Below are 115,343 nucleotides of genomic sequence, written 5' to 3' on the forward strand. Positions count from 1 at the left end.
GATGAACTTATCAAAGAAAGAAGGCAAGAGATATGAATGTATTTTTTGATACTTCTTCTTTGTTCAAACTTTATCATCAAGAGCAAGGAACCCAAGAAATACTTGATTTTTTTGAAATCAATAAAATAAATCGAATTTATGTGTCAGAAATCGCCAAAATCGAATTTGCATCAGTGATTTGGAGAAAATGCAAAATGGGAGAGGTAAAAGAAGATGATGCTAAGATTCTTTTATCAAAATTTGAAATCGATTTACAAAAATTTACTGTCATTCCATTCAACCAACAGTTAAGTAACAACTCAATCATTTTAATAGGAAAATATTGGAAATCAGGCCTGCGAACTCTTGATTCTATTCAACTCGCATCCGTAATTGAAATCAAAAAGGAAATTGAATATTTTTTTACTTCTGATTTAATACTTAAAGAAATCTCCATTTTGGAGGGATTAAAAACAGTTTGAAATGAGTAGATTAAATTTATCCCTTCCCACATTTATCGTTGCTTGGTTCATTATTTTCTTTTTTTCCTGTTCTAAACCCAAAGAGGAAACACTTTTCAAACTTTTAGATCCCAAAGAAACCGGAATCGAATTCCGAAACGACCTCGTATCCTCCGAGGAGATGAACATTCTCGAATACCTGTACTTCTACAATGGGGGCGGTGTGGCTACCGGGGACATCAACAATGACGGTTTGGTAGATATTTATTTCTCCTCAAACCAAGGCGAGAACAAATTATACCTGAACAAAGGAGATTTCAAATTTGAAGATATCACCCAAAAAGCGGCGGTCACAGCCGATGGCGGATGGTCCACCGGAGTCACGATGGCAGATGTCAACGGAGACGGATTGCTGGACATATACGTCGCCCAAGTCGGGGATTACAAAGGCCTGACCGGAAAAAACAAGCTCTATATCAACAACGGTGATTTGACTTTCTCCGAAAAAGGCGCAGCATACGGAGTGGATTTTGTGGGTTTCTCGACCCATTCCCTGTTTTTTGACTATGACCAAGATGGAGACTTAGACCTCTATTTGCTCAATCATTCCATCAAAAAGCCTGAAGTCTTTGCCAATGCAGACATCAAATTCACCAATCAAGATGAAAAAGGAGGAGACAAACTTTTCAAAAATCTTTTGGCAGAAGGTGAAAACAGGATGGTTGAAGTGACCGAAGAAGCAGGAATCCTTTCAAGCAGTCTGGGTTTTGGATTGGGTGTAGGTATGGCTGACATCAATGAGGATGGTTGGATGGACTTATATGTTTCCAATGATTTTACCGAAGATGATTACCTCTATATCAATCAGGCTGATGGAACTTTCAAAGAATCCTTAAAGGAATATATTTCCAATACCAGTCGCTACAGCATGGGAAATGACCTGGGGGACATAAATAATGATGGCTTGTCGGATATTTTCACCACAGACATGCTTCCCTCCGATCCCCAGATTTGGATGAAGTCAGTCGGGGAAGACAAGCAGGAAGTATTTGATGTCAAAAAGCGTCTCGGTTACAGGGACCAATATGTCCGAAACCACCTCCAACTCAATCGCGGTGACGGGAGATTCAGCGAAATCGGTCTTTTGACCAATACCTTTGCTACAGATTGGAGCTGGTCTCCCCTGATTTTTGACATGGACAATGACGGCCAAAAAGACATGCACATCACCAATGGGATAGTCAAACGCCCAAATGACCTCGATTTTATCCAATACAGTCAGGAACCAAGCCTTGGTCTGTCCGAAAAGGAAATCCAAGCGAAACAGATTGACATGTTACCTACGGTCAAGCTTTCCAATTTTTCATTTAGGAATGCGGGCGATCTTAAATTTACCAATATGGCGAAAGAATGGGGCTTGGACGAACTCTCCTACTCCAACGGTTCTGCCTATGCGGATCTGGATAATGACGGCGACCTTGATTTGGTGGTCAATAATATTGACCAAGAAGCATTTTTATACCAAAACCAAACTGCTGCAAAACTTCAAAACCATTTTGTACAGTTGGATTTGAAAGGAGAAAATCCCAATACTTTTGGGATGGGTGCCCAGGTTATTGTCCATAGTGGGGAAGAAATATTTCACCAAACGCTGAGCACTTCCCGTGGATTCCAATCAGGAACGTCCACAACTTTGACTTTTGGTTTGGGAAAAAATTCTGCTGTGGATTCTGTCGCAGTTGTCTGGAATGCCACAGATACAGAAATTTTCAGAAACCTTGCCGTCAATAAAAAACATCTTTTGGAAAAAGGTAAAGGGATAAAACCATCAAATTCAATTTCGGCCTCCACTCCCATTTTGGAAGTAAAGGATTTCGGTATTGATTGGACCCATGAAGAAAATATTGATTTTGATGATTTTAGAAGGGAATACCTGATTCCAAGAAAGTATTCGACTGAAGGTCCAGCACTGTCTGTAGGAGATGTGAATGGGGATGGCTTGGAGGATGTTTTCTTTGGTGGGGCCAAGGGTCAAGCCGGAGTTTTCTATTTTCAGACTAAAGATGGAAAGTTTGAAAAAAGCATTCAGCCCATCTTTGACAAGCTGAATATGGCGGAGGATGTGGACGCAATTCTGGAGGATTTTAACAAGGACGGCACTTTGGACCTTTACGTGGGAAGTGGCGGTAACGAATCTACCAGGAAAGAATTTTTCAACTTTGACAGGCTTTTCCTAAACGATGGCAAGGGAAATTTCTTCTTTTCCATGAATTCCCTCCCTCCTATTGCTGAAAATACCTCGACCCTCGCCGTCCACGATGTCAATGGAGACGGTGCCCCTGATATTTTTGTAGGCGCCTCTATTGTAACGGGGAATTATGGTGAAATCCCCAAAAGCTATTTGTTGCTCAATGACGGAAGCGGTCAATTCAAAGAAGCTACAACAACGTATTTTGGAGAGGGTTTTCAACCCGGCATGGTCAAAAAGGCAAAATGGGCTGACCTGGATAATGATGGAAAAAAAGAACTCGTCTTGGCAGGAGAATGGATGTCTGTGCAGGTTTACCGCCAAAATCCCGAAGGAAAATTTGAGTTGACCAAAACCGAATCCCTAAACATTCCGGGTTGGTTTTTGGGTTTAGAAGTGAAAGATCTGGACGGAGACGGGATGGAAGATATCTTGGTAGGAAACCTTGGATTGAATTCCAAACTCAAAGCAAGTCCCGAGAAACCAGTTTGGCTTTACCACGGAGATTTTGATGAAAACGGGCAGGCCGATCCCTTGATTTTCCATTACATGGAAGGTCATTTGGTACCATTTGCCACTAGAGATGACCTGATCAAACAGATCCCGGGCATCAAAAGAAAACACCCAAATTATATTGAATATGCCACTATCCAATCCCCTGCAGATCTTTTTGAAAGTTCTCAGATTGATAAGGCTTCCAAATACCAAGCTTCGGAATTTAGATCAGGGGTATTTTGGAACAAAGGTGAAAAAGGGTTCGAGTTCAGTCCATTTCCTGTTGAGGCACAATTCAGTCCCCTCCATGGTTTTGCCTCTTTCCAATCCCAATCTGGGGATCAATATTTACTTGGAATAGGGAATATCCATTGTTTCAGAAGTGATTTTGGCAAAGCAGATGCACAAGCTTTGGTTTTAATGAAATTTGAAAATGGCATTTGGAAGTGGGTCCCAATTGGACTGACTGCAAATACATTTTGGGGAGAATTCCGCCATATCTCAAAAATCATCATTGACGGAAAAGAGGCCTTGATAGCAGTGAGAAACAACGCTCCACCTGTTTTTCTACAGATCAAACCCTAAAACCTGCTTAAAATCAGTGTTTTTGGATTTTGAAAAACAATGGAATTCAGGGAATAATCTTTAAATTTGAGGGTTCTAACCCACGCACCCTCTTCCCGGATCACGGTCTGGGAATCTCCAACACCGAAGAATAGCCAAAGTATAACTACCCATGAAAACTTTATTACAAAAATTTCTCTTCATTGCTTTCCTTGCAAATCTCGGACTTGGTTGTCAGGAAAAAAAGGATTACCAAAATGCCATTACCGATGGTTCCTACCAGATTGCGGCTCAGGACAAACTTACCACAGTCATCATCAATGATATTTTTTCACCCCCAGTCGCGAGTAGGATTTATGCCTATTCTTCCCTTGCGGCCTATGAAGTGACTGCCCTCTCCGATCCCAATTACCAAACCTTGATGGGTCAGCTCAATGGTTTTGAGAAAACCGAATTTGATACCTCAGGACAAATCTATTATCCTTTGGCCTCCCTGGCTGCCTATTACAAAGTGGCAACAGCGTTGATTTTCTCCGAACTCCTAATGAAAGAACATAGAGATAAAGCCTACGCAGAACTCAAAGAAAAAGGAATTCCGGAGGAAGTTTTTGAAAGATCTGTCAAACTCGGTGATGAAGTCGGCGCACATATAATTGCCTATTACAAAAAAGACAATTACCATGAAAGCCGTTCTTTTGAAAAATATACGGTCAGCAACGATCCGGGCACTTGGCAGCCAACCCCACCAGCTTATATGGAAGGAATCGAGCCTCACTGGAATAAAATCAGGCCTTTTGTCCTTGATTCTGCTTCTCAGTTTAAAGCAACTCCCGGGACCGAATTCAGTACCGAACCTTCAAGTCAATTTTACAAAGAGGCTGAGGAGGTTTTCAAAATTGTCAATGAATTGAGTGAGGACCAAAAGGATATCGCCATGTTTTGGGATTGCAATCCCTACAAAGTCAATGTCAAAGGGCATGTGATGTTTGCAGAGAAAAAAATAACTCCGGGAGGACATTGGATGGGTATTGCGGCGATATCTTCCAAAACGGCAGGGCAGGATTGGAAAGGAACTTCAGAAACATTGGCGTTTACGAGCATCGCTATTTTTGATGCTTTCATAGCTTGTTGGGATGAAAAATACAGAAGCAGGTTGATCCGACCTGAGACATATATCAACCGATATATTGACGAAGATTGGTTGCCATTATTACAGACTCCTCCATTCCCTGAATATACAAGTGGACACAGTGTGGCTTCCAATGCGGCGGCTGAGGCATTGACCAGTTTATTTGGTGAGCCCTTCCATTTTGTGGATTCTACAGAGGTGGCCTATGGCCTCCCTGTAAGAGAGTTTGACTCATTCAGACAGGCCGCAGACGAAGCGGCAATCAGCAGATTATACGGCGGTATCCACTATATGCCTGCAATCGTCAATGGCTCAGATAAAGGGAAAAAGATCGGAAATCATTTGATTGAAAATGTAAAAACCAAAACAGGATCATCTGCCCCGGTAGCAACAAATTCCAAAAAATAATCCTTTCCTTTCCAAAAAGGGGCAAATGTACAGGTCATTTGCCCCTTTTTTATTTTTTATTCCTGATCAAAGTCAATTTGCCTAATCGAAAACCCTAATTTTGGAACTTAACTCCAATAGAATTTATGGACCTTATTCTCAAATATTTCCCGGATCTGACAGAATCCCAAAAGGAAAAATTCGCCAAACTTGGCCCTTTGTATGCTGATTGGAATGAAAAGATCAATGTAATCAGCAGAAAGGACATGGAACACTTTTACGAAAAACATGTCCTCCATTCATTGGGCATCGCTAAAGTGATTCAATTTGAACCTGGAACAAAAATATTGGATATCGGTACAGGAGGTGGGTTTCCCGGAATTCCATTGGCAATTATGTTTCCCGAAACACATTTCCATTTAGTGGATTCGATCGGTAAAAAAATCAATGTCGTCAAAGACATCGCCAAGCAACTGAAGCTTTCCAATGTCGAAGCCCAACAGGTTCGGGCTGAAGATTTGGTGAGGAAATACGACTTTATTCTCAGCAGGGCTGTGACACGTTTTGCCAATATCCTTCCTTGGGTCAAAAACAAATTCAAAAAAGAAGATTTCAACGAACTTCAAAACGGACTGCTGCTGCTCAAAGGCGGTGATGTAGATGAGGAAATGGAAGAAAGAGAAGTCAGCTACGTGTCTTACCACTTGGACGATTATTTCAAAGAGGAATTTTTCAAAACCAAAAAAGTGGTCTATGTGCCTTGGGAAGGGAAAAGGTGAGAAGAAGGGAAGTCAGGAAGTTTGGAAGTATGGAGGTGGGAAGTTTGGAAGTAGGAAGTACGATCCAAAAAAAAGGTTAAGAATAGGAAATAACTTATCCTTGTCACATCGACCAGAGGGAGATATTTGTTGAAAAGAACGGTGGAAAGACGAAAAAGGAAATATAGCTTTCCTTAATCCTTTTCAGGACTTCCGGTATTGGCATCTTCATCCAAATCACCTTTTTGGGTTTCAAAACTTGACCTGAAATGTATATCACGCTGCGGAAAGGGAATAACAATTCCCTGCTTTTTGAACATCACATCGATCTGATTGATGATGTCGCCTTTGACAAAAGGCACCTCTAGGTAGTGTGTTACCCAAAAGGCAATTTCTAGGTCTATTCTACTATCATTGAACTCCAAAGGCAGAACTCTCGGTATTGGCTGTGGATGGATCCGAGAATCATTTTTCAAAATCTCTTTGATCAACATAGAGGTTTGTTCGAGGTCAGTTCCATATGCCACCCCTACCACAATGCTGACCTTTTTCCCTTTTCCCATGGTCCAATTCACAAGTTGCTGCCCAAGCAAATCCCCGTTAGGAATGATGATACTTGCCCCTTCATACATATTGACCACACTGCTTCGGAACCCGATGGACTTCATCACTCCCGGCTTTCCGTTGATTTCTATCAAATCCCCCACTTTTACCGGGTTTTCAAAAGCGATAATTACTCCGCTGACGAGGTTGTTGAATAAGCCCTGCAGACCAAGTCCAATGCCTACCCCAAGTGCTCCGAGAACAATGGTAATCTTGTCCAAAGGAATTCCCGATGCAGCGACTGCCAAAAACAAGCCCATGCTGATAATGAAAATCTGCACCAAAAGAAGCCAACTTCCCAGGCTGATGTGTTTTCTCTGGGAAGGAGAATTTGCAACATCCGGATCAGAACTGAAAAATGACACAATCCTGGACAAAAGGACCGAGATCACAAGAATTACCAAGAATATAAATAGACTATTGATCGTAAAATCATAACTGCCCAATGTCCTAGGATCGTTTAGGAAATTACTAAAATCCCCCGAAATCAAATTATAGGCATAGAAATTTCGGCCGACCAAAATGACCCAGCCAAATGTCAGTAGAAAGTAGAATATGCTTGGCACTTTTTCTCCAACTTTATCAAAATTGATAAAGAAAAGCTTTTTGTCAGGTTTATTGTAAATGTTGGAGGCCAAAGCGAGCAACTGATTGATCAACCTTACGGTCCATAATAAAATGATCCCAAGTACAACTCCAAGAAAACCACTGACCAATAGGGCTTTTGAGAAATTAAGGCTTCCGTAAAGATTGAAAATCAATGATAGGGACTGCATACCCAACATAAACGCCACAAAATACAAGATCCGCCTTTCTTTGAGTTGTACCCTTTTATCATTGGCAAATAAGAATATGCCATACAAAACTCCAATGAAAGACAAAATTAACATGGCTATTCTCTCCACTTGGGTAAATGCCAACAATAAATTGATGGAGTTGGATATAAAGAAAACAACCAACACGACTACCCAAAACACCATCCAGTATTTAGAAAGAAACTTTCTGAAAAGGATGGTCAAGGAAATACCGGCAATCATCCAAAGTAAAAAATAAAAGACAAATGGCGGGGAAGGAAAGAAAAACTGGAAAATGCCAATAATGATAATGAGAGAAGAAAAAAATGGGTTCTTAAGAGCGAGATGTTGATTTTCAAAATCTTCTGAATGGGTTTCTTCCCTAACATAAATTTTAACATTTGAGATGAAAAAAGTGAGCAAAAGAACCAAAACAAGCATTGTGATAATTCTCCCACTGTAGATCTCAAAATATAGGATTAAAGCCAAAACCTCTTTTTTATGAGACATTTTTACCACTTCCCAAAAGCTAAAGGAAGAAAAACCCACATTTGCAAAACCACTCACCTCCTTTGAAAAAATTTTCTGATTCAATTCTCCCCTTCTTCTTTCTATTTCCAAAATGGAGGCCTGGAGGGTAATTAAAACCTCGTCAGTTTTGGACTGCAATTTATCGAGGCTATTTAGGGTATAGTGAAGGTCATTGAAAGTAGGTTCAATTTCTTTGGCCACAAGGACAAACTTTGTGGCATAAGCAGCTGCTTGGACGGAATCTGAGGAAAATTTGTAAATTTCCTCAATGCCTGACAAAGAGTCTATCTTATAACTCAATCTAAATAATTCTTGAGATCGGTCCTGTATTTTTTCTTTGAATGTATTGGCCTTATCAAACAATTCCCTCAAAATCGCCCTAGATACCGCCAGATTTCTATCGGACTCGAGTAAGTCATCACTATCAAAAACTCCTTTTTCGACAATCTCCCGTTGGTTATTGATAAGTACAAGTTCTTTTTCGATCCTAACAGAATCAAAGCCGCTTCCCAAATATTTCCTCGCTTCCTGAACTGTATTCTTTACCTGCGACATCACCGACCTTTGAACTCCCTGAACCCTAGTGGCCTCAAACTCCTCTAAACCTTTGGCAAATCCATCGGAACCTATCTTTTGAAGTTTGCGGGTATATTCCGTTTTGGCTGCAGTATCGATGAGAATAAGAGAAGAGGAATCCTTTTGCTGACCAAAACCCATGACTGAACTGAAAAAAAAGACAATAATCCCCAAGAGAAAAGGGATTGATCTTAAAAAGCTTGGCTTTCTTAAAAGATGAATTGGATTATAAATCATGAAATTAAAGGGCGTCAAATGTTCGTCATCAAATCAAGTCAGGTTGAATACTGAAAAATAATCATTTGATCGATGAAATAACAAAATCCACTGATAAATAAGAAAGAGTGTAAAGCCAAAATGGGACTATTGGCCTATTAAAAAGTTGCTGAATAGGAAGACCCGAGTAGAAACCAAATTCTAAAGAATATCAGAATAAATACAATGTTTCAAAATTGATTTTGGAAATGAAAATGATAAAAAAATGAAAGGGTTTTCAGGAGAAACTCCGGCAAACCCTTGTCAATTTCAACTGGAAGTTTTTATCTTAAAATCTAAATCCTGCCGTCAAAAACACTCCGTTTGTTCTTCCTAAATCAATACCAGGAATATTTTTTTGAACATTGGTTAGGGACCATTGGTAACTCAAATCAATGAAGATAATAGAAATATCGGCACCTACCCCTGCAAATACTCCCCATTCAGGGTTGTTAAAATCACTTATGGCATATCCATCAGACACACTAGATAAAATAAAGGCCGATCCTCCTCCAAAAACACGGAAACCAAATGAAGAATCTGTATTGCCAAGAATGTTATAGCCTATCGACAGTGGGATTCTAAAACCACGGAACTTCGCATCGGACAGCGAGGAGACACCATCATTGATGGACGTAGATTCGACATTCCGAGTCATATAGAATATACCAGGCTCAACATAAAATTTGTTTCCTAACTCGACGGAAGCACCTGCCTGCCAGCCCATTTGACCGTTTGCATCATCCAGTGTTCCTGAAATATTTGTGAAATTTAACCCTGCGCCAAGCTTGAAAGAACTTTGAGCAAAAGCACTTCCTACAGTTGCCATTAGAATAAATAATGTTACAAGACTTTTCATTTTAAATAGATTTTTGGTTTCAAATAATTAAGTAATTTGACTATCATGAATATTCCTCGATCGTTTTTTTATGAATCGAGACCTATAACTAATTAAATTATTTTTAGATAATTGAAAATTTGATTAGTCATGTTTTTAAAATATTCACTTCACAAATTTTAATATTTTAATATTTTTATTATTATAAAATCTAAAGGAATTCTTTAATAATTATTGTTTTTAGCCGGAAATGGATTTAATTTTTGTTTTCCTTGGATATGAATCATTTTCTACACAAATGTTCATTCTTCAGATAATTATACTTTGAAATGTAAAAAGGCCCAAGTCTAGAGCTGTGTGGATTGTACTTTACTGTCCCAAAGCCAAAAAATGAATAGATGGGTATGAATTATTAAAAAAGGGTTAAAATGAAAAAGCTTCTATGACAGGTGGCTATCCTCTTAATTGAACCAAAGGAATGGATCATCTGCCAGTATCAGAATCCCACCCCAACCTTGACAAATTTGATTCTCTCCCTATTCCATGTATAACAAAAAACCAAATACCCTTCATCATAAATGATCGAGGGATACGAAAACTCATTTTTACCTTCACCTGCTTCGATTACTTCCTTTATTGGCCAAGTCTTTCCATTGTCAAATGAAACCGCCAATTGCATCGGATAGCGCTTGCCCCAGTTTTCACCAACTGGATTATAGACCAACGCAATGGTTTCATCCTTGATCTTGACGAGGTCCATGCCGCTGTTGTTATTGGGCAAGTCTGTCAACTCCACCGGTGACCAGGTTAAGCCATTGTCTTTGGAATTGCTCCTTCCGATTTTTCCGGCAGAAGTTCTCAAAAGCATATGAATCCTATTGGGCATTGATTCCCAAAGTGCAGGTTGGATCACACCTTCCCCTGTGATCTGATTTCGGTCCAAGATCAAGGTTTCGGAATTGAGCCAGGTTTTGCCGCCATCTTCGGACCTGTCCACAAAGGCATTCCAAACCCTGTCTTTTTCCAAAGAAGCCGGTGCCAACCAAGTGCTGTCTGATAATACCAGGATATGATTACGGACAGGTCCCCTTCCACCACGGTCACCTTCCACGAGTTCTATTGCCTCTGACCATGTATCGCCACCATCTTCCGAATACTGCACCCAAGTCTCCCAATCGTCGATTTCCTTTCCAACTTTGAAGTAGAGGTATAATTTTCCATCCGGAGCATTGAACAGCACAGGATTCCAATGCGGATCGTTTCTGACTTTGACCAGCACCTGTGGGGCTTTCCAGTTTCCGGGTTGGCCTTTGGACATCCAGATTCCGACATCATCGTTTTTCTCATGAGACCCTGCAAACCACACGATCATATATTGCCCATTTCCCAATTTCTCAATCGAGGAAGCATGACATTGCGCAAAAGGCCTGTCGTCTCCAAAGATGAATTCATTGGTTTCAACTTGGAGGTTCACTGTCTGTGCAATAGTCCCAAAACTGAGGAAAAACAAGGATATCAAGAGGAGAGATTTCATAAGCATTGAGGAAATGTATTTTTCAAGATACACTTTTCGCTAGAAATTGTATTGTTGAAGGTACAATTGTTCGGGTATAGGATTTATTATAAATCGCCAAAAACTCTCCTAAATTCAATTTCTATTTCTTGAACTTCTCTATCATTCAGATTGGCAAATTCATTTTCTCTTGCCCTTCTTGACAAAACACCATTGTTCTGTTCCAAAAAATTTACCAATAATGATATCAGTTTGTCCGGCATTTCATAGTCATCCTCAATTGATCGCTTAAATGCATCGTATTTCGTCAAATATTCAATCTCTCTTGGAATGATCTCCACGATCGTAACTTCCACACATTCAAAAAGGAACTCGGCATGTTTGGTAGCATCAAAGTACTTGTAATAATCTGCGGTTTGGTTAAGGACATTGACATTATGATCTTTGGTCTCCTGCCATTGAATAAAATCCAGTAAGGGCAAAGAGTGGGATTCCAAAACTTTTCTGTATTCATGGATTTTATCCAAAATTGCGGCAGAAACAGGAAAAATGATTCCCTGATGAGAAAAATTCATTCTACTGAGAATGTGGTGGATGAGGTACCTGTGGATCCGCCCATTTCCATCTTCAAACGGATGTATAAAAACAAACCCAAAAGCTATGGCAGTAGCAACCAAAACCGGATTCATTTCGCTTTTCCATAAAAGCTTTTCTGTTTCCAGAAATCCACTTATCAACCTATCAAGGTCTTCCCATTTTGCTGAAATATGATCAGGAATAGGTTCTCCAGTGCTTCGGTCATGTTCTCCAACAAAACCACCTTTGGTCCGAAATCCCAATTCCAGGAATCGCGGATTTTCAATGACCAATTGTTGCAGCCTTAGCAATTCCTCCTTTGACAGATCTCGCAACCCCGCCTGTCCCATGGCTTGTCCCCAGCGAACCGCTCTTTTGCTTTTTGGACTTTCTCCCTCAATAGAAAAGGAAGCCTTCGAATCTTTCAACAATAAAAATGAAGATGCTCTTTGAAGTATATCCTTGCTGAAGTCCTTCAAGTACTTGGTTTGTTTGTCTGCTAAATTGGCATGGACGTATTGCTCTAGTTTCTCAGTTTTTGAAATTAACGGGCAAAAATCCACCGTTCCGGGGAGGTTGTTGATGACACGGTGGCGTGGGGAGCGCAGCCCTTGAATTACACCATATTGTAGGTGGTTCTCAATAAGAGGAATAAAATTTCCACTTTTTAAGTTTTCTACTTCCAAAGGTTTTTGCATTAACCATTCATACAAAAACCAAATTCTTCTGCTGTACTGACCCAAAGGTTCCACTTGAATAATTTCCAACACCTCTGCATCACTAAGGTTTTCAAACATTTTTTTGAAAAACAACAAATTGATTCCCTCGTATTTTAATGCAAATACCAGATGCTTATACAAACTATCTTCGGGTTTATGCCTAGAAGTATATACCGCCCAAGTCTCAGATTGGTATTGCCTTTTTTTCATACTGATTAGAGACAATTTTTGAGGCATTGGGATTTCCAGTTGTAAAGCCTCAATGATTGCCCCATATCCAACTAACCACGCTTCCTCAGGAGCAATCCTTCCGTGAAAAACATTTACAAAAAGGGAAAAATGATTATTATTCATATTTAAAGGTGAAATTTAATTTTCAAAAATAGTGAAAAACAAATTAAAAAGGTGAAAAACGATTATATATTTAAAATTAAGTGAATTTCGTTTATAAAATAGAAGGAAAGTATATATCAGACTAAAAATTTTCAAACCGAAAATTCATAAAAGAGAAAATCCAAAAATTAAATCCCGACAATTTCCGCCACTCAAATAGCAGCTCCCAAGGATATGTCTTATTTTAGACCATCCAATTTTGAGTTGCACTTATGTACATTATTTTCGATACCGAAACCACCGGATTACCAAGAAGTTATAATGCCCCCATGTCAGATGATGACAACTGGCCAAGGCTGGTTCAGGTGGCATGGCAGCTTCATGATGCCAAAGGCAAACTCCTTTCCAATCATAATTACATTGTCAAACCGGAAGGATTCACTATTCCTTACAATGCCGAAAAAGTGCACGGCATTTCTACTGAACGTGCAACAAGAGGAGGTCATGCTTTAGATAAGGTGCTCGCGGTTTTTCATGAGGATGTAGAAAAAGCCAACTACCTCGTAGGTCACAACATCGGTTTTGACATCAACGTGGTGGGTTCTGAGTTTTTGCGAAAGCAAATCCCCATGAAGCTACAGTCCATGAAGGAAATGGATACCAAAGACCTTTCCACGGATTTTTGTGCGCTACCTGGCGGCAAAGGAGGGAAATACAAATGGCCGACTTTGACGGAATTGCACCTCAAACTTTTTGGCAACGGATTTCAGGATGCCCACGATGCGGCCTATGACGTAGCAGCTACTGCCAAATGTTTTTTTGGTCTGATTACCCAAAAAGTGATTGCCCCGGAAAAGGGAATTCTGGTTTCGGAAGTTATATATGAGGCACCAACCCTTGATGTAGCCAACTTTGCCAATGCAAAAGATGAGCAAAAAACAGCCGCCAAAGATGTCCTGAAAGCTGCCGGGACAGCCGATATCTCGGTCATGACAGACATGCCTTTTTCGCACCTGCATGTCCATACGCAATATTCCGTCCTGCAGGCGACTTCTGAAATTCCTGCCATGATCGCCCTTGCAAAGGAAATGAAAATGCCTGCGATCGCCATGACTGACCATGGCAACATGATGGCGGCATTCAATTTTGTCAAAGAAGCCCTTGCAAAAGAAATTAAACCCATCATCGGTTGTGAATTTAACCTGACCAAGGACCGAAATAACAAAAGCCAAAAGGATGACGGTTACCAGACTGTACTCCTAGCAAAAAACAAAAAAGGATATCATAACCTCGCCAAACTCTCCTCCTACGCCAATATCCAAGGCTATTATTATCTCCCAAGGATCGACAAGGAAGTTTTGGTGGAATACAAATCAGACCTTATCGCTACCACAGGCGGACTTTGGGGAGAGATTCCCTACCTGATTTTGAATGTGGGTGACACGCAGGCCGAGGAAGCTTTTGTCTGGTGGAAGGAGCAATTTGGAGAAGACTTTTATGTAGAACTCAACCGCCACGGGATTCCTGAAGAGGAAAAAGTGAATGAGATTTTGTTGCATTTTGCACACAAATACGGCGTCAAATACTTTGCCGCAAACAACACTTATTACAACCATAAAAATGACGCCAAAGCCCATGATATTTTGCTTTGTGTCAAAGACGGGGAATTGGTAGAGAAGCCAAAGAAATACATCGGCAAGCGTGGCCGTGAATTCCGATATGGTTTTCCCAATGACGAATTCTATTTGAAAAGTCCTGAGGAGATGAAAAAACTCTTCGCTGACCTTCCTGAGGCAATCGCCTGCACCAACGAGATTGTCGAAAAAATAGAAACCTACAAACTCCAAAGGGACGTGTTGCTTCCGAATTTCCAGATTCCTGAGGAATTCAAAAATCCTTTGGATGAGGAAGACGGAGGCAAAAGAGGAGAAAATGCCTATCTGAAATACCTGACTTACGAAGGTGCGAAGAAACGCTACCCTGTTCTCACCGACGAAATCAGGGAAAGATTGGAATTTGAATTGGCTACAATTGAAAAAACTGGTTATCCGGGATACTTTCTTATCGTACAGGATTTTACAGGAGCAGCGAGAAAGATGGGGGTTTCCGTAGGTCCAGGAAGGGGTTCGGCCGCGGGTTCGGCTGTTGCTTATTGCACGGGAATCACCAATGTGGATCCTATCGCTTATGACCTACTCTTCGAGAGATTCCTCAATCCGGACAGGGTTTCCCTTCCCGATATTGATATTGACTTTGACGATGAAGGCCGACAGAAAGTCATCGATTATGTGATCAACAAATACGGTTCAAACCAGGTCGCACAAATCATCACTTACGGTACCATGGCTGCCAAATCAGCCATCCGTGATACCGCAAGGGTTTTGAACCTGCCTTTGGCTGAAGCCGATAAACTGGCAAAACTTGTTCCGGATATCAAGCTAAAGGCGCTTTTTGACCTATCCAACGACCGGGCAAAACTAGCTGACAAACTCAAAAACAATGGAGAGGACATCGGCATAGCGGATGAACTGATCCGGATTTACAAAGGTCAGGATGAATTGTCCCGAACTATCAAGCAGGCAACGGTTTTGGAAGGTTCGGTTCGAAATCTCGGAATACATGCCTGTGGGGTGATCATCACACCCGGAGACATTACCAATTACGTTCCTGTGGCTTTGGCCAAAGATTCGGACATGGTCTGCACACAGTTTGACAACTCAGTCGTGGAAAGCGCCGGGTTATTGAAAATGGACTTCTTGGGATTGAAAACCCTAACCTTGATCAAAGACGCTGTCAAAATCGTCAAAGAAAGACATGGCATCGACCTCGATCCAGATGAATTTCCGATAGATGATGTAAAGACTTATGAGCTTTTTCAAAGAGGGGAAACTGTCGGAATCTTCCAATACGAATCTGCCGGGATGCAGAAGTACATGCGGGAACTGAAGCCAACGGTATTTGCGGATTTGATAGCCATGAATGCACTTTATAGACCGGGACCTTTGGAATATATCCCGAGTTTTATCCGAAGGAAACATGGCACAGAGCCCATCAGCTATGACCTTGAGGACATGAAAGAATACCTGGAGGAAACTTATGGTATCACCGTCTATCAGGAACAGGTCATGTTGCTTTCTCAAAAATTGGCGGGTTTTACCAAAGGCGAAGCGGACGTACTCCGTAAGGCAATGGGTAAAAAGCAAAAGGATGTCTTGGATAAAATGAAACCCAAGTTTGTGGAACAGGCTTCCTTAAAGGGCCATGATCCAAAAAAACTGGAGAAAATCTGGAAAGATTGGGAAGCCTTTGCCTCCTATGCCTTCAACAAGTCCCACTCGACATGCTATGCCTGGATTGCCTACCAGACGGCATACCTCAAGGCACATTATCCGGCTGAGTACATGGCCTCGGTACTTAGCAACAACATGAATGATATCACGCAGGTGACATTCTTCATGGAGGAATGCAAGCGTGCCGGCATCGCTGTATTGGGTCCGGATATCAATGAATCCAACAACGGATTTACGGTAAATAAGGAAGGCCAGGTCAGGTTTGGTCTTGCTGCTATCAAAGGTGCAGGAAGTGGTGCCGTAGATATGATTATTGCAGAAAGGGAAAAATCCGGATCCTATAAAAACATATTTGAGTTCTGCAAAAGGGTCAATTCACGCGCCGTAAATAAAAAAACATTGGAAGCTTTGGCAATGGCCGGAGGCTTTGATTGCTTCAAAGAACACCACAGAAGACAGTATCTCGAAGCTTTAGACGGTGATGTGACCTTATTGGAAAAGGCCACCAAATATGCCCAAAAGGTCCAGCAGGAAGCTGACAGTTCACAAGTCAGTCTTTTTGGAGGAGGAACAGGGATGGAAGTTCCCTTACCAAGCATACCTCCGATGGAACCATTTAGTCAGCTTCAGCAACTCAACATTGAAAAGGAAGTAGTCGGACTTTATATTTCCGGACATCCTTTAGATCAGTTTAGGGTAGAAATAGAATCATTTACCAATACCCCTCTGCCGGAGTTCAGTGATATCGAAAACTTGCGAAAAAAAGGCGAAATAAAAGCGGCCGGTGCGGTGACCTCATTTGCCCATAGGACTACCAAAACGGGGAAACCATTTGGAACGCTGACCATGGAAGATTATCACGGGGCGCATACCTTCTTTATTTTTGGAGAAGATTATATCCGGTTCAAAGAGTATTTCATGACCGGTTGGTTTATTTACCTGACCGGATCCACCCATCTCAACAAATGGAAGGATAATGAATACGAATTCAAGATCAACTCCATGATGCTTTTGAGTGAAGTTAGAGGAAAAATGATCAAAGGTTTGCGAGTCAATATTGACCTAGATGACCTAAATTTTGACCTGATGGAAAAACTCGAAGCCATCACCCAAAAATATAAGGGAGAAGCCAAGCTGTACATCAACATCATTGACAGTAAGGAAAACATCACTCTAGACCTCATGTCCAAGCGGTATACTGTAGATCCTTCCAATGAAATGATCAAGGACTTGGGTCAAATTCCTGAGGTGGTCTATCAGATCATATAATCCGGAGAATTAGAAAATTTGCGAAACAAAGAATCATATTCCTCAAATAAGGGGTTTGTAAAGTGTGGTTTCGATTTCCGGAAAAGCAATTTGGAAAAAGTTCTTACTGAAAAATGACTTATAATCACACCAAGCAAATTCATTTTGGGTATTTTATTTTTTTAATACCTCTCGGAACTTATTCACAAGTAAAGTGCTTTAGAAGTATATTTGAAAAATTAGCAACATCCAAAAATACAATACAATGGCAAAAGCAATAGAAATTACTGACGCAAACTTTCAAGAAATAATCAATTCAGAGCATCCTGTTCTAGTGGATTTTTGGGCAGAATGGTGTGGACCATGTAAAATGATCGGCCCAATAGTAGAGGAATTGGCAGGTGATTATGCAGGAAAAGCAGTGATCGGAAAGGTAGATGTGGATTCAAACCCAATGGTTGCCTCGCAGCTTGGAATCAGAAGTATCCCTACCCTTCTTTTCTTCAAAGATGGCAAAATAGTTGACAAACAAGTCGGTGCAGTTCCTAAAGCCGTTTTGGCTCAAAAACTGGATGCCCAACTTTAATCCAAATAAGAATTAAATGGATAGCCACAAAGATTCGATCTTTGTGGCTATTTTTATTTTTGAGTAAAATGAATTCATGAAAGAAACCCTGATCGAACTTGAGCAATTTTTGGAACTGAGGGAATTCATCCCAATCTTGGATGCCCGAAGTGAAGGGGAGTTTGAGCAGGGACATATCCCCGGTGCGACCAATCTGCCTATCCTAAACAACGAGGAAAGGAAAATTGTCGGAACCATTTATAAGCAGCTAGGAAACCAAGAAGCCATATTGAAGGGTTTCGAGCTCGTCGGGCCTAGGTTTCATGCCATCATTCAGGATGCTTTGATACTTTTTCCAGAAAAAAAAATCATGACTTATTGCTGGCGTGGAGGCATGAGAAGTGAAATCATGTCCTGGCTTCTCAGCATGGCAGGATTTCAAATTTTGCGGTTGAAGGGAGGGTACAAAACTTACCGGACATTAACCTATGAAACAGTACGTGCAAAAAGAGATTTTATCGTTTTGGGAGGAAAAACAGGTGTTGGAAAAACTGTTTTGCTTCACGGGCTAAAAAAAATGGGGGAATCAGTCATTGACTTAGAAGATCTGGCCAAACACAAAGGTTCTTCATTTGGAGGAATAGGTCAGCCGACCCAGCCAAGCATAGAACATTTTGAAAATTTGCTCGCTGAAGAATTTTTCAAAATCCCTATTTCAGAGAAAATATGGATAGAAAATGAAAGCCGGAGAATTGGAAAAGTGAATCTTGCAGATGAACTCTATGCCAATATCATAGCTTCCCCTTTGATAGAAATTATCAAATCCGAACCAGAAAGAATCAGCCATATTGCTGAAGAATATGCTGTCTTGCCTCAAAATGAACTTTTAGAAGCTGTAAAAAGGCTTCAAAAAAAATTGGGGGGAAAAAGGACGTCCGAAGCATTAGAAGATATCATTGAACATCGCCATTCTTCCTGGATTGCAAACATGCTGGTGTACTATGACAAAACTTATGGCTATGAACTTGACAGCCATAAACGAGACCAAACATTCCAATTAGACCTGACTAATACCGATTTAGAAGAATCTATCCAACATCTTTTGGCTATAAAAAACAACATCCAATGGAAAACCCAACTATCAGATTAACGCAATTCAGTGAAGGTTCAGGCTGTGGATGCAAGATTGCACCTGCAGTTTTGGATAGCATCCTTGCCAACAGAAAGTCAGTCGATTTGGTAGATACGCAACTTTTGGTGGGGAACTCATCCAAAGACGATGCCGCTGTATATCAGGTCAGCGAGACTATTGCTATGATCAACACAGTTGATTTCTTCACCCCTATTGTAGATGATGCATACGATTTTGGAAGGATTGCTGCGGCAAATGCTTTATCGGATGTATATGCCATGGGTGGAAAACCTCTTTTTGCAAATGCAATCTTGAGTTGGCCGGTGGAAAAAATAGACCCGCTTTTGGCTGGGGAAGTTTTGGAGGGAGGAAGGGAGATGTGCCATTTGGCAGGAATTCCTTTGGCCGGAGGACATAGCATTGCGGCAAAGGATCCGATATTTGGGCTATCGGTGAATGGAATCATTCACCCTGACAACATCAAAACCAACAAAGGTGCACAGGAAGGAGATCTGATTTACATCACAAAACCCCTAGGGATAGGTGTGTTGGCAACCGCTCTGAAAAGGGACAAGATCAAACAGGATGATTATGCCAATATGATCCTCTATGCTACCCAAATCAACTCTATTGGCAAGGATTTCGGGCTATTGGATTATATACATGCCATGACAGATGTGACAGGATTTGGTCTATTGGGACATTTGGTGGAGATGGCTGAAGGTGCAGGACTCACAGCTATCATACAAGGCTCTAGCCTTCCTCTGATCGAAGGCGTTTCTGATTACATCTCCCAATTTGTATTTCCCGATAATACTTACAGGAATTGGAATGCCTATAGCGGCAAATCGGAAGGGATCGTCGGAATGGAATTGGTCAAATTCTGCGATCCACAGACCAATGGAGGATTGATGGTGGCTGTCGATCCTAAATCCCAAAAAGCTTTTGAGTCAATCCTGGAACAACAGCAACAAAAAGCATGGCTGATCGGGGAGTTTAATTCCCAATCAGCCGTAGTGGTCAAAGTGGTTTAATCAAGAATTTTCACTTTGATATTTTTATAATAAATCACGCTTTCGGGGTCATGTGCCTGAAGTGCAAATGTTCCCTTATCTATTTTCTTCTCACCGGCATTGGCAGGGCGGTTCTTATCTTCTGACTCAATGTATTCCATTACGGTTTTGCCATTGATTTTTACAGTGACATGGTCGCCTTTGACGATAATGTGTTCGGTGTACCATTCCCCGTCTTTGACATAGACTTCTTTCACATCATTGAATGAATACAAACTTCCCGTCTTTCTCCAGTCACTGTGGGTTTGGTTTACCTGAACTTCATAGCCTTTGTTAGGCCATCCGGTCTCTTGATATTTGGTGTGGAAAAAAATCCCCGAGTTGGCTTTAGGCATAGTTTTTACCTCGGCGATAAATTCAAAATTTTTGAATTCTCCATTATTGACATCGCCAACATAGAAAGCGTGTGCACGTGGACCGTCGATTTTGATTTCTCCATCGATTACTGCAAAAGAAGATGGGTTCTCTGAGACCTTCCAACCATCAAGATTTTTTCCATTAAATAAGGAAATCCATCCGTCTTTTTGGGCAAACGAATGGAAAGACAAGGAAAACAGAAACAGGATTACAAGTATGTTTTTCATGGTATAGCGGTAAATGGTTATAAGGAAATATAGCGTAAATAATTATGTCTGCTTCCAGAAAATTGACCGGAAGGTATAAATTAAAATGATTGGCTGAATATTCATCCCATCAATCATGCAAAGGGGAGACCCCTCCTGAGACTATCATTTTCATGATATCAGCACTTTTGACATTTTTTAAGATCCGGACATTATCTTTCGGAACCAAATAAAGATTTCCTGAGAAATTATAGCTGTGTGGAAAATAGATGGCTACAAGGTTCTCTTCTTCCAAAATAGTCAGGTCATCCTGCGTAATAAACCCAAGTCGGGACATTCCTTCAGATAATTTTACTATAACAGGAATATTGAATTTCTTTTTGTCCCCCACAAAAGCTGACATCAGGTCCTTGATGCTTGTATACAAGATATTGATCAATGGAATTTTGAAAACCCACTTTTCAAAAATATCAAAGAGAGGCTTGGTAATAAAAATACTTGCCAAAAACCCAATGAACGTGATGAAAGCGAGCATAATCAAAATCCCAAGGCCAGGAATAGGAATCGGTAGTATCCCATCCAAAAACTGTATGATCAAATAGATCACGTAGATAGTAAGTGCGATTGGAACCACAAACAACAATCCCCTGAAAAAGTATGTAATGATTCTTCTATAAGTGAAAGCCATGTTTGAACATTTTGAATAAAAATACAAAAAAAGAATACTTACCGAGCGGAAATAATTGTTAAAACATTCCCAAAACCAATTACTACTATCTCTAAACACAAAAAAACCCCGGATTGAATACCCGGGGTTTGAACTTCTCTAGTGGATATTTTAGAGATCTATTCCCATGAAGGACATAAAAGCGATCCCCATCAAACCTGTTAAAAGCATGGTTATACCAAGTCCTTTCAGACCATTTGGCACATTGGAATATTTCAATTTTTCTCTGATGGCAGCAAGGGCTACGATAGCTAACAACCAGCCGATACCGGAACTGAAACCATAAACAGTAGCTTCGGCCAAAGTATAATCTCTTTGGGCCATAAACAAAGCAGCACCCAAGATGGCACAGTTTACAGCGATCAGCGGTAAGAAAATACCCAGAGCTCCGTAGAGTGCAGGAGCAAATTTCTCAACTATCATTTCCACAAGTTGGGTGATAGCTGCAACTATTGCAATAAACATGATGAATCTCAAAAAAGACAAGTCGATGGTAGCAAATGTATCACCTGCCCATGACAAAGCTCCTTCTTTCAATACATACTCATTCAAAAGCCAGTTAGCAGGAACAGTTACTGTAAGTACAAATATTACAGCTGCTCCAAGACCGATGGCAGTTGTTACTTTTTTGGAAACTGCCAAATAGGAGCACATTCCCAAAAAGTAAGCGAAAATCATGTTATCGATAAATATCGATCTAATACCAAGGTTAAATAACTCCATTTTTTCTAAATTTTAATGTTCAACATAACCTGTTTTGGTCCGCTGTACCCAAATAATCAATCCAAGGATGATAAATGCGCCAACCGGAGTTACCATTAAACCATTGGTGGCCAAAGAGAAATCCTCCCCGAATAATCCTGCAATTGCATCAAAAATTTTGATCCCAAAAATACTTCCGGAACCGAATAATTCTCTGAAAAATGCGACTGCAAGTATAATCCAAGAGTAACCCAAAGAAGAACCAAGTCCATCCAACATGGAATCATATGGCTTGTTTCCTAAAGCAAAAGCTTCCAAACGACCCATTACAATACAGTTAGTGATAATCAATCCTACAAAGACTGAAAGTTCCTTGTACATATCATATGCAAACGCTTTCAACAATTCACTTACCAAAGTCACCAAGGTGGCAACAACCGCCAACTGAACTATTATCCTTACCCTTGTTGGGATTGTATTTCTCATCAAAGAGATTACGATATTGGACATTACCACAACAAAAGTCACGGAAATAGCCATGATAAGCGTTGGCTGCATTTGTGTGGTAACGGCAAGTGCTGAACAAATACCCAATACTTGGATGGTCACCGGATTACTGTCAACTAATGGATCGGTAACCAAACCTTTCCTCCTTTTTGACAAAAGCGCCTCAGCGGGCTTTTTAACTTCTATCGCTGTTGTTTCTGTACTCATTTGTTTAAAGTTTAAACGTTAAAGACTTAATTTACAGCAACAACCTCAGTTTGTTGACCTGCTTTTTGACTACTCAAAAATGCACTGTAATATTCAAGATAATTTTTAAGCATTTTATTCACGCCGTTGGCGGTAATTGTTGCTCCCGACATTCCATCCACTTTATGAAGGTCTGATTCATAATCTTTCCCCTCCCCTTTTTGCATATAAACTGATTGGATCTTTCCGGATTCATCAAATATTTTTTTCCCCTGATACCTTTCTTGGACATCGGATGAAGTGATCCTCGCACCCAAACCCGGCGTTTCCGCTTTATGGGCAAATGTTACCCCTTCAATGGTACTCAAATCAGTCTGCAAGGCAACATAACCCCAAATTTCGTCCCAAAGTCCTGCACCATATACAGGTAAAATATAAGACTCTACGGATTCAGGATTACCCTCTGCATGGTAAATGAAAATTGGATACATCCTGTTCTCAGGTGCCATTTTATAATTTTTACCAACATTGACTTTTTCCGCAACTACAGGACTACCATCAGGTGCAGTCTCAATAACTTTACCTTCGATATCTACCACTTTTGAAGAAATCCTGCTTTCATAAAAACTCAAAACCTCTTCAGGCTTCATTTTACCAAGTTGATCACCATCAACCACCGCACCAAGAATCTGTTTTTTGGTATCCAATTCTTCAGCCTTCCTTTGTAATGGACCTAAAATCTGAGAGGATCCTGATAACAATAACCCTAAAATTATTGTCAATATAGCTGAGAATGTAATAATGTATGTATTAGACTGTTGCACGTTGTAACCTCCTGTTTTTATTAGCTTTAACTACATAATAATCAATCAATGGCGCAAATACATTCATGAAGAGAACAGCAAGCATGATTCCCTCCGGATATGCCGGATTAGTCACCCTGATAATCACTGTCAAAAATCCTATCAACAAACCATATATCCATTTCCCAGTTTCTGTCTGAGCTGCAGAAACAGGATCTGTCGCCATGAAAACCATTCCAAATGCCAATCCACCAACTACCCAATGGTATTCAGGTGACATAGCCATATATTCATTAACTGCAAATAAATTCATGACCACTCCCATAATATAAGCGCCTGCAAATCCACTTACAATAATTTTCCAACTTCCTACACCTGTTCCTATCAAAATTAGCGCTCCGATGATACACATAAGTGTGGAAGTTTCACCGATGGAGCCTGGGATCCAACCCATAAACATATTGGCAAAACTATATATTCCATCTCCCATTACAGAATTGTGTTCTGCGAGTGCTTGGGTGACCGGTTGACCATCAACGCCTGCGTTGTAAGCAACTGCCAAAGCGGTAGCACCGGAGAAGCCATCAACAGGTGCCTTGTCTCCAAGATAAGTCCAAACAAGATCACCTGAAATCTGTGCAGGATAGGCAAAGTACAAAAATGCCCGTGCCGTCATGGCAACATTAAGTACATTCATGCCCGTGCCTCCAAAAACTTCTTTTGCTATGACCACTGCGAATATCGTAGCGAGGGCAACTTGCCACAATGGAATCGTTGCCGGTACAACCAAAGGAATCAACATTCCTGTCACTAGGAACCCTTCATTGATGGGGTGTTTTCTGATTACAGCAAAAGCTGCTTCTACCAATCCACCTGCCGCGTAAGCTACTATCACAATCGGAAGTACAAGTTGTAATCCCAAAAGGAATTTAGGACCGAAATCCTCCCACAAGCCTGCAGTCTGTCCCGTTGCAAGAAAATGCTGATGCCCGGTATTGTAAATACCAAAAAGAAGACAAGGAATCATGGCAATCACCACAGTGATCATCATCCTCTTCAGGTCAATGGCATCTTTTACCTGAGCACCTTTTATACCGTTTGTATGATTGGGAGAAAACAAAAATGTCTCTCCTGCCTCATAGAGGTAAAATAGGTTCTCCAACTTTCCGCCTTTATGAAAAAGCGGTTTCTGCTTATCCAACAGATCTCTTAGAAACTTCATATTAATTAACTGTATTGAATTAAATCTATTCCTTTTCTGATTATTTCCTGAACGGGATGCTTGGATACATCTACAAACTCACAGAGTGCAAGGTCTTCCTCCACCACTTCGTAAATTCCCAATTCTTCCATTTCGTCAAAATCTTCAGCCATAATGGCCTTCAACAAATAAACCGGAAGAATATCCATCGGTGTGACGCTTTCAAAAACTCCGGTCTGGACAAACGCCCTTTCTTCTCCTCTCACATTGGTATCAAGAACATACTCCTTGTTTGGCTTCAAGAAAGAAAGTAAACCAAGTGCTCTATGGTAACTCAGTTTCTCTGTAGTTGGCTTCATCCAACCCAAAAACTCATAGTAATCTCCTTCGGGAAGAATGGTAATTTGACTTGCATAAAATCCCAAATAACCATCATTATTGATTTTTTCACCTGTCAGGACATTCCCGGAAACCACTCTAATATGGCCTTGCTTGAGGTTGCCATTCACCAAAGTATCGACACAGGCGCCGATATATGTTTTTGCATAGGCGGCTTTCTTTGCTTCAGAACCCGAAACAGCAACTAGTTTTGATGCGTCGTATTTTCCTTCAACAAAAAGCTTTCCGATCTGAACAACCCCAAAAGGACTGATTGTCCAGACTAATTCCCCTTTATTGATTGGATCAACATGGTGAATATGGACACCCACATTTCCTGCAGGATGTGGACCGGAAAATTTATTGACCTGCGCGCCTTGAACATTTGCAAAAACAGGTGCTATCTCCGAATCAAGTTCAAGTCCCAAGTGAACTTTTCCTGCTGTCAGTTTTTGAAGTACAAGAACACCGGCCTGGAAATATTTTTCTTCCCCTTTCAAAGCAAACCCATAATCGGGTGCAAGAGGATGGGTATCAAAACCCGAAATAAAAATAGATTTTGGGGAATCCTGTGGGTTGGCAACAATTCCATATGGCCTTTGTATCAATTGGGGCCAAACTCCACTTTTACATAGCTGGGAGATCGCAGTCTCTTTGGAAAGAGTTTTTAATGAAGATTCAGAGAATTTTTCGAAAGATTCATAACTGACGTCAGAATCTGCTAGGATTTTGATCTCCAACAGTTTCCTTTTGTCCCCTCTTTTGATTTCGACTATCTCCCCAGAAACAGGAGCGACATAAAGCACACTTTCCATCGCTTTGTCAAATAAAATCGGAGTACCGGCTTTTACCGAATCTCCTTCATTTACAGTGACTTTTGGTCTTTGCATTCCAATAAAATCAGCAGGTTTGATCGCAAAGGTTTTTGCCCGTTTGAAATCCCCAAGCTGCTTTTCAGCTTTTCCGGCGAGCTTAATATCAAATCCTTTCTTAAGCTTTATTGTTTTTGACATATGATTTTGAACTGTATGGTCTATTTAAAAACGCCTCAAATCTAATAAAATACATCAGTTATTTGAAGGTAATTTTGGTAATATTTGTGAGTTTTCGCACAGATATTAAAGGTTTTATTTGAATGGAAGGCTGGTCAATTTTCCAAAACCCTGTCTCTTTCCAAAGACTGGACATGATCCAACACCCGCTCCATCAACCACATAGGTGTGGAAGTTGCGCCGCATATGCCTATTTTGTCCACAGGATTAAACCAAGATGGGTCGATTTCTGTTTCGTTCTCCACAAAATAACTTCTGTTATTTTCGGCTAGGCAAACCTGATATAATGCTCTTCCGTTGGAGCTTTTTTTGCCTGAGACAAATAAAATGACATCATTCTCCTGCGAAAACCGCTGAAGCTGTGGCTCCCTGTTGGAAACCTGTCGGCAAATCGAGTCATTGGCATTGAAATCAACCTCTGAAAGCTCCCCTTTCTCAGCCCTTATCCTTTCCTCAATTTTTGCTTTCAGTTCATAAAATCCTTTGGTGCTTTTGGTAGTCTGACTGAACAAGGTAACTGGTCGGGAATAATCGACTTTATCCAAATCTATGTCCTCCATGACAACAATGGCTTTTTCTAAAGTCTGTCCTGTAAGCCCAATCACTTCAGCATGGCCTTTTTTGCCATAGATGACAATCTGCCCCTGCTCTCTTTCCATTTTATCAAATGCTGTTTTTACCCTATGCTGCAGTTTCAAAACTACCGGGCAAGAGGCATCAATCAGTTCGATGTTATTTTCTATCGCTGTTCTATAAGTTTCCGGTGGTTCACCATGAGCCCTTATCAACACCTTACAATCTGTCAATCCCTGAAGCTGCTCCCTATCGATCACCACCAATCCTTTTTCGCTCAGCCGCTTCACTTCCATGTCATTGTGGACAATGTCTCCAAGGCAATATAACTTCTCAGATACTTCCATTTCGTCCTCCGCCATTTTGATGGCAAACTCAACTCCAAAACAATACCCTGAATTTTTGTCAATGGTCACTTCCATAGTCAAAATATTAAATGCCGATTTTTTCTTTGGCGAATGATACAATCTGATTTACCTGATCTTCAAATTCCAACAAACTCGTGTCCAACTCTACCGCATCTTCTGCTTTTCGAAGTGGACTTTCCTGTCTTGTCGTATCTACCTGATCTCTTTCTGCTAGATTTTGCACTATTTTTTCAAGTGCTACCAACTCCCCTCTTTCGAGAAGTTCTTTTTGACGTCTTTCGGCCCGGATATTCAAATCCGCCGACATAAAAACCTTCAATTCGGCAGTAGGAAATACCACTGTTCCGATATCCCTTCCATCCATGACCACACCTTTCTTTTTACCCATTTTTTGCTGTTGGGCGACGAGTTCGGTCCTTACCTCTTTGATCTTACTGACTTCACTTACATAATCAGAAACCCGCATGGACCGGATTTCATCCTCTACGTTCAATCCATTGAGATAGGTTTCCTGCTTTCCATTATCGGGATTCGGGTGAAAGGAGATTTCAAGGGATTCGAGAAATTTATTGACTTCCTTAGGATTGGAAAGGACAACATGGTTATTCAAAAAATGTAATGTCGCAGCTCTGTACATGGCTCCTGAGTCGATATAAGTATAACCCAAATTCTGGGCCACGGCTTTAGCAGTAGAACTTTTGCCACATCCTGAGTATCCGTCAATTGCAATCACAATTTTCTGCATCAAATAAAAGTAGCCTTGGCTTTTTTTAATTTCAGGCGCAAATATAGTAGTTTTAAATCTATTTCCTTTTCAATATGTATGTATTACAAAACTTGGTAAGGCTAATTCATAATATCGTAAACATATATTTCCAATCTTTCAAAAACATTCCACCATGGGTAATCTCCTTGTCCTCGGACAGCTTGTTGATATTTCAAACCGAGAGATATTTTCTGCGGAAATTTCTGTGGAAAAAGGCAAAATTGTATCCATCCGAAAAGTTGTTGAAGACAAAACACTTCCCTTTATCCTACCGGGTTTCATTGATGCCCATGTACACATAGAGTCCTCCATGCTCGTTCCTTCAGAATTTGCGAGGCTGGCTGTTCCACACGGTACTGTGGCCACTGTTTCTGATCCGCACGAAATCGCCAATGTATGTGGCATGGAGGGAATCAATTACATGATAGACAATGGAAAACAGGTTCCCTTCAAATTTTATTTTGGCGCACCATCCTGCGTTCCGGCTACTCCCTTTGAAACTGCAGGAGCGGAAATAAGCGTCAGGGATATCGATGATCTCTTGGAGAGAAAAGAAATAAGCTACCTCGCAGAGATGATGAATTGGCCGGGAACGGTCCACAGAGACCCGATAGTCATGGAAAAAATTGCCCTTGCGAAGAAATACGGCAAGCCTGTCGATGGCCATGCTCCGGGATTGAGAGGAGAAATTGCTGCCCAATATGTGTCCGCAGGCATTACCACTGACCACGAATGCTTTACTTTGGAAGAGGCTTTGGACAAGGTAAAGTTGGGTATGAAAATCTCCATCCGTGAAGGCAGCGCTGCCAAAAATTTCGATGCACTGATAGATATCATCGATGATTATCCTGACATGGTGATGTTTTGCTCGGACGATAAGCATCCGGATAACCTCGCTATCAGCCATATCAATGAACTTGTCGTGCGGTCAGTAGCCAAAGGAAAGGATGTCTTTGATGTTTTAAAAGCAGCATGTATCACCCCTGTACAGCATTACAGCATGGACGTCGGTCAAATGCAGATTGGCGATCCTGCAGATTTTATTGTGGTCCAAGACCTCAAGGATTTCAAAGTCCTTCAGACATATATCGATGGAAAGTTGGTGGCGGAAGACGGAAAAACTTTGATCCACAAGATCCATAATCCCATTATCAATAACTTCAATACAGGATTAAAGACTGTTGAAAATTTTAAATTATTGGCAAAAGGAAACATAGTCCGAGTAATCAGCGCATTAGACGGACAGCTTATCACTCCTGAGATCCAAGGTGAAATTCTTATTAAGGAAGGCTTGGCCGAATCAAACCCCCTATCTGATATTCTAAAATTGACGGTAGTCAACCGTTACCAAGAGGCAATGCCTGCCATTGCTTTTATCAAAAACTTCGGATTGAAATCCGGAGCAATCGCTTCTTCAGTCGGCCATGATTCACACAATATCATAGCAGTCGGCGTAGATGATGCGTCCATTTGCCGGGCGGTCAATTTACTGATCCAAGAAAAAGGCGGCATTTCTGCTGTAAATGATACCGCGGAGTTGGTTTTGCCTTTGCCTGTGGGAGGAATCATGTCACCAGACGATGGCTATGAAGTGGCACAAGCTTATACAAACATCGACAAAATGGCGAAGGAAATGGGTTCATCTCTCAAATCCCCTTTTATGACATTGAGTTTTATGGCACTATTGGTCATCCCCGATCTCAAACTCAGCGACAAAGGATTGTTTGACGGTCAGCGATTTGAGTTTGTTGACGTGTTTCTATCCTAGCCCTCAACCAATTGTATAAATATTTTTCAGTTTTGGGTCAAAATTAAATTTTGTCATTTTCTCAATTTCCACATAGAAATATCACAAAGCCTTTGACTCAAAATCAGAAATTGCTTCAGATGCCAAATGGAGGCCCAAAGGCTGAAATACCGAATTTAAGACAAACCTTCCCCATGAACAGGAAGTTTGTAACTTAGGACATGTAAACCCAAATATTAAAAAATAGAATTATGATGAATTTTGAGCTCAATGAAAATCAGGTGATGATCGCCAAGATGATTCGCGACTTTGGAGCAAAGGAGATTACCCCATTCAGGAAAGAATGGGATGACAAGCAGATTTTTCCACTAGAACTTTTCAAAAAACTTGGCCATCTCGGATTGATGGGCGTCCTCGTCCCAACAGAGTACGGAGGCTCAGGTTTTGGCTATTTTGAATATGTGACAGCGATTGCCGAATTATCAAAATTGGATCCGTCGGTCGGTTTGTCTATGGCAGCGCACAATTCACTTTGCACCAACCACATCCTGATGTTTGGAAATGAAGCCCAAAAGCAAAAATACATCCCAAAGTTGGCCACCTGCGAATTGCTTGGAGCCTGGGGATTGACGGAACCGAACACCGGTTCTGATGCCGGCAATATGAGAACTGTGGCTGTCAAGGACGGCGATCACTACATCATCAACGGCGCCAAAAACTTTATCACACATGGAATTTCCGGTGATTTAGCTGTGGTAATCGCAAGAACCGGAAAAATAGGTGATTCCCACGGGATGACAGCCTTTGTGGTAGAAAAGGGAACTCCAGGATTCAAAGGCGGAAGAAAAGAAGACAAACTCGGCATGCGCGCATCTGAGACCTCTGAGATGATTTTTGAAGATTGTAGGGTCCACGAAAGTCAGATTTTAGGTGAGGTTGGGGATGGCTTTATCCAATCAATGAAAGTTCTTGATGGTGGAAGGATCTCTATTGCTGCACTATCCTTAGGCATTGCGGAAGGTGCATTGGAAGCATCCATCCAATATTCCAAGGAACGTCACCAATTCAATAAACCGATCAACAGCTTTCAGGGAATTTCTTTCAAATTGGCCGACATGGCCACCCAAATAGAAGCGGCAAAGCTATTGACTTTCAAAGCAGCAGCCTTGAAAAACAAAGGCCAAAAAGTGACTTTGGAAGGCGCGCAGGCAAAATATTATGCATCTGAAGTGGCAGTATTTGTTTCCAATGAAGCAGTTCAGATTTTCGGAGGATATGGCTTTACCAAAGATTATCCTGTGGAGAAATACTACAGAGACTCCAAACTTTGCACGATTGGAGAAGGAACATCAGAGATCCAAAAGATCGTGATTGCGAGAGAGGTTTTGAAGTAAAAGGAGAAAAAACCTCCAAGGTTTTACTTGATAAGGAGAACTTTGGCGGTTTTCTTGAGAATTATTTTTTCTCAATAATCCGACCTCTGTACACCACAAAATCTTCATCTTCCACATCTTTGGAAGCGGGCTTCATCCACCATAATTCCTCATCAATCAATTTAAAGCTTTCATATCGCATCTGCGGAAAATCAATAGGACTGACCTCTTTTGTTTTCAAATCAAAAAGCACAGTTTTTATCTTCGTTTCCTCCCTCAATCTATCTTTCAATTCTTTTGTTGCTTCGTTGTTTCGGACTATTTCCAAATCCGAATCGCTGATTGGACTTGGATTATAACTGATCAAAAAATCATCTCCAAATTTCTCCAAATTTCGAATGCGGGAAGGAAATGGCGAGCCCAATTGTCCTGCATTCAGCAAACCATATTCCAGGTCCATATATTCCCATCCTTCGTGACTAGAAAATCCTGGCAAATCAATCAATATAGTTTCCTTATAAATAGGTTCATCACCTTTCCAATCAAAGAGGTATAAAACCGCTTCATTCTGAAACATCAAATAAAGCACTTCCTCCTTTTCATTAAAAAAGAAAACAGGTCTAAAGTCTTCGAAGGGAAATGCCTTGCCTGCAAGAAATTTGCTTTTTTCTGGAAAAGGTAAAATCTGTTTGGTTTTCCCGTTGGATAAATCGGTCAGGAGAAGATTTTTTCGACTTTTATAAAATTCCCCGCCTATCTGTTGGACATCATCCATCAAGTCCAGATGATGGATCAAAAATTCTTTTCCATTCTTATTTATCACTTGGTTCTTTCGAAACAAATCCACAAACATGTGAAAACCTGTCTGAGGCTGATAAGTCCTGTTTTGCATAACCAATTGTCCATCAATAGTAAATACCCGGATACCGGCCATATTGTCGCCGAGTACGATATTGTGGTTTTTGTCAAAAACAAAATTATCGGCAGCCATGGAAAAATTACCGGGAACATCCCCTGATTTATCCCAGGAGTAGAGAGGCATCCCCAAGGAATCAAATACAAAAACTTTGGAAGAAGCCTTGTCTCTGAAAACCAAATTATCTCCGGATTTCCCTTCAAACGCAAAAGCAGGCACGAGGACATTTTCAACCTCAACACTATCAAGGACCTCGATGCTGTATCTGAAATTTAACCCCTCAGTCTCAGCTGCCTCTATGCTTTTATTTTCATAGGTATCTGACGGTTTACACCCTTGATTGAGAAATAATGAAAATATTATTACGAAGCCGATTAGATATCTCATTGAATTTTGATTTTTGAAAATTGAAATTAGAAAATCTTTTTTAGTTTTTCTTCATTTGCAGAAGAAATTAGGCATAAAAAAACCCTCAGTCTCATGACCAAGGGTTTTTATAAATTTTGCTTTCTCGCTTCTCGTCTCTCGCTCCTCTTTTCAAACCAGATTCCCTTCACTCAGCAAAAGAAAAATCCCGGCAGCCATAGCTGCGCCGAGAATCGGTCCCAATACCGGAACCCAAGAATAAGCCCAATCACTTGTTCCTTTACCTTTAATCGGTAGCAATTGGTGCATCAACCTCGGCCCAAAATCCCTTGCAGGATTGATGGCATAGCCCGTCGTACCACCCAAAGCCAATCCGATCACCCACACCAAAAAAGCCACCGGCAATGCGCCAAGAGCCCCGAGACCAATCGGTATTTGCTCACCGTCGGAATATTGGATTACAGGATTGGTAGAATGTAAGATCACTATGATCAAAACGGATGTTCCGATGATTTCAGAAAATAGGTTGGAAGGTAAGTTCCGGATGGCAGGAGAAGTTCCAAAAGGAGCAAACTTCAACCCCGGATCATCAGTGGCATCAAAGTGGTCTTTGTACACGAGCCAAGAAATCCCTGCTCCCAACATAGCACCTAAAACCTGGGCTAAAATATAGCCGGGAACCATCGCCCAATCGAAAAGACCTGCAATGGCCAATCCAATACTTACGGCGGGATTGAGATGCGCGCCGCTGTGTGGACCTGCCACGACAACCCCAATAAATACTCCCAATGCCCAAGCGGTGGTAATCGCAATCAATCCGCCTCCATTTCCTTTTGTACCGGGAAGTACAACGTTGGCCACCACGCCGGACCCCATCAACAACAGGATAGAGGTCCCTATAAACTCTGCTATATATGCGTTCATTATTCTACCCAGTTTTTAGATCGTTCTACTGCTTTATGCCAAAAGTGAAGGAAATAATCAACTTTTTCCACTTCCATCTTTGGTTCAAAATCCTTGTCTGATTCCCAAAGCGCCTGTAACTCTTTCTCGGATTCCCAAAATCCTACTGCCAAGCCTGCCAAAAAAGCCGCCCCAATCGCTGTGGTTTCTATGATTTTGGGCCTTTTGATTTTGGTCTGCAAAATATCTGACTGGAACTGCATCAGAAAATTGTTTGCTGTAGCGCCACCGTCCACTCGCAATTCCTTGATGGGGGCGCCACTGTCTTTTTGCATCGCATCCAAGACATCCCTGACCTGATAAGCTATGGCTTCCAAAGCAGCCCGAGTCATGTGCGCGATCGTTGTCCCACGGGTAATTCCAAAAAAAGCACCTCGTGCATTTTGGTCCCAATGCGGTGCGCCGAGTCCTGCCATTGCAGGCACAAAATAGACGCCGTCATTGTCTTTTAGACTTGTGGCCAGTTTTTCACTTTCTTTGGCGTGGCCAAACAATTCAATGCCATCCCTAAGCCATTGGATCGCTGCTCCTCCGATAAACACAGAGCCTTCCAATGCATAGTTGACTTTCCCGTTGACTTCCCAAGCGATGGTGGTCAGCAATTTATTATTGGATCTCACGGGTTCTTCCCCTGTATTCATCATCAAAAAACAACCTGTTCCATAGGTGGTCTTTGCCATTCCGGGATGGGTACACAACTGTCCAAAAAGTGCCGCCTGCTGATCACCTGCTATCCCGGCAATGGGTATCGGCACAGGAAACAACGATTCTGAGGTATGTCCATACACCTCTGAACTTGACTTCACTTCGGGCAATAAGGAGACCGGAATGTCGAAAAGTGAGAGGAGTTCTGAGTCCCATTTTTTTTCAAATATGTTGAAAAGCATGGTGCGACTGGCATTTGATACATCTGTGACATGAACCTTCTTGTGGGTCAGGTTCCATACTAGCCAAGTGTCCACTGTACCAAAAGCCAATTCTCCGTTTTCTGCCTTCTCTCTGGCCCCTTCGACATTGTCAAGCAGCCATTTGATCTTGGTGGCTGAAAAATAGGCATCCAACACCAAGCCGGTTTTGGAGGCGACCATTTCTTCTTTACCCTCTGCTTTGAGTTGGTCTACATAGGCCGAAGTCCTGCGATCCTGCCACACGATGGCATTGTAGATAGGTTTTCCTGTTTTCCTATCCCAAATAATGGTGGTTTCCCTTTGGTTAGTGATTCCGATGGCAGCAATATTTTTGGCTTTGATACCACCTTTGGCTAAGGACTCTGCCAAAACCGAAGATTGGGTGGACCAAATCTCCATGGGGTCATGTTCTACCCATCCGGATTTTGGAAAATGCTGTTTGAAAGCTCTTTGGGCAACACATACTATTTCGCCCTGTTTGTTAAAAATGATGGACCGTGAACTAGTCGTTCCTTGGTCCAAGGACATGATGTACTGGGTATTTTGGGTCATTGCTTAGGGTTTTATGATGTATTTATTGGCAGTCTTTTTAAATTCCTTCAATTCATCCTCTATCCAATTCTGATCCATACCAAGGTCTCGGGCCATGATCTCCGCCACTTTTGGAGCCATCTCCATGGCAGCCCTGGCATCAAGCAAAAGAATCCTAAACCTCCTGGAGAGTACATCTTCCAGTTTGACGGCCATTTCATTTCTAATGATCCAGATCACCTCGGCGATGGTATAAGGATATTTTGGGTGCAGTTTTTCTCTCCACTCGGGATGCTCTTTGAGCATAAACCTGATCTGAAAAGCGTCTGAACCATAAATGGCCATATGACCTTCATCCGGTTTGATCGTGAATCCATGAAGTTTTTGAGTAGCAGATTTGCTTTCAGACATGTTTTTGCCCGACACTCTAGGGAAATATTCTACGGTATCCTCACCCATTTTACGGAAAGTCGTCCACTTACCGCCTGTCAGGGTGACCAATTTAGAATCTGAAAGAATGACTTTATGTGTACGTGAAATCTCCTTGGTTTTGGCTCCATCTTCTTTTGGCGCTGCCAATGGCCTCAGTCCTGCAAAAACAGAAAGTATATCAGCCTTGGTGGGTTTTTTGGTAAGATAGGCTTGGGCAGTTTCCAATACAAAATCGATTTCCTTTTCCAAAGCTTCAGGTTCCAATTGGGGTTTGTCCTTCAGGGTATCTGTGGTCCCGACGACAAGCTTCCCGTGCCAAGGCACGGCAAACAACACCCTGCCATCAGAAGTTTTGGGAATCATCAACGCGTCTTTGCCACCCAAAAAAGACTGGTCAAAAACCAAATGTATGCCTTGACTAGGCTGTATACTTTTTCTCGCATCAGGATTATCCATCTTCAAGATCTTGTCAGCAAAAACACCGGTGGCATTGACCACCATTCTTGCCTTGATCTGTAAATGGCTTCCATCCAATTGGTCTATAAAATTCAGGCCATCGACTTTTCCGTTGGTATCTTTGGTCAGGGATTCTACTTTGGAATAATTCAATACACAACCGCCGAGTTCGTCACAGGTCTGTGCCAAAGCAATGATCATTCTGGCATCATCAAACTGACCGTCATGGTAGACTACCCCGCCTTTCAGTCCCTCCTGTTTGATCTGAGGCATCCTTCGGACAGTTTCGGTTTTACTGATAAACTTCGATTTGCCAAGCCTCCACTTTCCTGCCATCAGGTCGTATAATTTGAGACCGACAGAATACTGTAACCTGTCAAACCAAGTGTAGATGGGAATGATAAAAGGTTGGTTGTAGGTGAGATGGGGAGCATTTTCCAAGAGCCGTCCCCTTTCTTTCAAAGCTTCCAATACCAAAAATACATCCCCTTGTGCAAGGTAGCGGACGCCACCATGAAGGAGCTTGGTACTGCGACTGGAAGTGCCTTTGGCGAAATCCGATTTTTCTAACAAAACCACCGAAAGACCTCTTGAAAGCGCATCCAAGGCGACTCCAAAACCGGAAGAACCTCCACCGATGATGGCAATATCCCAGATTTTTTCCTGATTGTCTTTGATTTTACTGAGGTTAGCTGACCTGTGCATAACGAAAAATTTTTCTTTCCAAGTTAATGGAAAAAAGAGGGAAAGTAAAATATTGAAAAAAGTTTAAAAGGATGATTTAAGCCACCCCAAAAAGTATTTCGAAATATTAATTATTTGGTGAAAAACTTCAATAATCCTTAAAAACTTTCCTCTCCACCGTACTGCCATCTTCCTTTAGAGAAACTTCGAATATAAAATCATACTCGATGTCCTGAAGCTCGGGGTATTTTTCACCTGAACCTACAAAATAATTGGCTAAATGATTGACTGTATTGCTGTGACCGACCACAAGGATGTTACCTGTTCTTTCCCGCAGTTCCCTGACTAGATCATCATGGTTTTTGGCATCATAGATTTCGATAGTCAGTCCTATAGCATCCGCCAAAGGCTGTGCGGTAGTTTTGGTGCGGATGGTATTGGTGCTGAAGATGTGTTGGATTTCTTTTTGTTCAAGTATCTGTGCCAGTTTTTTGGACCTGGCTGTTCCGGCCACGCTGAGTCCGGGGTCATCGCCTTCCAGGATTTTCTCTGCATGGCGGACAATGTAAACGGTCTTTGGTTCCTGCTTGGGTGAACAGGCGAGCAACAAAAATGAAAATATCAGGAGAGTGAAAATACTTTTCATTTCAAATAATTTATGAATTGTAAATCTCCCAAAATTCCTTGGGAGAAAGTATGACTGTTTTCCTGAATTTTGAAAATGTAAAATCAATTGTATTTCCTGTGATTAGGTAATTTGCTTTTGAAGCAACTGCCAAATCTAAAAACTTATTGTCACTCTCATCTTTCATAATGTCCACTTTTTTGGGAGTGTCGATTATTAAAGAGATTTGCTTGAGGTGAAAAAGTACTATAGAAGACTTCTCTTTAAAATTCAAAAATCTTGAAAACTTATCTCTGTTTAGTACTTGGATATATTCTTCAAGAACTTCATTTGATAAACATAATTCTACTTTTCTCTTCAAAATCAATTCCTCAAGGATTTTTGCAGGAAAGCTTTTTGAAATGAAGGCCGAAACCAAGACATTGGTATCAAGAATGACTTTCATTCCTTACCGCCTTGATCTCTGCATCAATTTCTTCCAACGTCAATTCTGCTAATCCTACCTCTTTGGCAATATTTTGACATTCTTCGAGTGCTTTCCTTGCAAAATCGAGGTTTATTTTTTCAACAAGAAGCTTGAAATCAATGATTGGGTCACTGTCCAGATTATACTTCTCTAAATCCTTTTCACTTACTTTGACTTGTATTGTTTTCATAAACTCAGGCTTTGAAACATCAATTTAATAACTATTCTGAAAACTATGGCAAGCAAAAAACAATTCGAAAATGAAATTACCCACTAAAAGTATTTTCCAAATGCTGGTCTTTACCTCTTACAGGCTCAAACTCTAGATATTGTTCCCAAAAAGCTTCTTCCGGCAATGCTGCTCTGAGAAATATCTTTTCCTTTTTGATGGGATGGACAAATACCAAGTGGAATGCATGGAGATTGATACTCGCATCAGGATTGGGTTTGTGAAAACCATATTTCAAATCTCCCCTGATCGGGCAACCCATAGAAGCCAATTGCACCCTGATCTGATGCGGTCTTCCGGAAACCGGGCGAACCTCCAACAGCCAATGATCATTCAATTTGCCCAAGGTTTTGTAATTGAGTTCGGCTTTCTGTGATCCCTCGACCTCCTTTTCGTGTGCAGTTACAAAGTTTTTAACCTCATCTTTCACCAGATAATGTGTCAGTTTCCCGGTTTCTTCCTTTGGCCTGTTTTTGACTATTGCCCAATACACTTTATGGATATCCCGCTTGCGGAAAAGCTCCATCATGCGCTCGAGTCCTTTGGAAGTCCTCGCAAAAACCACCAATCCACTGACAGGCCGGTCAAGCCTGTGAACAGGATGTAAAAATACATCACCCGGTTTGTTGTATTTCTTGGCTATATATTCCCTGCAGTAATCCGTGAGCGTTTTGTCCTTGGTCTTGTCACCCTGCACGAGCACACCCGCAGCCTTATTGACTATCAGGAGGTGATTGTCTTCATAGACTACTGAAAATGGTTTCTTCTTCATATTGATAAGTTTAATGAGTTAAAAAAATCACGCAAAGCCGCAAAATCGCAAAGACTAAAATCCTTGGCGGTTTAGCGTCTTGGCGGGAAATATAATTCTTTAGAATTCGGAAGTGAAATGGAATTCTATCTCCGGATAGTTGTCCTGCACCATCTGAAGCCAAGCCCTTGATTCGGCCATAAAGACCACTTTCCCGTCTTTGTCATATGCAATGTGCCTGCTCTTAGACCGGATAAATTCATCCAACTGCTTTTTGTCTTTGCTGCTGATCCAACAGGCTTTATATAAGTTCATCGGAGCGAATTCCACCGAAGCGTTGTATTCATTTTTCAACCTGAACTGAATCACCTCAAACTGCAGCTGACCTACAGTACCCACTACTTTACGGTTACCCATTTCGTAAGTAAAATATTGGGCAACACCCTCTTCCATCAATTGCTTCAAGCCCTTTTCCAATTGCTTGGTCTTCATGGCATCTTTGTTGATGACTTCTTTGAAGATTTCGGGGGAGAAACTCGGAATACCTTTGAAGGTCATGTTTTCACCTTCGGTAAGCGTATCACCAATTTTCAAATTGCCTGTATCAAACAAACCGACGATATCACCTGGAAATGCCTCATCGACGATTTCTCTGTCCTGCGCCATAAATTGGGTCACGTTAGAAAACCGCAGGGGCTTGGGTCCGCGAACATGGTTGTAAGGCTTGTTTCTTTCAAATTTTCCAGAAACTATCCTCAAGAAAGCGATCCTGTTTCTGTGGTTCGGATCCATATTGGCGTGGATCTTAAAGACAAATCCAGAAAACTTTGGCTCCTCGGGCTTTACCTCACGCTCCTCTGTATACCTGCCTATGGGTGAAGGGGCGATCCGGATAAAGGTATCGAGCATTTCATTGACTCCGAAATTATTGACGGCAGAGCCGAAAAACACCGGCGCAACCTTTCCTTCAAGATATTCTTTTGGATCAAAATCAGGGTAAACTCCCTCAATCAATTCCACATCTTCACGCAGTTGCCTGGCATTATTTCCTCCAATCAATTCATCCAATTTGGAATCTTCCAGGTTTTGGATCGTCTCTCTGGCATCGCTCAGTTTCCGCTGGCTTGGGGTGAAAAGATTGAGCTTTTTGTCATAAAGGTTATAGACACCTTTGAATCCCTTGCCCATTCCGATTGGCCAGGAAAGCGGCCTTACCTGAATGTTCAATTTTTCTTCCACCTCATCCAACAACTCGTAAGGATCTCTTCCTTCACGGTCAAGTTTATTGATAAAACAGATAACAGGCGTATTTCTCATCCTACAGACTTCCATGAGTTTTTCGGTCTGGATTTCGACGCCTTTGACACAATCGATGACCATGATGACCGAATCGACAGCTGTCAAAGTCCGATACGTATCTTCCGCAAAATCCTGGTGACCGGGCGTATCCAACAGGTTGATTTTGACACCCTGATATTCAAAACCCATCACAGAGGTAGCCACAGAGATACCTCTTTGTTTCTCTATTTCCATCCAGTCGGATTTGGTAGCAGTGTCGATTTTGTTGGATTTCACAGCACCCGCAGTCTGGATCGCTCCCCCAAAAAGCAAAAGCTTTTCGGTCAAAGTGGTCTTTCCCGCATCAGGGTGGGCAATGATGGCAAACGTCCTTCTCTTTTGTATTTCCTTAGTCAAACTCATGTAAAGTCCTGATTCTGTAATTTTTCAGCCTGCAAAGGTAGGCTTTTAATTCTAAGGTTGGAAGGGTGGAAAGTTTAAAAGTTGAACATGGAATTTTGGGAAACTTCTTCTTATCAATTAAATAGTCAATTTATTGAATTTAGATATTCATTGATATTGGATATTGATTGATATTGATTAGGTAATGTATGCTTAGTGTGGTTCTAAAGCTGCCGACAATTTCCCAAACAATTTCAGTTAAATCAACAAAAACTCGCAAATACCTAGGATCAAAACTCAAACTTTCTGACCCAAAAAATCCTCCTGTTTGAAACCCTGAATGCCTTCTTTGCTCCCGTGAAGGATAATTCTAAAAGTGGTACCAACACCCAATTCGGAGTTTTTGACAAAAACCTTTCCTTTGTGATAACCTTCAATGATTCTTTTTGCGAGAGTTAGTCCAAGTCCCCAACCTCTTTTTCTTGTGGTAAAACCGGGATTAAAAACCTTCTTGTACATGCTTTTATCCATCCCTTTCCCATTGTCAGTGATGTCGACAAAGACAAATTTTTCGCTTTCCTTTACGATATCAATCGAAATATTACCCTGCCCTTTCATGGCATCCACGGCATTTTTGACAATGTTTTCGATTACCCATTCAAAAAGCGGCTTGTTCAACATCGCCTCAATATTATCAGAATAACCGTTGACTTGTATGTTGACTTTGGTCGATATCCTTGGACGAAGGTAATTAATAGCCTCATCCACCACCGAAAAAACATTTTCGAGTTGGATAGAAGGTTTGCTGCCAATCGAGCTGAACCGCTCAGTAACCATTCGCAGCTTGACCACATCCTTGTCCATTTCCTGGATGACTTCTTTGTTTTCTTCCCAGATGGGAGAATTTTTGAGGTAATCCATCCAAGCCATCAAGGAAGCAATAGGCGTCCCCAACTGATGGGCAGTTTCTTTGGTGAGACCTGCCCATACCCGGTTTTGTTCAGCGACTTTAGACTGATTGAAAACAGCATATGCCAAGACCCCGAATACCAAAATCACCGAAAGTTGCACGTAAGGATAGTATCTGAGGGATGTCAGTAGCTCTGAGTTACGATAATAAATCAGGGAATCCTCGCTGCTGATCGGTTCGTATTCTTCTTTCATTTTGACCAATTCCGCCCTTAATACTTTATCTATTTCCTCCTGATTTGCACCTTTTTTGAAACTTATATTTTTATGATCGACCGGATCTCCTTCTGAGTTGACGACAATTACCGGAATCGAATTATTTTGTTTGATGATTTCTTCGGTGATAAAGCCGAGGTTATCGGCGTCAACGGAAGCACTTGAGGCGTACTCGAGTGCACGGGCCAGGAGTTCTATCTGACGCTTTTCCCTTTCTTTCAGTTCTTCTACCAAAATGTTGGTATAGTAAATAGACCCAAAACTGATCACCACAGAACTGATAAAGATGAGCCATTTGATCCGGTTTTTGTTTTGGAAAAAATCCAAAATTCCAATATCCTGAAGTGTATTCCTCATTGGGTGTATTAATAATTGGTCAAAAGGTGCTGTAGTATTAAACTCGATTTTGCCATAGATATTATCAATCTGCCAATATTACTTACCGACACTCTGTGGCTCCATTTTTGTTCATGATTGAATATAACTAACCATAAATATAAATATTATGAGCACAAACGATATCGGATTGGAAATAAAAGAAAGTAAAGTCTTGGTGAAGAAACTGAATATCCTTTTGGCCAATTATCAGGTGTATTATCAAAACCTCAGGAACTTCCACTGGAATGTATCCGGACCGAATTTTTTCGAATTGCATGCCAAGTTTGAAGAGCTATACAATGTGGCCAATCTTGGAGTGGACGAAACAGCCGAAAGGATTTTGACTTTAGGGGCAAGGCCTTTTTCCTCCTACGAGGATTATATTGAAAACTCTGAAATCAAGGAGGCAAAAAAAGTCCATGATTCCAAAACCATGGTTGAGATCGTCAGGGACAATCTGAATACGCTCTTGAAACTTGAAAGAGAAGCATTGGAAGCGGCTACCGATCAAGGAGATGAAGGGACTGTTTCTTTGATGAGCGATTATATCACTGCCAAAGAGAAAACCGTTTGGATGCTCTCAGCCTATTTACGATAAAAAAATTAAGCTATAAAAAAAAGAGGATGGGGTTTTGGCCTCATCCTCTTTTTGGTTTTATACATTCACATGTCTCTCGGCATGGTAAGATGATCTCACCAAAGGCCCCGATTCGACATATTTAATCCCTCTTTTCAATCCTTCTTCTTTATAATGAGCAAATAAATCAGGATGGATAAATTCGGCCACTTCAATATGCATTTTGGTAGGCTGAAGATATTGCCCGAGTGTCAGAATGTCACATCCATGTGCGGCAAGATCATCCATTGCTTTGTAGACTTCTTCCTTTATTTCACCCAATCCAAGCATAATTCCCGTTTTGGTTCTTTTGCCATATTCTTTGGTCAGTTGGATCTGTTCCAAAGACCGGCTGTATTTGGCCTGAGGCCTCACCCTTCTGTAGAGACTTTCGACGGTTTCCATATTATGGGAAACCACTTCCTGCCCTCCGCTAATCATTCTGTAAAGAGCATCCCAATTTGACTTAACGTCAGGGATAAGTGTTTCAATCGTGGTCTGTGGTGAAAGTTTTTTGGTTTCGACTACAGTCTGATACCAGATTTCAGAACCTTTGTCTTTGAGCTCATCTCTATTGACTGAGGTAATCACGGCATGTTTTACCCCCATCAACTTTATCGCCTCAGCTACCCTTCTTGGTTCGTCGGTATCATATTCCGGTGGTCGCCCGGTGGCCACAGCACAAAAGGAACAGGATCTGGTACAGACATTTCCCAATATCATAAAAGTCGCCGTCCCTGCTCCCCAACATTCGCCCATGTTTGGGCAGTTGCCGCTTTCGCAGATGGTATGAAGCTTATGTTCGTCGACTAGTTTTCTAACTTTGGCATATTCCTTTCCGATTGGCAACTTGACTCTCAACCAGTCAGGTTTTTTTCTCTTGGTGGCCACTTCGGAAATTACTGGTAATTCGATCATGTTCTCAAGATTAAGAATGCGAAATTAAATCCAAGGTTTGATTAAAACCAATAATGGCCTATTTCCTGAACCCGTAGAAAAACGTGAAATAAACAGATTGAAATACCTGACGGTTTTCAACAGTGGGCATCAACACGATTTCTTTGGTAAAACCTTCCAATTGGTATCCAAGTTCCAATCCGGTTACATTTGACTTGAATACACCAAACTCAAAAAGTACAGCTGCTTTTGCATTTCCCCCAAAGGCGATCTGTGACCCACCGATCCCTTCGAAGAGTCTACCGGGACCCAAAATATTAAACCTGCTTTGATGCACTTCAGGATCATATTGCTCCCTTACTGTTTCTATCCTGTTGATTGCATACTCAATGTAATAAGGAGCGATGATTCCGATGGTCGGACCAATTGCTCCCAAAAGAGAAACCTGTACGCCTTGCTGAGGCGCTTTTTTAAACACAATTACTTCCCTCCCATAATATGGCCTGATGGAATAGAGGTAGTTCGATTTTCCGAAAATGTAGGAATTGCCCAAGACTGTATTGTATCTTGTTTCTTTTGGGTTTTTGACATTGACAAGGTCAAGTCCAAAAAACTGAAATTTGGTTTCGTCGATCCTGTAACCCATTTTTAATACAAATCCACCTATCAAGCCCCCGTTGGTGTTTTTATTTACCCCAAAAAGTACTTCTCTGTCATATTCATAATTTCCTGCGTCCTCTCTTTGTGCAAAAGAATAAGAGACCGAAAGTAAAAGAAGGAAAATAGAAATTAAGGCAAATCTTCTCATCATATATTGGTTAACCATTAAACGGTGACTTTTGAAGTAAGTTTTTAACCAAATATAAAAGTAAGAGTTTAAGGCAATGATAAAAATTCTTAAACAAAGAATTCTTTGCCAGAAATAATTCTCCAAAAATCTTATCTGTATAATGGTGGGATTTTGAAGTTTGAACAATGGGAAACAATTCCCCTTCTCCTTTTCATTGTGAATTTTTCTCTGAGTAATAGCTTTATCTTTGCAACTAGCTCAAAAAAACAGAGTACACCTACTTTTTCTTAAGGAAAAGAGGAAAAACAATCAAAAAAAAAAGAACCGACATTTTTATTTGAAAGGTGTCGCATTCATCCAACAAAGGCCGTCTTCAAAAAGAAGGCTTAAGAAAAAGCAATAATCTTTGGAAAAACACCTCATCCAAGAAGCCAAAAATGGAGACAGAAAATCCATAGAACTGCTTTATAAGCAATTCTATGGCTATGCCATGAGTGTCGCTTTGAGGTATTCCAATTCAAGGGAAGAAGCCTGCGAAATCATCAATGACAGCTTTATGAAGGCTTTCGATAAGCTTGATCAATACGACAACCAAAACTCTTTCAAGGGTTGGTTGAGACGGATTCTGATCAATACCTCTATAGATTATTACAGAAAAAACATCAAACACACCGCTGTCATGGACATAGAAAAAGCGGATGCCGAAACGCTCGAGGCCGATGTAATTGACAGGCTTTCCGCGGAGGACATTCTCGGAATATTGAGGGAGCTTCCGGAAATCCTCAGGATAATCTTCAATATGTATGAAATCGAAGGGTACTCCCACAACGAAATAAGTGAACAGCTGGGAATTCCCTCAAGTACATCGAGAACTTACTTGGCACGGGCAAAAAAGAAATTGCGAGAAAAAATCCTGGAGTTAAATCAAATCAACAATGAGGGAGCAATTCGATAAAAAACTTGTAGATAAAATCAAATTCTCTTTCAAGGAATTGGAAGAGGAATATGATGCTTCCGAATGGGAAAAGTTTTCCAAAATGTATTTCAGGAAAAAACCAAATCCTATTGTGATTTGGATTAAATGGTTTTCCGGAATTGCTGCGGCAATAATTTTGGGCATCACACTAAATACCTTGATCAAACCAATCCAACAAACGGCTGATCAAGTGCAAAACCCTATAGCCCTAACCGAGGAAGACAACCAAGAAGAAAAAAATGAGGAAGGGATAGATAACCAAAATTCTATACCAAATTTGACTGGTTCCGGTCAACCAAGCAAAAACGATAAATCAGAAGATTTTGGGAAAAACAGTAATTCTGCAAACAAATCCAGCCTTACATCAGGAATCCCATCAACCCAAAAAGGATTAACAAAAAACAATGCCTTTTTGGCCGAGAATGCCACAGATTCTCCATCACCCAATCAAAAATTGCAGGAAGGTGTCAGTATTTCCAATACTCCTAAAACCTCCACAAACCTGATAGCCGAAGCAGAAAAGGAGCAAATGACTGAGCAAGAGGCAATTATTAAAATCGAGGAATGGAAAGGAGAAAATACGGTTGCATTGAATGAAAAAGAGATTGAGAAGGATCAATATGCCAAAACACCAATGAAACTTGGCGTTTTGGTGGCGCCACAGACCATATCCAATTCCACACAGAATATAAATTTTGGCGCAGGTTTGATGTCAGAATTCTCATTTTCCAAAAGGCTTAAACTCGATGTGGGTATGGCATTTGCCAGACAAAATATTTCCCCGACTTCCGAAGGAGGCTATTTAATGGCAAATGCTCCAAATAGCTTAGATGCCACAAATTTAAAAGCTGCCTCTTTCACCGGAAATGTAATCAACTCTTCAAGAGAAGTCAGCTTTGGACAATTGGAAATCCCCCTGAACCTTAAGTACAAAGTATTTGAGAAAAAAGAGTCTGATTTATATTTGATTTCGGGGGTATCCAATATGGTTTATCTCAACCAACAGGATGTCACTACGTTCAGTACTGCAAACATCGCCACATCAAATTTTGCAAATAGCAACCAAATGATAGAAACCTATACCCAAACCGTAGAACCTGATTCTCAGGGCAATGGTGTTGATACCGGAAGGATGTTAAATTTCGGTGTGGGTTTTGAGCAAAACCTTAAAAATGGAACTTTCCTTTCCATTGAACCTTTCTATAAAATAGCACTTGGTAACCAAACATTTACGAACCAACAATTTTCCATAGGCGGAATCAACCTTAGAATGAACTTTCAATTAAAAAATAAAAAAAATACAGATGATTAGAAAAATTACTTTATCGCTAATGGCGGGATTACTGATAGGAATGGCAGGATGCTTTCCGGAGGTTGAGTCGGAATTACAAACTGCGATTGATAGAGATGACAGGCTTTTGGCTGATTACCTTTCCCGTAATAATATTAATGCCACCGAGACACAATTGGGTTATTTCTACAAAAAAGAAATCTCCAATGAGACGGGAAACCAAATTGTCAACAATGACATAATCGGGGTTTATTATGAGATTAGAACGATTGATGGACAATTGATAGAAGCCTATACAGATGAATCAAAGAGTCCAAAAATTTACAAACATTCGGAGGGAGGATTGATCCCAAGAGCTATTAATTTTGCTTCAGGACTTGCCAAAACAGGGGAGACTTTTGCTCTTTATATTCCTTCTTACTTAGCCTACCAGGAATATAGTTACCAGCAATTGATACTTCCTAACTCAAATCTCGTGGTGAAAGTAAAATACGCTAAAACCTATACCAACGCTGAAATCAAGGAAATGGAGGAAGAATCCATTCTTAAGTATATTTCAGATAAAAACCTGGAAGGATTCACAAGAACTGCTGACAGTATTTATGTAAAAACCGTCAAAGAAGGGGAAGCTGCAAGCAAAGTCACAATAAATGGAGACGTAATCAGCTTTACTTACAAGATTCTCCAGCTTGACAGTGAAACTCCAATTGCTCAATCCACAGGAAATACCCCGTTTCAGGCTACTTTAGGAAGTGAATCGAATCCTAAGTTTTTGAATCTTAGCTTAAAAGGGTTGAAAAAAGGACAAGAAATCGAAGCAATCATCCCGTCCCGGATAGGCTATGGGCTGACAGTCCAGGTTTTCCCTTTTTCCATCAGAAGAGATTTGGTTGACAAGGGATATATTAATCAAATCGCAAGGCCATTTGAACCCATTATATTCAAAGTGACTGTGACCAATATACGGTAGACTTTGTCTTTTAGAATTTGAGCCCCCACCGTTCGACAGTGGGGGCTTTTGTTTTATGGGATAGTTTGTCCAAATTTGTCCTTTCTATAGCCCAAATATTATATGCGTTTTTTGTTTGATAGTTTCGTTGGATGGAAATCCCATTGTGAGAATCACCACATCAGCTTGCACCAAGCGGTAATTGACTTTGAAATTTCTCAAAAAAACGGGTTGGAAGAAGATATATGGCTTGGATTACAAAACGCCTACAGTATCATGAAAGATGCTGTTGACACAGGATTGAGTGCAGATATGACCTCTAGGTCAGGGATGATCAATAATGGTGCAAAACAAGTTTACAAACACCCACTTGCAGTTTTATCCGTAGATTTTCAAAAATTGATTTCCAGAGCCTTAGCAGCCAAAGAGGTTAATTCCTGTATGGGAAGAGTCGTGGCGGCGCCCACTGCAGGTGCTTCCGGAATCTTGCCCGGGACTTTATACACCTTACAGGAAATCCATGGATTGTCTGACCAAAAAATCTTGGAAGGTCTATTGGTTGGGGCAGGAATAGCACTTATCATCGAGCAAAAGGCCAGTTTGGCAGGTGCTGTGGGAGGCTGTCAGGCAGAAACCGGTTCTGCAGCAGCAATGGCATCAGGTGCAATCGTTTACTGTTTGGGGGGATCAATCGATCAGGTGTTTAATGCTGTAGCGATCACTATTCAGTGCATGCTTGGGCTTGTTTGCGATCCTGTAGCAGGGTTAGTGGAAGTTCCTTGTGTGGTAAGAAATGCAAGTGCAGCGGCGATTGCTTTCAGTTCAGCTCAAATTGCAATTGCTGCTGTGAGTTCCGTCATACCGGTGGATGAATGCATTGAAGCAATGGGCGAAATTGGGTCAAGCATGGAAAGTAGGTATAAAGAAACTGCGATGGGCGGCTTGGCAGCAACTTTGACCGGACAAGAAATCTCGAAGAGGGTTTTGATCCAAGATATTGAAATCTTACCTGATGAACATTCATCTTAATAAGGTGTCAAAAAATGGAATACTCAATATCCAATTTATTGATCCACCAAGGACAAGCGCCCAAAAGAAAGCACTGATTGACATATAAAGAATTATTTTTCTTTTATCTACATTAAAGGCATTCATCACTATAGTACCTCCAATCGGAGTTAGAAAAAGAGGCGTAAAAACCGCGACTCCAATAGGTCCAAACTTTCTCCAGACTCTCACTATTTTTCGGGACCTTGGGGAAAATCTTTTTTTATTTGGTGATATTTTAAGGTTCCAATAGGATTTAAACCAATCCCCCACATATGTCAATGAAATAACCGTGGTCATCATTCCACCCACCGACACAAATACAATCTCCAACAAAGAAAACCCTGCAGCCGCACCCAAGACAGGACCTGAAATGAATTTGAATAGGCAGGCGAGATAAATCCCAAGAAATTTCCAAATATAACTTGTCATAAAATAATGAAAATGTATGTGAAATAGGCAACAAAAAGGAACATTCCCTCAATCCTGGAAACCCTGTCACCAGACTTCAAAATAGGAAACAATACAATGGTCAATCCCAACATCCAATAAAAATCCTGATTGAGGAAACCCTCAGAAACAGGAATAGGACTGATAGCAGCTGTAGCTCCGATTATTGCCAGAATATTCATAATATTGCTTCCAATAATATTTCCTACGGCAATATCTGTTTTTTTATTTACTGCCGCGATGACGGAAGTTGCCATTTCGGGCAAGCTTGTACCAATAGCAATCACGGTAATCCCAATAATTCTTTCACTTACCCCAAAAATGGAGGCAATTCCAACCGCACTTTCCACGAACAAGTCTGCACCATAGTAAAGTCCAAAAATCCCCAAACAAAGAAAAAATAAAGATTTCCAGATCGGTAAAGGCAATATCAAATCACCTTCCAAATCGCCGGCGGTTGCTTTTCCCAATTTGAAAAAAAAATAAATATTGATCAAAATGAGGATAAAAAGTAGGGCAAAACCCTCTAATCTTGAAATAATTCCATTGAGAGAAAGAATATAAAAAATGAGGGAACTGAAAATTAACACAATATAATCTACTTTGAACACGGAAGAGTTTATCTTGATCGGAAACAAAGTCGCACTTATTCCCAAAACCAAGGAGATATTAGCAATATTTGAGCCGATCACATTGCCTATTGCAATGTCACTCTTCCCATCAAGAGCAGCATTTAAACTCACCAGCAATTCGGGAGCAGATGTACCAAAAGCAACAATAGTCAGTCCTATGAATCCCTGACTCAAACCAAACTTCAATGCAATGGAAGAAGCACCGTCGACTAAAAATTTCCCCCCTCCTAAAAGGATTAATAAGCCTAAGCATAAAAACAAATAAATCATTTATGTATCAGGTTTTATTTCCAAAACAAAGATCACCTGCATCACCAAGGCCCGGAATAATATATGACTGTTCATTTAAACATTCGTCAATAGAACAAACCCATAATTTGTAAGGTGTTGTAATATTTTCACTTATATACCGAATCCCTTCAGGGGCAGCTATCACACTCACGATATGAATACTTTTGGGATTTCCTTTCAATTGCAGGTTATCAATTGTTTTTACAATTGATTTACCAGTTGCAAGCATCGGGTCAATTAAAATAAGGCACCTATTGTTGATATCAGGAGTAGCCTGATACAGATATTCAATCTCAATACCTTTATTCTCATGACCCTCTTCTTTTCGGTAAGCGCCAATAAATCCACTGTCTGCTTTATCAAAAAAGTTTAAAAATCCCTGATAAAAAGGAAGGGCAGCTCTCAAGACTGCGACTAAGACCGGTTGTTCGGAAATTAAACTTGATTTTTTAGTCCCCAAAGGACTTTCAACATTAACTTCATGAAAAGCAAAAGTTTTTGAAATCTCATAGGCCATCACCTCGCCCAATCTTTCAAGGTTTCTGCGGAATTTCAAACGGTCATTTTGATGGTTTGTATCTCTGAGTTCGGCAAGAAAATGGTTTGCTACACTATTTGTATCTTCCAAAATAAACATACCTCAAGAATTTAATGATGATCAGTTCAAATATCGCAATAATAACACTAACCAAAAGGCGGTGATTTTAAAAATATATTCAAAAAAAAAGCCCGATTCTAGGAATCGGGCTTTGAATATTTAAAGTTTGAATTACTTCACTTCGAAACTTGCTCTTCTTGACAATTGTCTAGCATCAGCAGAGTTTTTGTCTACGCTAGTATCTTCACCATAACCTTTGTAGGAAAGTCTTGAAGAATCGATACCTGCGGCAATCAACAAGTCATAGACAGCTTTTGCACGTTTTTCAGACAACTTCATGTTGTAATCTTCAGGACCTAATTCATCAGCAAACCCTTTAACTTCTAGGTTAACACCAGGATTTCTTTTCAAGAAATTGGAAACATAGTTTACAGCTGAAGCAGAGAAACCAAGAGGTTTTGCTGAATCAAAAGCGTAGTAAACATTTACGTAGTTTTCATTGATAGCTCTTTTGAAGAAATCAGTTTCCGCTTTTACTTGCTCTATTGGGCAACCGTTATTTGAAGCAGGACCCGGAGCGAAAGGACACTTATCTAAATGATCAGGAATACCGTCACCGTCAGAATCAATTGTTCTACCATTTGAATCTACCCTAGCTCCACCTGGAGTGTTAGGCTCTTTGTCAAGGTAATCAGGAATACCATCAGCATCAGAATCTTTCAACATATCTTTGATCTCTCCGATTTGTTGAGCCAATTCAGCTTTTGTTGCATACTTGTCAGCTTCAACATACCAGTCAGCATGAGTAGCACCTTTGCCAAGATAGAAGGTCAAACCCAAGGTTCCAGTCCACCAAGTTCCGTTTGTTCCATAAAATCCCGGATCAGCAGGTCCTATATTTGAGTTACCGTCAAAGGTTACAGTCTGTCTACCGTTAAGAATAGTGCTCACATCACCTGTAAGTGCTATTCTTTCGCTCAACTTTACCTGACCGGTTAACCCTGCGATAATGTTATAAACATTATCATCAAAAGTAATCGGTGGTCCATCATGACGAACCTGACCGATTCCGGCTCCAAAGTGGCCTAACAAATTGACCTTTCTTGTGAAAGATTCCCACTTCATGATTCTACCAAGATTAGCAACACCTTGAAGGTTTAGCCTGTAATAGCTTGTAGAAAATGGAGTTGTGCCATCAGCTTCGCTGAATGAACCTAGACCATAATCCAATTTAGCACCAAATTTGTCATTGAACATGTACCTTACACCAAAGTCAACGTGACCAAGGTTTAATGTAGGTGAGAAATATCCAGGTGACAATTGCGCCATAGGTTTGTTAAAACCTCCGTTGAGTTCTAAAGACCACTTGTTGAAGTCGTCTTGGGCGTTAACTCCTAAAGCTAAACAGCCCGCCATAATTGTAGATAGTAATATTTTTTTCATAATAAAAAATTTTTTGTTCAGATTTTTAGGTGTTTAATTGATTTGACTGCAAATTTATAAACTTTTAACTGTTCACAAATGTATATTAATATTTTAAAACTATACCAAAATTCTTTTTGATTTTTATTGAATTTACAATTTAAATCAATGTGAAATACATTATCCTATGACAAAATTACTCTTTGACCTCTTAAATACCAACAGCGTCTCCGGAAATGAATCTCCCATGACTGAATTTCTAATTGATTATATTCGTAAACGTAAAGATACTTGGAAGGTTCAGCCTGAAGTATTTTTTGGAGATAAATTGCATGATTGTCTGTTACTTAAATTTGGGATACCAAAAGGTGCAGTATTTGCACACATTGATACTATTGGTTTTTCGACAAGATATGAAAACCAACTCTTAGCTATAGGAGGACCTGAGATTGAAGAAGGCACCAGACTTGTGGGGGAAGACAGCTTGGGTCCAATTTCATGTAAAATAATTTTGGATGATGATCTGATTTTCCATGATTTCCCAAGAGCAATTGACAGAGGTACCCTCCTTTCGTTCGAGCAGTCGATTATTATGGACGATGAATATATCCAAGCTGCTTATTTAGACAACCGACTTGGAATATACAATTGTTTGAAGTTATGCGAGGAATTGGAAAACGGCTGGATAGTTTTTTCTACTTATGAAGAACACGGAGGAGGCAGTGTTCCTTTCCTGATCCGATTTATCCAAGAAGTGGCTCCAATTACGTTTGCTTTGATTTCAGATATCACCTGGATTACAGAAGGTGTCCAACATCATCAAGGAGTCGCCATCTCATTGAGGGATAAATACATTCCCCGAAAAAGATTTTTGGAAAAAATATTGGGTTTAGCTAATGAAAGCGGCATCCCCTATCAAATTGAGGTGGAAGGAAGTGGTGGAAGTGATGGCCGGGAAATCCAATTTTCACCTTATCCTATAGATTGGTGTTTTATAGGTGCGGCAGAGGATAATGTTCACACACCTTACGAAAAGGTTTCATTGAAAGATCTTCAAAACATGATTGACCTTTATAAATATTTGATGAAGCGATTATAGGATTAGCAATTAATTAGATGGAGAGGAATCTTTTTTTTTTATATTTGCCGTGCCCTTGAATAAAGGGCATTTTTATTTGATCTTATGATATCAATTAAAGACAAAGTATTTGTTCCTTATATTACAGCCAATTCGATTCACCATCGGGTGGCTGAATTGGGTGCCGAAATATCCAAAGATTTCAAAGGGGATTGCCCTGTTTTGATTGGTGTCCTTAATGGTTCTTTTATATTTCTTTCAGATCTTGCAAAAAGTATTTCCATACCAATTGAGGTGAGCTTTGTCAAAGTTTCCTCTTACTTGGGAACGAGTTCGACCGGGGCTGTCAAAAACCTTCTTGGCTTGGATATTGAATTGCAAAACAGATCTGTAATTATAGTAGAGGATATCATCGATACCGGTTTAAGTATGAAACACCTCCTTGAGATGGTGCAGATTGAAAATCCCAAAAGAATAGCTGTTGCAACGCTTCTTCTTAAACCCGATGCGCTATCTCATCCCATCCAAGTGAATTATATAGGCTTCGAGATTCCAAATAAATTTGTGGTAGGCTATGGGATGGACTTTGATGGATTGGGACGAAATCTTCCAGAACTTTATCAATTGAAATAAATCTAAACATATTAAGAAAAATAGAATATGCTCAATATTGTCTTATTTGGCCCTCCGGGGGCAGGCAAAGGAACCCAAAGCGAGAACATTATTTCAAAATACAAGCTTACCCATTTATCCACTGGAGATTTATTCAGGAAGCATCTGGGGGAGGGAACAGATTTAGGAAAACTTGCGCGAAAATATATGGATGAGGGTCGGCTTGTTCCTGATGAAGTCGTCATCGGAATGGTGGATGACAAAATAGCAAATACCCCCGGGACAAATGGCTTCATTTTCGATGGATTTCCAAGGACCGTTGCTCAGGCAGAGGCTTTGGATAAATTGATGGAAAAAAACAATATTGAAATTTCCGGCATGATAGCTTTGGATGTGGAGGAGAATATTCTGAAAGAAAGGATAAGAGAAAGAGGAAAAACCTCAGGAAGGACAGATGACCAGGATGAGTCCAAAATTGAAACCAGGATTAGGGTATATCTTGACGAAACTCTTCCGGTAGCAGAATACTATGAAAAGCAGGGAAAATTCACCAAAATAAATGGAGTCGGAACTATCGAAGGCATCTTTGCTGACATTACAAAAGTCATCGACCAATACTAAATACTGAATATTTCTTACCTTTGCAGGGAAGATAATCCGGCTAAGCCTTCAAGCTTAGCCATTTTTGTTTAAAACACATAGAAAAAGTGGCAGAAACCAACTTTATAGATTACGTAAAATTCTGCTCCAGATCAGGGGCAGGAGGAGCAGGTTCGGTACATTTTCGAAGAGAAAAGCACGTGCCGAAAGGTGGCCCTGATGGCGGCGATGGGGGTAGAGGTGGGCACATCATATTAAAAGGAAGCACGCAGGTGTGGACTTTGCTCCATTTGAAATATAAAAAACACGTCATCGCTGAAGAAGGAAAAGGCGGAGAAGGAGGAAGAAGGAAAGGAAGGGACGGAAAAGATGTAGTCCTAGAAGTCCCGCTGGGAACCATTGCCAAAGACGCGGAAACTTTTGAGACAAGGTTTGAAATAACCGAAGAAGGGCAAGAAGTAATCCTCACCCGAGGAGGAAGAGGTGGCTTGGGAAATGACCATTTCAAAACAGCAACCAACCAAGCACCTCATTTTGCTCAGCCCGGAGAGGAAGGAATAGAAGAATGGATCATACTTGAGCTCAAGTTATTGGCAGATGTCGGTTTGGTTGGATTTCCAAATGCAGGAAAATCAACCCTTCTTTCCAGTATTTCTGCTGCCAAACCTGAAATCGGCGATTATCCTTTTACTACCTTGGTTCCCAATCTTGGTGTAATTCCCTACAGAAATGAAAAATCTTTTGTTATGGCCGATATTCCCGGGATTATAGAGGGCGCTGCAGAAGGAAAAGGCTTGGGACTAAGGTTTTTGAGACATATAGAGAGAAATTCCATCTTATTGTTTATGATTCCTGCCGACTCAGACAATATCAAAAACCAATACAAAATATTACTTGGCGAACTTCAAAAATACAATCCGGAATTGTTGGATAAGAAAAGGTTATTAGCCATTACAAAAGCTGACATGTTGGATGAGGAGCTCATGGAACAAATGAAAAAAGAAGTCCCAAAAGACCTTGATTCGATATTCATTTCAGCAGTCTCGGGATATAATCTCGACAAATTGAAAGATATGCTTTGGCAGGCCATCACCGTCCAATGAATGTCAAGTTGTCAGTTTTGAGCCCTTGGCAAACAAATTGATAGAAAATTAAAAGTCAAATTTTGAGATAAATAATGGAGGAAAAACAAATATTCAATGAAGATCCGATTACATCCAAAGAACATGGTATGCAAGAGGATCAGGTTGTAAATGATGATCGGAAAGAAACTTCTGAGAATTCAGCAAAACCAACTGCTTCCCAAGAGGAAAAACTAGTCAAAGAAGTTGGTGAATTGAAAGACAAATATTTGAGGCTTTACTCTGAGTTTGAAAATTACAGAAGAAGAACAGCAAAAGAACGTCTGGATCTGATCAAGACAGCTTCTGAAGATTTGATGACAGAAATACTTCCAGTTGTCGACGACTTTGAAAGGGCCTTCAAAGCCCATCAAAACGAAACAGACGCCCCAAAGGTAAGGGAAGGAAACCAGCTTGTATTTCACAAACTGGTAAGAATATTGGAACAAAAAGGGCTTAAACCTATGGAAAACCTCGTTGGCAAGCCTTTCGATGCAGAGACTCAGGAGGCCATCACCCAAATTTCTTCCCCAAATGGAGAAATGAAAGGGAAGGTCATTGATGTCATTGAAAACGGGTATACCCTTGGCGAAAAAGTCATTAGGTTTGCCAAAGTTGTAATTGGAGCATAAGATAGTAATATGGCAAAAAGAGATTATTATGAAATATTAGGGGTAACAAAAAGTGCCACTCCTGAAGAAATAAAAAAAGCTTACCGAAAGCTCGCTATCCAATACCATCCGGATAAAAACCCTGACAATCCTGAAGCTGAAGACAAATTCAAAGAAGCAGCTGAAGCGTATGAGGTTTTGAGCAATCCCGAAAAGAAGCAACGTTATGATCAGTTTGGTCATCAAGGACTGGGAGGCAATGGTGGATACAGCGGAGGCGGAATGAACATGGAGGACATCTTTTCCCAATTTGGAGACATATTTGGCGGAGGTGGATTCGATTCTTTTTTTGGTGGAGGAAGAGGTGGACGAAGGGTGAAAAAAGGTACCAACCTCAGGGTTAAACTGAAAATGAACCTCAAAGAAATTGCCAACGGGGTCGAGAAGAAAATCAAAGTAAAACGACATGTTTTGGCAGAAGGAGTCACCTTCAAAAACTGCTCGACCTGTCAGGGTTCAGGGCAGATCAAAAAGGTAGTGAATACCATGCTTGGCCAGATGGTCTCTGCCAGCACTTGCCATGTCTGCGGCGGCAACGGCCAAATCGTAGACAAAAAGCCTGCAGAAGCAGATATCAGAGGACTTATTCTCAAAGAAGAAGTCATATCGATCAATATTCCGGCAGGTGTGGCAGATGGCATGCAACTCAGTATGTCCGGTAAAGGCAACGAAACTGCAGGGGGCGTTCCCGGTGATTTATTGATCGTCATAGAGGAGATCGAGGATGAAGTGCTTCAAAGAAATGGAAACGACGTCATCTTTGAATTGTACGTGAGCTTTATTGATGCGGCACTCGGTTCCCAAATCGAGGTGCCAACTATAGAAGGAAAAGTCAAAATCAAACTTGACCCCGGAACCCAAAGCGGTAAAATGTTGAGATTGAAGGGGAAAGGAATAAAAGATATCAATGGATATAGCAGAGGTGATCAATTGATCCAAGTAAATGTCTGGACGCCCAAACAACTCTCTAAAGATGAACGTCAGATATTGGAAAATTTGAAAAATTCGGAAAATTTCATGCCTGATCCTGGGAAATCCGAGAAAAGCTTCTTTGACAAGATGAAAGAATTTTTCTAAAAAACTTGCAGCCGGATTAAAATCCGGCTTTTTTTATACCTTTAATAACCTTTTAAATTGATCGCCGTAACCTTACCGTATGTTGAACAGATTTTGCTTACTAATTGGATTGGTTCTAGGGAGTACGTCTTGGTCCGATGCACAAATTACTAAGGAGTTCAAAGTCGAGGAGAAAAACGGCTATAACCTTGTCCACCTAGATTTCAATGTTTACAAAGGAATTTCTGAAATCAAAAGGCATCAGATAGAGGGTCCATTGACTATCAACTATGAACTGAATAAGGTAAATATTTTGCCTTCCTTTTCTTATAGAATCAAGGATGGAATTCTTTTTGCGAACTTATCCCACAGGAATGTCGAATCCGAAAACCTCGGAAAAAGTCTTTCCTATAAGCTCTTTTCAAGCTCAAACGAGGACTTTGACCACAAATGGGATGTGGGTCTCAATTCCCATAATCTCTATAACCTACATTTTTACTTTGGAATTGGGTTAGCCACCATTGATTTGTCTCATTTGCCCATTTCAAATTGTCAGATCAAATCAACAAGTGCAGACATCATTTTGGATTACAGTAAGAATTTTGCCAATTCGGTAAAAATGGACACACTTTCTGTTGTCATCAATATGGGAAGCCTTGAAGCAAACAACCTGAATTTTACCAATGCCAAAGAAATGATTTTCGAGTCCAACTACGGCAATTTGGATCTTTCCTTCACTGATAAGATGTCAGAATCATGCAATATCAAAGCAATGGTAGGGGTTGGATCAGTTAATCTTCAATTGCCAGATGAGAATCATGCCTATATTTTAAAAATTACCTCCACTCCTATGTGTAGGACATATATCCCAAAATATTTAAAAGACCTCGGCAACGATACTTATGTGAGTAAAGCTTACCGGGAAAACAGTGAAAATCTAATGAGCTTTACCATTGATGTGTCTGTAGGTTCGGTTACGATAAAGTAACACTGCAAACCGGATTTTTTTTCTATTTTTAGCCAAACACAATCAACCTTGGAAATTCTTGAAATCCAAAACCTGACCAAAACTTATGGGAACCAAAAAGCCCTAAGCAATCTCAGTTTGTCAATTCCCAAAGGTGGTATCTTTGGACTTTTGGGTCCAAATGGAGCAGGGAAAACAACTTTGATCAGGATTATCAACCAAATTATCGAAGGGGATTCCGGCAAGGTTTTTTTTAAGGGAGAGATCCTCCAGCCTAAACACATCTCACAGATTGGATATCTGCCTGAAGAAAGGGGCCTTTATAAGAAAATGAAGGTTTGGGACCAATTGGTATATTTTGCAAGGCTCAAAGACATGCCAGCGCCCTTGGCCAAAGAAAGGGTGGGTTATTGGCTCAAAAAAATGGATATCATCTCATGGAAAGACAAAAGAATAGATGATCTTTCTAAAGGAATGGCCCAAAAAGTGCAGTTTATTTCGACCATTATCCATGAACCGGAATTGTTGATTTTGGATGAACCATTCTCCGGTTTCGACCCCCTAAATGCAGAGATTATCAAGAATGAAATCATCGAACTGAAAGAAAAGGGAATCACTGTAGTGCTATCCACCCACAGGATGGAGTCTGTCGAATTACTTTGCGATCAGATTGCCATGATCCATCGTTCACATAAAATTTTGGAAGGTAGACTCACTGATATCAAGCAACGGTTTCGGCCAAATACCTATGAAATAAAACTTTCAGGAATCAATACCACACTCCCAGAAAATTGGAATGCATATCCAGTCAACGGAGTGGCGGTTTTCTCCATACCCTTGGGCCAAGATTCTCCAAATGGGACTTTGACAAAGCTGATGCAATATGGGGAAGTGGTAGGATTCAGAGAAATCCTCCCATCTATGGAAGAAATCTTTATCCAACAGATTAAAAATCATTCCTATGAATAAAATTTGGTTGGTTATCCAAAGGGAATACCTCTCAAGAGTCCAGAAGAGATCATTCCTGTTAGCAACTTTGTTGACACCGTTGATTTTTCCCTCCATCATGGGGATATTTTTGTGGATTTCAATCGGAGAGTCTGAAAACCCCTCTTTGCAAATCATAGAAGTAGTAGACGAGAATAACATCTTTTTCATTGAAAGTTCTGAACAATACGCTTTCTCATTTTCTAAAATAAGCACCGAAGAAGGGAAGAAAATGGTCAATGAAGGGGATCGTTTTGGGTTTTTATATATTCCAAAAATCGATCTCAGCAATCCTTCCGGGATCACTTATTTTGGTGAAAAAAACCCAAGTATGAACCTTATCTCTTTCCTTGAATCGAGTATCAAGAGGAGAATTGAGGAACAAAGGCTTTTTGAATCCGGAATCAGTTCCGAGGCAATCAATGCTTATCGTACCGAAGTATCTATTCAGGCCATCACCTTGGACAATAGCGGAGAAGAAAAAGTGACGGATGCAACAGTCAATTACGCAATTGGATTTCTTGCCGGCATCATGATTTATATGTTTATTTTTATCTATGGCAACCAAATCATGCAGGGAGTCATTGAAGAAAAATCAAGCAGAATCATTGAAATCCTTGTTTCTTCGATCAAGCCTTTTCAATTGATGATGGGAAAAATAATCGGAATCGGTGCAGTGGGACTGACTCAATTTTTGATTTGGATTATCCTTATCGGAGGAATTTCATCCATTGTAATGGGTTATTTTGGCTTACAGATGCCACAACAACAGGCGATGGAACTTGCCAATCCTGAATTGGGCGAAATGATGGACAGCCAGAACAATCTCCAAAACATCCTTCAAGTCATCAATGGCATTGATTTCATCCAATTGACATTGACCTTTATTTTCTATTTCCTGGGAGGTTATCTGCTTTATGGGGCTTTTTTTGCAGCAGTAGGTGCAGCGGTGGATGCACCCTCGGAAGCGCAGCAATTTATGTTGCCTATCACAATCCCATTATTGATAGGATACCTTGGTTTATTTGTTTTTGTCTTAAATGATCCCAATAGCAACGTTTCTTTTTGGCTTTCAATTATCCCATTTACCTCTCCCATTGCGATGATGGGAAGAGTAAGTTATGGGGTGCCGATTTTTGACCTGATATTGTCCATGTCGCTATTGGTGGGAGGATTCTTTTTCAGTACTTGGGTTGCAGGAAAAGTTTACCGGATAGGAATATTGATACATGGTAGCAAAGTCAATTATAAGACACTATGGAGGTGGATAAAAACGAATTGAATCCTATCTATTAACTCCAATAAAAGAAAGAGCCGCAAAAAATGCGGCTCTTTCTTTTTAGTCCTCTGCGTAATTAAAGCTATCTACCTGTTCTTTGATCCAGTCTTTATAATTCTGAAGTCTATATTCCTTCCAAACTTCGTTGTATTTTCCTGAACTGTCAATCAAAAACTTGAAGGCTGTTGCCGCCTTTGGTTTACTCAATGCATTGACCAATTCATCCTGGAAAACCCTCTCCTTAACGATTCTGTCTGCAAACCTTTCCATCATCTGATGTTCCTGGTTTGGTTCCATTTTGACGAATTCGGCAAAATTATCCGGATTTTCATCTATTTCATCCAGGATATCTTCCTCTTCAGGCGTCAAATCATAATTAAAATAATCTTCATCATCAGGAAGTTGGTAGATTTTTTTATTATCCAATTGGTAAAAACAAATCATTCCTTTAAGCAGCTGCACTGCTATTTTCTCTACTTCTTTTTCAGATAGGGTAAGCATGTTAGAAATAAAATAAATTTTAAGAAAATTAAATAACTGCCGGATTAAATCAAACTATTTCACCATCTAAACTACGACCAAATAGGTCAGACAAAAATACTTTTTAATAGCGGTAAATTAATGTCATGTCCGCCCTTAAATTCAAGCCTTTCTACTTCAAACGGTAAAGATGCAATAAATTCATTTTGTTTTTGAATAGATTCCGAAGTAATCATCGGATCTGAATCTCCCAATACTACTACCACTTTGGTGTCTTTTAGATTTTGTGCGGCCCTGCTTACATCCAAATCATGTGCAAATCCGCCACTCCACAATACCAAGGTGTCCACTTTAAAAGATAACTGACTGACCCACCTCGAGGCTGTAGCAGCACCTTGCGAAAAGCCGATCACTTTTACCACAGGCTTCTGCTTATACTTTATCAAAACTGATTCCAAAATTTCATTCAAATAATGGTTATTATTTTCAATTGCGCTTTCCCTCTCATGACTTGTCATCCAAATAGCCCCTACTCTTCCTGAAAACCCCTGTTGGTAGGCGTAATTTGTGGCTTCAGGAACTACAACCAATCGGTCTTCCCGAAATAGTGGTTCAAACTTCTTCAGAAAATATTCAGCCAATTGTCCATAGCCATGAAAGGCAATGAGGATTTCCTTTTCATTTCTATTTGGAAGATGGGACATACTATAATGCCCCCGATGGCGGTAAGTTACGGAGGCTTTCATCAAAGGTGCAGATTATGGAATCTAAAAGGTAAAAGTTGCTCGATGCCGTCGGCTTTTAAAACCTCTTCTTGTCCGTTTAGCATAAGGATCTCAATTTTATCACCGAATTTCACTTCATATTCATTGATAGTTTGCCGGCACATGCCACAAGGCGTCACGTATGCATAAGCTTTTTCATTCAGCCTCCTTGCGGCTATGGCTATCTTGAGCGGTTTCAAATTGGGAAAATTACCCATGACATAACTTAGGACGGCCCTTTCGGCACATATTCCAACAGGAAAAGATACATTTTCTTGGTTGTTTGCCACGAAAATTTCACCGTTTTCAAGCAATACTGCGGCACCCACCAAAAACTTTGAATATGGGGCATGTGCAGATTCCAAAATTTCTTTTGCCTTGTGTATCAGCTTTGACTCCGACTCCGTCAAAAGCCCCAAGGGTATCACTTCAAGTGAGGCTGTCACTTCTATTTTTCTGTTCATTAACTCGTTTAAAAATGAATGGAATTAACAAAAAAAAAATGGGAATCCCGCTATTTATCTAATTTACCCTGTTTGATTTTTAGACCTCAACCTTTTTTTACAATTTACACCACCGTTAATCTATCCATTCCATTATGCAGAGCATTTTGATTTTAGGCGCAGGAAAATCATCAACCTATCTGATTGATTTTTTATTGGAAAGTGCCGGACCAAAACAAAGGAAAGTAACCGTAGCTGACGTATCAGAAAAAATCGCTGCTGAAAAAGTCAAATCCAACCCTTTTGCATCCGCAGTGGCCATTGATATTGACAATGTTCAGGCCAGACAATCCCTGATCCAAAAATCCGATTTGGTTGTATCCATGTTGCCTGCATTTCTGCATCCGATCATTGCCAAAGACTGCCTTGATTTGGGTAAGCACTTATTTACAGCCTCTTACGAATCCCAAGAACTCAGGAAATTGGAATCTGATATCAAAGCCAAAAACTTACTTTTTTTGAATGAATGCGGTTTGGATCCGGGGATTGACCACATGTCTGCGATGAGAATCATTGAGCAAGAAAAAAAAGAAGGCAATGAAATCATTTCTTTCAAATCCTATTGCGGTGGTGTCCTTGCCCCTGAAAGTGAAGACAATCCATGGAAATACAAGTTTACCTGGAACCCCCGAAATGTTGTACTTGCAGGACAGGGAGTTTCGAAGTATATCCAAAACGGCCAAAACAAATTTATACCTTATCATAAATTGTTTGAAAGAATTGAAAAAGTGAGTTTCGGGAAAGCCGGTGATTTTGATGGATATGCCAATAGAGATTCCCTAAGATATAGGTCCATCTATGGCCTGGAAAGTATTCCGACCATGTTGAGAGGGACGCTTCGCAGGTCAGGGTTTTGTCAGGCATGGAATGTTTTTGTCCAATTGGGGATGACGGACGATTCATTTGAATCGGACTTTCCGGAGGATACTACTTATAGCGGATTTCTGAATTCTTTCTTACCCATTGACCCAACAAAAACCCTAAATGAAAGACTTCAGAAATACCTTCCAGGTGTAGATCAGGAAGTAATGTCAAAGATTGAATGGCTAGGATTTTTTTCAAACAACAAACTTCCTTTGACCAAAGGAAGCCCTGCTGCTATTCTACAGAAAATATTGGAAGCAAAGTGGCAACTCAACCTTACAGACAAGGACATGGTGGTCCTGCAACATCAATTTGAAGTCAAAGGAAGTTTTGGCACCAAAGAAATTATTTCCAGCCTGGTTTGCAAAGGGGAAAACCAAGAATATACCGCCATGGCCAAAACTGTAGGACTTCCCCTTGCCATTGCTATTGATTTGTTTTTGGGTGGAAAAATCAAATCCAGGGGATTACAGATTCCTGTGCTGAAAGAATTTTATGAACCCATATTGAATGCCCTTGAGGAGAAAGGGATTGTTTTCGAGGAAATCGAAAAGCCAAAAAAACTCTAAATTTTTAACAATACAACCTTTGACACCTCCCAAAAATTAGCGGACAGGTATCAAAAAAGAAAGGCAAGAAACTAAATCCATGCCTTTCATAATTTCTTTCAAAACCAATTAGTTATCCGGATTCCAACCTGCCGGAGGATCCAAGGTGGCCCCTCTCACTGTTAAGCAATCATCGGGAATAATTCTTGGAGTCAGACGTACTTCAAGATTGTTTCGCTGGATATATACCTCTTTTTTTGAAACAGAAGCAGCGATAAAAAACCCGAGAACGGTTTCATCGGGGTTATCAAGGCTGATTATATTCCCGCGAATATTGGCCGGAGGCTGGTCAAAAACACTTCCTGTAAGGTTTATTTGTTGGTCGATCAATCTCAGAAACCGATGGGCCTCTCTCGAAACAGACATTTGCTGTATTTCTGCCCGATACATACTCTTAAATCTCAACCCATCATCTTCAATAAATGCAATCGGGAGATTTTGATTCAATCCATTAAAATCTTGGTCCGAAGCCACTGAAAAAGTCTGAAGTCTGGACGGTTCCAATAAGTAACATGTAGAGCAGCAATCTTTTGGGGCAGCACCTCTTGGGTTGGTAGGATGGTCAGGAGGCAAAGTGAATAATTCCGGATTGGCCACCAAGACATATGAACCCCTTCCCTGTCTCCAATAGTAAAAATTGGTCTGATCACTTGGGTCCCTGAACTGGGTAAAAATCTGCACTCCTACTCTATTTTGGAGTCTGTTTGAAGTTTGGATTTCGATGGCCCTATAAGATAAAGATTCAATTTCAGGAACCGAATTCACCATTTCAGGTAATGAAGTATAAGACTTCCCATTCTGCAGCTCAATGAGAAGAGAATAGGAAAGTCCCACTCTAGCCCGAAAATCAGCCGGAGTTTCATAAACTCCCCTTTCCTCAGTTTCGGCAAGGAAAACCACATTCCCCTCGCTGTCCCTGACAGCAACATTGGCTTGGGATACAGGCCGGATAAGTCCTTCAAACACACTGCCATAGGTGTCACTTCTGGTCAATCTGATTGAATGCGGACCAGGCTCGGTCGTCACAAATCCATCTACGGTAAGCAGCTGCTCTCCCTGAGGAAGCTCTACTTTGTAGGGTTCAATACATGAAACCGTAATCAGGAATAAAATATATACCAATCTTTTTAACATCACTGTCAGAATTTAAGCGAATAACTCAAAGTAGGGAAAGGCACACCAAGGATTGCCAAAATGTAAGATTGGGGCGGTGATCCGGTTTGGTCGGCAAAGAAAACGGAAAATGGGTTCTTTCTTCCATAGACGTTCATCACTGCAAATGTCCAATCCCCATCATGGAACTTGGTATTTCCTTTTAGTTTAAAATTCAATGAAAGGTCCAGCCTGTGAAAATCAGGAATCCTTTGGGTATTTCTTTCATTGAAAAATGCGAGAGAGTTTCCGGCAAAATCAAATTTGGCCTCCGGAAAAGAAACCGGCCTACCGGTGCTGTAGGAGAATGTTGCCGAAATTGACGCATTGGTTGCCAATTTGTAATTACCGATCAATGTCAGGTCATGAGGTTTGTCAAAATTGGCAGGAAACCATTCTCCATCATTGATAATTTCCTCCTCAAAGGGAGTAATAACCCTTCTGAGGGTTCTGGAATAAGTATAACTTGCCCATCCGGTGGTTCTTCCTAGGTTTTTCTTGACATAAACTTCCACCCCATAGGCTTGTCCCTGACCGGGAACCACCTCTGTTTCAAGATTTTGCTGAAGCAATAGCCTTGCTCCGTCTTTGTATTCCAATACGTTTTGAATATCCTTATAGTATACCTCTACTGATGTTTCAAAAATATTCCCTTTTAAGTTTTTATAAATCCCTAAGGAATATTGGTCAACAATCTGAGGTTTAAAAAACTGATCACTCAACTTCCACACATCTGTAGGCGCAATGGTAGCAGTATTGGAAATCAGGTGGATAAATTGATACATTTTATTGTATCCTGCTTTTATTGAGGTTTTGGAATCCAAAGAATACCTCAAGGAAGCCCTTGGCCCCCATCCGTCATAAGTCTTAATTGTTTCACCGGCTGCATAGGTCCTTTCTCCAATGACATTCCCCTCATTCAAAGGCAGGTTGGGAGCATATTCACGCACAGTCCTGGGCCCGAAATATTGGTACATGTCATACCTGATTCCGTATGAAACACCGATTTTTTCACCCAATTCCAGTTCATGCTGCAAATAAAACCCTGATTCCCTTCCAAATTCATCCTGTACTTTTTTGGGTAAAATACTCGATTCTCCTTCTGAAGTTCCTGGAATTAGCTCACCCGGCCTGATAGTAATTTCCTTGGTGTCACCCCCAAAGGAAATCCGGTTATTCTCTCCAAGCGCATAGGTGAAATTCAGCCTTAATCCGATATCTGTTATTCCGGATTCCAGATCAAAGTTGTTTGTCCCGGATTTATTGAAAATGGTAAAATCATATTTTGAATAATACCCTACGACATCTGCCGCCAGCCTTTCAGAAAATTTCCCCTGGTATCTGACCGTATGGCTCATATTGGTCCAGGATATTGTGGTGTCTGAAGCCAAAGCAAAATCATCATAACTCCTATAAAAACTATAGGTCACATTGTGGTTTTCATTTATTTCTCCATAAACTATTCCATTCACATCATTGAAATTGGCCTGACTGGAACGTAAGTCAGGATTGTTCATAGCTCCCAAAAGCCAGTTGATGTAAGATCCCCTAAATCCAATTTTAGCAGAAACTTTATTTTTGATGATGGGGCCGTTCAATGATAATTTACCTGATACGGTACCCACCATCAAATCTCCTCCATACTCGGTGAGACTTCCAGACTTGGGAGCAATATCCAAAATCGAAGATCCCCTTCCGCCAAACTTCGTCGGAATGATCGCTTTGTACAAAACAAAATCATTGACTACATCAGGATTGAAAGCTGTAAACAATCCGAAAAGGTGGGAAGGATTATAAATGGGTGCTCCTGCAAACAAAATAAGGTTTTGGTCAGCCCCACCGCCCCTAACATTGAGACCGGAGGAAGCTTCACCCACCTGGCTTACACCCGGAAGGGTAGCAAGTGACCTGATGATATCCACTTCACCAAGGAAAGGAGGGAGTTCCTTCAGGGTATTCATACTCACACTGATTGCTCCCATGTCAGTGCTCCTGATGTTTTTTTCTGGATCCCGACCGTATATTACAACGTCATCCAGCGTAAAATCTTCCTGAATCATGGTGAGACTTATCCTCCCATCACCAACTGCCACAAAAGGATAGATGACTGTTTCATATCCCACATACCTGATTTCAAGAATATAGTCTGCCCTGTCGAGAACTAAGTTGAAATTTCCATTTGGGTTGGTGACTTCAGTTTTATTGAGCTCCTTTACAGTAACAGTCGCTCCCACAAGAGGCTCTCCCGAGATTTGGTCAATTAGCCTACCGCTGATTTTGATGTCCTTCAATTGGCCGATATCCCTGCCAACAATATTTTTTTGTTGGGCTAAAAGCTCTCCAGAAACAAGGAGGAGAAAAAGGAAAATATAGGGTAAAGTTTTATTCATACATCAATAATTAAAGGCCAAACGGATCTAATACCCAGAATTCCATAGGTCCCGGCACTTGGACCTCCCCACTTCTAAGAATATATATCAAATTGTCATGGACAAATGTTGCAGCATTCCTTGCGATTGGATTTCCAGGGAAGGAATTTTTACGTACCCAAATTCCCGTGGAAATGTTCAGTTCCCAAATCTCCTGTGACCTATTGGCCATGCCGGTAATCACCCGGTCACCTAAAGTCACACCAAATGCGGAACCGGAATTGATGTCTCCGGGGTAGATTCCAAAAAATGACCAAGTCTCTGTAGATCCATCTATAGAATATATTTCCTTTGAGACCGGATTTACTAAATATTGCTTATTCCCATGCTGAAAATTTAAGACAGTACGGTTGACTGAAAAAGGTATGTTTCCAATTTTTTGCCATTGTCCTGTGGCAATAGTATACCTATAGGCGTCAGTTCCGGATCCGGAGGCACCACCCAAGACAAACAATTTGCCGTTCAATTCAAAAGAAACTGCATCTGTTGCAGGGAAAGTCAAATCAGGAAGCTTGACAAAACCATTGTTTTCAAATTTCCAAAAATCGCTAGACGGAGACGATTGGCCATTTTGGCTGATAACCCTTGCGCCTCCTCCAAAAAAACTTCCCGCACTAAAAGCCTTCCAAAGACCCGTACCGGGAAACACAACCTGTGTCCAGTTTTTAGTCGCCAAACTATACTTCCAGATTTGTGAATTAACTGATTGTCCATTATTGGCTCCCAAACCGGCGAAAAATTCTTCCCCACTTTGAAAATAGATATTGTCAAATAACTTGAGACCTGTAGGGAAATTTGACAGCTGGGTGAATTTTCCAGTGGTGTATTCAAACTTATCTTCCAAAAGAATCTCCTGATTCTGAACTACCACCTTCACTTCCTCCAAAGCGACTGTCCCGCTCGCAGGTACTATTGCTGTGATTGAAGATTCAAAATCTATTTTGAGTACCTGTGCTTGGCGATCTCCGACAAATACTTTGGTGTCAGAAGTGAAATTTTTACCCAATATGGTTATTGTGGTTCCTACCGGTCCATTTTGGGGAGAAAAACCAAAAGCATCCGGTGATAGTGTAGTGATTTCCAGGATGTTGCCAAATTGAATCCCTTCCGGCAATGAAATGAAGGACTTGACAAAATATCTTTTTTGAATATCCAATCCGCTGGTTTCACCGATGAATCTACCCGGCGCTACTCTTTCCCCCAAGGAAACAATTATCGGCTGTGAAAAAGCCTCATTTTCTGAAATATAGAAACCGTGATCACTTGCTTCCACATTTTGGGTGGTAATGATCCTTCCCAAAATCCTGGCTCTTTCTCCGCTGAGGTAGATGACTTCTTCTGTTATCAGGGAGGTGGTCACCGAAGTTTCCTCTTCACAAGAGGATAAAAACCCAAGAATGACAACAAGCAATGAAATGATACCAATTTTACTTTTATCCATGTAATCCAAACTTAATGCAGGGGCTAAAAATACACCAATATTGGATTTAAAAAAAGATTCAGCCGAGTTGTGGGTATTTATTAAACTAAAAAACAATCAGGAATTCTTTCAATAATTCAGAATAATCATCTGAGTAGTTTCCGATTTCATCCTTGATACATAGGTTTTTTTCATTTAGAGTTCGACTATAAAATGAAAATCCACAAATTTTCCTTAGAATATTTTTTGAAGGTTTGTCTTTCACTGATATTCTCCAAATTAGGTTTAAACCAGAGGAAAGAAGAATTTTTTCTAAAACTCCCATTTGTTCAGGCGGTAAGATAACCCAAAATTCTCCTTCCGGATCGAGAAGCGTCAAAACACCCTTTGCCAAATCAGGAAATGGAAGTGCATCGGCATGCAGTGCCAAATTCCTTTTGGGATCGGGAGATTTCAGATGGTTGGAAAAATACGGAGGGTTACTGACGATCAAATCAAATTTGGTCAGATCTTGTTTACAATATTCTTGAAAGGATTTATTAAAAAAATCAATTCGGCCATTCGATTGACTTTTTTGGGCGTTTTCGGTAGCCTGTTGCCATGCTGCATGGTCGATTTCTACTCCTAGGATTTTGGCTTCGGGAAATCTCTGCGCCATCATCAATGAAACCACTCCTGAACCTACTCCTATTTCAAGGATATTATGTGGAGATCCAGACCCGGCTAATGCACCTAATAAAACGCCATCTGTGCCCACCTTCATGGCGGTTCGGTCATGGTGTACAGTGAATTGCTTGAAGCGAAATGGAGTGTCAGCCATCGGGTTTAGGGGAGAAAAAGTCTGGAATTCAGGATTTCACCGAATTGGAATCATTGCTCTCCCTTTTCGTATACTTCATCCGGGGGAAGGTTTGATCCCTCAGCCGCAGCAACAGCCAACTGGTCACAACGCTCATTTTCAGGATGACCGGCATGTCCTTTGACCCACACAAATTTTGGTTTGTATCTTGTATGCAAAGGAATATAAATCCTCCACAAATCGGGGTTTTTTTTATCCTTGAAGCCTTTTTTCTGCCAACCCCAAAGCCACCCTTTATCGATGGCATCTACAACATACTTACTGTCTGAATAAATGGTGACAGGAATATCCCTGACTTTCAATTCCTGAAGTGCACGGATGACCGCCAAAAGTTCCATTCTGTTATTGGTAGTGTACCGAAAACCCTCAGAAAGTTCCTTTCGGTGTTGGTTGTACTTCATCACTACCCCATAACCTCCCGGCCCGGGATTGCCTTTGGCTGCACCATCTGTAAATATTGTAATCATCTTAAATTAATCTCAGCTAAACTTAGGCCAATACCAAGGAAAGGCCTTTTCATGGAAATTCGAAATCAATCCAACTCACCGGTAAATAAGGCTCCTTTGAAAATCTTGATGGCAATTGATAAAAGGATAATTCCAAAGATTCTTCTCAAAACGTCCAAACCTGTTTTACCCAATTTCCTTTCCAACCAATTTGTGCTTTTCAAAACAGCATATACAATCCCAAGGTTGATGATCATCCCCACGGCAATATTCGCTTGGGTATATTCTGCTTTTAAGGTCAAAATCGTCGTCAGAGTTCCTGCTCCCGCAATCAGAGGAAATGCGATGGGTACTATAGAAGCACTTGTTGTTGAAGCTTCCGGATCAGGTTTGAAAAGCTCAATCCCTAAAATCATTTCTGCGCCGATGGCAAAAATGATCAAAGCACCTGCAATGGCAAAGTCATCGACTCCGATACCAAACAATTTCAATATAGATTCCCCAAAAAATAAAAAAAGGATCATCAGAAATCCTGCAGCTATGGTTGCTTTACCGGATTGGATATGGCCCACTTTTTTTCTGAGATTGATGACGATGGGAATTGACCCCAAAATATCAATCACAGAAAAAAGGATTAGGGTAACTGAGAAAATCTCTTTGAGACTGAACATCGGGTCAATATTTCTTTAGAAATTCCACCAACTTTGAAAATTCAGACTCATTGATGGCCGGGAAATTGGCAATTCTGAAGCTGGTCGGCTTCAGGGGACCATATCCACTTCCCAACTGCATTCCTTCCTTTTCTGCAGCTTTTTTGATTTCTGATATGAATTCCTCCTTTCCTGAAATAGCCAAAACTGTACTGCTTCGGACTTCTGGATTTTGGATAAGCATCCTCAGCTTGGACGTATTTGCAATGGTATCTTCCAGTTTCCTCATTCTGTCCCTGGTCTGTTGGTCGGTTTGCTGGATTTCAGGCATATCCTGCAGCACACGGTAAAGCAGGTATATTCCAAAAACATTTGGTGTGTAATGGGTCTGGTAGATTTCTGCATTTTCCAACATGAAATTCAGGCTGTTGTACCTGCCTTTTTCCCCTTTATCTTTTGCTATGGCAATGGCTTTGGGGGAAACAATCAAAATCCCCAATCCTGCAGGAAGACCAAAACATTTTTGAACTGAAGCATACCAAATATCAGCCAAAGTAAAATCAAGCTCGATTCCTGCCATGGAAGAAGTCGTATCTACAGCGATCATTTTTTCGGGATACTTGTTGGCAATCGCAGCGATGGTCTCATTCGTCACCTGGGTGGCATTGGAGGTCTCGTTTTGGGTAATGGCGATCAGGTCAAATTCCTCTCCGATTTGTAATGATTCCACGTCGACAGTTTTGTCTGCATCAAGCTTGTGGGCAAATGTTTTAGGTTCGATATACTTGGCATATTCGTACCATTTTTTGCCAAAAGAACCAGAGAATATATGGTAGCCTGCAGACTGCACAATAGATTGGGAAATAATCTCCCAATTTTCTGTAGCTGAAGAAGTGAAAAGCAGCTTGTAATCATGGGGCATGTGCAGCTTTTCTCTCATCAGGGTTTCTGTTTCCTGATAGAGGTTCATAAATACTGCAGAGCGGTGATTGGCGCTCAAAATACCTTTTTCGTATGCTTCCTGCATGTATTTTGGAAGACTGTCATAGACTTTGGAAGGTCCGGGAGCAAATGTTACCATGGTGGATTAATTGTTGAGAAAATAACGGATAGCCAATTCATAGCCTTTGAGTCCAAGGCCTGAAATCATGCCCACACATTCTTTGGTGATGATACTCTTGTGGCGGAACTCTTCGCGCTTGTAGATGTTCGAGATATGCACTTCCAATACAGGGGTTTTCACTCCCGCTATCGCATCAGAAATGGCCACCGAAGTGTGCGTATACCCGCCGGCATTGAGCAAAATCGCATCATATGAAAAGCCCACCTCATGGATTTTGTCAATAATTTCTCCCTCAATATTACTTTGGAAATAGGAGAGATCGATTTCGGAAAATTTGGTTTTGAGCGTGTCAAAGAATTCTTCGAAAGAAGTGCTCCCGTAAATCTCAGGTTCTCTTTTACCCAAGAGATTGAGGTTGGGACCGTTGATGATGATGATTTTCAAGGCAAAATAGGTTTAGTGGTTATCTGAGTTCAAAGTTAAGGAAGGATTTGTTTTTTATGGGGAATAGTTCGAGTAGAAAAGTAATTAATTATATTTAGCTTGAAAATGAATTCAATATGAGAGTAACATTGGAAATAGAAAACGAGAAAATAAATGATTTCATCACTTTAATTCAATCCTTAGATTATGCCCGCATTTCTGAGGAAATTGAAATACCCGATTGGCAACAAGAAGAAGTTCTCAAAAGACTAACTTTGTTAGAAGAAGGAATTTCTTCAAAAAGAAACTGGGAAGAGGCAAAATTGGAAATTTTTAAAAAATAATGACCTATATAGTATCAATCTCTCAACAGGCAGAGGACGATTTGAGAGAGATTTTTTTATGGTACGAGGATAAGAAACTTGGTTTAGGACTTATATTTAGGGACTTTTTTGAAACCGCCATATCAAGTATTAAGCTTAACCCGTTACAATTCCAAGTTCGTTATCATAAAATCAGAATAAAGTTTTTGGAAAAATTTCCATATGGAATTCATTACACCGTTGTCAAATCTGAAATTATCATTTTAGCTGTTTTCCATACATCTTTGGATCCTAAAAGATGGCAAAACAAGTAATCCATACCATTTCCAACCATTGGGATGCTTCCCTCCGCCAGTTTCAACATTATCTCAAGCTTGAGCGCTCCCTAAGCCAAAACTCCATCCTAGCCTACCAGCAGGATATGGAAAAACTGAGCAGGTATATGGTGAAGAATTTTCCCGACACCCGACCGACCGAGGTACAGTTGCAGCATTTACGGTATTTTGTGAATGGACTCGCAGAACTCGAAATCTCAGAATATACACAGGCAAGGATAATTTCGGGGATAAAGGCATTTTTCCGGTTCCTGATGTATGAGGACCGCATATCCGAAGATCCAGCCCAACTTTTGGAAGCTCCAAAGCTAGGCCGCAAACTTCCTGACACACTCAGTTATATCGAAATCACCCAAATTCTTGAAAGCATTCCACTCGGCGAGCAAGAAGGTCACCGCAACAGGGCTATGTTGGAGGTGCTGTACAGTTCGGGATTGAGGGTATCGGAATTGACTGACCTGAAGATTGGAAATGTCTATGCAGATGTCGGTTTTCTCAGGGTGATAGGAAAGGGAAATAAAGAGCGGCTTGTTCCCATCGGAAGGGATGCTTTGAAGTACCTGAAACTTTATGTCGAAGAGAAAAGAAAAGAGATCGAACCGGTCAAAGGTCATGAACAATATGTTTTTCTAAACCGCCGCGGCAAAAAACTTAGTCGTGTGATGATTTTTCTCATCATCAAAAAACAGGTCGAGGCTATCGGGCTCAATAAAAATGTAAGCCCTCATACTTTTCGACACAGTTTTGCGACCCACCTGATCGAAGGCGGCGCCGATCTCCGTGCTGTCCAGGAAATGCTCGGACATGAAAGCATCACAACCACAGAGATTTACACACATTTGGACAGAGATTATCTGAGACAGGTACTCAATGAGTTTCATCCAAGGAAATAAGCCATATTTTCTTCCCTTTTCCCAAGCAATTCACTTAATTTAGCGAATTGAAAAAACCCCGATCATTGTGTATAAATCTTTGCTAAAACCAATACTTTTTGTCAAAAACCCGGAAGACGCGCATTATTTTACTTTTTCTTGGATAAAAAAAACATTCAATCTACCCCTCATCAAAAACATCATTGAGGGCATTTTTGATTACCAAAATCCTATTTTGGAAAGAGAGGTATTTGGACTTCACTTCAAAAATCCTGTCGGTCTTGCTGCAGGCTTTGATAAAGATGCCAAACTGATCGATGAAATGGCCATGTTGGGATTTGGGTTTATTGAAATCGGAACCTTGACTCCAAAACCCCAGGAAGGCAATACTCAGCCACGGTTATTCAGGTTGCCTGAGGATGAGGCCCTGATCAATAGAATGGGATTTAACAACGGAGGTGTGGAAGAAGCCATCAAAAGACTCCAAGATGTAAAAACCGATGTCCTCATCGGAGGGAACATCGGAAAAAACAAATTGACTCCAAACGAAAAAGCAGCCGACGACTACCTTTATTGTCTCCATGCTTTACATCCTTATGTGGATTATTTTGTGGTCAATGTAAGTTCACCAAATACGCCAAACCTGCGGGAACTTCAAGAAAAAGAGCCTTTAAAAAAACTTCTGATCGCTGTCAAAGAGGCGAATTCCAGAAAATCAAGACCAAAACCCATACTCCTGAAAATTGCCCCGGACCTCACCGTAGGCCAATTGGATGATATCATTGAGATCGTCATCGAAACCGAAATAGATGGCGTCATAGCGACCAATACCACCATTGACAGGTCACAATTAAAAACTGGCACTTCTAAGGTAGAGGCCATGGGCGCGGGTGGTGTGAGTGGAAAAGTTCTTGCCAAAAGAAGTACTGAGGTTATAAGATACCTTTCCAGTCAATCCAATAAAGCATTCCCCATTATTGGGGTAGGTGGTATTTTCTCTGCCCAAGATGCCATCGATAAATTGGAGGCCGGCGCTTCACTCGTTCAGGTTTACACCGGAATGATTTATGAGGGACCAGGATTGATCAAAAAAATAAATAAAGGATTGGTCAAGTATTTGCAGGGCAGATCAAAATAATACTTCCTGATTTTAAATACATCAAAGTTAATTCTTTACAAATGGTTTAAGGAATTTGTAAAACTCCTAGTTTTGAAATCTGTATATTTCGCCCATCTTCCATTTATTTGGAGATTGACAGTAAAAACAAAATATGGCTTCGGATACCCCAAAAACAAATACTTTCAGAAAAAAAGGTGACACCAAACCCAAAGCCCAAGAATCCACTTCGGGGAAATTTTCTTTGGCCTTTGCAAAGGATAAAAGGATACCTCTTGCCATCGGAATCATTCTGATGTCTTTTTCTGTTTTTTTGTTTTTTGCGTTTTTGAGTTACATATTTTCGGGCAAAGCTGACCAAAGTCTTGTAGTGTCTGAAATGGAGGAAGGGATCAGGACCACGGCATCTGAAGCAAGGAATTGGCTTGGGCTTTTTGGAGCCAAAATGTCTGACATCTTTATCAGGAGGTGGTTTGGATTGGCGGCATTCCTACTTCCTCCCTACCTGTTTTTCCTGGGTTTCAAAATGGCTTTCAAAAAATCCCTTATTTCCCTCTCCAGATACAGCGGCTTTGCGTTGTTTTTTGCATTTTGGATTGGGCTAGTGACAGGATATTTTGTTCAGTTAGCAGATGGGTTCAGCACATTGGGGTACATAAGCGGTGGTTTTGGATTTGAACTCGGACTTTTGGCAGATGAATTTTTAGGTTGGGGAACCATCATTTTGATCATTGGCTCCCTTTTGGTTTTCATCATATTCTATTTCAATATCAACCAACTCGATTGGATATCTAATCCGATTTTTAACAAATCAAAAACCAAAAATGCCGGTCCTGAGCCAGAAACCGACTTTAGGGACGAGTTAGAGGAAACCAAAGATGAAATTGGCTTTGAGGATGAATTGGAAGAAATAGACTTGGAAGAAGAGGCAAGTTCATGGACAATCAAGTCTGAAGAAAAAGAAAAAGTGCTTCCCGTAAAGGGACCTGTTTTCAATATCCAAGGTGATGATGACTTGGAAGACGAACCGGTTATTGAAAAAATAGAGGAAAAGAAATTTGCGATCAACAAACCCAAAGAAGAAAAGACAGCACTTGAGGTTGAAAACCTTGATCCCTATGACCCGACTTTGGATCTGCCGCATTATAAATACCCGACGTTGGATCTGCTCAATGAATATGACGTCCAAAAAGTGACCGTATCAAGGCAGGAACTTGAGGAAAATAAAAACAAGATCGTGGAGACCTTGGTCAACTTCAAAATCGGAATCCAGGAAATCAAAGCTACCATCGGCCCGACTGTCACCCTATATGAAATTATCCCTGACCCCGGAGTAAAGATTTCCAAAATCAAAAATCTGGAAGATGATATTGCCTTGAGTTTGGCGGCACTCGGAATACGGATCATAGCCCCAATGCCTGGAAAAGGCACTATCGGGATTGAAGTTCCAAACAAAAACAGAGAATTGGTTCCGGCCAAAGCGGTTTTGGGAACAGAGAAATTTTTGCACAGCGACAAAGATTTGCCTGTTGCATTGGGCAAAACCATTTCCAATGAAGTATTTGTCATGGACCTGGCAAAGATGCCTCACTTGCTGATGGCAGGGGCGACAGGTCAGGGAAAATCAGTTGGTCTGAATATGATTTTGGCTTCTTTGGTGTATAAAAAGCATCCATCCCAATTGAAGTTTGTACTCGTCGATCCCAAAAAAGTAGAACTGACTCTTTTCAATAAAATTGAAAGACATTTTCTGGCGAAACTTCCCGGAACGGATGAAGCCATCATTACTGACACCAAAAAAGTAATCTATACCCTTAATTCCTTGTGTATAGAAATGGATAACCGCTACGACCTGCTCAAAGATGCCGGATGTAGAAATCTCAAGGAATACAATGCAAAGTTTGTAGCCAGAAAACTCAGTCCTGAAAAAGGGCATAAATTTATGCCTTACATCGTCTTGGTGATTGATGAGTTGGCAGATCTGATGATGACTGCCGGTAAGGAAATTGAAGCGCCTATTGCCAGACTCGCACAACTTGCGAGAGCGATCGGTATCCACTTGGTCGTGGCAACACAAAGGCCTTCAGTCAATGTCATCACAGGTATCATCAAGGCCAATTTTCCTGCAAGACTTTCATTCAGAGTTACTTCCAAAATTGATAGCCGTACCATTCTAGATGCAGGCGGAGCTGAGCAGCTGATCGGTATGGGAGACATGTTGCTGTCTCAAGGATCAGACGTGACACGAATCCAATGCGCATTTTTGGATACGCCCGAGGTCGATTCAATCTGCGATTGGATCGGAGCCCAAAAAGGCTATCCAGATGCCTATTTATTGCCCGAGTTTGTCGGTGAAGAAGGTGAAGGAAGTCTATCTGATATTGATTTGTCTGATAGGGATCCGTTATTTGACGATGCGGCAAGACTGATTGTTTTGCATCAGCAAGGAAGTACTTCTCTGATCCAAAGAAAACTAAAACTTGGCTATAACCGTGCTGGTAGGATAGTGGATCAACTTGAAGCTGCCGGGATTGTTGGCCCCTTTGAAGGCAGCAAAGCCAGAGAGGTGCTGATTCAGGATGAGGCAAGTTTGGAACGGTTATTGAACAATTTGTAGAAATCCTGATTAAAATGCTGGAAAAAATATATTCCTACTAACCAAAATGAAACAAATCACATTCTCCTTCATTCTTTTCTTTTTCATCCTCTCTGCCGGCTTTTCTCAGACAAAAGATCCTAAAGCCAAAGCTGTTTTGGATGGCGTAAGTCAAAAATATGCTTCTATCAAAGGTCTTAAAGCAAGCTTTGACTTTTCTTATTCGGATGTTTCTGATAGCCGGGTCCAGAACCAAAGCGGTGAAATTGCTATCAAAGGGGACAAATACCATCTAAAATTACCCGAGCAGGAGATTTTTAATAACGGAAAAACTGTCTGGACCTACATCGCAACAGACAATTACAAGGAGGTGACGATCAATAATGCCTCTGACATGGAGAATGAACTGACACCTTCCTCGGTTTATAACATTTACCAAAAAGGATTCAATTACAGGTTGATCGGCGAAAAAACTGAAGGCGGTATTGTCATCCAAGAAATTGAACTGACTGCAGAGAAATCAAACGCGCCTTTTAAACGGGTAAAACTTTTTGTTGATAAAAACAAAAAAGACCTCATCAGTTGGGAAATCTATGATGACCAAGGGGGAATTTTCAAATACAAATTCAAATCTGTCAATACCAATGCGGAACTGACAGATGACTATTTCACATTCAATCCGCAGAAATACGGAAAGGTGGAAATAATCGACCTCCGCTGATTTTGATTTTTATCCCTACTTTTGGGAAAAACATTTCAAAATGACCCGACAGGAACTATTTGAACAAATCAAAATCAAGCAATCGTTTTTGTGCGTAGGTCTTGACACGGACCTCAATAAAATCCCTAACCATCTTCAAAAAGAGGCAGATCCTATTTTTGAATTCAACAAGCAGATTATTGATCAGACTGCAGACTTTGCGGTAGCCTATAAACCCAACATTGCCTTCTATGAGGCATTGGGTCCAAAAGGTTGGGAAAGTCTGCAGAAGACCTTGGATTATATCCCTAAAAATATTTTTAGCATAGCAGATGCCAAACGTGGCGATATCGGAAATACCTCCGGCCTTTATGCCAAGGCATTTTTTGAAACCATGGATTTTGATTCCATCACCGTCGCGCCGTATATGGGCATCGACAGCGTCAGCCCATTTCTTTCTTACGAAAACAAATGGGTTATTTTATTGGCATTGACTTCCAATGAGGGAAGCCTGGATTTCCAGTTTTCTGAATTGAAAAACGGAAAACCTGTCTACCAAGAGGTCTTGGAGAAAAGCAGTAAATGGGGCAATCCTGACAATATGATGTATGTAGTCGGAGCCACAAGGGGAGAAAAAATCGGTGAGGTAAGAAAAATTGTCCCTGAACATTTCTTTCTTGTCCCAGGGGTTGGAGCCCAAGGTGGAAGTCTGGAAGATGTGGCCAAATATGGAATGAACAGCCGTTGCGGACTATTAGTCAACTCTTCGAGAGGAATAATTTATGCAGGAAAAGGTCCTGATTTTGGAACTGAGGCCAGAAAAGAGGCTAAAAAGCTACAAGGGGAAATGGAAGTTTTACTTAACCAATATTGCTACTAGGTCAATATCAAACCATAAAAAAAGCCATGGTAACTTCAATAAGTTTCCATGGCTTTTTTTTATTTAATGTATATACACAATTATGCCAGTGGATTGGATATCCATTTAAATTTTTGTCTGCAGACTGAAATATCCGGTACATCGGTCTTCCGACTTCCGTCTTCCGTCCCCATGAAGAAGAATATAGGGTTACTGGCAAAGAAGCGTATATCCATGTTTTATTTCTATCATTTGCTTTATTTCTCGGCCATCACTTTTTTGATGTAAGCCACACTTTGCGGGATTTGTTGAACAGACCTAGAAGACTCATCCTCAAGAATCAGGTATTTCGTTCCTGACTTTTGGGCCTGTTTGATCAGTCCTTTGATATCAATGTCTCCCGTTCCCAACACTACATTTGTTTCCACATCACCCTTGCCATCTGAACTTCCCGGGGTTCCTTTTGCCCTGTCTTTCAAGTGGAGCAAAGGAAATTTATCAGGGTACTTTTTCATGATTGCCAAAGGATCGCCTCCACCCATCTGCACCCAAAACACGTCCATATTGAAGGCGTAGTTTTTGGCGTTTTTGAGCAATTCATCAAACAAAACGCCTTTTCCATGTGGCGTAAATTCATATCCGTGTGGATGGTAACAGAGGGTAATGCCGGCATCCTTTAGGATTTTTCCTGCTTTGTTGAACAGCTCCACGGCTTCCTGTGTCTCCTTGATGCTGAATTTTCCGGAAGTATGGGGAATCCAAAAACAGGTGGCGTATTTTGCACCATAAGCTTTTGCATTGTCGATGACGGCCTGAGGATTTTCCTGCAATTGCTTGTAATCAGCCCCGACAGCCACTACAGAAAGGCCAAGTCCTGAAATAAAAGTCTTGTATTCATCCTGACTCATGCCGTATGTTCCCCCGCCTTCGATGAAATTGATTCCCATTTTGGGAATAAGCGCGTGGGTGCCTTTGACATCGGTTTTCATTTCATTGCGCAAGCTGTACATCTGCAATGCGATCTCCTGTGCCTGTACCTGTACCGATACCAGAATCACAATTGTTAAACTGAATAATTTGAGAAAGAGATTTTTCATAGGTCTTGTTGGGTTTGTTTGATTGAAGATAGTAAATCCTGTTAAAAATGCCATCCAAGAATGTGACTGATGGAAATTATACCATCCAAGAAAAACAAAATGAAAATTTTGGGATACTTTGCTAAATTACTTGTCCTAAACTCAATAACCCATGACAGATTCCTCCAGAAGACAATTCATCAAGCATTCCGCCTTGGCAGGTGCCGCAATGGCGATAACACCTTCATTTTCTTTTGCATCACAACCGGATACCATCATTGGTCACGGTGATTTCAAATATAAAGTAAACGCCTCTTGGGGGAATCTCGATCCATCCAAACATCCGGTGATCAATTGCCACGAAATGGTCATGGACAAGAAAGGCAGACTGCTGATGGTAACCGATGAATCCAAAAACAATATCATTATCTACGACCAATCCGGAAAGTACCTCGATTCGTGGACTTTGGGATTGGGATCTGCGCATGGCCTGAGCCTCGTCAATGAAGGTGGTGAAGAATTTTTATGGATTGTAGACAATGGCGGCAGGGTTATCAAAACTGATCTGAAAGGAAAGATAATCACAGAAATACCTAAGCCGACAAGTCAGGGAATCTATAAAGAAGGGATGCGCTACACCCCAACCGAAACGGTCGTTGCGCCAAACGGCGACCTGTATATTACAGATGGTTATGGTTCACAATATGTGCTGCAATATGACAGCAAAGGAAATTTTATCAGGATGTTTGGCGGTGACGGACATGGTGATGCCCAATTCAAAACTGTCCACGGAATAGCCGTCGATCAAAGAAAAGGAGGAACCCCTACCCTTCTTTGTACTTCCCGTGGTCATAATTCATTCAAAAGATTTACTATGGAAGGTGAATATTTAGAAACACTTTTTCTTCCGGGGGCTTTTGTTTGCCGTCCTGTTATTCATGGTAAAAATCTCTATGCAGGGGTTTGCTGGTCCAGATCCAAATACCTGGAGCTAATGGACAATTCTGGTTTTGTAACCATTTTGGATGAAAACAATAAAGTAGTCTCAAATCCTGGAGGTACCCAACCAAAATACATTGACGGAGAGCTCCAATTGATGATTCAAAAAGAGCCAATTTTCAAACACTGCCACGATGTATGCATTGATCAAGACGAGAATATATACGTCTGCCAATGGAATGCGGCAAAAAGTTACCCCATCAAACTAACGCGGGTATAATCTTTCAGGTCTTTTAATTTCCAGAGGTCAAAAGAGGGGCGATCTGTTCGGCTGAAATGACTCCTGAAGGCAATTCGGTAATTTTCAGGTTTCTGAAATGAATCGGAGCGCCTTCAGATTCCAGGCAGATGTAACCTTTCTTTTGACTTGATTGGCTGATGCCATTGACAAACTTACCATTTACGGAAAGTTTTATGACGCCATCTACACAAATGACAACATAAGTATTCCACTCCCCTCTTCCCAAGCATCTGTTTTCAATAGATTTGCTCCGGGTTCCGCGTGGGTTATCAGGTACAGTAGTCACTCCGCCCACACCAAACAATTCGCCATGAACGTAGGCAATTGGAGGCAAGACCCCATCTTTTTTATTTTGGTTTACCCAGTCCAATTCCAGCATCTGCACCTCGACACCATCGGGCAGCCTCTGCTCTCCGGGGACAGCACTGCTCCAAACAAAAGTCCCGGAGTTCCCCCCAAGTTCCATGTGCTTCCATTCTATATGCATGATGAAGTTTTCATATTGCTTTTCGGATCGGATCACTCCGATAGGCAATCCCCTACAAACCAATTCCTGACCATCAAAATACCAAGTGTCTTTTTCGGTGTTGGCATTATACCATTTTAATGAAGTTTCTTTTGGTGACTGATCGGAAACGAGGGCTTCTAAGCCCCTTGATTTCCCAAACTCAAAAAGATATTCCTGACAAAAACTTGGGGAATTTGTCAGTAAAAACAAAAGAAAGCCGATGGATAATGGTCTCAGGATTTTCATTTGGAGTAAATTTTTTGGAAAGGGTTTTTAGAAAGGAAATCTATTGAGGATGGAAAGATTGATCAAAAAAACTTGGTCTTTCCCGGGATGGCCACCTCAGGAACAGGCCATTTCAGATCCCAATTATATTCTTCCAATTTAGGTCCTAAGGATTGAGTGGAATTGAGAGCTTCTTGCCATCCGATGGTTTGCCCGGTGTAGCCGACCATTCTCCCCAAAACCGCCAACATTGTACTGTTTGCCATCAGGTCACCTTCGTTGATAGACTTCCCTGACCTTATTGCCGCAAACAATTCCTCATGTTGGGTTTCATAGGGATTGTTTTTTTCACCCTCATAATTCCATGGATTTTGTCCTTCTATTCGATGGATTTGCCTTCCGATGTCTACGATTGCATTTCCATTTCTTCCCATGATTTCCGCTTTATTGATATTGGAAGCCCCTTGTTGCTGTCTACTGAAATGGATTCCTTTTGCGCCGTTCTGATATTCATATTCTATGGCAAAATGGTCATAGATATTCCCGTATTTTTCTTCGGTTCGGGATTGTCTGCCACCTGACCCTGTGGCTTTGACTGGAAGTTTGTCGCCAAAAGCCCATGACATCATGTCAAGGCTATGGACCATCATCTCTACGATATAATCACCCGAAAGCCAATCATAGTAATACCAGTTTCTCAATTGGTATTCCATTTCTTTCCACTCAGGTTTCCTGTCTTTATACCACAAACCTCCACCATTTCTTACCGTAAGCACGGAATCTACTTCACCTATGTCCCCATTGTTGATTCTTTCAAAAAGAGCCCTTTTGGGAAAATCATACCGGAAAGTGAATCCTGAAACCACGGAGAGATTTTTGGACTTTGCTAGTTTGGCAGTTTCCAAAACACTCCGAACACCGGGAGCATCCACAGCGACGGGCTTTTCGCAAAAAACATGTTTTCCGGCCTCAATAGCAGCTTTGAAATGACCCGGCCTGAATGCAGGAGGAGTAGTAAGGATAACCACATCCACGTCCGATTCTATGACTTTCTTGTAGGCATCAAATCCAACAAAACGGTTTTCTTTACCCACTTTGACTTGATTGGGATTTGCTTCGAATAATGCTTGGTAAGATTCATCCAGATAATCAGAAAATATATCTCCCATACAAGTCAGAACTGCGTCAGTATCTGCTTTCAGAGCCTGCAGTGCCGCTCCGGTCCCCCTACCTCCACAGCCAATCAAGCCCACTTTGAGGGTATTGTTCTTCATGGCAAACGCAGGATTTACCTGAAAAACAAAAGGGAGAGCGGCACTTCCAATCAAAGCAGTACCGGCGGATTTTAGGAAATCCCTCCTGTCTTTTTTTTCGGGCGAATAAATTTTATCTGACATATAAATGCTGTTTTATTTTGGGTCTGTAAATGAAAATACATTTTAATCTTTCCAATCTATTAATTATCAGTAAAATACAATAACTATCCACTAATTCAAAAAAATCGGTTTTTTGATCGAGCTCTCTAATTAAAATCCTTCAATAAAGAAAAACTCACTGGACACTCAGATTGGTAGAAGTTGGAAAATGAAAAATGGCTTTTGACCAATTAAGCAGCCATTGAAATAAAGGTGAAAGTTGGGAAATTACATGAAATAACCTGTCCCGTAAAAAATCTTTATCTGCGAAGTATTAATCAATATATTGTAAATGATGGAGAAATAATTCCCAAGTCATTTCTTCAAAAATCACTTTAACCCACCACTACGTAACATGACAACTTCCAAAGATTCCAGGAGAGATTTTCTCAAAAAATCCATCGCAGGTACTGCGGTATTTTCGATTGGAGGAGTACTTCCTGCCTTCAGTCCAAAAAGCTACGGAAAAATCCTTGGAGCCAATGAAAGAATCAAGGTTTCAGTTATGGGAGTGAACAGCCGTGGAAATGCCTTGGCACAGAATTTTGCAAACCAACCTAACGCAGAGGTTATCCATATCTGCGACGTGGATCAATTGGCCGCAGAAAAATGCATCAATGCAGTATCCAAAATCCAGAACTCCTCACCAAAAGCAACTCAGGATTTTAGAAAAAGCCTTGAGGACAAGGATGTAGACGTGTTGGTGATTGCGGCTCCTGACCATTGGCATGCACCCGCAGCCATTCTCGCATGCAAAGCAGGAAAGGATGTTTACCTGGAAAAACCTTCCAGCCATAATCCCAACGAAGGGGAAATATTGCTCCAAGCTGCTGCCAGGTACAAAAGGCTGATCCAAATGGGTAACCAAAGAAGGTCATGGCCCAACGTGGCAGCAGCCATCAAAGAAGTCCATGACGGTACTATCGGAAGACCATATTATGCCAAAACCTGGTATACCAACAACCGCGGGCCTATTGGAATCGGTAAAAAAACGGCAGTCCCTACCCATTTGGATTATGACTTATGGCAAGGTCCGGCCCCAAGAGAAGATTATCGGGACAATATCATCCATTACAATTGGCATTGGTTCTGGAATTGGGGAACAGGCGAAGCATTGAACAATGGTACCCACATGGTCGATCTGGCACGATGGGGATTGGGTGTGGAATTCCCGACGAAAGTTACTTCTGCGGGTGGAAGATACCGCTATCAAGATGATTGGCAAACCCCGGATACCCAAATGATCAATCTGGAATTTGAAAATAAAAGTATGATCAGTTGGGAAGGAAGAAGCTGCAACGGTATCAACAATGAAGGATCGAGTGTAGGCGTGATTTTCTACGGGGAAGAGGGTTCTGTTAATATTGGAGGTGGCAATGCTTACTCCATTTATGACTTAAAAAACAAACTTGTCAAAGAAGTGAAATACGACCGTCCCGTGGATGCGAGAAATCTTTCCGACCCAACCCAAGAACTTGACGCCAACCATATCCAAAACATGTTTGATGGAATCAAAAAAGGAACTCCTCTTGCAGCTGAAATTATCGGGGGACAGACAAGTACCCTATTGGTTCAATTGGGGAATATTGCGCAAAGATGCGGTGAAACACTCAACGTTGATCCTAAAAACGGCCACATTATCGGTAGCAAAGAAGCGATGAAATATTGGAAAAGGGATTACCAACCTGGGTGGGAACCAAAAGTGTAAACCCAATTCCCTACTCCTCCTCCAACCGACCATGAAGCTTACTTCTCTTGACCTGATTGTAATAGCCCTGTTTTTTCTCCTGATGTTGGTGATCGGGGTTTACTCCTATTTCAGAAATAAAAACGCCGACGATTATTTTGTCGCAGGAGGAAACTTGCCTTGGTGGCTTTCAGGGATTTCCCACCACGTCTCGGGATATAGTGGGGCGGTTTTCGTTGCCTATGCCGCCATTGCCTACACCCATGGTTTCACTGTGTATGTCTGGTGGGCTCTAACTATTGGTCTGACAATTTTGGCCAGTGCCAAAATATTTCCAGTGCGATGGGTCAGGCTCCGCAAAAAATTCCATATCCAATCCCCCCTTGAATTCCTTGCCCGACGCTACAATATCCTCACCCAACAGATCATGGCTTGGAGCGGCGTAATATTAAAACTATTCGATATCGGAGCCAAATGGGCCTCTATTGCCATTTTGCTCAATGTTTTTACCGGCATCAGTCTTCCAATCGGTATTTTGATATCAGGAGGAATCTCTCTTTTGTACATCACCTTTGGAGGATTGTGGGCGGTAGTGATGACTGACTTTGCGCAATTTATCATACAACTTTTGGGAGGATTTGTTATGTTCTTTGCTGTGCTTTACAAGCTTGATGGACTGGAAAGTATTTTTACAATTTGGGATAATTTACCTTCAGCAAACAGTCAGCCTTTCAATGACCCTTATGGTGTAGGTTTTGCGCTTGCATTTTTGTTTATCAATTTCTTATCCTACAATGGTGGCCAATGGAACCTTGCGACCCGGTATATTTCTTCGCCCTCCGAATCACAGGCTACAAAAGCAGCAAAGTTGTCCGGATGGCTTTTTCTGATCTGGCCTTTGATTTTGTTTTTTCCAATGTGGGCTGCTCCCATAATACTTCCTGATTTGGATGATCCAAGCCAATCATATGGACTATTAACCCTTTTGCTTTTGCCTTCCGGTTTGGTAGGACTGGTTATAGCTTCCCTTTTTGCCAATACGATGTCTATGACTTCCTCTGATATCAATACCATCTCTGCGGTGATCACAAGAGATATTCTTCCAAACATTTCCAAAAAATTCAGCTTAGATAAAATTTCATTGCTCACGGCGAGGGTTACGACTTTCATATTTACCCTGCTGACTATCATTGTCGCCCTTCAATATGAATATTTTGGTGGAATTCTTGGCTTGATCATTACCTGGTTTGGGGCTTTGGTAGGACCGATTGCAGTGCCGATGCTTTTTGGGGTTATTCCAGCCTTCAAATCTTGCGGTCCGGTCGCAGCCATCAGCTCCATTTTTGCAGGCCTCCTCACCTTCATCATCACCAAAAATGTTGAAATCAGCAGCTTGGCCTTACAAGTTAGCCTTCCTCTGATCGTATCTGCATTGGTATATGTATTTATTGGACTTGTCCAAATCCGAACTGTTCCCGACAAAGTAAAAGCAATGCTCCAGGACATAAGTAAAGAATAAAAATCCATCAAAAATCATGGAACTGAATGTATTCGATTCAAGAAAAGAAATGGGCGAGGCTGCTGCAAAAGCAGTAGAAGAAAGGATATTGAAGGTTTTGGAAGAAAAAGAAAACGTGAGAATTGTTTTTGCGGCAGCTCCTTCACAAAATGAATTTTTAGCAGCTTTAAGCACTTCTTCAAAAATACCTTGGGAAAAAGTGACTGCGTTTCATATGGACGAATATGTGGGTCTAAGCAAGGATTCACCTGCTCTTTTTTCCAATTTTCTTAAAGAAAAACTGTTTGAAAAGTTGCCTTTCGGGAAAATAAATCTCATTGATGGCAACAAAAATCCGGAGGAAGAATGTGACCGCTATGCTTCTTTGCTCCATCAGGCTCCAATTGACTTGGTCTGCATGGGAATCGGTAAAAACGGACACATTGCCTTCAATGATCCTCCTGTGGCAGATTTCAATGATTCCAAAACAGTGAAAATGGTAGCGCTAGACCTGGTCTGCAGGCAGCAACAGGTCAATGATGGTTGCTTTTCAGCTTTGGAAGAGGTACCAAGTCATGCTTTGACACTAACAATTACCGCACTGCTTGACACGGCTTATATCTGTTGCGTCGTGCCCGGCAAAAACAAAAGACAAGCTGTCACCGACACCATCTCAGGTCCGATAGAAACGCAATGCCCTGCCTCCATTTTGAGAATCCACGCCAATTGCCATCTCTTTTTGGATATCCAATCCTGTCCTGAAATTTTGGAACCAAATGATAAAAAGGAATCTATCGGAATTGATTGCCTGACCGGAAAGCTGTCTGTTTTCAATTCAAGTGGAAATTTTATAACCACAAGCGTCAAACCATCCAAAAAACAGTTGAATGACCATTTTTTTATTGGGCCGGGTTTGGTGGATTTACAGGTAAATGGAGTCAATGGGATTGATTTCAACGATCCAAAACTCTCTGTGTCGGATATCGAAAGTGCCACCCACTTTTTGTTGAGCAAAGGTGTCACCACCTATTTCCCAACTCTGGTTACCAATGAAGATCAAGTCATCATCTCAATTTTATCCACCTTCAAAAAAGCCTGTGATAATAATCCCTTGATTGCTGCATGCATCGGAGGGATTCACTTGGAAGGTCCTTTTATTTCTTCGGAAGAGGGGGCGAAAGGAGCCCATAATTCTAAATATATCAAAAAACCAAATTGGGATTTGGTAAGCAAATTTCAGGATGCATCCGGTGGAAGGATCAAGCTCATCACCATGGCGCCTGAGTTGGAAAATGCTTTTTCATTCATCAAAAAATGTTGCGACAATGGTATAAAAATAGCCATTGGACATAGCAATGCCACGTTGGAGGATTTGGAAAAAGGAGTAGAAGCAGGAGCAAGCCTTTCTACCCATCTTGGAAATGCCGTTCCGCTGATGCTTCCGCGTCATCCCAATATCCTTTGGGATCAACTTGCCTTGGGTCAACTTTATGGTAGTTTGATCGCTGACGGATTTCATGTGCCGGATTCATTTTTGAAAGTGGTTTTAAAGGTTAAAGGAGAAAAAGCTTTTTTGGTGAGTGATGCAACAAAGTTTTGCGGAATGCCTCCCGGAGAATACAACACCCATATTGGAGATAAAGTAATCCTATCACCAAATGGAAAATTATCCTTGAAAAACGGCAATGGATTATTGGCAGGAGCAAGTAAAACACTCCTTGATGGCATGGAATACCTGATTGAAAAAAAGCTAACTGACCTTTCGATGGCTTGGAAAATGGCCTCGGTCATACCGGCGGCTTATTTAGGAATCGGTTTTCAAAAACCAAGTACCAAGACCGACCTCGTATTTTTCAAACTCCGAGACAGCGGAAAAATTAAAATCCACAAAGTCGTTAAGAACGGAGAGGTTTTCAATATTTGACGTAAAATAGACCTTTTGCGACAAATTGATTTAATTCACGACATTTTTTTGTCGTGAATTAAGAATAAATTGTCGTAAATATTAATTTCACGACAAAATAATACTATATTTGTCGCGAATAGAAAGAGATGAAAATTCCAAAAACCAAAGAATTAAATGCCATCAAGGAAATTTTGGTAAAATTTCCTGAAGGAATCACTTTGGAAGAAATCAAAGAAAATCTTGATTTTGAAATAGAGCTAAGAACATTACAGCGAAGACTCAAAATCCTAAAAGAAAAGGAGGAAGTTTATGTAACCGGCGGATCAAAGGCGACAAAATACCATCCTGTCTATGAAAAAAATGTGGTCAGAGAAAGTGAACCACCAAAGTATATCGTGGAAAAAAAGGAAAAAATTCCAATTTCCAAAGAAGGAAAAAAGATCAAAGATGCATTAGCCAAACCATTGATCAGCAGACCAAAAGTAGGGTACAACAGGCAGTTCTTGGAATCCTACCGACCCAATGTAGACCAATACCTCTCAGAAAAAGAAATAAAAACACTGACAGAATTGGGTAAAACCGGAAATCAAAACCAACCGGCAGGAACCCATGCCAAAGAGGTCTTGAGCAGGTTGCTGATTGACTTGAGTTGGAATTCCAGTAGATTGGAAGGAAATACCTATTCTTTATTGGATACACAAAGGTTGGTGAATTTTGGTGAATCAGCTGATGGGAAATCCATCGAAGAATCCCAAATGATCCTCAACCACAAAGAGGCTATTGAATTTTTGGTACAGTTGGGAGATGATTTGGAATTCAATTCCTATATCATTCTAAATCTTCATGCGCTATTGGCTGATAACCTTCTGCAGGACCAGAATTCCATAGGCCGCCTGAGGTCCATTCCGGTAGGAATCCATAAATCCGCCTATACACCATTGTCAATTCCGCAACTGATAGCAGACCAATTTGAGTTGATCTTGCAAAAAGTCAAGGAGATTCAGAATCCATTTGAGCAAGCCTTCTTCATTATGGTGCATTTCCCTTATTTGCAGCCATTTGATGATGTCAACAAAAGGACCTCGAGACTTGCTGCAAATATTCCGTTCTTCAAACATAACCTGTCTCCTCTTTCGTTTGTGGATGTCCCAAATGAGGTCTATGTACAGGCGGTTTTGGGTGTTTATGAGCTCAACAGGATTGAATTGCTAAAGGATGTTTTTATTTGGGCTTATGAAAGATCCGCAATCCGGTATGCTGCTATCAGACAAACAGTAGGAGAACCTGATGCGTTTAGGACCCGATACCGAAATGAAATCAGGGAACTTGTCACTGAGATCATTTCAAATAACCTGAGTCCAAAAGAAGGATCCGACAGGATCAAAAGGAAAGCTAATCAAATTCTGAAAACCGATCAGAATAAGTTTATTGAATATGTGGAGTCCGAATTGCTCGGCGTTCATGAGGGAAGTTTTGCCCGTTTCAGGGTTTCTCCTGCTGAATTCCATATTTGGAAAGAAAACTGGTCAAGGTAAAGACCTGATTTTTACCTTGACCTTTCTTTATTTTTTATCCAATAGTTCTCTCACCGAAACAGATTTACCACCAAGCTTTTTACTGATATCCGCCGCTTCCATAAAAGCTAAAATCTCAAGGGTTTCTTCAGGCTGCACCGGAACGATGCCCGTCTCAAAATATTTTACAATATCCAAAAGTAAAGGCTCATATCCGGCATAGGGACCTAAAACCACATTTCCGTTTTGGGTAAAAACCGTACCTCCATAATCATGTTTGCCTGTTCGGGTTCCTCTAAAAGTCCCGACTCTTCCATCTTTCCATATCCCGGTGACCACATCTGTATCATTGGTAGATACCCTCACGACAGACTCACATCCTGTACCCATTACGGTAAATAAGGTTTCCACTCCGTGTATCCCATACCAGAATAAATCCGGATGCGAAGGTTCCAATTCGGCAGGGCTAAATGTACTGGCACCTATAACGGTGCTTTTGTCAATTTTTTCTATCCCTGTAATGTACCTCAGGGAAGATGCGGAAAAAACCGGGATTTTGTATTGTTTGGAAGCTTCAAAGATGGCCTGGGCATCTTTCAATGAAGCTGTCATAGGCTTGTCTATAAACATTCGCTTCCCTGCTTTAAATACTTCCATTGCCTGTTCCAAATGAAGTTTCCCATCATTGGTTTCCAATAATACCACATCTACTTTTTGAAGCATGTCTGCGATTGAACCTACGATTTCCACTCCCATTTTCTGGATTTCTTCAGTATAACCTGGAATTCTATCCATGCTCGACTTGATATCCTTACTTCCAAAAGGATAAGCAGCGACGACATGGTAACCAAAATACAATTGGTCATCTTTATGTCCATTCAATACTTTGGTAAAAGCGATACTGTGCGAAGTATCCAATCCAATTATTCCGACTTTTTTTCCCTGGGAGTTCTTTACTTGATCTGAAGAAAAACCGAACGAATTTCCATAAACCCCCAGACCGATACCGGCTATTGTGGATGTTTTTAAAAATAATCTTCTGGAATTACGGCTTCTACTTTTCATAAGACTGCTTTTTTGAAATGGTAAATTTTGGATGAATTTATTTAAATTTATTCTTTAAACCCATTACCACTATGAAACATGTAAGCATTGGCTGGTTTGAAATACCAGTCGAAAAAATGGAAAGAGCAATGGCTTTTTACGAAGCAGTCTTTGATTGTAAACTTAATCGTCATCATATGGGCCCCATCGATATGGCTTGGTTTCCCTGGGACGAAAGCAGACTGGGTGCCGGAGGAAGTCTGGTCAAAGCTGAAGGATATTATAAACCGAGTACCGAGGGTACCAAAATTTATTTTTCATCAGAAGACGTAAATGTCGAACTCAGCAGAATTGAAAAAGCCGGCGGAAAAATCATTCAGCCCAAAACCGAAATCTCCCCTGATATTGGATTTATGGCATTGTTTCATGATTCGGAGGGAAATGAAATTGCACTCCATTCAAAGCAATAAGGCTAAAATGAGCTAAAGGCGGAATTCAACCTGTGGCTCATTTTCCATTTTTTTCCTAAACTATATTTTTGCGCTTTTTTTTAAATTCCAAAGGGCTAAAAAGAAGGTGAAAATTGAAGTTGCCTCTTTAATAAACAGGCAATAAAATAACAAATGAAGCCCCTTCCCCATTTTTCTTTTCCAAGAGCAGTGATCCATTATGCCCGTGTGTAATGATTTCATAACTTAAACTGAGACCCAATCCAGTACCTTCCCCTGTAGGTTTGGTGGTAAAAAAGGGCTCAAAAATTTTCTCTTGATTCTCACTTGGAACTCCCGGTCCATTATCTGAAATCCTGATTCCGACTTTATCCCCTGACATAAATGTAGAAACAGAAACCTCAGGTTCAAATCCTTCTGAGTTGTTTTTGGTTTTTTCCCAAACCGCATCAAATGCATTACCAATAATATTGATAAGAACCTGACCAATCTCTTGGCCGGAAATTTTGACTTTCTTCAAATTTGGATGGAAATCTTTTTTAACTGCCGTAAAAAAACCCGGATTATGGGCACCTTTACTGTTGTAGGTTAGATCGATGTATTTTTCGACAAGATTATTGATTTCAACTATTTCAAAAGTTGACTTCCCTTGACGTGTATGCTGCATCATTGACCTTACAATTGCATCAGCTCTCTTTCCATGTTCCTCGATTAACCCCGCATTGATTTTTATATTTTCCATCAAATAATCAATTTCAACCTGATTATTATCCCTTATTGCTTGGGTCAATTCATCGATTAATTCACTAGAAAGGGCGGCAAAATTGTTGACAAAATTGAGAGGGTTCTTTATTTCATGGGCGATACCTGTCGCAAGCCTTCCCAAAGAAGCCATTTTCTCGGCCTGGATGAGCTGGTTTTGAGCTGACTTGAGTTCCTGATAGGCTTTCTCCAATTCCTGTATTTTTTCCAGTTCTAATGCTTTCTTTTCGTTATCTGCCTTAAGTGCCTGGGCTTGGGCTTCCGAAGCCAATGACTTGGCTATAGCAGTTTCTGCATGGAGTTCGGCTTCCCGTAATTTGGCAATTTCCCTTTCTTTTCTCAAAACCCGTTTCCTTTGGATTCTATCTAAAGAAAAAATAACCAAACCGAAAATGAATATTAAGATCAAAAATGCCCACCACCGGAGCCACCATATTGGCTTCACCATAAATGTATATGTCATTGGTTCCGAGGATTCCACTCCACTGTCATTGATGGCTATCACTTCAAGTGTATAGGATTTGGACCAAAAAAAAGCAGGCAAATTGGTATATCTCAGTCGTTTTTGGTCTGTGGCTGGAGACCAGTCATCGTCATATCCAACAAGTCTGGTTTTGTATTTTACCCCCGAAATCTTAGAAAAACTAAGAGCCGAATATTCAAAAATCGCTTCATTACGGCCTTCTGTTTTGTAAGATATCAAAGCAGAGGTTAGAACCACTACAGGTGGAACGTTATTTTTCCTGTCCCACCGTGGGTTATAAATTGAAAAACCCTTGGAGGTTCCATAATAAACCAAGCCCTCATTATCAACTTTGACCGAACCATAAAGCCAAACCTCATCTGCAATCAATCCATCCTGATTGGTTACTTGATTGAGTACTTTCCCTCTTTCCATATCAACTTCTGCAAGACCACTATTAGTCCCTACCCAGAGATTTTGAGTATTGGGCGCAACAGCAAAACTAACCGCATTGTTAGCCGGCAATCCATTTTCTTTGGTAATATGCTTTAAAATGGCACCTTTCTCTTGATCAAGTTGAAGAAGGCCTTCTTGAGAACCAACCCACATTTTACCATTATACCACAATAATTTTTCGATGTGATTTGTTGGGGCGCCATTTTGGGTGGACCAGAATGGTTTAAAAAGCCTATTAACGCCGGTAAAATCAGGCTTTTCAGAAAGATATTCTTTTGTAATTTTTTTGGTACTTCTATAAATTCCTTTGTCTACAGTACCCACCCAAAGGTGCCCATTTCCATCAATAGCTATCGATTTATTTAATCCCGGAGGAAGTCCCGATTCAACGCCAAAAACATAGATTTCTCCTGAAACGATTCCAACTATACTCCTTAATCCGGCAAACCAAATTGAGCTTATATCTTCTGCCCCAGAGGGGCCTTTAATGATCAATTTTTCGGAAGCAATAATGGGTGGGCTGTTGGGTATAGTAAACAGGATTCCTGTTTTCCCATTTATAATTATGGATTTACGTTCAACTGCCTCATTTAAAACCAATTTCTTATCAAATACCAAACCATTTAAACCTTGTGTGGTGGCTATCCAAATCCTTCCTTCGATATCCATTTCCAGACCATTTACCCAATCTCCACTGAGACCGTCTGCTTGGGTAATATAGGTGGAAGTCCCGTCTTCAGAAATACAGGAGACTCCTCCCTCCGTACCTGCCAAAACCCGAAAAGGGTAAGTGCCGGAAGGAACCATAAGTAAAGAATTTACTTTAGCGGAAGGTAAAACGGGCTTCTCTCCGGCTATAGAGCGAGTGCTGAAATTTTCAAAAGCATTGAAATTAAACCTGAGCTTCGAAATCCCTCCCGATTGGGCAATCCAAACGTTACCTTCCCTGTCTTTGCTTACATTAAAAACATTATCGCTCAATAACCCATTTGATCGGGTGAAAAGACCCACTATTTCCCCGGATTGATCATTGAATCTGATTATCCCGTTAACTCCGCTCACTGCCCATATACTGCCTTCAGTCACAGTGGCTAAACTGGCAATATTGGATTGCTTTAATTGAGCAATTTTTAAAGGATTGCTTAATTCATTTTTGAAAAGTAAAACTTCTCCGTTTTGCCTATATGCCCAAATTTTCCCTTTCTCATCTTCCAATAGGGAAGCAAAATTTTGATCTTCAGAGTTTTTGTCGGAAGAATAAATCAATTGGATTTTGTTGCCTGATATCCGGACAAGTTGGCCTCCCCCAATCCCAGCCAAAATCCCTGTCTTCCCTGAAAAAAGTGTGGTAATCTGTTGGGGTGTATTGCCTTTCTTTTCGATATTTAAAATATCTACTTCTAAATTGTTTTTTTCATTGATATGGTATTTCAAAAATCCTTTCGCAACAGTACCCACCCAAACTATCCCACTGCTATCCACTGCTATTTGATTGAGATTGACGATTTCGGAATAAAGAGATTTACCCCCAAATTCTGAAGTAAAAGATAACCTCCTCCCGTTTTTATAATTAGATACAGGCTCTTTGGATACCACCAACCCAGAATTGGATGTTACCCACAGATAGCCTGATTTATCTTCTACTACCTGCCAAACTCCAAGGTCCTTGACGCCATCCTTTTGCCCATATAGATCCATCTTGGTCCCATCATATCTAACCAAGCCGGAGGAATGAACAGCCATCCATATGAATCCCTCACTGTCTTGAAAAACATTTGTAACCATCGCTGAAGGCAATGGATTTAATTCATTGTCAGGGGTATAATGAACAAAGGGCAGCTCTTGGGCTGCCACTTTGATACAATAAATGAATAAAAAGGAAATGGCTAAACAAACACGGAGATTCATCGAATGAATATAATCATTTACTCAATTAATTCCTGATTCCACCGGTGCCATTGAATGCAACAAGTGTGCTGGTGGCAGAGACCAATCTGGTATTCATTATCCTAGAACCTGCTGATTGGGAGTTTGATTGTCTGTCATTCACACCCTCACCACAGGTACCAAGCTCTTCGCATCCTAAAGCTTCACAATGAATCAATAATGCTTGGTTATAATTATCCCATATTTCAAAAACTCCATCAACCTCTCTAAGTGCTCCTCTTCGGCTGACTACGTTCAACTCAGCAGTTAGCAATTCTTTAAGGAACAATTCTAGGTCTGAAGATCCTACAGGTTTTAGAATTTCCAGTGCTGTTTTGATTTTTTTGTTTCCAAACTGAAAAGGTTCATTCAACAGGAGTTTCTCGATTTGCTTGAGGAATTCCAAAATTTCCGCCTCAGTATAATCACCCTTGGATGATCCACAATAGTTTAACTGATCGACCCAATAATCAGTGCATTCGGCAGTCCCTTCAACAATTCCTTCTAACAATTCACGGGTTGTTTTTTCTGAATCTATTTCGAATCCAAAATTGATGCAAGATCCATCTGTCTCATCAGTGCAAAAGTGCACGCTCGATGGTGTCGTTGCTTTATAACTGAGTTTGAGCAACTCGTCGGTGGTTTCCACATAGTATTCACCTTTCAAAACCTGGAAGGAAAAAGACCCATCTTCTAGGGTCATTACTGATCCCAAAATTTTATTTGTTGCTTTGTTCTTCAAAAATATTTCAATTTCAGGAATTCCAGATTCAGAATTTTGCTTGATGCCGTCTCCATTGGCATCAATAAAAATGCTTCCACAAATGTCAGTAACACCCTCGCAAGGACCCATTATTTTGCACTTTTCTCTTTTTCCGTTCCTAGTGATACTGCTCTCGATAACCCCAAGAGGCACATCGCCGGGAAAAGTCATAGAAAAGTTTTTACTTTCATCTTTTCCGATTTCAATATTCCAGGTAATCCCTTTTGAATCCAATTTAGATGATTGAACGGGTTCCCAAGAGGTAGGAACGCCGGCACAGGATGGGACCTGAAGAAAAAATTTCTCTAAATCTGAAGATTTGCCTGTCCCGCTTACTTTATAATGAAATGTGGTTCTGGTAACGCCATCTGTTTTTTCAACATTTCTTCCAACAAACTCCACGTCGTAGTTATTGATCCTTGCCTTTTCAAATTCCCCAAGTTGATCTGCAAAATATCCCGGCAGTTCCGCCCTAAAATCTTCCACATTTACTTTTCTGAAATTTTCATCAATTTTTTCAATAACCACCTCTTGATTGGAAAACTGACAGCTTGCCAAGAATAAAATTGAAGTGAATAACAGGAGCGAAGAGTTAAGGGCTTTTTTCATAATTTATATTTCGAATTGGTCAAAAATCAAGAATTTCACTTTAGGAGTTCAAAAGAATAAGACTTCTTTTTTTACTTAAATTATCAAATAATCACGTCCAGATTTTGGGAACAAAAACTCTCAAATAAAACAATCAAAAAGCTCATGAATGACACTTTTATCGGGATGTAATTCAATTTTTTTGCAAATTACATATTTTTTTTTGAAAAAATAGCAAAACCTCCAACCTTAATACCGTAATAATTACTTATCAGGAAATTTGATTTGTGATAAAAAAAAATTAATTGACTTATTACAATTAAAAAAAAATAAAATTTAATAATAACAATAAAATTTTCATTTTTTCTTATGCTATTTTCAGAATAATCAAATTCAAAAATATTATGTTTCCAATATGTTTTATTCCCAAAATAAGAACTGACCAGATTGATCAGTTCCCTTAAATAACTCTTTGGATATTTTTAATCTCAATTCATCAAATCCTCTATTTCCTCAGGTTCAATTGGAATATTTCTCATCAGGTCAAAATATCCGTCTTCCAAAACAACAATGTTATTTTCTAATCGAATCCCTAGGTTTTCCTTGGGTATATAAATTCCCGGCTCTACTGTAAAGACCATTCCAGCAGTGATCGGTTCGTGCATTGTGCCTACATCATGGACATCCAACCCCAAATGATGTGATGTGCCATGCATAAAAAACTTTTTGAATGCAGGCCATTTTGGGTCCTGATTCTTGATATCAGTTTGATCTATCAGTCCCAATCCCAATAATTCGGATTGCATTATCAGCCCCACTTCTTTGTGGTAATCCTGTATGTTGATTCCCGGCCTTAACATTTTGGAAGCTTGATTTTTTACTCTTAGCACTGCATCATATACAGCTCTCTGTCTTTTGGTAAATCTTCCATTGACAGGAATAGTCCGGGTCATGTCCGCATTATAATTGCCGTATTCTGCCCCAACATCCAAAAGGATCAAATCTCCATCTTTACAGACTTCTTTGTTTTCGATATAGTGGAGCACGCAGGCATTTCCTCCGGAAGCAATGATGGGTTCATAGGCAAAGCCTTTGCTTCTGTTCTTGATAAATTCATGGATAAACTCCGCCTCAATCTCATATTCGGTCACTCCGGGTTTTACAAAGGAAAGTATCCGGCGGAAACCTTTCTCGGTGATATCACAGGCTATCTGCATTTGGTCGATTTCTTCTTTTTCTTTTACCGACCTAAGCTTATGCATCAATGGTGCCACGCGATGGTATTGGTGAAGGGGATATCTTTCTTTACAGCTTTTGACAAAACGCGCGTCCCTTGTTTCGACGATAACCGATGCACGGAGATGTTCATTGGCATTCAAAAAAACATGCTCACTCAATGCCATCAATGAATTAAGCACATTGTCAAAGTTGGAAACCCATTGGATATTGTCAATACCCGATACTGCAAACGCTTCTTCCTTGGTGTATTTATGCCCCTCCCAGATAGCAATGTGTTCATTTGTTTCACGGAGAAAAAGTATCTCCCTTTGGTTGGGATCCGGAAAATCCGGACAAATAACCAAAATAGATTCTTCCTGATCGATTCCTGTCAAATAAAACAAATCATTGTTTTGCCTAAATCTCATCGTTCCATCCGCATTGGTAGGCATGATGTCGTTAGAATTGAAAACCACAATGGACTTTGCAGGCAATTTTGATTTGAGCTTCTGCCTGTTTTGGATATAGAGAGATTGGGAAAGTGGGGTATATTTCATAAATGGGAATTTCTTGCCGGCAAATTCGGGATTTAAAATTGAACCAAAAATACCTTTTATCCATTGGCTAAAAAAAGACTTCAAAAAGTCTTTTATTTTTGTACTTTGAGCTTGGGAAAATAAAATAATGCAATACAATCTGAAAGAGTTGCCTAACGGCATCAGAATCGTCCATCAAGAAGTCAACCATACCAGGCTAGTACATTGTGGGTTTGTGCTCAATATCGGCAGCCGTGATGAATCAAAAGAACAAGAAGGTTTGGCTCATTTTTGGGAGCATATGGCTTTCAAAGGCACCAAAAAACGAAAAGCTTACCACATCATCAATAGACTTGAAACTTTGGGAGGGGAACTCAATGCCTACACTACCAAAGAAAAAATCTGCTTTTACGCCAGTACCTTAAAGGAACACTTTGATAAGGCAGCAGAACTGCTTTGTGACATCACGTTCAACAGTACCTTTCCCAAAAAACAAATAGACAAAGAGCGCCAGGTCATCTTGGAGGAAATGGCCATGTACCGTGACTCTCCGGATGACTCCATACAAGATGATTTTGATGAAATCATTTTCGAAGGCCATGCTCTTGGGAGAAACATCCTAGGCACAGAAGACACGGTCAAAAACTTCAGTCAAGAAGATTTCTTTGGATTTTTGTCCTCAAAATTTGATACAACCCAAATGGTCTTTTCGGTGGTTGGGAATGTCACTTTCAAAAAAGTGCTCCAGGAAGTGGAAGGATTTCTTTCTGAAATCCCAATAAAGAGAAGATTGTATGTGAGAAGCAGCTTTTCCAATTATTCCCCTAAGTCCAAAACCGTAGAAAAGGAAATAACTCAGTCTCATTGCGCTATCGGACAGCCGGCATATTCAATGTATGACCCGAGACGGTTCAAGTTATATTTATTGAACAATATCCTTGGCGGACCGAGTATGAACTCAAGGCTGAACCTTGCCCTCCGGGAAAAGTACGGATATGTCTACAGCGTCGAATCCCATTACCAGACCTATTCAGACACGGGTTTTATCGGGGTATATTTTGCTACGGAACAAAACAAGGCTAACCGCGCCAGAAAGTCAGTTCTGAACGAAATGGAAAAGTTGCGTACCAAAAAACTTGGAACGATGCAGCTTCATATGGCCAAAGAACAAGCTATCGGACAGATGGCCATGTCAGAGGAAAATTATGCCGCACTTATGCTGGTTTTTGGCAAAAACTTATTGGATAAAGGCAAAATTGACTCTTTGGACACTATCTTTGGAATCATGAGAGAAACGACCGCGGAGGAATTAATCGACATTGCCAATGAAGTCTTTGATCCAAAACAGCTCAGTTTTCTAAATTACATTCCAGTCTGACATGGAATTTATCGCACCTGAATTATTGGATTATTGTGAGCAACACAGCAGTGTGGAAGACGATCTGCTGCAGTATATCAAAAGGGAAACCTTTGCTAAAGTACTGATGCCCAGAATGCTTTCAGGACATCTTCAAGGCAAAACTTTGGAGCTTTTAGTCAAAATGCTGAACCCAAAAACCATCCTTGAAATCGGGACTTACACCGGCTATTCCGGGATTTGCATGGCTAGAGGATTGGGCAAAAACGGTACACTAATAACCTTGGACATCAATGATGAGCTGGAAACAATGGTAAGGGGATTTTTTGAAAAGTCAGGATTGTCCCATAAAATTGATTACAGACTTGGCAATGCTTTGGATATTATCCCTACGCTGGAAGGAAATTTTGATATGGTTTTTATCGATGCCGATAAGGCCAATTATATCAAATACTATGAGCTTGTCGTTGAGAAGGTTAATCCTGGAGGAATTATTATTGCAGACAATGTCCTTTGGTCAGGAAAAATTTTGGTAGAGGAGGGAAAAAAAATCGATAAAGACACACAAGTGATATTGGATTATAACCGAATGGTGCAGAATGACCCCCGTGTAGAAAATGTATTACTTCCAATCAGAGATGGATTGATGCTGGCAAGAAAGCTATGAAACATTATAACAGTAATTTATTCAGATTCACTTTTTCACTTGTTTTGGCATTTTTTTCAGCTTGCTTGGCAATCGCCCAAGTACCACAGGTTCCTTCCGAACTCAGATTTGCCGACCTTACTATCAAAATTAATGAACAGGCAAGGAGAGAAATCCAAAGTGATGTGGATGCGCTCTATCGCAATCCAACTTATTTCAGAGTAAAAGCAGAAAGAGTCAATCTTTATCTTCCGATCGTTGAGAGAGAATTGAGAAATGCCGGTGTACCGACAGATTTCAAATACTTGGTCATCCAAGAAAGTAGTCTGGTAGCAGATGCCGTCTCTACTTCAAATGCAGTGGGTTTTTGGCAATTCAAGCAAGGCACTGCAGAAGAGGTCTTTCTTAGGGTTGATGGACAAATTGATGAAAGAAAAAACATTGTCGCTTCCAGTCAGGGTGCTGCGAGATATTTAAAGAAAAACAATGCGCCTTTTGACAATTGGATGTGCGCTTTGGTGGCCTATCAGATGGGTCTCGGGGGCGCAAAGTCATACTTTGGCAGTATCTACAACGGAAAAAAGACAGTGGAAGTAGACAGGAATTTCCATTGGTATTTCAAAAAATTTCTGGCTCACAAGATTGCATTCGAAGCACCAACTGTCATGCTAGCGAGCAATAACGGCATCTTGGAAGAAGTAGCTGTTCAGGGTCCAACCTCCCTAAAAGCATTAGCACCTAGGCTTGGCGTCACTGAAGCCCATCTCAAAGAATATAACAAATGGACAGCAAAAGGAAATATCCCTGACGACAGGCCTTATTCTGTTTTATACATAAGAGAAAATACCCCACAACCACGGCAGACTGTCACTCAAACACAATCTACTGAAAACACAATTCCAACTGTGACCACAGCTCAGGTCAAGAAAACCGATTATCCAAAAATCACCGGAAACCCCCAACAGGCCACTCAACCAAATCAGATCAAAGTCAATGACATCGATGGGGTAAAAGCAGCCCTAACCACTACCCAAGATAATTTCACCGATCAGATCGGAGTAAAAGAAGCAAAATTCCGAAGGATCAATGACCTTGACAAAGAAGAAAATGTTGAAGCAGGACAATATTACTACACCAAACCAAAGAAAACCAAAGCAGATGCGGAAACACATACCGTTCTCCCCGGGGAGACACTATGGTCTATTTCCCAAATGTATGGCATCAAACTCTCTTCCCTGAAATCCAAAAACAGAATCAATAACGAACGGGAATTGAAAGCCGGTATGATCCTTAACCTGCGTGATTTCCTACCGAGGGGAACGGCCATTCCTACGGTACCTGCTACCGAATACAGGAAAATCATTGCAAACACAGGTAATAATACCGTTCCTTCAACACCTGAAACCGCCAAACCAAACAGTAGCATCAATAATACGCCTGTCATTCCTTCTAATCAGGAGTCGGTGAGGATGATTTCACATATTGTAGTTGCCGGCGAGAATCTTTTCAGGATCAGCCAAAAATATAATGTGACTGTGGAAGAAATTAAAAAATGGAACAACCTTCCTGATAACAATATCAAGGTGGGCCAAAAGCTTATTATCAACAAACCTTAAAACCCGGATTAAGGTATATTGGACCATGCAAAGAAGATTATCCACATTGTTTTTTTTGTTTTTTTGCTCCTTTGGCATTTCAAAAGCCCAGGATAGACTTCAATTGGCAGATACCCTTTTGATAGACGGGGATACTATTGTCATGTTGGGAGATTCCATTATCTTCAAACAACAAGTCAAACCAGTCTATTGGGAGAAGGGGGGAAATTTCAACCTCAGCATTCAACAGGTGAGTCTTTCCAATTGGAATGCCGGAGGTTCTAGTAGCCTTGCCTGGAATACAGCTTTGACATTATTTGCCAATTACAAAAAAGATGTGATCATTTGGGATACCAAGCTGAATGTCAACGCAGGATTTAACAGGCAAGGTGGACGCAGCTATGCAACTAGAAAGACCAATGATAATTTTATTTTTTTGAGCAAGTATGGGCGGGAACTGACTAAATTTTGGTTTTTATCCACACAAATTGATGCTCGGACCCAATTATTGGAAGGTTACCGTTATTTCAGACCAGCGGGTGCGGAGGTAGACTCCAGATCCAAACTTTCGGATTTCCTTGCGCCTGCCTATATCCAATCCTCTACAGGTTTGAACTACCGAAGAGATTTCAAAAACAAAGACAGGATTTCCCTGATCGCATCCCCTTTCACAGGCAGGTTTACTATTGTCATGAATGATTCTCTGAGCAATGCAGGGGCATTCGGGGTAGTACCCGGAGAATCAGTACGTGCCGAAGCGGGTCTTTCATTTGGTTCTACTACTGACATCCAATTGTATGAAAATATTCGCTGGCGGGCGGATTTAAACCTATTTACCAATTTTGAGAGTCTGGGAAATTTTGTGGTCAACCTCAACTCTGTGATCTCCCTTAGGGTCAATAAGTTCATCACCACGAGGATTGAAACCATTCTGATTTATGACGAAAAAGTGTTGATCCAACAGGATTCAGGTCCGCCAAAACAGGCAATACAACTTCAAAACATGTTCAATTTCGGGATTGGGCTCGATTTCTAAAAATCTGTTTCTAAACCAAACCTTCGCTTTAAATCTTCCAGCGCAGGCGATTTTTCTAACAAGTGATTCAGCTTATCGGTGCTTGTATAAAGTTTTCTTTTGCCGTTTGGTTCTTCTTCTTTGATGACCGCATCAAGATGGATACTGTAATTATTGAGTTTTCTCCTGAGAATCTGGAGAATTTCTGGTTTGATCTTTTGAAAAATTCCCTCTTGAATTTCACCATTAAGTTGAAAGGTGATCGTTTCTCCTTCCAAAATTATCGGTTGCTTGAGCACGGTAACTTCAAGACTCCGATGATGAACCTTATAATCTTCGATGATTTCATTGATCTCAGACTTCAACCCTGAGAGGTCAAAAATTTCAGTCAGTTGCTCTGATGGCTTGATCGGTTTTTCTTCTGTCTTTTCGGCTTCTGCGACCGATACGACAGCGTTTTGTTCGAGTGCTACCTTGGCTGAACCGATACTTGTGGGAATGGAAAGTGTCTTTTGAACAGGTGTTTTTTTCGCAGCAAAAGAATTTGCTTCTTTAAAAAGAGGCGTTGCCGAATTTTTTAAATTTTCCTGAGGTACCTCATTCAGGCTTTTTTTTTTGAGTCTTCCTGTGCCAAAACGGCCAAAGAAAGGGCCTGAGGCAGTTTTGACATTTTCATCAACGCCAATTCTACATGCAACCTTTGGTTTTTGCTGGTTTTGTATTGGATATCGCATTGATTGCAGATGGTCAATGCAGACAACAAGAAAGAAACGCTTGCAAGTTGGGATTGGGTCAGGTATCTATCCCTCGCAGAATCCGATACTTGAATCAAGTCAATTGTTGCGGGGTCCTTGCACACCATCAGGTCTCTCAAATGCTCAGAAAGTCCCACAATAAAATTATGCCCGTCAAAACCTTTTTTCAGAATTTCATCAAAAATCAACAGCACATTGGAAATGCTCCCAGCCAATAATGAATCTACGACCTTGAAATAATAATCATAATCAAGGATGTGAAGATTACTGATGGTCTCCAAATATGTCAACCTATTGCCAGAGGAATAAGTCACAATCAGGTCAAACATAGAAAGTGCATCTCTCAAGGCCCCATCGGCCTTGGTGGCTATAAGCCTCAGTGCTTCCGCTTCTGCTTCGATTTTCTCCTGCTCTGCAATATGCTTGAGGTGATCAGCAATGTCATTGATCTGAATTCTATTGAAATCAAAAATCTGACAACGCGATAATATAGTCGGGATGACCTTGTGCTTTTCTGTAGTGGCTAAAATGAAGATGGCATATTTCGGGGGCTCCTCGAGGGTTTTCAAAAATGCATTGAACGCTGCATTGGAGAGCATGTGCACTTCATCAATGATATATACTTTATAAAGTCCTTGTTGCGGGGCATACCGTACCTGCTCTACGAGGTTTCGGATATCATCTACAGAGTTGTTGGAGGCCGCATCCAGTTCATGTACATTGAAGGAGGCGTTGTTATTGAAAGCCAAACATGAATCACAAGTATTGCAGGCTTCAAAATCAGCGGTGCGGTGTTGGCAGTTGATGGTTTTGGCTAATATCCTGGCGCAGGTAGTTTTGCCAACTCCTCGGGGACCACAAAAAAGAAAAGCTTGGGCCAGGTGGTTGTTCTTAATCGCATTTTTAAGCGTAGTCGTAATATGCTGCTGCCCTACGACACTCTTAAAATCCGAAGGCCTGTATTTTCTGGCAGATACGACAAAATTTTCCATCGCCGCAAGATATAAAATAATTGTAATTCAGACCTTGACTGCCGAAGTGTTATTTGCGGTTTATTTCATAAAATATTCATTCTGTAGGGGTTAATTTTAGAATTGAAAAATTGGAAAATTTTAAAATTGAAAAATTACAAATTCCATGATTGGCAGCTTTCTATTTAATAATGACTTCTTATACCTCTTACGGGGCGCAAATATCTTAAAGGTCACTGTCATAGTTCTTGGTACTTAAAAAATTCCCTCCTTGGAACCATTTTTACACTATATTTGTCACCCATTCAGAAAAATGGGGCTGACCGGTTTTGACAGTAGGTGTAAGGACTGGGCTCGCATGCAGGCCGGAGTATGTACGGCCTTGAATAATTCATACGAACATAACTGGCGAAACTTCTTACGCCATGGCTGCATAATCTAACCCTTCGGGGACAAGATAACGCTTAAAGGGTTGAGCTTCGATAGAAGTTCCCCGGCCACATCCCGCAACCCCCCGTCCTTTCGGGGTTGATACTGGGGTGTCGAAATGATCGGACTAGTGCCGGTGATGATGCTAAGCCGGTGCGAAGCTCAAGTATCTAAGCAGTGGATAGGTGTGTCATCCAGCAGTACACTGACGAAAACCCAACAGATGACTAAGCATGTAGACGGTACGGTGTTTCCTTATCTGGACGCGGGTTCGAATCCCGCCAGCTCCACAAAAAAAGAAGCCTTCCTCTGACCTCTTTCGAGGATTGGAGGAAGGCTTTTTGAATTATTCTCTGAACAACAAAGAAAATGAAAGTTAAAAAAATCACCCACTAAGGCTTATATTTTAAAACAACAGAGCGCTTTTGATTCCCTGTGCCAATTTTGTACTGAAAGAACTGTAAAGTTCCTTTTTCTGATCTTTTTGAATCGAAAGAAAAGAAGTCCTGTTGCGGATTACTTCCCAAGCATTGTCTTTTGCTTCTCTTTCGCTACCTGCTAAGGTCTGGATTTGAAACTCAATTCCATTGATTTCCAATTTGATTACATACTTTACCATTTTGTCCAAATTTTAATGTTATACCTAAAAACTTACTGATTCTTTTGACAGTCTTCCAACTGTACCTTTAACTTGCGATTGATTCTTGTAAAGCGATTATGTTGATACAAATTACATTTTTATATATTTAAAAAACAAATATTTGTAAAAAAATATTTTTAAATATTTTAAAAAAATCAAAAAAAGCCTCCAGAAATCGAATGGACAGTGAATAATCATCCTACACTAGGAACAAAAAAAGCGGGTTTGAACAGGGAAACTTTTCCCTTTTCAAACCCGCAAAAGCATGTTTAGAATGGATTACACTCCGAAATAAGTATTCAATTCTTCTGACATGAGCGATTTTTCGTTCAAGTCTTTGATGACTCTCCCCTTTTCAAGCAATACTATCCTGTCACAAATTTCCGTTACATGGTTCAAATCGTGGCTAGAAATCAAAAAAGTTATTTTGGAGTTTTCTTTTGATTGCAGGATCAGCTTTTTTAACCTGTTCTGAGAACTTGGATCAAGATTTTCAAAAGGTTCATCGAGAAGGACTGCTTCGGGATGACCCATCATTGCTGCGGCTATTCCTACTTTCTTGAGGTTCCCTTTGGAAAGGTCTCGGATGTATTTCTTTTTCCCCAATATCTCGTCATTGAATAGCTCCTTGAAATTTTCAAGATGGAGTTTTAGATCTTCTTCAGAAAGGCGATAGATCTTTCTCAAAGTTTCAAAATATTCATCAGGAGTCAGGTAGGAAAGTAACATATGTTCATCGAGATATGCCCCGACCCTGTTCTTCCATTCTTCGGTTTTGCTCACATCATTGCCTTCAAATGTCACTTTGCCAGATGAAGCCCGTACAAGGTCAAGCATGATGCGGAAAAGGGTTGTTTTGCCGGCACCATTGTTGCCCACCAATCCAAAACATTCGGATTTTGGAATCTCTAAAGACTCCACATCAAGCACTACTGCTTCTTTATATTGTTTTTTAAGTCCTTCTACCTTGATCATAACTCTTGTCTGAATGAAGATGATATTTCGTATCTGTTTTGTAAAACTTTGTCAATTGAAATTTTGGACAAATATGGAAATGCCAAAATTCCGGCTATTCCTACTATTCCCAAAGCCAATAAGCCCGCATATTGACTGACCAATAGGGCAAAGGGAAGGTAAATTACATAAGGAGCCCCAATCATCGGGATGATCATCAGGAATTGGGCAATACCAACGCCTTCATAATTGAACATCGCACCCTTATTGAGGTCCATAGGTTTTGGTTTCCAAAGGGAAAGGTAAATCACCAAATGCATGATGACTCCCATATTGAAAAGGAATGTGGCCACATGAATCAACAAAATGTCCCAACCAAAATAGGCATAAGGAACTGAGGCCAAGAGGCACAGGCAGGAAGTCACTACAAAAAGCAGGTATTTCCCTTTGACAAGTGCCTCAACTCCTGTTCTTTTTTGGAGGAAAAAATCAAAATTCGCAGAATTCCAACTCAGAAATAACTGCCCATATTGAAGCATAAAGATCCCTGTGATGAATGAACCTACAAATACAAACATGTGGCTAAAACCCGTTTCGGATTTGTATGCAGGATTGGTATAGAAAATCAGCCCGTAAAGCAGGAAAAATCCCGCCAACATCAGGTAAGTCCGGCTTTTTTTATGTCTGATGATCAGCTTCCACTCGAGGTTTGCCAATTCGCCGGCAAGTCCGAATCTCGAAAATATTCCTAAATCCTGATTGACAAAGCGGACATTCTCCTCTTGGGTGAGATCTTCTAAATAGGCGTTTTTAAAATAGTAAGCATAGGCCAACCTATATGTAACCAAAAACACCACCCCAAGTACCGCCACCGGAATCGGAGTAGTCAATGACCAATCAAATATCGGCTTGATCAGACTTCCCAGATTGTACCATCCGTAATAGGTAGAACCCGCACCGATCAATAGCAACGCGAAAACCGCACCGATCCCGATGAGGCTATCTTCAAATTTTTGCTTGAACCAAAGCATCAGCCAATGCAGCGACCAACTTGTAAACAGGATACAAAACAGCCAAGACCAACCTGCACCGGTCCCAAACCTCGGAGCAACTTCCTGAATTGCAAAAGGAGTAAATAACAAAGGTGCGATCAAAGTCAAAGGTGACACGAATGACCTTCCCAAAAGGAAATGGATAATGTTACTCTTCTTGATAGGGAGATGAAGAAACCGTTCCAATTCAATGACAGGTAGCTTTTGTACAAAGTACCTGTACATAAATTCGAAAAGGAAAAAGTAAACCAATGCTCCACTCAATGTCGCATATGCATCGGTACTTTCAAGACCTTTCTCTATGATCGGCTTCAGGAACAGGCCGAGCATTACTACATAGGAAAGAAGCAAAAGAGCCATAAATGCCAAGAAAATAGCCACCAAGGCACTTTTGGCAAATGACGTGGACCGGATGGTTTTCAATAACTCCAACCGGATCAGTTCTAAAACCATAATGGATTGAATAAGGGTTAAAAGATAAATAAATGTATTTTTGGTTCTGAATATAGGTAAAAGTAAATAAGCCTATAAACGAACCAAAATTTAATTGACCAAATGAAGGAAAATATACAGGAAATAGGATTTTTCGATATCGTGAAGGAAAGAAGGTCTGTCAGGATTTTTGACCAAGAGACTCCTTTTGACCATCAATCCGTCCAAAAATGCCTGGAAGCAGCCATCCTCGCTCCTAACAGTTCAAATATGCAGCTTTGGGAATTTTACCGGATCCCAGAAACTTCTGCACTTAAAAACCCTATTTCCCGACTTTGCATGAACCAAAAAGCTGCTACTACAGCAAGGGAACTTGTGGTCGTCGTCACCCGACGGGACAAGTGGAAAAGTAGGGCAGCCTCCAACCTTTCTTACATCAGGGAAACATATAAGAACTCACCAGGCAAAAAACAAAAGCAAGCCGAAGCATATTATGGAAATCTTGTCCCAAAACTGTATTCAAAATATCCTTTTTGGTCAATTACCAAGCAGGTCATTGCATGGATGATGTCCTTGAAAAGACCCATGGTCAGGGAAGTAACCGAATCAGATGTACGGGTATCAGTCCACAAAAGTGCTGCACTTGCAGCCATGACCTTTATGTACGCCATGAAAGCGGAAGGATACGATACCTGTCCGATGGAAGGATTCGATTCTGAAAGAGTCAAAAAACTCCTAAACTTACCAAAAGCAGCTGAAATCAATATGATTATTGGCTGTGGAAAGGGACTGCCTGAAGGGGTTTATGGAAAAAGGTTCAGATTGCCAAACGAAGAGGTTATCTTTGAAAAATAAAAAAAATGAAATTTGAAATTTTTATTTGCATAATTTCAACAATAAAAATTTAAAACCACCAAATTGACATTGGCTTTAAAAAATACACAAAGATAAAACTTGCAACCCTTTTTCCCCGAATTGTGTCCATTTAGGCAAAATATATTTATCTCGCTATTATAACCATATGTTAAATTTCGAGGTTTTTTTGATTTGGTAAGAATTTACCAACCCCAATAATTAGTAAACAATTTTTGTAGAATCAGAATTATCATTACACCGATTCATTGGCATTATTTTATTTATTATGGAAAGCATCAAATTAGTCATTTGGGATTTGGATGACACTTTTTGGAAAGGAACACTTTCAGAGGAAGGTGTAACACCTATTCAGGCAAATATTGATCTAGTTAAAGAGCTGACGAATCGGGGAATCATCAACAGCATTGCCTCAAAAAATGATTTTGACCAAGCAAAAAAGAAACTGGCCGAGCTCGGGATATGGTCATACTTCGTTTTTCCGGCTATTGAATGGCAACCAAAAGGCGTCCTTATCAAGCAAATAATTGAAAATTGTCAATTGAGGGATGTAAATGTGCTTTTTTTGGATGATAACCATCTCAATCTCAATGAAGCAATTTTTTATAACCCAAACCTCCATATCGAATCTGAAAAATTTGCTGAAAAAATTCTCACACATCCGGCCTTCAAAGGAAAAATCGACACAGACCACAGCCGACTAAAACAATACAAGATTCTAGAAGAAAAAGCGATTTCAAAATCTAATTTTAACAGTAACATTGATTTTCTGAAGGATTCTGATGTCAGGTTACAACTGATTACTGACCTTGGGAATCACTCTGAACGTTTGTTAGAATTGATCGCCCGCTCCAATCAATTGAATTTTACAAAAATCAGGATCGATGAAGAAGCTTTTAAAAAGCTCATAGAAAACCCAAATTTGGAAAATGTTGCCATCAGGGTATATGACAAATATGGAGATTATGGTTTAGTGGGTTTCTATTCTTACAACCGGCAAACCCACCGTTTAGATCATTTTGTTTTTTCCTGCCGGATATTAAACCTCGGTGTTCCACAATTCATCTTTAATAAACTAGGGAAACCTGAATTGACCATCTTACCTGAAGTCGCAGAAGGACTCGATGGACCTGAACCGGAATGGATCAAAGAAACTGTTTTCGATGGAGAAAAGATTGTTTCCGAATCGCCCTCAGATAACAACTTTGCCAAAGTGGTCTACAAAGGAGGCTGCGAATATGACCAACTGATTTTTTTATTGAAAAACAACAACATTGATGTCACCCGAGAGGTCAACTATGTAACCCGCGACAATGTACAGGTGAAGCAATTCCATACGGAAAGTATCCTAGATAGTGTGCGGTTGACTGACAATCAAAAAAAAATGATAACGGGTAATGAACTCACCATTTTTACAGACGAAAAGTACTTTGACACCAAAGTTTTCCCGGCCAATTATGATTGTCTGATCCTCAATACCAGAATGGATTACACACAAATAATATATGAGCACAAAACCGAAAAATTCAGGATATCTGCCGGTGGTTTTGGAAATGATTATTTGAATCCATTGGACCATGAGCGGATGCTCAAATTTCTTAAGGAAAGAAATGTACCGGGAATAACCGGGGAATATTTTCGCCAGTTTCAGGAAAATTTCAAATCATTAGGAAGGATTACAACTGTTCAGTTTGTCAAAAATCTTCATGAATTAAGGAAATTGATCCCCGTTCGAATTCCGATTATTCTGATCAATCAACCCGAACTTGAAAACTCCAAACACCAATCTCCCGAAGTTTTAGAAAGATATAGGGAAATGAATGCAGCATTGGAGACATTTACAAATGAGGCTGAAAACTGTCACCTTTTGGACATCAGGCTATTTGTCAATCATGAATCCCACCTAGAATCGGACATCAGCCATTTTAAAAGGAAGTATTACCGGGAGATTTCTTTGGAACTCCTGAAAATACTGGACCGCATGCTTCCAAAAAAAATAAATACAGACTTAAGCTTCAAGGCCGTTTTGTTTGATAGAGGTATGGCGATATATGAGGATGTGAAGATATTGAAGCATAAAATCCTGGGAAAAAACACCAAAAAGAAGATAGGCGATTTATTGAAAAGTTTTTCATCTAGAAATTAAAAATGAAGTCTACTTTTGAAAAAGTGCGGCTGATTTTTTCTAAGAAATCTGAAATCCCATTCAATACCCATACTTCCCTTTCCACTTTTCCTTCAGGAATTTTCTCAATTCGTTTTCCCTTGCATTGTTTCCGGGATCGTAAAGTTTTAGGTTTTTTATTTCATCAGGCAAAAATTCTTGCGCCACAAAATTCCCCTCATAGTCGTGTGAGTACTTGTATTCTTTGCCATAATTAAGATCCTTCATCAGTTTGGTTGGCGCATTGCGTAGGTGAAGCGGAACAGACAGGTCTCCTTTTTCCCTGACCAAAGCTTGGGCCTGATTGATGGCAAGGTAGGCGGCATTGCTTTTTGGCGAACTTGCCAAATAGGTGACACATTGGGAAAGGATAATCCTTGCTTCTGGATAGCCGATGATTTTGACTGCCTCAAAGCAATTTGTAGCCAAAAGAAGTGCATTTGGATTTGCATTGCCGATATCTTCCGATGCCAAAATCACCAACCTCCTTGCAATAAACTTTACATCTTCCCCGCCTTCAATCATCCGCGCCAACCAATACACCGCCGCATTTGGATCAGAACCACGGATAGACTTGATAAAAGCCGATATGATATCATAATGTTGCTCTCCGGATTTGTCATATAAAGCCACTTTTTGTTGGGCGATCTCAGTGACAATGTCATTGGTGATGACGCAAGGATCCTGGTTGATCCCATCTATGACTATTTCGAGTAAGTTTAAAAGCTTGCGCCCATCTCCGCCTGAAAGCCTGAGAAGTGCTTCAGTTTCCTTGAGTTCAACGGTTTTCTTTTTGAGGTCCACATCCTTTTCCAAAGCCTGTTTGATCATGGCTTCCAATTCGGGTCTGCCTAGAGGATTGAGGGTAAAGACCTGGCATCTGGACAAAAGTGCCGCATTGACTTCAAAGGAAGGGTTTTCGGTAGTGGCACCGATTAGCCGGATGGTCCCTTTCTCGACCGCCCCCAAAAGCGCATCCTGTTGGGACTTGTTGAACCTGTGGATTTCATCAATAAAAAGAACAACCCCAAGTTGGAATTTTGCTTTTTCGATAACCTCACGGATATCCTTTACTCCCGAACTCACTGCACTCAGCGTATAAAAAGGCGCTTTGATTTCATTGGCAATGATATTGGCGATGGTGGTTTTGCCCACTCCGGGAGGCCCCCACAAAATCAGGGAAGGAATATTTCCGGTTTTGATGGCTTTATGCAGGAAAGAACTCGGAGATGAAAGGTGCTCCTGACCGATCAGGTCTTCCAACCTGTGCGGTCTCATTCGTTCGGCGAGTGGTATTTGGTTCATTCAGAAAAAGATAAGAGAATTGAGGTATGAGATAGGAGACATTAAATCTCATTCACAAGCTTTTTCATCTTCTCTAACCCTGTTTTGGCTACGGTCAGAGCATCTTGTTTCCAATAATCCTGGTTGAAAAGCTCAAGCGAAAGTACCTTATTTCCACCCATATTTTTCAGGTCTGTCAGTATCTCTTTCATCGGGGCAGCACCGTCCCCGGGATAAACACGGTCTTTGTCTGCCTGTTCTTCTCTTGGAATAGACGCGACAAAATCATTCATATGGAAGATTTCGATAGCCGATCCGTTGAGCATTTTCAATCCATTATAACCGGATCCACCCCTGAATAGATGATACACATCAGGCAGAATCCTTGCATCGGGATCATTGGCTACCGCTGCCACCATCAAAACCTGTCCCAAATGATGAAAAAATGGGAATGCACCCCAGAACTCCAATTGGGGCATAACGCCCGTTTTTCTTCCGAGATCCAATAGTGCTTTGTAGCGCTCTCCTGCTTTGAAAAGGTCCAAGGGTGCGGTTACCCCGGCGGCCGGCGCAGCTACTCGAGCACATCCCAAGGAAGCCAAAAGCTCCATTTCCTGTTCCATTTGTACCATTCCGGATTTCCTTTTTTCCTCATCATCTACCATCCAAGGTGCAAAACCGATAGCATTCTCGAATTTCAAACCAGAATCCGAAATATTTTTTTTCAATCCATTTACAGAATTTCCCGCAGCAAGGTATTCCTGAATATCCCTGATCCATAATTCCACCCCGTCATAACCGGCTTTGGCTGCAATATCAAGATATCCTATCAATCCGGGCTTTTGTCCCATAATCGTACTTGTATTCAAACAATAGCTGAATTGACTTTCCTTTCTTTTTTTTGAGTTGGCACTCATTATTCCCGCCGTAGCGATCACACCGGTAGTCAACCCAATTGCTTTCATGGCGTTCCTTCTTGTTGTCATATTTTATTGGTTATTTCAGTTCGTTTGAAAATAAAATTCTGAAAATTCTGCATGAAATTATAAAAATACTTCTTGCAGATAAGAATAATCAACCACCTGTATAAATCACAAATTCTTCTGGTTTTCCGGATGTTTTTTTATTTATATTGATTTCCCAACTAACAATACCACAAACCAAACCTATGAAATCTTACTTTTTTTTAATCATTGCAGGTATCTGTACTGTATCAAATCTCCAAGCACAATCGTCTAAGGAATTGACAGAGGCCTACCAGTCAAATATACCGCTTCATCAGGAAATTGTCAGTGGCGGATATTATGTCGACCCACCTCAAAACATCGAAGGGTATCCTTATTTTAAATCCAAAAATTTTGAATATGGGAGTCTGACTATCAATGGACTGACTTATGAAAATGTCCCGCTACTCTATAATATTTTCTCGGATGAGGTGGTGACATTTCATCCGCTCCACAAACAGAAAACTTTGATCAAAACCGAAAAGATCGATGGCTTTATCCTTCCGGATGAAATCAGGTTTGTCAGGATAATGGAAAATCCCGAATACAGCCACCATGGAAAAGGTTTCTATGAATTGGTGGAGGAAGGTGAGGAAGCCAATCTATTGTGCAAGCATTTTAAAACAACCAAAGCAAAAAGGGAAATGACTCAGTATAGCAGTATTTTTTTAGAAAAGTCTGATTTTTTGATCCAAAAAGGAGATCAAATCATACAGGTCAAAAACAAAGGGCAGGCAATTGATTTTCTTTCTCTTGAAAAGAAACTGATCAATCAGAGCGCCAAGGAAAAAAGCCTGAATTATAGAAATGACCGCCGTAGGTATTTGTCTTTTTTGGTAGAATTTTATAACCAGGCTGCACATGAATAGGCTCATCATACTGTTGGTTTTTTGCGTGATTTGCTTTATTCCAAAGTCTTGGGCTCAGGAGACCAAAAGGGCCGAAGAAAGGATTTCAGGGCTATTTCCAGGTTTGAGTTTCCCCCGTTTTGCCCAACAGATAGAATCTCAGACTTCGTATAAGTTTTATTTTTCACAAGAGGATGTGGCTGATCTTATTGTGAACATCAGCGCCAAAGACAACACGATCAGACAGGTTCTTGATGGGGTATTTGACGGAAAAGACCTAAAATATTCGATCGATGATAAAAACAGGATATTTATTACCAAAGGAAAAGCTTTGGAAACATCACTGCCTTTGGATTTTTTTACCCAAGTTTCAGAACTTGAAAAAGACAGTATACTCCGTCAGTCGGATATCAACAGGGCTTTTTCCCGAAACAAGTTATACGTCATCGGTAAGGCCGACAATTCAGGAAAAACTGAGGCAGTTTTGCGGGGGAAAGTGACGGGCTTGGAGACAGGAAACCCTGTTTTTGGTGCCGTGATCTTCGAAAAAGTCAACTACACTAGGGCCATTGCCAATCAGGATGGCCAATTTGAAATTAAACTCCCAATCGGAAGACATACAATTTTCATCCAAAATCTTGGTGGGTTTGTGGAGCAACGTCAGATAAGCCTTCAAGGCGACGGTGTGTTGGATGTGGCGATAGAAGAAAATATCATTTCCCTCTCGGAGGTTACCATTTCTTCAGAAAAAATGACCAATATCTCCCGTCCGGAGATGGGCGTTCAAAAACTGAATATGGAAACCATGAGGCAGATTCCTGCCATATTGGGTGAAGTGGACATCATCAGGAGTATTTTGACGCTTCCGGGTGTACAGACTGTTGGTGAAGCCAGCGTGGGGTTCAATGTCCGTGGGGGTGCTGCCGACCAAAACCTGATTCTGTTCAATCACGCTACGATTTATAACCCTTCACACTTATTTGGTCTGTTTTCAGCATTCAATCCTGACTTGGTGGAATCTGTGGATTTGTACAAAGCAGGAATTCCTGTCCAATATGGTGGAAGGCTCTCCTCAGTTTTGGATGTGCATGCCAAATACGGCAATGATGAAAAAATTACCGTTCGGGGAGGAATCGGATTGCTGACAAGCAGGATTTCCGTAGAAGGTCCGGTTGGGGAAAAAACGACTTTTGCACTTGGGGCGAGGTCAACATACTCTGATTGGCTTTTGGATATTTTGGAAGAAAACACCGATTTCAAAGATGGCAGGGCAAATTTTTATGACTTAAACCTCAATGTTTCGCATAAGCTGAATGACAAAAACATCATCAGACTGAACACCTATGGAAGCAATGACAGCTTCGGGTTTGACAGAGATACCACTTTCATGTACCAAAACAGAAGTATCAACTTAGGTTGGACCCATTACTTCAGCGACAGGTTAGAAGGCGAATTTGTAGCGGGAAGGGACCATTATCAATTTGACATCGAAGGAAGGGACAACCCCTCAAATAGCTATGATTTTGGCTTTGGCATCAAACAGGATTTTTTCAAAGCCAATTTCTCTTATGAATATGACCTGAGGCATACATTCACTTTTGGTCTCAATACCATCAGATACCGACTAAATCCGGGATTCATCGAACCTGCAGGTCCGGAATCTATAGTCATTCC

At 40.7% G+C, this 115,343-nt stretch carries 100 protein-coding genes and 1 other RNA gene (2 of these 101 cut by a window edge); 48 read left to right on the forward strand and 53 right to left on the reverse strand.

Features of this window, described 5'->3' with window-relative positions; all coding sequences use genetic code 11:
- From DQW11_RS15410 to rsmG, 5 genes are all read left to right on the forward strand, one after another.
- Positions 1–36, forward strand: partial view of a hypothetical protein gene (locus tag DQW11_RS15410; RefSeq protein ID WP_113925001.1) — the 3' portion only. The gene continues 189 nt to the left of window position 1, outside the view; only the last 36 of its 225 coding nucleotides appear in the window; its start codon lies off the left edge, out of view; its stop codon occupies positions 34–36.
- Positions 33–461: a type II toxin-antitoxin system VapC family toxin gene (locus DQW11_RS15415; RefSeq protein ID WP_113925002.1), complete on the forward strand. Its 429-nt coding sequence runs from the start codon at positions 33–35 to the stop codon at positions 459–461. The genes DQW11_RS15410 and DQW11_RS15415 overlap by 4 nt, the downstream gene beginning before the upstream one ends.
- 1 nt (position 462) lies before the next feature.
- Complete coding sequence (locus tag DQW11_RS15420) at positions 463–3,768, forward strand: VCBS repeat-containing protein (RefSeq protein ID WP_113925003.1); 3,306 nt, start codon at positions 463–465, stop codon at positions 3,766–3,768.
- A gap of 151 nt (positions 3,769–3,919) precedes the next feature.
- Positions 3,920–5,284 (forward strand): vanadium-dependent haloperoxidase, encoded by a 1,365-nt coding sequence (locus DQW11_RS15425; RefSeq protein WP_113925004.1) that lies wholly within the window; start codon positions 3,920–3,922, stop codon positions 5,282–5,284.
- 125 nt (positions 5,285–5,409) lie between these two features.
- Complete coding sequence (gene rsmG / locus DQW11_RS15430) at positions 5,410–6,042, forward strand: 16S rRNA (guanine(527)-N(7))-methyltransferase RsmG (RefSeq protein ID WP_113925005.1); 633 nt, start codon at positions 5,410–5,412, stop codon at positions 6,040–6,042.
- A gap of 173 nt (positions 6,043–6,215) precedes the next feature.
- On the opposite strand, the gene DQW11_RS15435 is transcribed toward rsmG, so the two are convergent.
- From DQW11_RS15435 to DQW11_RS15450, 4 genes are all read right to left on the reverse strand, one after another.
- A complete protein-coding gene (locus tag DQW11_RS15435) occupies positions 6,216–8,699 on the reverse strand; it encodes a mechanosensitive ion channel domain-containing protein (protein WP_157966127.1) in 2,484 nt (827 codons plus the stop codon).
- A gap of 370 nt (positions 8,700–9,069) precedes the next feature.
- Complete coding sequence (locus tag DQW11_RS15440) at positions 9,070–9,639, reverse strand: outer membrane beta-barrel protein (protein ID WP_113925007.1); 570 nt, start codon at positions 9,637–9,639, stop codon at positions 9,070–9,072.
- Between the two features lie 475 nt (positions 9,640–10,114).
- Positions 10,115–11,152 (reverse strand): sialidase family protein, encoded by a 1,038-nt coding sequence (locus DQW11_RS15445; RefSeq protein ID WP_113925282.1) that lies wholly within the window; start codon positions 11,150–11,152, stop codon positions 10,115–10,117.
- A gap of 86 nt (positions 11,153–11,238) precedes the next feature.
- Positions 11,239–12,780 carry a Fic family protein gene (locus DQW11_RS15450; RefSeq protein ID WP_113925008.1) on the reverse strand — a complete coding sequence of 514 codons (1,542 nt, stop codon included), beginning with the start codon at positions 12,778–12,780 and terminating at the stop codon, positions 11,239–11,241.
- Between the two features lie 251 nt (positions 12,781–13,031).
- Between DQW11_RS15450 and dnaE the strand changes: the two genes are divergently transcribed.
- The 4 genes from dnaE (at position 13,032) to selD (ending at position 20,028) form a co-directional block, all read left to right on the forward strand.
- Positions 13,032–17,318 carry a DNA polymerase III subunit alpha gene (gene dnaE, locus DQW11_RS15455; RefSeq protein WP_113925009.1) on the forward strand — a complete coding sequence of 1,429 codons (4,287 nt, stop codon included), beginning with the start codon at positions 13,032–13,034 and terminating at the stop codon, positions 17,316–17,318.
- A 244-nt stretch (positions 17,319–17,562) separates the two neighbouring features.
- Positions 17,563–17,883: a thioredoxin gene (gene trxA / locus DQW11_RS15460; RefSeq protein WP_113925010.1), complete on the forward strand. Its 321-nt coding sequence runs from the start codon at positions 17,563–17,565 to the stop codon at positions 17,881–17,883.
- A gap of 76 nt (positions 17,884–17,959) precedes the next feature.
- The gene (gene mnmH / locus DQW11_RS15465; protein WP_113925011.1) at positions 17,960–19,012 is read left to right on the forward strand and encodes a tRNA 2-selenouridine(34) synthase MnmH; all 1,053 of its coding nucleotides are present in this window, start codon (positions 17,960–17,962) and stop codon (positions 19,010–19,012) included.
- Positions 18,988–20,028: a selenide, water dikinase SelD gene (gene selD, locus DQW11_RS15470; protein WP_113925012.1), complete on the forward strand. Its 1,041-nt coding sequence runs from the start codon at positions 18,988–18,990 to the stop codon at positions 20,026–20,028. Before mnmH ends, selD begins: the two co-directional genes overlap by 25 nt.
- Here the strand turns inward: selD and DQW11_RS15475 are convergent.
- From DQW11_RS15475 to cmk, 9 genes are all read right to left on the reverse strand, one after another.
- Positions 20,025–20,651, reverse strand: coding sequence for a 3-keto-disaccharide hydrolase (locus DQW11_RS15475; RefSeq protein WP_113925013.1), 627 nt, complete (start codon positions 20,649–20,651; stop codon positions 20,025–20,027). The genes selD and DQW11_RS15475 overlap by 4 nt on opposite strands.
- 109 nt (positions 20,652–20,760) lie before the next feature.
- Positions 20,761–21,318 (reverse strand): DUF502 domain-containing protein, encoded by a 558-nt coding sequence (locus DQW11_RS15480; RefSeq protein ID WP_113925014.1) that lies wholly within the window; start codon positions 21,316–21,318, stop codon positions 20,761–20,763.
- A 150-nt stretch (positions 21,319–21,468) separates the two neighbouring features.
- Positions 21,469–22,080 carry an NADH:ubiquinone reductase (Na(+)-transporting) subunit E gene (gene nqrE / locus DQW11_RS15485; RefSeq protein WP_113925015.1) on the reverse strand — a complete coding sequence of 204 codons (612 nt, stop codon included), beginning with the start codon at positions 22,078–22,080 and terminating at the stop codon, positions 21,469–21,471.
- A gap of 12 nt (positions 22,081–22,092) precedes the next feature.
- A complete protein-coding gene (locus DQW11_RS15490; RefSeq protein WP_113925016.1) occupies positions 22,093–22,773 on the reverse strand; it encodes an NADH:ubiquinone reductase (Na(+)-transporting) subunit D in 681 nt (226 codons plus the stop codon).
- Positions 22,774–22,799: 26 nt separating this feature from the next.
- Positions 22,800–23,576: an NADH:ubiquinone reductase (Na(+)-transporting) subunit C gene (gene nqrC / locus DQW11_RS15495; RefSeq protein WP_113925017.1), complete on the reverse strand. Its 777-nt coding sequence runs from the start codon at positions 23,574–23,576 to the stop codon at positions 22,800–22,802.
- A complete protein-coding gene (locus tag DQW11_RS15500) occupies positions 23,563–24,777 on the reverse strand; it encodes an NADH:ubiquinone reductase (Na(+)-transporting) subunit B (protein ID WP_113925018.1) in 1,215 nt (404 codons plus the stop codon). The genes nqrC and DQW11_RS15500 overlap by 14 nt, the downstream gene beginning before the upstream one ends.
- Before the next feature lie 5 nt (positions 24,778–24,782).
- Positions 24,783–26,147 (reverse strand): Na(+)-translocating NADH-quinone reductase subunit A, encoded by a 1,365-nt coding sequence (locus DQW11_RS15505; protein ID WP_113925019.1) that lies wholly within the window; start codon positions 26,145–26,147, stop codon positions 24,783–24,785.
- Positions 26,148–26,281: 134 nt separating this feature from the next.
- A complete protein-coding gene (locus tag DQW11_RS15510; protein WP_113925020.1) occupies positions 26,282–27,181 on the reverse strand; it encodes a 4-hydroxy-3-methylbut-2-enyl diphosphate reductase in 900 nt (299 codons plus the stop codon).
- Between the two features lie 10 nt (positions 27,182–27,191).
- Complete coding sequence (gene cmk, locus DQW11_RS15515; protein WP_113925021.1) at positions 27,192–27,872, reverse strand: (d)CMP kinase; 681 nt, start codon at positions 27,870–27,872, stop codon at positions 27,192–27,194.
- Positions 27,873–28,026: 154 nt separating this feature from the next.
- Here cmk and ade point away from each other — a divergent pair, with 154 nt between their 5' ends.
- Together ade and DQW11_RS15525 are read left to right on the forward strand one after the other, a co-directional pair.
- On the forward strand, positions 28,027–29,661 hold the full coding sequence (gene ade / locus DQW11_RS15520) for an adenine deaminase (protein WP_113925022.1): 1,635 nt from the start codon (positions 28,027–28,029) through the stop codon (positions 29,659–29,661).
- Between the two features lie 233 nt (positions 29,662–29,894).
- Positions 29,895–31,034 (forward strand): acyl-CoA dehydrogenase family protein, encoded by a 1,140-nt coding sequence (locus DQW11_RS15525; RefSeq protein WP_113925283.1) that lies wholly within the window; start codon positions 29,895–29,897, stop codon positions 31,032–31,034.
- 61 nt (positions 31,035–31,095) lie between these two features.
- Here the strand turns inward: DQW11_RS15525 and DQW11_RS15530 are convergent, their stop codons facing one another.
- The 10 genes from DQW11_RS15530 to DQW11_RS15575 all read right to left on the reverse strand — a co-directional run bounded on the left by DQW11_RS15530 (position 31,096) and on the right by DQW11_RS15575 (position 41,562).
- Complete coding sequence (locus DQW11_RS15530) at positions 31,096–32,316, reverse strand: hypothetical protein (RefSeq protein ID WP_113925023.1); 1,221 nt, start codon at positions 32,314–32,316, stop codon at positions 31,096–31,098.
- Between the two features lie 150 nt (positions 32,317–32,466).
- Positions 32,467–33,219 (reverse strand): MIP/aquaporin family protein, encoded by a 753-nt coding sequence (locus tag DQW11_RS15535; protein ID WP_113925024.1) that lies wholly within the window; start codon positions 33,217–33,219, stop codon positions 32,467–32,469.
- The gene (gene glpK, locus DQW11_RS15540) at positions 33,219–34,718 is read right to left on the reverse strand and encodes a glycerol kinase GlpK (RefSeq protein WP_113925025.1); all 1,500 of its coding nucleotides are present in this window, start codon (positions 34,716–34,718) and stop codon (positions 33,219–33,221) included. The genes DQW11_RS15535 and glpK overlap by 1 nt, the downstream gene beginning before the upstream one ends.
- A gap of 3 nt (positions 34,719–34,721) precedes the next feature.
- Complete coding sequence (locus DQW11_RS15545) at positions 34,722–36,290, reverse strand: glycerol-3-phosphate dehydrogenase/oxidase (RefSeq protein ID WP_113925026.1); 1,569 nt, start codon at positions 36,288–36,290, stop codon at positions 34,722–34,724.
- A gap of 127 nt (positions 36,291–36,417) precedes the next feature.
- Positions 36,418–36,915: a SixA phosphatase family protein gene (locus tag DQW11_RS15550; protein WP_113925027.1), complete on the reverse strand. Its 498-nt coding sequence runs from the start codon at positions 36,913–36,915 to the stop codon at positions 36,418–36,420.
- A gap of 10 nt (positions 36,916–36,925) precedes the next feature.
- A complete protein-coding gene (locus DQW11_RS15555) occupies positions 36,926–37,339 on the reverse strand; it encodes a putative toxin-antitoxin system toxin component, PIN family (protein WP_113925028.1) in 414 nt (137 codons plus the stop codon).
- On the reverse strand, positions 37,323–37,550 hold the full coding sequence (locus DQW11_RS15560) for a hypothetical protein (protein WP_113925029.1): 228 nt from the start codon (positions 37,548–37,550) through the stop codon (positions 37,323–37,325). The genes DQW11_RS15555 and DQW11_RS15560 overlap by 17 nt, the downstream gene beginning before the upstream one ends.
- Before the next feature lie 76 nt (positions 37,551–37,626).
- Positions 37,627–38,361: an RluA family pseudouridine synthase gene (locus DQW11_RS15565; protein ID WP_113925030.1), complete on the reverse strand. Its 735-nt coding sequence runs from the start codon at positions 38,359–38,361 to the stop codon at positions 37,627–37,629.
- Positions 38,362–38,460: 99 nt separating this feature from the next.
- Positions 38,461–40,041, reverse strand: a complete 1,581-nt coding sequence (locus tag DQW11_RS15570) for a peptide chain release factor 3 (protein WP_113925031.1) — start codon at positions 40,039–40,041, stop codon at positions 38,461–38,463.
- Between the two features lie 276 nt (positions 40,042–40,317).
- Entirely contained in the window at positions 40,318–41,562 is a 1,245-nt protein-coding gene (locus DQW11_RS15575; RefSeq protein WP_113925032.1) for a sensor histidine kinase, read from the reverse strand.
- 148 nt (positions 41,563–41,710) lie between these two features.
- Between DQW11_RS15575 and DQW11_RS15580 the strand changes: the two genes are divergently transcribed.
- Complete coding sequence (locus DQW11_RS15580) at positions 41,711–42,181, forward strand: Dps family protein (RefSeq protein WP_113925033.1); 471 nt, start codon at positions 41,711–41,713, stop codon at positions 42,179–42,181.
- Positions 42,182–42,238: 57 nt separating this feature from the next.
- Here DQW11_RS15580 and lipA read toward each other — a convergent pair whose 3' ends face one another.
- Both lipA and DQW11_RS15590 read right to left on the reverse strand, forming a co-directional pair.
- Entirely contained in the window at positions 42,239–43,117 is an 879-nt protein-coding gene (lipA, locus tag DQW11_RS15585) for a lipoyl synthase (protein WP_113925034.1), read from the reverse strand.
- Positions 43,118–43,175: 58 nt separating this feature from the next.
- Positions 43,176–43,904, reverse strand: coding sequence for a hypothetical protein (locus DQW11_RS15590; protein ID WP_113925284.1), 729 nt, complete (start codon positions 43,902–43,904; stop codon positions 43,176–43,178).
- A gap of 388 nt (positions 43,905–44,292) precedes the next feature.
- Here DQW11_RS15590 and DQW11_RS15595 point away from each other — a divergent pair, with 388 nt between their 5' ends.
- The 4 genes from DQW11_RS15595 (at position 44,293) to sdaAA (ending at position 48,131) form a co-directional block, all read left to right on the forward strand.
- Positions 44,293–44,841 carry an RNA polymerase sigma factor gene (locus DQW11_RS15595; protein ID WP_113925035.1) on the forward strand — a complete coding sequence of 183 codons (549 nt, stop codon included), beginning with the start codon at positions 44,293–44,295 and terminating at the stop codon, positions 44,839–44,841.
- Positions 44,822–46,174 (forward strand): outer membrane beta-barrel protein, encoded by a 1,353-nt coding sequence (locus DQW11_RS15600; RefSeq protein ID WP_113925036.1) that lies wholly within the window; start codon positions 44,822–44,824, stop codon positions 46,172–46,174. The genes DQW11_RS15595 and DQW11_RS15600 overlap by 20 nt, the downstream gene beginning before the upstream one ends.
- Positions 46,167–47,123 carry an FKBP-type peptidyl-prolyl cis-trans isomerase gene (locus DQW11_RS15605; protein ID WP_232826768.1) on the forward strand — a complete coding sequence of 319 codons (957 nt, stop codon included), beginning with the start codon at positions 46,167–46,169 and terminating at the stop codon, positions 47,121–47,123. Before DQW11_RS15600 ends, DQW11_RS15605 begins: the two co-directional genes overlap by 8 nt.
- Before the next feature lie 102 nt (positions 47,124–47,225).
- The gene (sdaAA, locus tag DQW11_RS15610) at positions 47,226–48,131 is read left to right on the forward strand and encodes an L-serine ammonia-lyase, iron-sulfur-dependent, subunit alpha (protein ID WP_113925037.1); all 906 of its coding nucleotides are present in this window, start codon (positions 47,226–47,228) and stop codon (positions 48,129–48,131) included.
- Here the strand turns inward: sdaAA and DQW11_RS15615 are convergent.
- The 4 genes from DQW11_RS15615 to DQW11_RS15630 form a co-directional block, all read right to left on the reverse strand.
- Positions 48,123–48,581, reverse strand: a complete 459-nt coding sequence (locus tag DQW11_RS15615; protein WP_113925038.1) for a hypothetical protein — start codon at positions 48,579–48,581, stop codon at positions 48,123–48,125. The genes sdaAA and DQW11_RS15615 overlap by 9 nt on opposite strands.
- Positions 48,578–49,501, reverse strand: a complete 924-nt coding sequence (locus DQW11_RS15620) for a calcium/sodium antiporter (RefSeq protein WP_113925039.1) — start codon at positions 49,499–49,501, stop codon at positions 48,578–48,580. The genes DQW11_RS15615 and DQW11_RS15620 overlap by 4 nt, the downstream gene beginning before the upstream one ends.
- Positions 49,502–49,508: 7 nt before the next feature.
- Entirely contained in the window at positions 49,509–50,159 is a 651-nt protein-coding gene (gene upp / locus DQW11_RS15625; RefSeq protein ID WP_113925040.1) for a uracil phosphoribosyltransferase, read from the reverse strand.
- Between the two features lie 132 nt (positions 50,160–50,291).
- On the reverse strand, positions 50,292–51,563 hold the full coding sequence (locus DQW11_RS15630) for an OmpA family protein (protein WP_113925041.1): 1,272 nt from the start codon (positions 51,561–51,563) through the stop codon (positions 50,292–50,294).
- A gap of 166 nt (positions 51,564–51,729) precedes the next feature.
- Here DQW11_RS15630 and DQW11_RS15635 point away from each other — a divergent pair, with 166 nt between their 5' ends.
- The 9 genes from DQW11_RS15635 (at position 51,730) to DQW11_RS15675 (ending at position 59,916) form a co-directional block, all read left to right on the forward strand.
- The gene (locus DQW11_RS15635; RefSeq protein ID WP_232826769.1) at positions 51,730–52,641 is read left to right on the forward strand and encodes an aminopeptidase; all 912 of its coding nucleotides are present in this window, start codon (positions 51,730–51,732) and stop codon (positions 52,639–52,641) included.
- Positions 52,642–52,725: 84 nt separating this feature from the next.
- Positions 52,726–53,253 carry a hypoxanthine phosphoribosyltransferase gene (hpt, locus tag DQW11_RS15640; protein ID WP_113925042.1) on the forward strand — a complete coding sequence of 176 codons (528 nt, stop codon included), beginning with the start codon at positions 52,726–52,728 and terminating at the stop codon, positions 53,251–53,253.
- 27 nt (positions 53,254–53,280) lie between these two features.
- Positions 53,281–53,853, forward strand: coding sequence for an adenylate kinase (locus tag DQW11_RS15645; RefSeq protein ID WP_113925043.1), 573 nt, complete (start codon positions 53,281–53,283; stop codon positions 53,851–53,853).
- Positions 53,854–53,939: 86 nt separating this feature from the next.
- The gene (gene obgE, locus DQW11_RS15650) at positions 53,940–54,935 is read left to right on the forward strand and encodes a GTPase ObgE (RefSeq protein WP_113925044.1); all 996 of its coding nucleotides are present in this window, start codon (positions 53,940–53,942) and stop codon (positions 54,933–54,935) included.
- 74 nt (positions 54,936–55,009) lie between these two features.
- The gene (locus DQW11_RS15655) at positions 55,010–55,585 is read left to right on the forward strand and encodes a nucleotide exchange factor GrpE (RefSeq protein ID WP_113925045.1); all 576 of its coding nucleotides are present in this window, start codon (positions 55,010–55,012) and stop codon (positions 55,583–55,585) included.
- A 9-nt stretch (positions 55,586–55,594) separates the two neighbouring features.
- Complete coding sequence (gene dnaJ / locus DQW11_RS15660) at positions 55,595–56,701, forward strand: molecular chaperone DnaJ (protein WP_113925046.1); 1,107 nt, start codon at positions 55,595–55,597, stop codon at positions 56,699–56,701.
- 79 nt (positions 56,702–56,780) lie between these two features.
- The gene (locus DQW11_RS15665; RefSeq protein WP_113925047.1) at positions 56,781–57,668 is read left to right on the forward strand and encodes a DUF4097 family beta strand repeat-containing protein; all 888 of its coding nucleotides are present in this window, start codon (positions 56,781–56,783) and stop codon (positions 57,666–57,668) included.
- A gap of 48 nt (positions 57,669–57,716) precedes the next feature.
- Positions 57,717–58,616, forward strand: coding sequence for an ABC transporter ATP-binding protein (locus DQW11_RS15670; RefSeq protein WP_113925048.1), 900 nt, complete (start codon positions 57,717–57,719; stop codon positions 58,614–58,616).
- Positions 58,609–59,916, forward strand: a complete 1,308-nt coding sequence (locus DQW11_RS15675; protein WP_113925049.1) for an ABC transporter permease — start codon at positions 58,609–58,611, stop codon at positions 59,914–59,916. The genes DQW11_RS15670 and DQW11_RS15675 overlap by 8 nt, the downstream gene beginning before the upstream one ends.
- A gap of 57 nt (positions 59,917–59,973) precedes the next feature.
- On the opposite strand, the gene DQW11_RS15680 is transcribed toward DQW11_RS15675, so the two are convergent.
- The 3 genes from DQW11_RS15680 to DQW11_RS15690 all read right to left on the reverse strand — a co-directional run bounded on the left by DQW11_RS15680 (position 59,974) and on the right by DQW11_RS15690 (position 61,621).
- A complete protein-coding gene (locus DQW11_RS15680) occupies positions 59,974–60,414 on the reverse strand; it encodes a UPF0158 family protein (RefSeq protein ID WP_113925050.1) in 441 nt (146 codons plus the stop codon).
- 86 nt (positions 60,415–60,500) lie between these two features.
- On the reverse strand, positions 60,501–61,139 hold the full coding sequence (locus DQW11_RS15685) for an alpha/beta hydrolase (protein ID WP_113925051.1): 639 nt from the start codon (positions 61,137–61,139) through the stop codon (positions 60,501–60,503).
- The gene (locus tag DQW11_RS15690) at positions 61,139–61,621 is read right to left on the reverse strand and encodes a cytidine deaminase (RefSeq protein WP_113925052.1); all 483 of its coding nucleotides are present in this window, start codon (positions 61,619–61,621) and stop codon (positions 61,139–61,141) included. Before DQW11_RS15690 ends, DQW11_RS15685 begins: the two co-directional genes overlap by 1 nt.
- A 134-nt stretch (positions 61,622–61,755) precedes the next feature.
- Here DQW11_RS15690 and DQW11_RS15695 point away from each other — a divergent pair, with 134 nt between their 5' ends.
- Positions 61,756–63,093, forward strand: a complete 1,338-nt coding sequence (locus DQW11_RS15695) for a saccharopine dehydrogenase family protein (protein ID WP_113925053.1) — start codon at positions 61,756–61,758, stop codon at positions 63,091–63,093.
- A gap of 108 nt (positions 63,094–63,201) precedes the next feature.
- On the opposite strand, the gene DQW11_RS15700 is transcribed toward DQW11_RS15695, so the two are convergent.
- The 8 genes from DQW11_RS15700 to aroQ all read right to left on the reverse strand — a co-directional run bounded on the left by DQW11_RS15700 (position 63,202) and on the right by aroQ (position 71,595).
- Positions 63,202–64,266, reverse strand: a complete 1,065-nt coding sequence (locus DQW11_RS15700; RefSeq protein ID WP_113925054.1) for a DUF4249 domain-containing protein — start codon at positions 64,264–64,266, stop codon at positions 63,202–63,204.
- Positions 64,267–64,271: 5 nt separating this feature from the next.
- On the reverse strand, positions 64,272–66,674 hold the full coding sequence (locus DQW11_RS15705; RefSeq protein ID WP_113925055.1) for a TonB-dependent receptor: 2,403 nt from the start codon (positions 66,672–66,674) through the stop codon (positions 64,272–64,274).
- 10 nt (positions 66,675–66,684) lie between these two features.
- The gene (locus DQW11_RS15710) at positions 66,685–68,154 is read right to left on the reverse strand and encodes an IPT/TIG domain-containing protein (RefSeq protein WP_157966128.1); all 1,470 of its coding nucleotides are present in this window, start codon (positions 68,152–68,154) and stop codon (positions 66,685–66,687) included.
- 85 nt (positions 68,155–68,239) lie between these two features.
- Entirely contained in the window at positions 68,240–68,953 is a 714-nt protein-coding gene (locus DQW11_RS15715) for a tRNA1(Val) (adenine(37)-N6)-methyltransferase (protein WP_113925057.1), read from the reverse strand.
- Between the two features lie 50 nt (positions 68,954–69,003).
- Positions 69,004–69,459, reverse strand: coding sequence for a ribonuclease HI (rnhA, locus tag DQW11_RS15720; protein ID WP_113925058.1), 456 nt, complete (start codon positions 69,457–69,459; stop codon positions 69,004–69,006).
- Positions 69,460–69,524: 65 nt separating this feature from the next.
- On the reverse strand, positions 69,525–70,109 hold the full coding sequence (locus DQW11_RS15725) for a MarC family protein (RefSeq protein ID WP_113925059.1): 585 nt from the start codon (positions 70,107–70,109) through the stop codon (positions 69,525–69,527).
- 4 nt (positions 70,110–70,113) lie between these two features.
- A complete protein-coding gene (locus tag DQW11_RS15730; protein WP_113925060.1) occupies positions 70,114–71,169 on the reverse strand; it encodes an aminotransferase class V-fold PLP-dependent enzyme in 1,056 nt (351 codons plus the stop codon).
- Between the two features lie 6 nt (positions 71,170–71,175).
- Positions 71,176–71,595, reverse strand: coding sequence for a type II 3-dehydroquinate dehydratase (gene aroQ, locus DQW11_RS15735; RefSeq protein ID WP_113925061.1), 420 nt, complete (start codon positions 71,593–71,595; stop codon positions 71,176–71,178).
- 116 nt (positions 71,596–71,711) lie between these two features.
- Between aroQ and DQW11_RS15740 the strand changes: the two genes are divergently transcribed.
- From DQW11_RS15740 to pyrF, 7 genes are all read left to right on the forward strand, one after another.
- The gene (locus DQW11_RS15740; RefSeq protein WP_113925062.1) at positions 71,712–71,918 is read left to right on the forward strand and encodes an addiction module protein; all 207 of its coding nucleotides are present in this window, start codon (positions 71,712–71,714) and stop codon (positions 71,916–71,918) included.
- Entirely contained in the window at positions 71,918–72,211 is a 294-nt protein-coding gene (locus DQW11_RS22660) for a type II toxin-antitoxin system RelE/ParE family toxin (RefSeq protein ID WP_113925063.1), read from the forward strand. The genes DQW11_RS15740 and DQW11_RS22660 overlap by 1 nt, the downstream gene beginning before the upstream one ends.
- A complete protein-coding gene (gene xerD, locus DQW11_RS15750) occupies positions 72,196–73,125 on the forward strand; it encodes a site-specific tyrosine recombinase XerD (protein WP_113925064.1) in 930 nt (309 codons plus the stop codon). Before DQW11_RS22660 ends, xerD begins: the two co-directional genes overlap by 16 nt.
- Before the next feature lie 67 nt (positions 73,126–73,192).
- Positions 73,193–74,242: a quinone-dependent dihydroorotate dehydrogenase gene (locus DQW11_RS15755; RefSeq protein ID WP_113925065.1), complete on the forward strand. Its 1,050-nt coding sequence runs from the start codon at positions 73,193–73,195 to the stop codon at positions 74,240–74,242.
- A 133-nt stretch (positions 74,243–74,375) separates the two neighbouring features.
- Complete coding sequence (locus tag DQW11_RS15760; protein WP_113925066.1) at positions 74,376–76,838, forward strand: FtsK/SpoIIIE family DNA translocase; 2,463 nt, start codon at positions 74,376–74,378, stop codon at positions 76,836–76,838.
- 46 nt (positions 76,839–76,884) lie between these two features.
- Positions 76,885–77,538 carry a LolA family protein gene (locus DQW11_RS15765; protein ID WP_113925067.1) on the forward strand — a complete coding sequence of 218 codons (654 nt, stop codon included), beginning with the start codon at positions 76,885–76,887 and terminating at the stop codon, positions 77,536–77,538.
- 40 nt (positions 77,539–77,578) lie between these two features.
- Complete coding sequence (gene pyrF / locus DQW11_RS15770; RefSeq protein ID WP_113925068.1) at positions 77,579–78,397, forward strand: orotidine-5'-phosphate decarboxylase; 819 nt, start codon at positions 77,579–77,581, stop codon at positions 78,395–78,397.
- Positions 78,398–78,633: 236 nt separating this feature from the next.
- On the opposite strand, the gene DQW11_RS15775 is transcribed toward pyrF, so the two are convergent.
- The gene (locus DQW11_RS15775; protein WP_113925287.1) at positions 78,634–79,473 is read right to left on the reverse strand and encodes a sugar phosphate isomerase/epimerase family protein; all 840 of its coding nucleotides are present in this window, start codon (positions 79,471–79,473) and stop codon (positions 78,634–78,636) included.
- A gap of 151 nt (positions 79,474–79,624) precedes the next feature.
- On the opposite strand from DQW11_RS15775, the gene DQW11_RS15780 reads away from it, so the two are divergent.
- On the forward strand, positions 79,625–80,671 hold the full coding sequence (locus tag DQW11_RS15780) for a twin-arginine translocation signal domain-containing protein (RefSeq protein WP_113925069.1): 1,047 nt from the start codon (positions 79,625–79,627) through the stop codon (positions 80,669–80,671).
- Between the two features lie 13 nt (positions 80,672–80,684).
- On the opposite strand, the gene DQW11_RS15785 is transcribed toward DQW11_RS15780, so the two are convergent.
- Both DQW11_RS15785 and DQW11_RS15790 read right to left on the reverse strand, forming a co-directional pair.
- A complete protein-coding gene (locus DQW11_RS15785) occupies positions 80,685–81,446 on the reverse strand; it encodes a 3-keto-disaccharide hydrolase (protein ID WP_113925070.1) in 762 nt (253 codons plus the stop codon).
- Between the two features lie 62 nt (positions 81,447–81,508).
- A complete protein-coding gene (locus DQW11_RS15790) occupies positions 81,509–82,822 on the reverse strand; it encodes a Gfo/Idh/MocA family oxidoreductase (RefSeq protein WP_113925071.1) in 1,314 nt (437 codons plus the stop codon).
- Positions 82,823–83,195: 373 nt separating this feature from the next.
- On the opposite strand from DQW11_RS15790, the gene DQW11_RS15795 reads away from it, so the two are divergent.
- The 4 genes from DQW11_RS15795 (at position 83,196) to DQW11_RS15810 (ending at position 89,466) form a co-directional block, all read left to right on the forward strand.
- A complete protein-coding gene (locus tag DQW11_RS15795) occupies positions 83,196–84,548 on the forward strand; it encodes a Gfo/Idh/MocA family protein (protein ID WP_113925072.1) in 1,353 nt (450 codons plus the stop codon).
- A 31-nt stretch (positions 84,549–84,579) separates the two neighbouring features.
- Positions 84,580–86,046 (forward strand): sodium:solute symporter family protein, encoded by a 1,467-nt coding sequence (locus DQW11_RS15800; protein WP_113925073.1) that lies wholly within the window; start codon positions 84,580–84,582, stop codon positions 86,044–86,046.
- 16 nt (positions 86,047–86,062) lie between these two features.
- On the forward strand, positions 86,063–87,949 hold the full coding sequence (locus DQW11_RS15805) for a 6-phosphogluconolactonase (RefSeq protein WP_113925074.1): 1,887 nt from the start codon (positions 86,063–86,065) through the stop codon (positions 87,947–87,949).
- Between the two features lie 128 nt (positions 87,950–88,077).
- Positions 88,078–89,466, forward strand: a complete 1,389-nt coding sequence (locus tag DQW11_RS15810; RefSeq protein WP_113925075.1) for a Fic family protein — start codon at positions 88,078–88,080, stop codon at positions 89,464–89,466.
- 27 nt (positions 89,467–89,493) lie between these two features.
- Here the strand turns inward: DQW11_RS15810 and DQW11_RS15815 are convergent, their stop codons facing one another.
- A complete protein-coding gene (locus DQW11_RS15815) occupies positions 89,494–90,510 on the reverse strand; it encodes a Gfo/Idh/MocA family protein (protein ID WP_113925076.1) in 1,017 nt (338 codons plus the stop codon).
- A 71-nt stretch (positions 90,511–90,581) separates the two neighbouring features.
- Between DQW11_RS15815 and DQW11_RS15820 the strand changes: the two genes are divergently transcribed.
- Positions 90,582–90,959, forward strand: coding sequence for a VOC family protein (locus tag DQW11_RS15820; RefSeq protein WP_113925077.1), 378 nt, complete (start codon positions 90,582–90,584; stop codon positions 90,957–90,959).
- Positions 90,960–91,086: 127 nt separating this feature from the next.
- Here DQW11_RS15820 and DQW11_RS15825 read toward each other — a convergent pair whose 3' ends face one another.
- The 3 genes from DQW11_RS15825 to DQW11_RS15835 all read right to left on the reverse strand — a co-directional run bounded on the left by DQW11_RS15825 (position 91,087) and on the right by DQW11_RS15835 (position 97,671).
- Positions 91,087–94,527 carry a sensor histidine kinase gene (locus tag DQW11_RS15825; protein WP_113925078.1) on the reverse strand — a complete coding sequence of 1,147 codons (3,441 nt, stop codon included), beginning with the start codon at positions 94,525–94,527 and terminating at the stop codon, positions 91,087–91,089.
- 25 nt (positions 94,528–94,552) lie between these two features.
- Positions 94,553–95,917, reverse strand: a complete 1,365-nt coding sequence (locus DQW11_RS15830; RefSeq protein WP_113925079.1) for an SdrD B-like domain-containing protein — start codon at positions 95,915–95,917, stop codon at positions 94,553–94,555.
- 467 nt (positions 95,918–96,384) lie between these two features.
- On the reverse strand, positions 96,385–97,671 hold the full coding sequence (locus DQW11_RS15835; protein ID WP_113925288.1) for an aminopeptidase P family protein: 1,287 nt from the start codon (positions 97,669–97,671) through the stop codon (positions 96,385–96,387).
- A 127-nt stretch (positions 97,672–97,798) separates the two neighbouring features.
- On the opposite strand from DQW11_RS15835, the gene DQW11_RS15840 reads away from it, so the two are divergent.
- The 4 genes from DQW11_RS15840 to DQW11_RS15855 are packed head-to-tail and all read left to right on the forward strand — an operon-like array spanning position 97,799 to position 102,284.
- Positions 97,799–99,028: a M16 family metallopeptidase gene (locus DQW11_RS15840; RefSeq protein WP_113925080.1), complete on the forward strand. Its 1,230-nt coding sequence runs from the start codon at positions 97,799–97,801 to the stop codon at positions 99,026–99,028.
- A gap of 1 nt (position 99,029) precedes the next feature.
- Positions 99,030–99,674 (forward strand): O-methyltransferase, encoded by a 645-nt coding sequence (locus DQW11_RS15845; protein ID WP_113925081.1) that lies wholly within the window; start codon positions 99,030–99,032, stop codon positions 99,672–99,674.
- Entirely contained in the window at positions 99,671–101,269 is a 1,599-nt protein-coding gene (locus tag DQW11_RS15850) for a lytic transglycosylase domain-containing protein (RefSeq protein WP_113925082.1), read from the forward strand. The genes DQW11_RS15845 and DQW11_RS15850 overlap by 4 nt, the downstream gene beginning before the upstream one ends.
- Positions 101,270–101,294: 25 nt before the next feature.
- Entirely contained in the window at positions 101,295–102,284 is a 990-nt protein-coding gene (locus DQW11_RS15855; RefSeq protein WP_113925083.1) for a DUF3078 domain-containing protein, read from the forward strand.
- Positions 102,285–102,864: 580 nt separating this feature from the next.
- On the opposite strand, the gene DQW11_RS15865 is transcribed toward DQW11_RS15855, so the two are convergent.
- On the reverse strand, positions 102,865–104,010 hold the full coding sequence (locus tag DQW11_RS15865) for a DNA polymerase III subunit gamma/tau (protein WP_113925084.1): 1,146 nt from the start codon (positions 104,008–104,010) through the stop codon (positions 102,865–102,867).
- Positions 104,011–104,304: 294 nt separating this feature from the next.
- On the opposite strand from DQW11_RS15865, the gene ssrA reads away from it, so the two are divergent.
- Positions 104,305–104,711, forward strand: a transfer-messenger RNA (tmRNA) gene (ssrA, locus tag DQW11_RS15870).
- 113 nt (positions 104,712–104,824) lie between these two features.
- Here the strand turns inward: ssrA and DQW11_RS15875 are convergent.
- The 3 genes from DQW11_RS15875 to DQW11_RS15885 all read right to left on the reverse strand — a co-directional run bounded on the left by DQW11_RS15875 (position 104,825) and on the right by DQW11_RS15885 (position 107,517).
- On the reverse strand, positions 104,825–105,037 hold the full coding sequence (locus DQW11_RS15875; protein ID WP_113925085.1) for a hypothetical protein: 213 nt from the start codon (positions 105,035–105,037) through the stop codon (positions 104,825–104,827).
- A 300-nt stretch (positions 105,038–105,337) separates the two neighbouring features.
- A complete protein-coding gene (locus DQW11_RS15880; protein ID WP_113925086.1) occupies positions 105,338–106,033 on the reverse strand; it encodes an ABC transporter ATP-binding protein in 696 nt (231 codons plus the stop codon).
- On the reverse strand, positions 106,030–107,517 hold the full coding sequence (locus tag DQW11_RS15885; RefSeq protein WP_113925087.1) for a DUF5687 family protein: 1,488 nt from the start codon (positions 107,515–107,517) through the stop codon (positions 106,030–106,032). Before DQW11_RS15885 ends, DQW11_RS15880 begins: the two co-directional genes overlap by 4 nt.
- Before the next feature lie 102 nt (positions 107,518–107,619).
- Here DQW11_RS15885 and DQW11_RS15890 point away from each other — a divergent pair, with 102 nt between their 5' ends.
- Together DQW11_RS15890 and DQW11_RS15895 are read left to right on the forward strand one after the other, a co-directional pair.
- Positions 107,620–108,351 carry a nitroreductase family protein gene (locus tag DQW11_RS15890; RefSeq protein ID WP_113925088.1) on the forward strand — a complete coding sequence of 244 codons (732 nt, stop codon included), beginning with the start codon at positions 107,620–107,622 and terminating at the stop codon, positions 108,349–108,351.
- 286 nt (positions 108,352–108,637) lie between these two features.
- Complete coding sequence (locus tag DQW11_RS15895; protein ID WP_113925089.1) at positions 108,638–110,515, forward strand: hypothetical protein; 1,878 nt, start codon at positions 108,638–108,640, stop codon at positions 110,513–110,515.
- Between the two features lie 60 nt (positions 110,516–110,575).
- Here the strand turns inward: DQW11_RS15895 and DQW11_RS15900 are convergent, their stop codons facing one another.
- Positions 110,576–111,838 carry a replication-associated recombination protein A gene (locus DQW11_RS15900; protein ID WP_113925090.1) on the reverse strand — a complete coding sequence of 421 codons (1,263 nt, stop codon included), beginning with the start codon at positions 111,836–111,838 and terminating at the stop codon, positions 110,576–110,578.
- A 41-nt stretch (positions 111,839–111,879) separates the two neighbouring features.
- Positions 111,880–112,803, reverse strand: coding sequence for a sugar phosphate isomerase/epimerase family protein (locus tag DQW11_RS15905; protein WP_113925091.1), 924 nt, complete (start codon positions 112,801–112,803; stop codon positions 111,880–111,882).
- Positions 112,804–112,985: 182 nt separating this feature from the next.
- Between DQW11_RS15905 and DQW11_RS15910 the strand changes: the two genes are divergently transcribed.
- A complete protein-coding gene (locus DQW11_RS15910; protein ID WP_113925092.1) occupies positions 112,986–113,690 on the forward strand; it encodes a hypothetical protein in 705 nt (234 codons plus the stop codon).
- Positions 113,683–115,343: the 5' portion of a TonB-dependent receptor gene (locus tag DQW11_RS15915; protein ID WP_113925093.1), read on the forward strand. The gene runs 1,093 nt beyond the window's last position; the window shows 1,661 of its 2,754 coding nt (coding positions 1–1,661); its start codon is at positions 113,683–113,685; the stop codon falls past the right edge of the window. The genes DQW11_RS15910 and DQW11_RS15915 overlap by 8 nt, the downstream gene beginning before the upstream one ends.

The sequence above is a fragment of the Cognataquiflexum aquatile genome (assembly GCF_003316845.1).
Lineage (GTDB): Bacteria > Bacteroidota > Bacteroidia > Cytophagales > Cyclobacteriaceae > Cognataquiflexum > Cognataquiflexum aquatile.

Coding starts and splice junctions, on each gene's coding strand:
- DQW11_RS15415 (WP_113925002.1), top strand. CDS start 33: ATGAATGTATTTTTTGATACTTCTTCTTTGTTCAAACTTTATCATCAA.
- DQW11_RS15420 (WP_113925003.1), top strand. CDS start 463: ATGAGTAGATTAAATTTATCCCTTCCCACATTTATCGTTGCTTGGTTC.
- DQW11_RS15425 (WP_113925004.1), top strand. CDS start 3,920: ATGAAAACTTTATTACAAAAATTTCTCTTCATTGCTTTCCTTGCAAAT.
- rsmG (WP_113925005.1), top strand. CDS start 5,410: ATGGACCTTATTCTCAAATATTTCCCGGATCTGACAGAATCCCAAAAG.
- DQW11_RS15440 (WP_113925007.1), bottom strand. CDS start 9,639: ATGAAAAGTCTTGTAACATTATTTATTCTAATGGCAACTGTAGGAAGT.
- DQW11_RS15445 (WP_113925282.1), bottom strand. CDS start 11,152: ATGAAATCTCTCCTCTTGATATCCTTGTTTTTCCTCAGTTTTGGGACT.
- DQW11_RS15450 (WP_113925008.1), bottom strand. CDS start 12,780: ATGAATAATAATCATTTTTCCCTTTTTGTAAATGTTTTTCACGGAAGG.
- dnaE (WP_113925009.1), top strand. CDS start 13,032: ATGTACATTATTTTCGATACCGAAACCACCGGATTACCAAGAAGTTAT.
- trxA (WP_113925010.1), top strand. CDS start 17,563: ATGGCAAAAGCAATAGAAATTACTGACGCAAACTTTCAAGAAATAATC.
- mnmH (WP_113925011.1), top strand. CDS start 17,960: ATGAAAGAAACCCTGATCGAACTTGAGCAATTTTTGGAACTGAGGGAA.
- selD (WP_113925012.1), top strand. CDS start 18,988: ATGGAAAACCCAACTATCAGATTAACGCAATTCAGTGAAGGTTCAGGC.
- DQW11_RS15475 (WP_113925013.1), bottom strand. CDS start 20,651: ATGAAAAACATACTTGTAATCCTGTTTCTGTTTTCCTTGTCTTTCCAT.
- DQW11_RS15480 (WP_113925014.1), bottom strand. CDS start 21,318: ATGGCTTTCACTTATAGAAGAATCATTACATACTTTTTCAGGGGATTG.
- nqrE (WP_113925015.1), bottom strand. CDS start 22,080: ATGGAGTTATTTAACCTTGGTATTAGATCGATATTTATCGATAACATG.
- DQW11_RS15490 (WP_113925016.1), bottom strand. CDS start 22,773: ATGAGTACAGAAACAACAGCGATAGAAGTTAAAAAGCCCGCTGAGGCG.
- DQW11_RS15500 (WP_113925018.1), bottom strand. CDS start 24,777: ATGAAGTTTCTAAGAGATCTGTTGGATAAGCAGAAACCGCTTTTTCAT.
- DQW11_RS15505 (WP_113925019.1), bottom strand. CDS start 26,147: ATGTCAAAAACAATAAAGCTTAAGAAAGGATTTGATATTAAGCTCGCC.
- DQW11_RS15510 (WP_113925020.1), bottom strand. CDS start 27,181: ATGGAAGTGACCATTGACAAAAATTCAGGGTATTGTTTTGGAGTTGAG.
- cmk (WP_113925021.1), bottom strand. CDS start 27,872: ATGCAGAAAATTGTGATTGCAATTGACGGATACTCAGGATGTGGCAAA.
- ade (WP_113925022.1), top strand. CDS start 28,027: ATGGGTAATCTCCTTGTCCTCGGACAGCTTGTTGATATTTCAAACCGA.
- DQW11_RS15525 (WP_113925283.1), top strand. CDS start 29,895: ATGAATTTTGAGCTCAATGAAAATCAGGTGATGATCGCCAAGATGATT.
- DQW11_RS15530 (WP_113925023.1), bottom strand. CDS start 32,316: ATGAGATATCTAATCGGCTTCGTAATAATATTTTCATTATTTCTCAAT.
- DQW11_RS15535 (WP_113925024.1), bottom strand. CDS start 33,219: ATGAACGCATATATAGCAGAGTTTATAGGGACCTCTATCCTGTTGTTG.
- glpK (WP_113925025.1), bottom strand. CDS start 34,718: ATGACCCAAAATACCCAGTACATCATGTCCTTGGACCAAGGAACGACT.
- DQW11_RS15545 (WP_113925026.1), bottom strand. CDS start 36,290: ATGCACAGGTCAGCTAACCTCAGTAAAATCAAAGACAATCAGGAAAAA.
- DQW11_RS15550 (WP_113925027.1), bottom strand. CDS start 36,915: ATGAAAAGTATTTTCACTCTCCTGATATTTTCATTTTTGTTGCTCGCC.
- DQW11_RS15555 (WP_113925028.1), bottom strand. CDS start 37,339: ATGAAAGTCATTCTTGATACCAATGTCTTGGTTTCGGCCTTCATTTCA.
- DQW11_RS15560 (WP_113925029.1), bottom strand. CDS start 37,550: ATGAAAACAATACAAGTCAAAGTAAGTGAAAAGGATTTAGAGAAGTAT.
- DQW11_RS15565 (WP_113925030.1), bottom strand. CDS start 38,361: ATGAAGAAGAAACCATTTTCAGTAGTCTATGAAGACAATCACCTCCTG.
- DQW11_RS15570 (WP_113925031.1), bottom strand. CDS start 40,041: ATGAGTTTGACTAAGGAAATACAAAAGAGAAGGACGTTTGCCATCATT.
- DQW11_RS15575 (WP_113925032.1), bottom strand. CDS start 41,562: ATGAGGAATACACTTCAGGATATTGGAATTTTGGATTTTTTCCAAAAC.
- DQW11_RS15580 (WP_113925033.1), top strand. CDS start 41,711: ATGAGCACAAACGATATCGGATTGGAAATAAAAGAAAGTAAAGTCTTG.
- lipA (WP_113925034.1), bottom strand. CDS start 43,117: ATGATCGAATTACCAGTAATTTCCGAAGTGGCCACCAAGAGAAAAAAA.
- DQW11_RS15590 (WP_113925284.1), bottom strand. CDS start 43,904: ATGAGAAGATTTGCCTTAATTTCTATTTTCCTTCTTTTACTTTCGGTC.
- DQW11_RS15600 (WP_113925036.1), top strand. CDS start 44,822: ATGAGGGAGCAATTCGATAAAAAACTTGTAGATAAAATCAAATTCTCT.
- DQW11_RS15605 (WP_232826768.1), top strand. CDS start 46,167: ATGATTAGAAAAATTACTTTATCGCTAATGGCGGGATTACTGATAGGA.
- sdaAA (WP_113925037.1), top strand. CDS start 47,226: ATGCGTTTTTTGTTTGATAGTTTCGTTGGATGGAAATCCCATTGTGAG.
- DQW11_RS15615 (WP_113925038.1), bottom strand. CDS start 48,581: ATGACAAGTTATATTTGGAAATTTCTTGGGATTTATCTCGCCTGCCTA.
- DQW11_RS15620 (WP_113925039.1), bottom strand. CDS start 49,501: ATGATTTATTTGTTTTTATGCTTAGGCTTATTAATCCTTTTAGGAGGG.
- upp (WP_113925040.1), bottom strand. CDS start 50,159: ATGTTTATTTTGGAAGATACAAATAGTGTAGCAAACCATTTTCTTGCC.
- DQW11_RS15630 (WP_113925041.1), bottom strand. CDS start 51,563: ATGAAAAAAATATTACTATCTACAATTATGGCGGGCTGTTTAGCTTTA.
- DQW11_RS15635 (WP_232826769.1), top strand. CDS start 51,730: ATGACAAAATTACTCTTTGACCTCTTAAATACCAACAGCGTCTCCGGA.
- hpt (WP_113925042.1), top strand. CDS start 52,726: ATGATATCAATTAAAGACAAAGTATTTGTTCCTTATATTACAGCCAAT.
- DQW11_RS15645 (WP_113925043.1), top strand. CDS start 53,281: ATGCTCAATATTGTCTTATTTGGCCCTCCGGGGGCAGGCAAAGGAACC.
- DQW11_RS15655 (WP_113925045.1), top strand. CDS start 55,010: ATGGAGGAAAAACAAATATTCAATGAAGATCCGATTACATCCAAAGAA.
- dnaJ (WP_113925046.1), top strand. CDS start 55,595: ATGGCAAAAAGAGATTATTATGAAATATTAGGGGTAACAAAAAGTGCC.
- DQW11_RS15665 (WP_113925047.1), top strand. CDS start 56,781: ATGTTGAACAGATTTTGCTTACTAATTGGATTGGTTCTAGGGAGTACG.
- DQW11_RS15675 (WP_113925049.1), top strand. CDS start 58,609: ATGAATAAAATTTGGTTGGTTATCCAAAGGGAATACCTCTCAAGAGTC.
- DQW11_RS15680 (WP_113925050.1), bottom strand. CDS start 60,414: ATGCTTACCCTATCTGAAAAAGAAGTAGAGAAAATAGCAGTGCAGCTG.
- DQW11_RS15685 (WP_113925051.1), bottom strand. CDS start 61,139: ATGAAAGCCTCCGTAACTTACCGCCATCGGGGGCATTATAGTATGTCC.
- DQW11_RS15690 (WP_113925052.1), bottom strand. CDS start 61,621: ATGAACAGAAAAATAGAAGTGACAGCCTCACTTGAAGTGATACCCTTG.
- DQW11_RS15695 (WP_113925053.1), top strand. CDS start 61,756: ATGCAGAGCATTTTGATTTTAGGCGCAGGAAAATCATCAACCTATCTG.
- DQW11_RS15700 (WP_113925054.1), bottom strand. CDS start 64,266: ATGTTAAAAAGATTGGTATATATTTTATTCCTGATTACGGTTTCATGT.
- DQW11_RS15705 (WP_113925055.1), bottom strand. CDS start 66,674: ATGAATAAAACTTTACCCTATATTTTCCTTTTTCTCCTCCTTGTTTCT.
- DQW11_RS15710 (WP_157966128.1), bottom strand. CDS start 68,154: ATGGATAAAAGTAAAATTGGTATCATTTCATTGCTTGTTGTCATTCTT.
- DQW11_RS15715 (WP_113925057.1), bottom strand. CDS start 68,953: ATGGCTGACACTCCATTTCGCTTCAAGCAATTCACTGTACACCATGAC.
- rnhA (WP_113925058.1), bottom strand. CDS start 69,459: ATGATTACAATATTTACAGATGGTGCAGCCAAAGGCAATCCCGGGCCG.
- DQW11_RS15725 (WP_113925059.1), bottom strand. CDS start 70,109: ATGTTCAGTCTCAAAGAGATTTTCTCAGTTACCCTAATCCTTTTTTCT.
- DQW11_RS15730 (WP_113925060.1), bottom strand. CDS start 71,169: ATGGTAACATTTGCTCCCGGACCTTCCAAAGTCTATGACAGTCTTCCA.
- DQW11_RS15740 (WP_113925062.1), top strand. CDS start 71,712: ATGAGAGTAACATTGGAAATAGAAAACGAGAAAATAAATGATTTCATC.
- DQW11_RS22660 (WP_113925063.1), top strand. CDS start 71,918: ATGACCTATATAGTATCAATCTCTCAACAGGCAGAGGACGATTTGAGA.
- xerD (WP_113925064.1), top strand. CDS start 72,196: ATGGCAAAACAAGTAATCCATACCATTTCCAACCATTGGGATGCTTCC.
- DQW11_RS15760 (WP_113925066.1), top strand. CDS start 74,376: ATGGCTTCGGATACCCCAAAAACAAATACTTTCAGAAAAAAAGGTGAC.
- DQW11_RS15765 (WP_113925067.1), top strand. CDS start 76,885: ATGAAACAAATCACATTCTCCTTCATTCTTTTCTTTTTCATCCTCTCT.
- pyrF (WP_113925068.1), top strand. CDS start 77,579: ATGACCCGACAGGAACTATTTGAACAAATCAAAATCAAGCAATCGTTT.
- DQW11_RS15775 (WP_113925287.1), bottom strand. CDS start 79,473: ATGAAAAATCTCTTTCTCAAATTATTCAGTTTAACAATTGTGATTCTG.
- DQW11_RS15780 (WP_113925069.1), top strand. CDS start 79,625: ATGACAGATTCCTCCAGAAGACAATTCATCAAGCATTCCGCCTTGGCA.
- DQW11_RS15785 (WP_113925070.1), bottom strand. CDS start 81,446: ATGAAAATCCTGAGACCATTATCCATCGGCTTTCTTTTGTTTTTACTG.
- DQW11_RS15790 (WP_113925071.1), bottom strand. CDS start 82,822: ATGTCAGATAAAATTTATTCGCCCGAAAAAAAAGACAGGAGGGATTTC.
- DQW11_RS15795 (WP_113925072.1), top strand. CDS start 83,196: ATGACAACTTCCAAAGATTCCAGGAGAGATTTTCTCAAAAAATCCATC.
- DQW11_RS15800 (WP_113925073.1), top strand. CDS start 84,580: ATGAAGCTTACTTCTCTTGACCTGATTGTAATAGCCCTGTTTTTTCTC.
- DQW11_RS15805 (WP_113925074.1), top strand. CDS start 86,063: ATGGAACTGAATGTATTCGATTCAAGAAAAGAAATGGGCGAGGCTGCT.
- DQW11_RS15810 (WP_113925075.1), top strand. CDS start 88,078: ATGAAAATTCCAAAAACCAAAGAATTAAATGCCATCAAGGAAATTTTG.
- DQW11_RS15815 (WP_113925076.1), bottom strand. CDS start 90,510: ATGAAAAGTAGAAGCCGTAATTCCAGAAGATTATTTTTAAAAACATCC.
- DQW11_RS15820 (WP_113925077.1), top strand. CDS start 90,582: ATGAAACATGTAAGCATTGGCTGGTTTGAAATACCAGTCGAAAAAATG.
- DQW11_RS15825 (WP_113925078.1), bottom strand. CDS start 94,527: ATGAATCTCCGTGTTTGTTTAGCCATTTCCTTTTTATTCATTTATTGT.
- DQW11_RS15830 (WP_113925079.1), bottom strand. CDS start 95,917: ATGAAAAAAGCCCTTAACTCTTCGCTCCTGTTATTCACTTCAATTTTA.
- DQW11_RS15835 (WP_113925288.1), bottom strand. CDS start 97,671: ATGAAATATACCCCACTTTCCCAATCTCTCTATATCCAAAACAGGCAG.
- DQW11_RS15840 (WP_113925080.1), top strand. CDS start 97,799: ATGCAATACAATCTGAAAGAGTTGCCTAACGGCATCAGAATCGTCCAT.
- DQW11_RS15845 (WP_113925081.1), top strand. CDS start 99,030: ATGGAATTTATCGCACCTGAATTATTGGATTATTGTGAGCAACACAGC.
- DQW11_RS15850 (WP_113925082.1), top strand. CDS start 99,671: ATGAAACATTATAACAGTAATTTATTCAGATTCACTTTTTCACTTGTT.
- DQW11_RS15855 (WP_113925083.1), top strand. CDS start 101,295: ATGCAAAGAAGATTATCCACATTGTTTTTTTTGTTTTTTTGCTCCTTT.
- DQW11_RS15865 (WP_113925084.1), bottom strand. CDS start 104,010: ATGGAAAATTTTGTCGTATCTGCCAGAAAATACAGGCCTTCGGATTTT.
- DQW11_RS15875 (WP_113925085.1), bottom strand. CDS start 105,037: ATGGTAAAGTATGTAATCAAATTGGAAATCAATGGAATTGAGTTTCAA.
- DQW11_RS15880 (WP_113925086.1), bottom strand. CDS start 106,033: ATGATCAAGGTAGAAGGACTTAAAAAACAATATAAAGAAGCAGTAGTG.
- DQW11_RS15885 (WP_113925087.1), bottom strand. CDS start 107,517: ATGGTTTTAGAACTGATCCGGTTGGAGTTATTGAAAACCATCCGGTCC.
- DQW11_RS15890 (WP_113925088.1), top strand. CDS start 107,620: ATGAAGGAAAATATACAGGAAATAGGATTTTTCGATATCGTGAAGGAA.
- DQW11_RS15895 (WP_113925089.1), top strand. CDS start 108,638: ATGGAAAGCATCAAATTAGTCATTTGGGATTTGGATGACACTTTTTGG.
- DQW11_RS15900 (WP_113925090.1), bottom strand. CDS start 111,838: ATGAACCAAATACCACTCGCCGAACGAATGAGACCGCACAGGTTGGAA.
- DQW11_RS15905 (WP_113925091.1), bottom strand. CDS start 112,803: ATGACAACAAGAAGGAACGCCATGAAAGCAATTGGGTTGACTACCGGT.
- DQW11_RS15910 (WP_113925092.1), top strand. CDS start 112,986: ATGAAATCTTACTTTTTTTTAATCATTGCAGGTATCTGTACTGTATCA.